The sequence below is a fragment of the bacterium genome, assembly GCA_021108215.1.
GTDB lineage: Bacteria > Oederibacteriota > JAAXVQ01 > JAAXVQ01 > JAUVAV01 > JAIORK01.
On record JAIORK010000055.1, the window covers coordinates 1 to 115343 of the forward strand.

A 115343-nucleotide genomic window follows, 5' to 3' on the forward strand; every position below is an offset into this window, starting at 1 on the left:
ATTGTCCGTCTTTTCAAATCAATCATCTTTTTTCCTCACGCAAAGGCGCTAAGATGCCAAGATCGCCAAGTCATTCTTTTATAATAAAATCAACTGCCTTGCTTTGCGTTCTTAGCGGCTTGGCGTGATGCCTGCTTTCCCTATTTCTTTTGACTAATTATTCTCGAATTCCATGCGTTTTTTTAAAATTATTTTGCTATAAATATGAAGATTACACCACAGGTATACATATTATTTTCAATAAAATAACATCTTGGAAATAATATACTTCAGGCGGCCGGTTGGATTTTAAAATCATGAAAGCCTTCGTGGTTGTACGTGATTAGCTTAATAAATCATCCCCGCACTGAAGTGCGGAGTATTCAGGTAACCCTCACCCTTTATCCCTCTCCCTAAAAGGGAGAGGGATGCGGTAACCCCGGACTAAAGTCCGGGAACTCCTTTGGTATATTGACTTATATCAGGCAATTCCCAGCATTGCGTCCAATGACCGCACAGCTTGTTCGCGGATTAATTCCGGAACCTCAATGGGATGCCGGCTATATTCCAAAGCGTCCGCCACATCTTCTAGAGAAGTCATCTTCATGGTTCTACAGATCATGCTTTCGGCGAGCGGATAAAATGTTTTGTGCGCATTTTCCTTGCGCAGACGAAACAGCAGACCGTTTTCCGTCCCGACAATATACGCCAATGACGGATCTGATTTGGAATAACGGACCATCTGCGAGGTCGAAAGCACGGCCGATGCCCGGGCGCATACCTCCGGCCGACATTCCGGGTGTACGGTAAGCACTGCTTCCGGATGCATTGCCATGGCTTGTTCCACCTCCGAAAGGGTAATATTGTTATGAGTACAGCAACTGCCGGCCCAGGGAATAATTTGCTTGGTGGAATGACTGGCCACCCAGTGAGCCAAATTTTTATCCGGGGCAAAAATAACCTCCTGCGCTGATAATGAATTAACCACCTGCACGGCATTGGCCGATGTGCAGCAAACATCCGCTTCCGCCTTAACCTCAGCGGTGGAATTAATGTAGACCACCACAGCGGCACGCGGATGCTCTGCCTTGGCATTGCGCAAATCTTCGGCAGTAATGGTATCCGCCAAAGGACATCCCGCCTCCTGTATGGGCAAAAGTACGGTTTTTTCCGGAGAGAGTATTTTTGCGCTTTCCGCCATAAAGGTCACACCCGCAAAAACAATCACCTCGGCATCCGTCTTGGCAGCCAAACGGGCAAGTTCCAGCGAATCACCAGTATAATCCGCCGCTGCCTGAACCGCATCCACTTGATAGTTGTGGGCTAAAATAACCGCTTTTCTGGCAGTCTTCCAGTGATTGATTCTTGCCAGCGTCTTTTCCACTGCCGGTACGGCCAGTGCTGTCATTTCACTCATACTTTTTTTCCCTTCCGCGCCGGCGGCAATTCACGATGGGGTCTTACCGACCCAATCCGTATTTCGGTGACCCGGTTTTTTTCATCCACAAAAGCCACGCGGGGTTTAAATTGTTTTAATTCACAATCCTCAACCTCGGTATAAGCAATCACAATAATCCGGTCGTGTTTCGAAAAGAACCGGGCCGCCGCGCCATTGATCCGCATCTGACCGGAGTCTTTTTTTCCGGCAATAACATAGGTTTCTATCCGGGCGCCGTTATCCAGATTAAGCACATGCACACGCTCATAGGGAAGAATATCCACCGCCTCACAAAGTGTCCGGTCAATAGTAATACTTCCCATATAATCAAGATGGGCGCCGGTGACCGTTGCCCGATGTAACTTGGATTTCATCAAACTTCTTTTCATAATTTAACTCCCTGACGGTACGTCCATTAAAATATTGTCAATCAACCGTGTTTTACCCAACACAACCGCAACGGCCACCAGTATGGGGCCGGCTAAAATATTCAAATCTTCGAGGGTGTCCGCATTTTTCGCTGCAATATAGTCTATCTCCATCAACGGTTCACTCTGCAGCCGTTTTCGGACTGCATCCAAAAGATCTTTGGGATTGCGCTCGCCCACCTGAAGCATCCCTTCCGCGAGTTTGAGCGCTTGATACACCGCCGGTGCCGCGCGGCGCTCCTCTTCCGTTAAATACTGGTTGCGGGAACTTTTGGCCAAGCCATCCGTTTCACGCACCGTCGGGAGCATCACAATCCCGCTTCCCATTGTCAAATCCGCAACCATCCGCTGAATAATCAATGTCTGTTGGAAATCTTTTTGGCCAAAAAAAGTTATATGCGGCCGCACCAGTGTCAGCAACTTGGCCACCACCGTGGTAACACCGGAAAAATGCCGGGGACGCGATTCCCCGCACAGCAACCGGGTCAAATTTTCCCCCACCAGGACCTGCGTGTTGAACGCATCCGGATACATTTCTTCACTCTCAGGTGCAAATAGCAGATCAACTTTTTCAGCGGTCAAAAGACGGCTATCCCGTTTGATGTCACGCGGATATTTTCCCAGATCTTCGGAAGGACCGAATTGGAGCGGGTTGACAAAAATTGAAACCACAACTTTGTCACAGGTTTTCTTGGCTTCCCGGATCAAGGCGATGTGCCCTTCATGCAATGCACCCATGGTGGGAACAAAACCTATCTTCTTATGATTGCAGCGCCAACGCTCCACAATCGGTCGTAACAATTTTTCAGTTGCAACCGTTTTTACCGTCTGGCTGCGCTTGGCCTTGGCAGCATCATTTCCCGAAACATTTTCAGCACCCATCATGGTTCCCTTCTTTTTCCGGAAACTGCCCGGTTTTTACTTCTTGTTGAAATGTTGCCATGGCTTTCACCGCTGCTTGGCCCAATTCCGCGTAGCGCTTAACAAAAGACGGTTTGTAATCACCAAACAGCCCGAGAATATCATGCGTGACCAATACCTGCCCATCACAGTCCGGACCCGCCCCAATGCCAATGGTAGGAATCGAGAGTGCTTCGGTAACTTCTCTGGCTGCCTGGGCCGGGACCTTTTCGAGTACAACGGCAAAAGCTCCTGCCGCCTCAACCGCCCGGGCATCCGCCAGCAACGTCTGCCTTCCGGCTTCATCGACCGCCTGTGTGCGGTACCCGCCCAGTTGATGGACTGCCTGGGGCGTCAATCCAATGTGCCCCATCACGGCAATATCCGCCCGAACCAGCGCACGAATAACCGCCGCCATATCCTCACCGCCTTCGAGCTTAACCGCATGAGCACCTGCTTCTTGAATCAGTCGACCGGCATTGCGCACCGCATCTTCGCTGCACACCTGATAAGACAAAAAAGGCATATCCGCGACCACCAAACACTCTCCGGCGCCCCGGACAACTGCTGCGGTATGATGCACCATTGCATCCATCGTCACCGGCAGCGTACTGGCATGACCCAGCATCACCTGTCCCAAAGAATCCCCCACCAAAATAACCGGAATTTTTGCTTGTGCCACCCATTGTGCCATTGCATAGTCATACGCTGTCAGAACTGCAAAGCGTTCCTGTTGATTTTTCCATTGCGCCAAATGACGTACCGTGATTGCCATGATAATCAGCCTTGGTATCCTGCGGGATTGTAATACTGGGTGCCTTTGCCCATGGTGCGGATCTGCTTGACGAGGTCATTTAAATCCTGGCGGCTTTTCACAAAATCAATATCATTGGTATTCACCACCAGCAAAGGTGTTTCCTGATAATGAAAAAAATAATGATTGTACGCCTGATTGAGACGTTCTAAGTATTCACGGCCCAGTCCCTTCTCAAAAGGCCGTCCGCGTTGGGCGAGCCGTTGCATCAACACATCGGTTGACGCTTGAAGATAAATCACCAAATCAGGTTTTAAAAACTTCTCATGCAGCATCGAACACAGCCGCTCGTATAAATTAATTTCATTTTCATCCAGGGTCAAATAAGCAAAGATACGGTCTTTGGTAAAAAGATAATCACATACAATGTTTCTCTGAAAAAGATCGCCTTGTGCCAAATCATGCTGCTGCCGGTAACGATTCAATAGAAAAAATATCTGGGTCTGAAATGCATATCCCCGCATATCCTGATAATATTTTTCCAAAAAAGGATTCTCCTCGGCAGCTTCCAAAACCAAGCGCGCCTCCAGTTCCTTGCTCACGCTCTCACACAGACTGGTTTTGCCTACACCCAAGACACCCTCAATAACAATATAGCGATTACCTTCCACAGCCTTCACTCCTTATCTGTATGGCACCAAGTGCTTCCACGGCTGATTTGTTTCACGCCGTCTATGGCAATCCCGTCCCTTAATGCCGCAATCGTTTTACCGAAAAGCGGGTGGCGAAAAAGCGGTGCAATCTCAGCCAAAGGAACCAGTACAAATGCTCTTCGGGTCATTGCCGGATGGGGTATTTTCAATCCGGATTCATCAACCACGTCTTCATTATATAATAACCAGTCAATATCCAATCGGCGGGGCGCCTTAAATTTTTCCGGCATGCTCCCGGATTTTTTTTCAAGGTCCAACCCCAGCAACAATAATTCCCGGGGCGTCAATGACGTCTCCAGGCCGACCACGGCATTAAAATAATCCGGCTGCTCATTCGGCACATCCACCGGGACTGACTGATACAGTGAAGAAATTTCCGTCAGCCCAAGGGCGTGATGCCGGGCCAACGCCCGAACCGCCACAGACAACTGGTCTGCCGGCGATCCTAAATTAGCGCCCAATCCGACAAAAACCTTATTCACGTCTACAAACCATACTCAGCCTTTATCACCCGAGCCGGGTGTTTCGTGCAGTTCTTCATCCACATACTCCGACTTCTCAAAAAATGTCGGCCGGGCGACCTTCCAGTCTGGATAATGCTTTTCCATCCATTCCTCGGCAGCTTCCTGAAGTGTCAAGGATGACCCTTTTTCCAGTTTGCCTGCTTTGACCAGATTCTCGGTCTGGAGCCATTTATAATTCAATATTTCCTGATAAATATTCCGGGCTTCAGGTTCGGGAATGGTTTTTCCGGTCAAACCGCTCAATTTCAAGGTATACTGGCCGTCTTTGATCGGCTCAATCACTGCCTGCCAAACATTATTTCTGATTAATTCCACATCAACAATCCCGTATCCCAGCATGGTAACGCCTTTTCGGTCCAGTTTAATTGCAGTCATATTCTTTCTCGCCCTTTCTTGCCGTTTATTCCGCCGCTGAAAGCCAACCAGCCGGCTAAAGAATAAAACTTAGGATACCAAAAAAAACCCAAATTCCGCTATTGTTTTTTACGCTTTTTCTTTAAATCTCCTCTCGCCGGTGCCCAATTACTAAAAACATCGTTATTCGTAGTAAATATTAATTTTATTCATTCGAAAACGCAAATCTGTACAATTCAACTAAATACTGCTTGGCAAATATTTGTGCTTGACCCTTTATATCGTATCTCGCATGAATAAAATTAATACTTACTACGAATACTTACTGCTTGAATTTTTTGCAGACGCTCCAATGCCCCCTCTTTCCAGTAGGGGTTAAACTATAATTTACCAACACCGAATTGTCAAATCACCCGGGGAATCATTTTCAGCGTTGGAAAAAAAGGTTTTGCTTACTAAAAACCATTATCCAAACAGCACCTAATAAATATCTCCGGTGATTTTTCGCTTCCAATGCTGAAAATGATTCCCCGGGTGATTCGCAACACCTTATTGAATCCCTAAAACATCCCGCATATGGTAGAATCCTGCTTTTTTTCCTTCAAGCCAGGCTGCTGCACGGGCTGCGCCACGGGCAAAAACATCCCGCGAATGGGCCAGATGCTTAATCTCTATTCTTTCATTCGGCCCGGCAAATAGGGCGCTATGTTCTCCCACAATATCACCGGCCCGTACTGAATGGACCCCGATCTCGCTTTTTTTTCTGGCACCGATCATGCCTTCTCTGCCATAGCGGACTGACTGACGCGGGTCCAACCCCTTGCCGCGACCAATAGCCTCCAACAGCGTCACCGCCGTACCGGATGGCGCATCTTTTTTTTGATTATGGTGGATTTCAACAATCTCGGCATCATACTGTTCTCCCAAAAGACGCGCTGCCTGCTCTGCCAGGCTCCACAGGACATTGACCCCGGTTGAAAAATTCGTGGCATACACGACCGGAATTTTTTCACCGGCTTTTTCCAGCATGGCCAATTGGTCCTGACTGAATCCAGTGGTTCCGATCACCAAAGCGCATCCACAAACCTCGGCATCACGGGCAATACCAATGGATACTTCCGGCGCAGTAAAATCGATAATAGCATCGCAGGCAGCCATCACTGCCGACGCAGAATCAGTAAGCATCACACTGCAAGCATCACACCCGGCCAACACACCGACATCTTGTCCCAATGCCGGGTGATCATTGCCCTCCCAGGCACCTGCCAAAACAAGACCGGGATGATCACAAACTGCGCGCACCAATGCCCTGCCCATTCTTCCTGCTGCTCCTGCAATCCCAATTTTCATCATTGTCCTCCTACGCGATCAGGCCGAAAACACTCAGGGCTGATTTAATTTTTTCCCGGGTACTCTCTGACACAGCCACCAGCGGCAAACGCACCTCACTTGAACAAAGCCCGAGAATTTCCATGGCAGCCTTCACCGGCGTTGGATTACTCTCTAAAAAAAGCGCCTTAATCATCGGCAACATTTTTTCATGCAATGGCAGCGCTTCACTGAATTTCCCGGCGTGGCACAATTCAACAAACGTCGAGGTTTGTTTAGGCGCAATATTCGCAATCACTGAAATAACCCCTTTCCCTCCCACTGCCATAATCGGCAGCGTAAGGGCATCATCCCCGGATAGAATGGAAACTTTTTCATCCAGCAAGAAATGCAACCGGCTAATTTGTTCCAAATTTCCTGAGGCTTCCTTGACACCGACCAGCAACGGACACGCCTGGGACAATTTCGCAATTGTCTCCGGCAGCACATTAATTCCGGTCCGGCCTTGAATATTATACAGCACCAAAGGAAAATCCGCTGCATCGGCAATACTCATAAAATGGCGATACACGCCATCCTGGGTGGGCTTATTATAATAAGGAACAATCTGGAGCGAAACACTGGCGCCGGCTGCTTTGGCCGCCTTGGTCAATTCAACCGCCTCCGCCGTATTATTGGAGCCGGTTCCGGCCATCACAGGAACGCGGCCGGCCACCAATTGAACCGCCAGTTCGATAACATGATGGTGTTCAGCCACGCTCAGCGTTGCCGACTCACCCGTGGTCCCGCAAGGAACAATCACCTGCGTTCCATTTTCAATCTGAAAATCAATCAGTTTTTTATACGCCGCCTCATCAACCTTTCCGTCGCGAAATGGCGTAACAATGGCTACCATGGATCCTTTTAACATGTTCCCCTCCTTGATTCCTAAACTATTTAAATCATCGCTGCTTCGGGTGTAAGCTCTCCCCAATAAATCAGTCGGGCTTCTCCACGCTGAAAGACCTCGTGAAACTTGTCCCCGGTCTTTTCAAAACGCATTTCCAGTTCAATCCCGCTATGTGTTTTTACTTTCACCGGCGACTCGACCCAGCCCCGGTGGGCTGCTGTCAAAACACATGCTGCTGCGCCGGTTCCGGATGCCAGTGTTTCCGCTTCAACCCCGCGTTCATAAATGCGAAACGCGAGGGCATGCCGGTCAATCACATGACAAAAATTGACATTGGCGCCGTCAGGACGAAAAACATCATGATACCGGACAGTCCTTCCGGTTTGATCCACATCTTCATTTTCCACTGAATCACTAAAAAAAACCGCATGCGGCACACCGGTATCTGCAAAATCACATCTTCTTACCTGGTCCGGTAAAACCACCTCGATATCCTGTTTTACTTCCGTCGGTGGAATCATCTTCAAATCAACCTGAATACCATTTACCGTTGCTTGATAAATACCGGCCTGTGTTTGAAAAACCACTTGCTCACCCTCCGGCTTCATCCCCAGCAACACTGCAAAACGCGCAATACAACGCGCACCGTTTCCGCACATCGCGGCTTCTGAACCATCCGCGTTAAAATAGCGCATTTCAAAATCAACCTTCTCAGATCGAGAAAGTATCAACAAACCATCCGCACCCACAGAAAGACCACGCGCGCAAACACGACGGATAAATTCACTGCCTACATCCTTCACATCACCCTGGCGATTATCCAGTACAATAAAATCATTGCCCGCGCCGGACATTTTCGCAAAATGCATTGCTCCCATTATTTCTTGCTCCTCAGCACTTTCTTTCGCCTTACAACCTGCAATTCAGGCTCGAGAATATCCTCCATCGTCTCTCGCGGCCGAATTAGCTGTGAGCGGCCGCCTGAAACCAATACTTCTGCCGGCCGTGGTCGGCTGTTATAATTAGATGCCATCACCATACCATAGGCCCCTGCACTGCGGACGGCCAAAAGATCTCCTGCCGCAACTACCTGAAGGTGTCTGTCTTTCCCGAGAAAATCGCCGGACTCACAGATCGGACCTACCACATCGGTCAGCACTTGCTTGCCGCCCCGCTTGGTTGTCACCGGAAGTATCTGATGAAACGCACCGTATAAACTGGGCCGAATCAGATCATTCATACCGGCATCAACAATGGCGAATAATTTCCGATGACCCTTTTTCACATACTGTACTTCCGTCACCAGGATACCGGCATTCCCCACAATGAATCTTCCCGGCTCCAAAATCAGTTTACACCGCAGGGGTTTGATCAGTGGAATGACGGCCTGGGCAAACTCATTGGCGGTCTGGGGTCTCTCTTCGTTGTAAATAATACCCAAACCGCCACCTAAATTGAAGTAGCGGATATCAAACCCTTCCTGCCGCAGCCCTTCAATCACCTTGCGCATCCGTCGGATGGCCTGGATATAGGGTGTTGCAGTGGTAATCTGCGACCCGATGTGCATATGGACACCCACCGGCTCAATATGCTTGAGCCTGCGTGTACTGCGAAAAAGATCCATGGCCAAAGGAATGGAAAGCCCGAATTTGTTCTCCTTTTTCCCGGTCGTAATATATTTATGCGTCTTGGCATCCACATCAGGATTAATCCGAAACGCCACGCGGGCGATTGTCTTCATCCGCTGTGCGACCCGGTTAATCAAACGCGCCTCAGGTTCGGATTCAACATTGAACATAAGAATTCCAGCCTGTAATGCCGCCGCAATTTCTTTTTCCGTCTTTCCCACACCCGCATAAACAATTTTCCCGGCCGGAACCTTGACCCTCTGACCCCTGACCAATTCTCCTTGCGAAACAATATCCAGGCCGGTTCCCTGGTCCGCCAGTAACTTCAGGATGGAAAGATTGGAGTTTGCCTTGACTGAATAACAAATCAACGGATCAAGCTCAAAAAATGCACTTTTAATTTTCTGAAAATGCGAGAGTATCGTACGCCGGCTATAAACATACAAGGGTGTTCCGTATGTTTTGGCCAATTTGGCAATTGAAACCTCTTCACAGAATAAAACGCCCTTTTGTCTGATAAAATCGTCCATAAACGCTCTCCTGACCATTCAATTTCACCGCTCATGTCACGCAATTAAAGCCGGCGAATTCACGGCCAACATATTAAAAATTAAAGGAAAATGTAGCATAAGAAAGGGTGGCTTGTCAATGTAAGTGCATCGACTGCGAGGGGGAATTAACTGTCTGAAAATACGCAGATAAAAATCCACGGGTTTACACCTGTGGTATTTTTGTCGAGAGATGTTCGCCCTGCCCCAAATACGGCAGGATGTCGCACCGATCATCTGAAATATCAATTCGGTGCTCCACCTTCAATCGGCGATATTTTCAATTGCTTCCTCGATGGACTTACCCGGCATACGCCGGGCAGACTGTCCATCGTGTTCGCACTAGCACGATAACGATTAGAAATCGCGGGCAATACTGAGGTGTTGTATCTGGGTCATATCTGCGGCAATTTCGTAATTAACTTTACAGCGCCAATTAGAAAACCGGAGTCCCGTTCCCATGGTAAGACCTTCATAGATATCGCTGCTATTGCTAAGACGATACTGGATGGATGAATAAAAACTCTGATTCCAATCAACTTTGGAACCCAGTTGAAACCGCATGACATTGTCAAAGGGGACTTCAACTTTTGCTTGCAGTTGTACATTGGGTCCGATCCTTAAAAAGGAATCCATTTCAACCTCAATGGGCAGCAAATAGCCGCACTCCAGATATTTATTCAAGTCTTCGTCAGCATAAATACGCATCTCGGCAGTAAAAGCTTTCTCAGTGCCGTGGAGAAAATCCTGTAATTCAAATTTGAATCCGGTTTGCATGGTATGCGTTTCAATTGCCAACCATCGGCCGGCCATATTGCGCAACATCTCATCACGCAGATAATAACGAAGATATTCCTGCCCTCGACTCAGCAGGTGGTGCCTCTGTGCTTCAGAAACTTCAACCTGATCACCATACAGGACGGCTTTTTGAATGGCCAATGCCTGATAAGATTCTGCCTGGCAAAACTGACAACCTGCAAGAATCACTCCGGCACTCAATAAACTGATAAAAAAAGCTTTTTTCAAAAGTTTAAACCCCCGCTTTTTTCCTAACCATATAATTATACGTGCCCAAATCAGCCCTGTCAAATATTTCAGCAGAAATTATTCCCTCTCTCCACTTGCGGGGAGATACCCAAAATTCCGGCGCAAAAGATTGGGATGGAAGGATATATTGATATACTAATCAACGTCCCGGATCCCGAATCCCTATCTATTTCTCCGTTTCACATTGCCTGCACGGCTTGACGTGCTTTGTGCAAAATATACAATGAACCGGTGATCAAAATTGTGTCCTGCCGGCTGATCTCCTGCCAGGCCAACCCCAGGGCCTGGCGAAGGGAACCCGCTGCCACTGCCGGTACATCGTATTCCTGAAAAACCGTTGCCAGTGCCCGGGCCGACATCCCGCGCTCATCCGGCGGGGTCACTGTCCAGACCTTGCGGGCTACCTTGGCGTAGCTTCGAACCATATTCCGTACCGCTTTATCCTGCATAATACCGACAACTAAATAAATTTTCCTTTTTGCCGCCATCCACCCGTGGATTGCCGCAGCGGCAGCTGCCGGGTTGTGGCTGCCATCCAGAAAAACTGCGGGTGCTGTGTGAATTTTCTCCATACGCCCGGGCCACACCACCCGGGACATCCCTTTTGCCAAATCCTGATCAGAAACCAGATAACCGGTGCACGTTAAAATTTTAATTGCCAAACACGCCACTGCGGCATTCTCCACTTGAAAAATACCGCTTAAGGGAATTTTTATTTTAAATATTTTTTTTTGATAACCAATCGTCAGCAAAAATCCCGACACCCCGGTGCGACACCGCATAATGCGAAGTGTATTCTGCGATGAATGCCCCGAATAAAACAAAGGGATTTTCTTTCTGTGTGCCGTCCGGCAGATAATTTTCCGCAAATCCGAATCTTGCACCCCTGAAACCAGGGGAATTTGTGTGCGCGTAATGCCGAGTTTTTCTTTACAAATCGCTGCGTGGGTTTTACCCAAATACTCCGTGTGCTCCAAGTGAACATTGGTTAAAATGGTCAATATTTTATACTGCCAAACCGTTGTGGCATCCAACCGGCCTCCCAGACCCACTTCAAGGATGACCAGATCAACCTGCTTCATTTGAAAAACAATTGCCGCCAAAACAGTCCAGGCTTCAAATATCGTGGCTGGATTGCCTTCTTTTTCCAGACGTTTAAGTGCAGGCAGCAAGCAAGCGACTGCCCGTGTAAAAACGAGGGCGGATACTTTCCGACCGTCAAGCATAATGCGTTCCCGCTCATCATGTAAATGGGGTGAGGTAAAGCTGCCTATGCGGTATCCTGCCTGACAAAAAACCGATGATAACATCGCTGCCACCGATCCTTTTCCGTTGGATCCGGTGATATGAACGGCAGGAAAAATCTTATCCGGAGAGCCTACCCATGCGAGTAATTTTTTCGTGCGAAAAATACCCGGCCTGACAGCCCGGACAGTATGGCGTCTGAGCCTGTCTCGGGCCTGCGTAAAAGTCATTTGGGAGAAAGTGTGAGCAATCGGGAAAGGGTATTTTTCATGTCCTGGCGCTTAATGATCATATCAATCATGCCGTGTTCTTGAAGGAATTCCGCCCTTTGAAACCGTTTGGGCAGCCGTTGGCGGATGGTCTGCTCAATAACCCTGGGACCGGCAAACATAATCAAGGCATTGGGTTCGGCAATAATAATATCACCCAGCATTGCAAAACTGGCAGTAACCCCGCCGCCGGTCGGATCGGCTAATACGGAAATAAACAACTGTCCAACACTCGAAAGTTTGGCCAATGCAGCGGATGTTTTGGCCATTTGCATCAGCGAAACAATCCCTTCCTGCATCCGGGCACCACCACCGGAAGCAGATACAATCACCACCGGTAATTTTTCTTTGATACAGCGCTCGATCAACTGCGCAATTTCTTCGCCCAGGACCGAACCCATGGACCCTCCCATGAATCCAAAATCCGTAATTGCCAGTCCGGTCTTGACGCCATTCATTTTACAAATACCTGCTATGACAGCGTCATCCATATTGGTTTTTTTTCTGCTTTTTTCGAGTTTTTCCTGATACCCCGGGAAGGCCAATGGATCATTTGCCCTGATTTTACCCGATGTTTTTTCAAGAAATTTTCCGTTATCTGCTAAAAGGGTAAAACGATCATGGGCTGACATTTTAAAATGATTATTGCATTTGGGACATGTGTGCTGATTTTCCGCAATCTCTTTATTGAAAATAATTTCGTTACAAGAAGGACAGCGCGTCACTAAATTATCCGGAATCCCGGCTTTTTTGTCCTTTTGTGGAACACGAACTGTCATATATTTGGGTTTTTTAAACCAATCCATCTTAATGCCCGCCTAAACTAAAGTTTTTTGCGTTTTTTAATCATTTTTACTTCATTTTTGATGAAAAAAACAACCCCTATCCACACAGGGTGTAATAGGGGTTCATTATCTTAGCAAACTCCTGATTTTTTCTCTACCCCTTTTTTACGGAGGTGACCATTTCCCTGCAAAGCCCGGTCAACCGGGTCAAAGAAATCTTATCCGAGACAGCACCCGCCATGGCACTGACCATGGCACTGCCGACAATAACGCCATCTGCCATGCCGGCTGCTTTTTTCGCCTGAGCCGGTGTAGAAATTCCAAAGCCCACCAAAACCGGAAGCGCGGTATACTGCTTTACCTGCTCAATGCTTTGTTTGAGATCTTTGGGTAAGTGGTGACGCATCCCGGTTGTGCCGGTCACGGAAACATAATAAACATATCCTGTGCTGGTATTGGCCACTGCCTGCAACCGTTCCGGGGTGCTGGTCGGTGCTGCAAGAAAAATCGTATCCAGGTCCTTCTTCCGACAAGCCGCAACCCAATCTTCCGCCTCATCCGGCGGCAGATCTGGGATCACAAATCCATCCACGCCGGCACCGAATGCATGCGTTGCCGTTTTTTCTGCGCCATTGCGAATAAAAGGATTCAAATATCCCATTAGAATAATCGGCACCGTTGTTTTCCTGCGAACCGCTTTAACCATCTGCAATATTTTTTCCAGGGTTGTCCCTTTTTCCAAAGCACGCTGGGAAGCTTGCTGAATCACCGGCCCCTCGGCAATGGGATCGGAAAACGGCACCCCCAGCTCAATGGCATCCGCACCCGCATCCGCCATGGCAATCACTGCTTTTCCAGTAAATTCAAGGCTGCGGTCACCCGCTGTAATGAATGGTACAAATAATTTATTTCCAACCGCACGCTCCTTGAGCAAACGATTCAGTAAACGCACACTCATGCCAGGTCCTCCGGTTTCAAATCTTTGTCTCCCCGGCCGGACACATTAATGATAAGCAACTGGTTTTTTTTCATTTTCTTCGCCAATTGCTTGGCATAGGCAATCGCATGCGCACTTTCCGTCGCGGGAATGATCCCCTCTAACTTTGCCATCTCCCTTTGCGCTGCCAACGCCTGTTGATCCGTCACAGCAACAAAGGATGCACGCCCACTCTCTTTGAGATCCGCCAATTCCGGCCCTACACCGGGATAATCAAGTCCGGCTGCCACCGAGTGTGTCTCCCGAATCTGTCCATGCGCATCCTGAAGAACATAACTCCGGCTGCCGTGCAATACCCCGACATGTCCCCGGTTAAGCGGTGCTGCATGCTGCCCGGTTTGCAACCCTCTTCCGCCGGCTTCTACGCCCACCAACGCAACTTTGCTGTCCTGGATAAAACCGGAAAAAATTCCTATGGCATTGCTCCCGCCCCCAACACAGGCAACCACTGTATGGGGTAAACGACCGGTCCTTGCCAAAATTTGTTGTCGCGCCTCTTTGCCAATCACTGATTGAAATTCACGCACCATGAAAGGATAGGGATCAAATCCGGCTACGGTTCCCAATAAATAATACGTGGTGCGGACATTGGTAATCCAATCGCGAATAGCTTCATTCATGGCATCTTTTAAGGTTTTGGTGCCGCTGTCAACGCGATAAACCTCTGCGCCCAAAAGCTGCATACGGTAAACATTTAATGCCTGACGCCGCATATCTTCAGTCCCCATATACACGCGGCAGGGAATGCCAAACCGGGCACAGACCGTCGCTGTGGCGACACCATGTTGGCCGGCACCGGTTTCTGCAATAATTCGCTTTTTCCCCATGCGGACCGCCAGTAAAATTTGGCCCAAACAATTATTCAATTTATGGGACCCGGTATGATTCAGGTCCTCGCGTTTCAAGTATATTTTCGGACCGCCCCATGCCTTTGTCAGACGCTGAGCATAATCAATCGGCGTAGGTCTCCCGGCATAATAACGCCTAAGCTCATCCAACTCTTTTCGAAACTTCGGGTCCCGGTGAAAACGCTGATAAGCTGCTTTTAATTCCCTGATTGCCGGCACCAATACCTCCGGCGCATAGCAACCTCCAAATACACCAAACCATCCCTTGTGCACTGTTGTCATAAATCAATACCTTTCTTTCCTGTTTCAAAAAATTCCCGCGGATACAACCCTGCCGTAAAACTATATTTTTCATAGTACTCATATTTATATAAGCGATTCGGTGTAGGCATTACAAATCAATACTTTTCCAGGATCCAATTATTATATGGAATATCAACGGCATTGCAATAAATTTATTCCTCACGGCGAACACATAAAAACATTGCTGTACAAATTAATCGAGCATCCTGTTTTCTATTCGCCCTAAACACTTGTTTTTAAAAAAAATTGATACTGTACCCATCCGCCAGAGCCGGACTTGACGATAGAGTCCACTGATGTTCCACCGAACGTATGGTGCGTCCTGCACCCGGCATTCGCCCCCGCATACGCGGGGCAAGCTGGGCAAGTCCGCCGGGCAGGCTGCCTATTGTGTTCGCGCCGGCACGATAAAAATAACACTAAAAAATGTGGTCATCCGGCGGGGTTGGTGTTTTTTCAGAAAAATTAATTTCCAGCAGGTGGTTCACTGTCGGATGTGCTATGTTTGTGCTTTTTGAGAATCGCCTCTATTTTATTCCGAAGATAAACAATATCACAGGGCTTGGCAATGCATTCAATGACACCCAACGCCTTGGCCTGGTGTTTAACTTCCTGACTCAAGTACGCTGAGACCAGAATAATTAAAGACTTGTTGTCCGGCAATCTTCGGATCTGTTTGACCATCTCCAGTCCGTTCATCTCCGGCATCGCATAATCAGCAATAATCAGGTCAGGATTGTGATCCCCGGCTTTTTCCAGTCCTTCCTGACCATCGCGGGCAGTCACGATCTGATAATCGTCCTCTAATGCGAGTACCATAATTTCCAACAAACCAGGATGATCATCAACCAACAAAATGGAAACCATTCAAATTCTCCGGTGACTGATGAATAGATTTTTTCTTCAATAAATCGGCCGCACAACTTCCCTCATCATACCCAACGAATGCGGACTTTGTCCAGTACCGCTTTTAAAAATCCAATACAGCCTTCCCCGTCCTTGCATCTATCCACAGTTGTCCCGTCCTGAACAAGCAAAGGAGGCACCTCCAGCATGCCTCCCTTGCTCCCCTCAGCCTTACTATTACTTCAACGCCGGTATGCATGGCGGTAAACCAATACTTCCCGGAACAATGTCGACCATCGGGATCAATTTCCCTACTCTAAAAAAACCGGCGACCCATGCTCTGATAAAAACCCAAGGTTGCGGGTGTTAAGTAATTAATTGAAGCTATTTTCTTTGGTATAAATATATATTGGTGTGATAAATTCCTGCCGACTGTCTTGAGGTACTTGTTCCCTTACTACCGTCCTTGCGTTTCGTTCCATAGAAACATTGTTTTTTTGCAGAAGCATGATTAAATAAGCAGGTGCTCTGCGTTTTTTTTTGAATAGATTTCGAAGAAACATGACATCCTCCCTAACAGCATTCTTCTTTAAATAAATGCATTTTTTATGCCAAGTTCAAATGACCCTATTACTATATAAAATAGACCCCAAACAAACCACAGTGCCGAATTATGGTACACTTTTTTGATACTATCTGTTTTTTCAAGAAAAATTAGTGTACAGATTTTTATAGGTATGATGAATTTTTATACATGATTTTTCCCAACACTGACTCCGTTGGACTATCCGGAGTCTCCTGATTTACTCTCCCGCACACACTGTCTTCTATTCGCCCTAAGCGATGTGTTTTCTTGGTACGTCTCTCCAGATATGCTGATGGGAATTATTTCGATTTTTCAAGAATAGCTGAAATAAAACAAAAAAAATGCAATATAACTCCGAATACACCGCACCCACCAGCAAAAACCATATAACTGCCGAGAGCACCCTGCCTTTATATAGTCGATGCTGAAAAAGCCAACCGCATGTACCTTGAAGCAGTATTTTTTGTGCATTTATCCTGAATTGTGGCATAATATTGCACAAAATAGCAGCGTCGTTTGTATCATCGAGATAATTTTATTATCCAGAGGCATCGCATTGAAAAAAAATGTCCTTTTATGGAAAATTTGTATTTTTATTTTAGCAATTTTTATCTGCAGCCTACCTTCCCAGGCATTTCAGGTGCAGGATTCCGATGTCTGGTATGATGACTTAACCGGAACTGCCATGACCAAGCACCCCCGTTGGACTGATGAAAATGTCAATACCCTCTTTAGTCGGACGCCTTCCTATATGTTTGTCTCTATGACCGCCCAAACCAATGCCACCGGAAGTATAAAATCTTTTAATATTTCAGCTGATTTTGATTTCAATGACACACTCGAAATGAAAATTGTTGAAAATGAACCAAGAGTTAATTTCCAATGGAAGGTACAACTGCGGGGAATGAACGGTTCAAACCCACTTAACCTCCATGCGCTACACGACCTATCGGGTGCGAATGGCGTCTTTTCTTTCCCCATCCAGAAACTAACCAATTGGCGCGGAGAAAAAGAATTTCGGATTGAAATCAATTTCGAAAATTCAAATACGGTTGCAGCACATCATTACACGCTTTTTGATTATTTCAGAGTTTACCAAAACACCACGGAGCAAATTTACTTTTGGCAGGATGATTTCGACCACAAAATGGAAATAGGGCTTGAGGTAAACAATTGGTGGGACAACGAAGCTTTTGCCTACAACGAAAATCAACATGCTGTCATCCGGTATGCAGCTGAAGGTGCGCGGGTCCATCTCACCGACAACACCTCCGGTTTAGTGCGCAGTCCCGGCGTTTATTGGGATACACAAAAATATTATATTTTTGAAATGAATATTGTTGATATCCAACCGGGTGTAAGCGGAAAAATTATTTTACTCCAGATTGACGACTACGAAGTCAACCAAAAAATCGGTACTTTTACCCGCCCAGGCCGTATAAACATTGATCTGCGTACCTTTCCTGATCTACCCTGGCAATCAGCCCATATGCTGACGGTTGAACTCCATATCACAGGCAGCCCGGGACAATACTATACGCTTGATTACATCGGTTTTTTGGCAGACAAACATCCCAAACCCCTGCCCACCGCCACCCCGCCGGTCTTTCCCAAGGGATGCTATGCTGTTCCCAATCCATTTATTCCCAGTCAAGCACCCGTCCAGTTCTTCACTCGGTTTACGAATATCCAAGAAACTTATCAAATAAAAATCATAAACCTTACAGGACGTGTGGTACGCACTTTGACTACTTTATCCTGGGATGGAAAAGATGAGCAGGGCAATCTTTGCGAGGGCGGAATTTATATCTATCAGATCACATCAGGCGAAAAACGGGTCAGCGGCAAAGTGGTTTTGATACATTAAGCCGACGGTTCTTCAAACATAACGGATATGCCACTTTATACCGTCCAGAATCATTTCCGGCACAACCTCAACTTTTTTTAAACCCGACATCATTCCCATGCCGGTAATATAACCGCCGGTTGATTCATAAATACTCACCGGCATATGCGCAAACTTTTCCACAACAAACGCAAGCTCCTTTTCACCAATCCTCTCCACATGCGCCTCGCCGGAATCATGATAGGTCTGCCATAATTTTGCAGCCTGCTTCATAAAATATTCCAGACTGATAATTTTAACAATAATTTTATAGATGCCATTAATATTGTCCCGGGCCAGTTCAATACCGAATTCCCTTAACGCCTGCTTTTCAGACATGCCGGGATATAACACCCGCGTAGCTTTGGTAATAAAAGCACTTACAATCTCAATGGCAACCCAGGACACACTTATGGTTCTTTGATAGCGTACCTTTTCTTCCTCTGATAAACTGGATAGAAATGCCTGCTCCACACCTTTTTTTTGCAACAAACTTCGCATAAATACTATACCGGTTCCCTTATAGCTCGCCATTTTCCCTCCTTGTAAGAACACCCTAACTGACAATAGTCGCTTTTAACTGCATGCATAAATCTGATATCAATCCTCGGATTTTTCCCAAATCATGACCAACATCATCTTAAAGGGCACCTCGACCTTCAGCCGGCATAATAATCATCTCTCCGGTTTTGACTGTCCGGGTATCCTGTTCTATGGTAATGGCCGCCTCTCGCCATCAAAAATATGTACAAAAGCATCATACGGCGAGGTGTGCTCACTAAGACCCTGGCCTTGCGCAAAAGCAAAAACAGTAATATTGCCAATCGTCTTATCCAAAACCGTCTTACTCACCACCGCACCGTCTTGATACTCAACCAAGTTGGTTAAATTAATTGCTTCCCGATAAAAATCCACAGGCTTACCCGGCACTCGGCATTCGCCGGGCAGGCTGCCCATTGTGTTCGCGCTGGCACGATAAACCGTTGACACCTTTGCCGCCTCCTGTGATTTCACCTTTATTCAGCCTGCGGCCGCTGTCAATCAAGCTTTTACCATCTGAATCAATTGCTTCATTTTTGCATGGTTCTTTATTCCCGGCCGAATTTCCACGCCCGAAGAAACATCCACCATATAGGGTTTCATTTTTATCAACGCTTGCGAAATATTTCCGGCATGCAGACCCCCGGATAAAATTACCGGTTTGCCAAATTTTTTCAAAGTACGGGCAAACCGCCAATTTGATAATTGGCCGGTCCCGCCTGCCTGACCCGGAACAAGGGCATCCACCAGATAAGCACTTGCCGCCGAGGCGGGATCTTTTACCGGCAAGGATGCGTCGGGTTGCGGACGCAATGCTTTAATCACACGAGACCAGGCAAATTTTTTCAAAGTTTGGTTGGATTCTTGTCCGTGAAACTGAATGCGGTCCAATCCAACTGCGTCTACCACCGCAGCAATCCATGCCGGATCCTGATCAACAAAAACACCGAACCGCAAAACATGCACTGGCAATACCCGGACGAGCGCGGCCGCCTGACGAATTGTCACCTGCCGCAGCGAAGGTGCAAAAACAAACCCAATCGCATCCGCACCATAGCGAACCGCAGCCCGGGCATCACTCACACGGGTGATGCCGCAAATTTTAATACGGGTCATAATTTTTCTGCAGCAATAATAATATCCTGAATAAGGGATGCCGGTGCCTTATGACTCACCAAAGCCCGTCCGATTAATGCTGCACGCACCCGGTCCGACGTTATCTTGGCAACATCTTCCGGCGTTTTATAACCACTGGCAGCGATCACGAGATTGTCCCGCGGCACTGTTTTGGCAATCCGGTCTACGGTCAACATATTCACTTTCAGTGAATTCAAATCACGATTATTGATTAAAATAACATCCGCACCGGCACGCAAGGCGCGTTTCAAATCCGGCACACAGTGTACTTCCACGACCGGTGTCATGCCCAGGCCGCCGGTCATCTCAATCATACGCGGTAATTTTTTATCCGGAATGGCCTCGGCAATTAATAAAACCGCATCCGCCCGGGCAGCGCGTGATTCATACAACTGGTATGGGTCGACAATAAAATCCTTGCGCAAAACCGGCAAGTTGGTATATTCCTTGACTTCTTCAATCATGGAAAGCTTGCCGCCGAAATATTTGATATCAGTTACCACAGACAAAGCCATCGCGCCACCCGCCTCATAGGCTTTGACTAATTTTTCCATCTGAATCCGCGGTTTCCAGGACGGTGACCCGGGAACTTTTTTCTTAATCTCTGCAATCACACCTATTCTCTGTGAATTAAAAATAGCTTCCCGGTAATTACGCACAGGAGGTAATGTCAGCATCTCATTGAGAAGCTTTTCAAGAGGTGCTTTTTTTTGTGCTTTTTCCACCTCCGCCTGCTTTTCTTTGACCACTTTTTTTAAAAATGCTTTTGCCATGAAAAAAATCCTCCCGATGTTTTTTTATTCATCAGCCATACCGTTTCCCGCACCCACACGCAGAATTGTCAGTCCAAACACCGGACGTCTTCCGGTGTCCCCAAACGCTGGTGGGCGCGTCCGCGATAGCGGGCCCCCAGTTGGTGACATACTGTTTTTAGTTTCTCGACGTCCATCGCAGGCATTTCAACGGCGGTTACCGTTACCGGAAATCCCGCCTGAACCGCACGGCCGATAAATGCCTGGACTGCCGAATAAACACCCTGGCCGGCCGCAGGCCGCACCCATGCGTCGTACTGCTTCTCATCCGAACTATTCAAAGAAACCGACCATTCATCAATCAAGCCCTTGCATTGCGGAAGAATATCTTTTTGGTAAATTACATCCGCATGTCCATTGGTATCCACACGCGTACGGCCGCCTTTGGCTTTCACCACCCGGGCTACTTCCAAAAGCGTCGTGAGCCGCAACAGCGGTTCGCCGAACCCGCAAAACACCACTTCTGAAAAAACGGTCGGATCGCCCATGGCCGCTATGAGTTCTGCCGCACTTGGCTCCCGCTCCAATGTCAGGTCATAGGTTTGAACCTGGCGTTGCGTGTGGCGGGGACAAAACGTACAATCGGCACTGCAACGATTGGTCAAATTAATATAAAGATGTCCCTTAATTTCATACACCAGCCGCCCGGTCCCTGAATCCAGTTTAAATAATTTCCTTGCATTGGCGCTGGTTTGTTCCATCAATGCTTCTACGGTAATGCCGCGAACTTCTGCAACCGCTTGGGCAACTTCCGCCAAATAGGCTGGTTCGTTTCGTTTACCCCGGTTGCTCTGCGGCGGCAGATAAGGACAATCCGTTTCCAGGAGCAACCGTTTTATCGGCACCTGGCGGACAACCTCACGGATTTCCTGGGATTTCGGATAGGTCAGCGGTCCGCCGACACCTATATGAAATCCCAGCTCCATGATTTGTGATAAATACGTCATCCCGCCTGAATAACAATGCATCACGCCGCCGTTGTGAAAAGGACCGGCTTTTTCTAAAAGTCGCAATGCATCCTCATCGGCTTCCCGCACGTGAACAATAACGGGCAATTCAAAGATCCGGGCAATTTCCAGCTGTTGTGAAAACGCCTGTTGCTGAGCCGCCCGGTCCGGCGCTGGATAGTCTGGAAAAACATGATAATCCAGGCCAATTTCCCCCAGCGCGACAACTTTATCCCGGCTCAATTGATCACGCAGTTCAATAAAGGATTCCGGCGATGTTCCGGGGAATTCATGCGGATGCAGCCCGACACCAAAAAAAATATTTTTTCGATCTTTAAAATATTTAAATGCCTCTCGATTGGCTGCAACCGTTGATCCGGCATTCACCATCGCGACGATACCGCTGTGTTCGGCCCGTTCCAATACCGCTTCGCGGTCCGAGGCAAACGCCTCGTCCTCTAAATGTACGTGGGTATCAATCAAACCTGTTCCTGTTTTGACGGATGTCACGTTATTTTTTTTCCTTTTCCAAACGGGGAAACAGCGGCCCGCTTTTGGCAATCATTTGACCTGCCGACAGTTTTCCCCAGCCGGCTTCTTCCGGAAATACCGGAATCCGGTTGGGAGAACCGTCTCCCAGCTGCTCTAAAATCCGCGGTGTGGTCCCGGGCATCACCGGTTGAATATAGCAGGCAACCAGCCGCAGGACCTCCAGTAGATTATACATAACCAGATCAACTTTTTCTTGCTCCTGATTTTTAAACAATGTCCAGGGGGATGATTCCTCAATATACTTGTTGGCCCGCTTAACCAGATCCCAAACCAGCGTCAGCGCACCTGAAAAATCCAGCCGCTCCATGTGTGCCGCACAGTTTTCATATAAGCTGTCCGCCATTTCCCGGAGAACATTTTTATTCGTTGCCTGGTCAATTTGCGGCACCCGGCCCCCGCAATATTTTTCCACCATGGTCAGGCTGCGATTTAATAAATTACCCATATCATTCGCCAAATCGCTGTTATAACGCCCGACCATCTCTTCTTCAGAAAAATCACCGTCCCCGGAAAAATTATTGGCGGCGATTAAAACATAGCGAAACGGATCAACACCATACTCTTTCACCATATCCATCGGATCTAAGACATTGCCGCGGGTTTTGGATATTTTCTCGCCTTTGAGATAAATAAAACCGTGCCCGAAAACCCGCTTGGGCAATGGCAGTTTTGCCGACATCAGCATGGCCGGCCAGATCACACAATGAAACCGGGTGATATCTTTGCCAATAACATGAATATCCGCAGGCCAATATTTTTCAAAATCCGCCATGTCTTGAGGAAATCCCAGCGCTGAGATATAATTAATTAAAGCGTCAAACCACACATAAATGATATGTGAGTCATCATTTGGAAACGGAATCCCCCACTTGGCGGTCGCGCGAGAAATGGAAATATCCTGCAGCCCGCCCTTGACAACATTGATAATCTCGTTGCGTCGAGATGCCGGTTGGATAAATTCCGGATTGGATTCAATATGTTCCAACAATAAATCGGCATACTTGGAAAGTTTAAAAAAATAATTTTCCTCAGCGAGCCATCTGGGTTTGGTGCCGTGGTCCGGGCAATTCCCATCCGTCAATTCGAGTTCTTGATAATATTTGTTACAGGAATCACAGTACCAACCCTCGTAGTGACCTTTATAAATATCCCCGTTTTCCGAAGCCCGTTTCACCATTTCCCGGGAGGCCGTATGATGCCCGGGCTCTGAAGTACGGATAAAGCGGTCATACGATATCTCCAGCGCCTGCCACGTTTCCTGGAATATCTTTGCCATATTGTCGCAATATTCGGCCGGTGTCTTTTTTAGTTCTGCGGCGCGTGTCTCAACATTGGCCGAATGCTCATCCGACCCGGTTACAAAACACACATCATAACCTGTCATGCGCTTCCAACGGGCCATGACATCTGTTGCTATTTCTTCATACGCATGACCAATATGCGGTTTTGAATTGGCATAGGTAATTGCGGTTGTAATATAAAATCGTTTACTCAAAGACACCCCCTTACCCCCTTCTTCAGCCTTCTTTTTATCACCTGTTTTTTATTCTTGTTTAAGTGCTGCTTTTAGTATTTCTTTTATGATTGCGATTTCCCTTGCGCCTAAAATTACTCCGGCGTTTTCCGGGTTTTGGCCCCTCACGGTGCTGATTCTGCGGGGTCTGTACGTTTGGCTGCCGTGCCGTATCCCCTTGTGGTTGCGGGACCGGTGAAGATTCAGCCGGTTGCTTAATCGTCTCTGCCGCAGGCATCAAATCCTTTTCCCGACAGGTTGTTTCACAATTTTTGCAGGGGGCCTTCATCTGCTTGGTGGTTGTTTCGGCGGATGTATTCTCCTGGCTTTTTTTTCTTTTTCCCTTTCCGCTGGCCCCTTCATATTCATATGCAAGGCAACACATCAAACGCCCGCACAATCCGGAAACCTTGGTCGGATTAAGCGATAAGTTTTGCTCTTTGGCCATGCGGATGGATACCGAGGCAAAATCCTTCAGAAACGTGGCGCAGCATAACGCCCGGCCGCAACAACCCACTCCGCCCAGCCGCCGCGCCTCATCACGAACCCCGATTTGACGCATCTCAATTTTTATTTTAAGTGCTTGGGCCAATTCCTTGACCAACTCCCGAAAATCAACCCGGTTTTCTGCAGTAAAAAAAAATACCGCTTTTCGGCTATCCAGGGTATAACTCACATCCACCAATTTCATCTGCATTTTTTTCCGGGTCACTTTTTCGCGACAGAGCTTATGGGCTTCTTGCTCCTTTTTCGTATTCTTTTTTAACTGCTCATGGTCTCTGCCGGTTGCGGCGCGTACAATCCGCTTCATCGTTGCGTGTACCCGATTTTCCGGAATTTCACGTGCCGCCCTCACCACCCGTGCGATTTGCAATCCCTGTTCACCCTCTACCACACAAAAGGCATCCAGGGACAATTTTTCGTTTATCGCGAGAAAATAATGAACACCGCCGCCTTTTAATAATTGAACACCTATTACTTCCGGCACTGTAACACCTCTACATTTTTATTATCGTGCTAACACGAACACCCGCTTGGCTAGATGCCTTGCAAAGGTCGTTCGAGCCGTATAAATAAATTCTCCAGCAGCAACTGACTATTAACATTTCTTTTCAATTGTTCCAGCGCATGCAGTAATACGCTGCATTTTTCCACCAGGGCTTCCGCTGTTTCTTGCCGGACTGCCTGTTCCAGCGCCTCCATCTGATCACGATTGATGATTACGCCCTGCCCCCCTTTTTTAAGCAGTACCAATAAATCCCGGTACCAGGTTAGCAAAAAGGAAAAAATTTCAGGCAGTTCGGTGCGGTAGTCTCCCAACTGGTTTGCCAACACCGGCCACTGACCCGGTTGAATTTCGCGCACCATGCCCAGTACTTTATGACGCAATTCCTGTAACTCCGGATCAGCCAACCGCAAGGCCTCTGCCGGCCGTCCCCCGGAAAGCATTGCCAGGGTTGCGGCTTCTTCTGAAGAAATTTCCAGACGCGTAACCAACCATGAGGTCAGCACCTTTTTTTCCAGTGCACGGAACCTTATTTCCCGGCAGCGGGACCGGATCGTCTCCAAAAGAGAAAACGGGCGGCTGGATATTAATACAATGACAACATTTTCCGGCGGCTCCTCCAACAGCTTTAAGATACTATTGGCGGATTCAAGTGTCATGGCATCCGCCGGATCAAGCGTATAAAGCTTGGTCTTGCCTTCCAAAGGTTTTAAAATCACCTCGCGCTGCAGATGCTCTCGAATTTGCTCTATTTTTATCGACTGGCCATCCGGCCCAATATGCTGGACATCCGGATGTGTATTGACCGCTATTTTTCGACAGGCCAAGCAGTCGCCGCAAGCATCATTGTTTTCCGGTGTTTGACAGTTCAACGCTTGGGCCAAGGCAATCGCTGTTGTCTTTTTACCGACGCCTTCGGGGCCCGAGAAGAGATAGGCATGCGCGATACGCCGGTTGACTAATGAACGTTTGAGATAATCAACCGCATGGGACTGCCCTCTGATTTGACTAAACGGCATGACAGCGCTTCCGGATCCATTTCATTTTTTTCATGACTTTTTCCCAGCTTTGCTCTATCACCTTCTCCAGCGGCTGATCCGCCTGAATAAGGCAAACACGGTTTGAATGCTTTTTCGCGATATCCCGGTAACCTTTGCGCACAGCTTTTAAAAAAGCCGAGGGTTGTGCTTCCATACGGTCATGCCCGGATTTGGCTTGAAATGCCCGCTTGAGTCCCTTTTCCAAAGGCAGATCATATAAAAGTGTAAGGTCCGGTTGAATGCCTCCGGTGACAAAACGATTGGCCTGTTCAACAAAAGCAGCCGGTAATTTCCTTCCTCCGACCTGATAGGCCACTGTTGAATCATGAAAACGTTCACATAAAACAATCCGATTATTCAGTAATGCCGGTGCGATGACATCCGAAACATGCTGTGCCCTAGCTGCCAAAAAAAGCATCAATTCCGCTTTGGGAGTCGGCGGCACGCCTGATGTTTCTAATAATAATTTTCGTATTTTTTCTGCCAAGGGGTGCCCCCCTGGTTCACGGGTTTCCGTCACCTTAAAGCCGGCATCCCGCAGTCGCTTTGCCAATTGCTTAAATTGGGTACTCTTTCCAGACCCATCGGGTCCTTCCAGCGTTATAAAAAATCCACGCTTCTGCTTGACCATATATATATGAAACCTTTCAAAATGATACTATTCACCGATTATGCTTTTCATAAAACACTATTTAAGATGCAAAATCAAGTACTTAATCAAAAAACAACCAGGCAGTTTTCCACAAGGCCTGTGGAAAACTGCCTGGTTGCTATAAAAACAAATAAAATCATTTAAAAACAATAATAAAACATACTCACCTTTTCATAAACCTGTGGGAAAATCTAGAAAAAAGCACTTAATTTGAAATATTCTTTCTAAAAATCGCCCCAATTCACGCACACCCAAGGTCTCGGTTGCATAATGTCCGCCTGTGATAACCGTGATCTTATTTTCTTTGGCAATATGATAAACCTGATGAGCAATCTCGCCTGTAATATACGCATCATATCCAAAACATGCAGCCTCGGTTACCATATCGCCACCGCCACCGGAAATAATCGCCACTTTATTAATTTCTTTTTTACCAAACCCAAAAACACGATGGTTCCCGCCTGTAATCTTACTTAAATGCTCTCCCAGTCGATCCTGACTGACCGGCCTGTCCAGCTTCCCGCCGATACCAATGGTAATGCCATGATAATTACCAAAAGGCTTTGTTTGCTTAAGGTTAAGCGTCTTTGCCAACAAAATATTATTCCCCAGTTTTGGGTGAAGATCCAATGGTAGATGGCTGGCATAGAGTCCGATATTATTTTCCAGCAAGTGCCGGACTTTATGGTAAAGCGGTCCACGCAAACAACTCGCCTGCCCCCAAAAAAGTCCATGATGAACAATAAGCAAATTAGCTTTTTTTTCAGCAGCAGCTTGAATAGTGTCCCGGGTTGCATCAACTGCAAGCGCTACACGTCCAACGCGTCCTACCGCTTCAACCTGAAGGCCGTTGAGGGATTGATCTACAATAGTGTCCGTTTTCAATTCTTTATCCAGACGGGCTACAACCTGCTGAAGGGTTGGCATCATGATCCATTCAACACCTTTGAGTTTATTCAAATTCCCTCAGAGTGGGGAATTCTCGGCGAACATATTAAAAACTTTTTTAGCTGTTTACTTTGCGGATTCACTCCAATATCCGGTAATGTTTTCCATAATAAAAACCTTGTCCGGCTGCATAACCTCATCCTCACTTAAAATTTTCCATTGAATCGGTTCCGGAAGTAACAGTGATTTAACCTCTGCATTTTTAATTTCAGTTTCAAACCGGCGGTCTACAATGACCAGTGAATCATCGGAATACCAAGCCGTGATGTCCCGCTCACTCCCACTCCACAACTCGATATTTTTTCTTTTGCCAAACAAATCATTCATCTGCGCGCTCACACCCTCGCGTGGTTCCGCGTGGACAACCGCCACTGTATTTTTTTTGCGCACAAGCTGAAAAAAATGAATATACGGAGAAAAATTAACATTGGCTTTATTTGCCGGAAAAGCATTGTACTCCCCGTATTTTCGGCTCCAAAGAACCGGCCATCCGGTATCCGCATACATTTTCAATACATAGCTGGCACGCTGCCCCGCCTGCATCACTTCAAACCGGTATGTCATTTCAACAAATTTTTTCATTTTTTTGGCCGGATTTAAACGCGATCGGATAATCGTCCACTCAATAACATCAACCCGAAACCATGTTTTTCCACCACCTGGATAGGGTTTTATTTTTGTTGGGAGTATTGACTGGACACGCTTATAGGGGATTAAATAAAATAAAGAAACGCCCCGGCCCCGCATATCCAACGGCGCTTGGGGAATTCTCCATGGTTTCGGGGGTAATTTAAGTGACTCTGGTCTGAAATCAGCCTGAAGCTGATCAGCGGGTTTTGTTGGACGGTCTTTTTTAATCATGGGTGCAACATCTGCTGCCGGTACGGCAGCCTGTAAAGAGGAGAACCCCATCAAAACACATAGTGCGAATAGATATATTGTAAGAAATAAACGCATCACTATTCTCCCTGAAAAATAAGCTTTATTTTCATTTCCTATCTCTTTATACTATTAGCTTATCACATTTTTTCCCGAGATTCTAAAATAATCCAACCACCTTACCCTCGGAGGTAATATCAATCTGATTGCCTGCCGGCACAGAAGGCAAACCGGGCATGGTCCGCATATCACCCAACAGGGGATAGAGAAAACCCGCCCCCACGCTGGCTTGAATATCCCGCACCGGAATTCTAAAACCGCTTGGCCGCCCTTTGAGCTTCGGATCATGTGAGAGGGAAAGATGCGTTTTGGCCATACACAGCGGCAGTTTGTCATAACCCAGGGTATTATAGAGCTCGATTTTTTTCTCAGCCGCAGGAAGATAATCCACACCCGATGCACCGTAAATTTGAACCGCAATGGTTTCAATTTTCTCTTTTATCGATGCGTCCAGCGGATACAAAAATTTAAAATCACTTTTTTGATCAGCTGCCGCCACCACTGCTTCCGCCAATTCTCTGCCGCCCTCACCACCACGAGCATGAACATCGGACGGAACAGCCGCAGTGGCGCCGAATTGGAGGGCCTGTTTTTTCACCAGCTCAATTTCATGATCCGTATCCGTCTGAAAACGGTTGAGCGCAACCACCACCGGTACCCCATGCAGTTTAACCGCATGGATATGCTGCTGCAAATTTTCACACCCTTTTATCAACGCCTCATCATTGGGCTTGGCCACAACTTCCGGATCAAGCGGCTTTCCCGGCCGAACAGAAAACGCATTGCCATGCATCTTCAATGCCCGGATCGTACAAGTCAAAATCACAGCATCCGGTTTCAAACCTGAATAGCGGCACTTAATATTCATAAATTTTTCACAGCCACAATCTGCACCAAAACCACTTTCCGTCACCACATACTCACCCATACGCAACCCCAAGTGATCGGCAATAATCGAAGAATTACCCGGCGCAATATTTGCAAACGGTCCGGCATGCACCAGCACCGGAGTATGTTCCAGTGTTTGCATCAAGGTGGGCATGATGGCATCCTTCATAAGGACCGCCATGGCACCGGCACATTTCAAATCTTCAGCCGTGACTGCTTTGCCATCCCAATTAGTCCCAATCACGATCTCACCCAGCCTTTTTCGCATATCCTGAAGATCACTGGCCAGTGCCAGAATCGCCATAACTTCCGAGGCGACGGCAATATCAAATCCGGTTTCCCGCGGATAGCCGTTTTCTTTCCCTCCCAAACCAACAGTAATTTGACGCAAGGCCCGATCGGAAATATCAACAACCCGTTTCCAGGTAATGGAAAAAGGATTGATGTTGAGTTTATTGCCATGCAGGATGTGGGAATCAATATAAGCGGCCAAAAGATTATTGGCCATGGAAACAGCATGCAAATCACCGGTCAAATGAAGATTGAAATCTTCCATGGGGATGACCTGCGAGTACCCGCCGCCGGCAGCACCGCCTTTGATACCGAACACCGGACCCAGCGACGGTTGTCGGATACAGGTCACAACACTTTTGCCGATTTTTGCCAATGCCTGGGAGACGCCAATCGTCGTGACCGTCTTGCCCTCGCCCAAGGGTGTGGGTGTGATCGCCGTCACATCAATATACTTACCCAAGGGACGATCAGATAGCCGTGCAATGGCAGACAGACTCACTTTGGCTTTGTATTTACCATACTGTTCCAATTCATCCTCTAAAAGACCTGCCGCCCGGGCAATCTCAGTAATGGGTTTTAAAGGTGCGGACTGGGCAATATCCAAATCACTCATCATTTTTTTTGACATGCGTTTCTCCCTTTTTCGCGCGATACCTATCATCAACCTATACTCAATTAACAAATCCTTCACTAAAAAACCAATGTACGATATTCCACATGCATTACTGTGTTGGCGGTAATTAAAAAAACCGCGCCGATGATCACCAGCGCGGTTTTAAATCATAGGCACTCAATTTTTCCGTATATTATTTTTTTTCTTGGATTTCTTTTTAGCCGGCTTCGATTTAATTTGTTTTTTTTCTGCCGCCTTTTTTGCATCTTTCATCGCTTTTTCCGCTTTTTCCCGCTCAGCCTGCAATGCCTTCAGTGCTTTGCCGGGATCTTCGCCCTGCTGAATTTTGCGCAACAAATCTTCCGGCGGTACCGGCATGTCATTACGCATCATTTTAATCCCGGTTTTCCGCTGTGTCTCCATACGTTTTAAAATGTTTTCAATATGCCGTTTAATCCACTGGCTTTTTTCCTCATCCATGGCTTTTTTTAATACTGCCTCAGCTTTTTCATTGCCGATGGCATCCAATCCAGCCACAGCCGCCCACCGAACTCTCTCCGCAGGATCATAGATCAATTTTCCCAATTTGGCCACCGAGGTCGAAGTTTTCAAACGCCCCAGGGCATTGGCCGCTTCTTCGCGGATGGATTCATCTTCATCGCCCGCCATCTGGTCCACAATTTTCATATCCTTCGCAGTGACCATTTCCGCCAATGCATGAGCACCTGCCAAACGAACAACCTTGTCCTTCACTTTCAATAACGGTACCAGCGCCTTACGCGCATTCTCGGTCCCCAACCGCCCTAACGCCAAGGCTGCCTCGCGCTGCGTCGTGGATTCTTTATCCCCCATAGCTTTTATCAATACCGTTTCAGCCCGCAGATCATTAATACTTCCCAAGGCCATCACGGTGGTACGCCTTACAAAAACATCCTTACTTTTTTCAAGCACCGCAATAAGATCGGGCACCGCTTTTTTCACTTTCATCCGGCCCAATGCCATGGCGGCATCGCCTTGAACCATCGGGACATCCTTTTTCAGGGCTACAATAATGGCATCAATCACTTCGGGAGAATCATATTTTGTCAGCACCCAGATTGCACGCCGACGCACCAAAACATCTTCGTCTTTTGTCCCTTTAAATAAATCGGTTAAAACCGCTTCCTGTTTAAAATTACCCAGCGCCAACATGGTCTGCTCTCTGACCAAAACCGAGGGGTCCCCCACAAAAGTCTTTATCTTTGGAAGATGATCCTTCGTGCCCAATTTCCCAAAGGTATACACCGCCGAGGCCCGAACCCGCTCGTCTTTATCCGCCAATAACGGTTCTACTTTTTCAAGCTGTGCGGCATCACCCCACGCGCGCATGGAAATCAACGCGTTTTCCCGAACCCGGGCATCTTCATCACTTAAAGCCTTTAGTAATTGCGGGATAACGGATTTATCTCCCACACCGCCCAAAGAGAGAACAGCCTCCCGGCGCTGCACGGGATCTTTGGCCACCAGCATGCGGGAATACTTACTGATCATCATCTTTCGTTTATTTTCCCAGGAACGGGGTGAGCGAAACTGAATCGAGGCGATAATGGCTGCGGCAGCGAGCGCCAGCACGGCCATTGTGATCCATATTATCTTGGTCTTCTGACTCGCCATAAATGACCCTCCTTAAATAGCTGTCGATAACTGTATTTTTCTTTATATATATAGGTCAAAAAAAACAAGATTGTAGATTATAGCATGGCTGGAAAAATCACGCACGAAAAAAATACGGCTTTCTATTTCCAGTCCGGATAAATTGCTTTAAAATCAAAGTGATCATGTACCAATTTGATGGCATGCTCGATTTTTGATGTTTCCTCAGGTGATATTTTTACCATCAGGTCATGAATCTGAGACGCAACTGTGTAGGTGTCTTTCGAACAGGTAATCACCGGAATTCGGGAGCGATAAATCAATTCCAAAATGGCCGGATGCGGAATGGTATGCCCGGTCAGAACAATTCCGGAAACCATGGCGATATCGGAATTTTCCTCAGCCAGCGCCATACCGATGACAGCCAAAATAATATCTTCCCGGTCTCCCGGTGTAATAATAAGTGATCCGTTCTTAAAATAATCCAGCGCCTGATGCGCACTCATGGCCCCGACCAGATTGTGCTTAACCGGTGCGTCCAATGCCCGCTCATCAAGATCATGATTCACCAAATCGCCCTCAATCTCTTCCATGACTTCTCTCACTGTTGGCGCTGATAAAACGTCGTCAAAGGGTATGACACCCAGTACCTTGATCCCCTTTTTTTCAAATCCTTTTATAACCAATTCCTGGACGCGTTCATATTTGTTAGTTTTAACTTTGTTGACCACAACACCCGCCAGCGGGACTCCGGCTTCTTTCAGCAAAACATAGTTTAGCGCAACTTCATCAATCGGCCGGCCCACCCCGCCGGGTGCCACCATCACCACCGGTGTATCCAGCAGCTTGGCCACCCGGGCATTGGAAAGATCCAATACGGACCCGACACCCGCGTGTCCGGTGCCCTCCACAACGACAAAATCACGGTTCTGGCTGATACGCTGGTAGGCCGCTAAAATATTTTTCTCCAGCGCATCATTGCGACCATGCCGGATAAAATCAGCGGTAAAACCCTTTCCCACTCTCACCGGATTCATGTCCTGCAAAATTGCCCGGGTATGGAATACCCGCTCCATGAGCAGGGCATCTTCATCCACCTCAGCGCCATCCGCTAAAATCGTACGCTGACCGACGGGTTTAATATATCCGACATTAAGATTTTTTCGATGGAGATTACCCATCAAACCTAAAGAAAGCAAGGTTTTCCCTACATTTTGTCTGGTTGCAGCAATAAATATTTTGCCGGTCATGGTCCCTTCCTTTTAAAAAACTACTTAGTCGCTACTGAAAAAGTCAAATTAAAACTCATTTCATGATGAAGCCTGGTCAAACGATTGAGCAAGTACGCTGCCGGGATTCGGATGATACGATGATACCTCACCTTCGTGTCCGCTATTTTACTGTCTATCCTCATCCCCGTTCCGTGCTTTGTCCTTTGGCAGCTCACGCGATCAATCGTTTGACCAGGCGATAGCGTAATTTTTGTATTTTCATACGCACAGGTCTTTTTTACTGTTTCTTCAGTATTCCCAACACTTTTCGTGTTTTTCAGGATCGACTACTTATGCTTTTGCAACAGTGCATCCATGAGTTTAATACTTCTGCCCGCATCCGCGCCATACCCGTCGGCGCCGATTTCATCGGCATATTTTTGCGTCACCACCGCGCCGCCTAAAACGACCTTAAACGGCAGTTTACGCCGGCGTACCAAGTCCACCACCTTGGGCATCTCCGTCATGGTGGTTGTCATCAAAGCGGACAACCCGATAAAATCCGCCTTGTGTTCAATCGCCTTTTCAACAATTGTTTCCGCATCCACAGACTTTCCCAGATCAATAACCGTATAACCATTGTTCCGCAATAAAAGTGCGACAATTTTTTTTCCAATATCATGTACATCGCCTTTGACCGTCGCGATGACGCCGCACCCCTTTTTTTTATGATCTTCCTGCTTCAAATAGGGTGTCAAGTACGCAACACCTTTTTCCATCGTCTCCGCAGATCCAATCAACTGCGGGAGAAAGTACTCGCGTTGATTGAATTTGTCCCCAACCAATTGAATGGCAGGCACCATGATCTTCTGGACAATTTCAATGGCTTTCGTCCCCTGATCCAAACATGTCTGCAGCAACGGTTCCACCACATCCTTGTCCCCTTTGACAATACATTCTTGAACCCTCTCGGTCGGCGTTTGATCCGGTTGCTTCGTTGAGGCGGCCGGTCCCGAAACAGCGCTGTCTTTAAAACGTGCAATAAACCGCCTGCTTTGCAAGTCACGGCCGGTCAATACTTCCGCGCTGTGCTTAACATCCATCACCAACTCAACTGCGGGATTCGCAATCACTGCAGACAAACCCTGCCCGGCGGCCATGGCCAAAAATGTACTGTTGACCAATCCCCTGGCAGGCAGCCCAAACGATATATTGGAAAGACCCAGAACAGTATTGAGCTTCAATTCCCGGGTAACATAGGCCAGGGTTTCCAATGTCGTTCGGCTGTGCTCCGGATTGGACGAAACCGTCATCACCAGCCCATCAACGACCATCGCCTGACAATCGATCCCGGCTTTTTCACAGGCGGCAATAATCGTTTTCAGTACTTTTTTTCTTTCCGTCACCGTCTCCGGTATGCCGGCATCATCCAACGGCAGCGTGATAAATGCAGCACCGTACTTTTTCAAAACCGGTACCAAGTGCGCTAATTTTTCCGCCTCACCTGAGAGTGAATTCACCAGCACCCGGCCCGGATAAATCTGCAGAGCCGCTGCAATGACTTCCGGCTTGCTTGAATCAATGCAGAGCGGCAAATCCGAAATCACTGCCAGTTCTTTGACTGCCTGGACCATCACGGCTTTTTCGTCAATCCCGGGCATGCCCACATTCACATCCAGAATATCCGCACCCTGCTCTTTTTGCTCCCGGGCAAATTCCTTGACCAATCCCATTTGACCGGCCTTGAGTGTCTCCTGTAATTTCAATTTTCCGGTTGGATTGATCCGCTCACCAATAACCCGGATCGGTTCAGCTTGTCCGGCATCCAAACGCACACTCTTGCGCGCACTGGATATCAGCAGCGGCAAGGACGCTTTTGCCGTAGTGTCCCGCTTACACCCCTTGAGTGCTTGCGCACTCAAGTGAATATGCTCCGGGGTCGTCCCGCAGCACCCCCCCAACCCTGAAACCCCTGCATCTAAAAACGGTTTGGCAAATGCAGCAAAAGCATCGGCTGCCATGGGAAAAACCGTCTCACCTTTTTGTATCACCGGCAAACCCGCATTGGGCTTCACAAAAATGGGGATCGTGGCCCAGGGGGCAATGGTTTTCACAATTTCCAGCATTTTATCCGGACCGGTTGAACAGTTGATGCCAAAACCTGCCGCACCCAATGACTGAAATACATTAAGACAGGTCAAGGGATCACTCCCGGTGAGGGTTCGCTGGGATTCATCAAACGTCATGAATACCACAACCGGCAAATCCGTCATTTCTTTGGCAGCCAGCAATGCAATCCGCGCTTCCTGGATATCAATCATGGTCATGATGGCAATAAAATCAACACCCGCTTCTCCCAAAGCCTTGGCTTGTTCCCCGAATATTTCCAGCCCTTCCTCAAATGCTGTTTCTCCAAAGGGCTGATAAAAAATACCTGTGGGTCCCATTTCACCGGCAACCCATTTTTTTTCTTCCCGGGCAACCTGAAGTGAAATTTCAGCCAACCGGCGGTTCATTTCAGTGACCTTGGTTTCCAAACCGTAATTTTTCAGTTTGATACGGTTGGCGCCAAACGTTGGGGCCAGGACAACATCCGCACCTGCCTGAAAATAGTCTCGTTGGACTCTTTGGATAATTTCGGGATGTTCAATACAAAATGCTTCAGGCGAGACTCCGACCGGCATGCCGTATTTCTGGAGCAGGGTTCCGGTCGCACCATCGAACAGGAGCGTTTTTTTATCCAGCATCTGCTTGAAGGGTTCAGTCATTTACCGTGTCTCCTCTAAAAACCGGCAACAGTGCCGTCACTGTTTTCTCCGGAAATAAAATATTGCGATCATTTATAGTAATGCCATAGGCGGCGAAGTTCAATGCTTTAAAAAAATACTGCTGATGGGAAAGAAAAAAATCACCATAGCCGCAGGATAAACGCCGGCCGAGGGAGCACCCCGTCCGGCGTGTCTCCACGCCAATCTCCTGCTCAATAAAATCCAGTCCAAAATCAACTTTTTCAGATAAAACTGCGTCTAAAATACTCGCCATCTCCATATTGCCCTGTTCCTGGTAGTGCTGTAGCTCTGTATAATTTTCCAACATCACCGAGGCGCCTAAACAAAATACCTTCTCCGCTTTCGAAAAGCGCTCCCTAATCAAATTGCTCTGGAAACGATAATCCGGCAGTACGATCACATCCTGTTCAATGGAAAATGCCTTCTCCATATAAAACACGCGGACTTTGCTCTCCATGACAAATCGCTCAATGATCGGTTCATATTTAGGCAGAATTTCATCTTTGGCTGCCGTCTTTTCACGGTATCCCAGCCGGGTCCAGATGGGCATACGCGGTACCGTGTTGAGCGGTAAAATTTTAACTTGTAAATCAGGCATGATAAATTCCTTTATAGCGTTTTAGTGAAAAAATGTGCCGACATTGGATCCTTTATTTAAATCAATTTCCAGTATCCATTCCGGGCAGAACCGACCCTGTGAATCAAACCCTCTTCCTTTAATTTCTTAATATTCCATTCAATGCCCCTGCGGGTTAAACCTGTCTGATCCATTAGCTCTTTTTGAGTGATTTTAGGGTTATCTTTAATCAAGGCCAAAATTTTCACCACAGTTTTTTCCACAGTCTTCACCACAGTTTTTTCCACAGTTTCGTCAGGTGATATTAACTCTATACAAACATTTAGAAAAATTGTTTGCCTAACTTATTACCATTGATATCATACGACTCTTGTTTAACTTTATTACCTTTCTTCCATTTTATTCTATATTTCACAAATCCTGTTTCCTCCCAATATTCTCGTTCAATTCCGTGTTTGCGATCATTTTTGTATGTAATATCACGTAAAAGCTTATCATTTCCTGAGTAATGTTTAAATATCCCATGTTGTTTACCATTTTTATAAGTTCCGGACTCATATCCTCCAGTAATGAAAAAAAGCTTCCACGTACCTTCGCGTTTACCATCTTGATTAGTTCCGTATTCTTTTAAATCACCATTTTCACGGTGCCATTTAAATGGACCCTCAAGTTTACCATTTCTATAAGTTGCAAGATCTCGTAGTTTCCCATTCTCAAAATAGCCCTTAATTTCTCCATCCATCTTGCCATTTATATAATTCCCTCCCCATTTAATTTACCGCTTTTAAAATAACCTTTAAATAATCCTTCGCGCTTGCCGTTTATATAATTATCTAAATCCATTAATTGTCCGGTCTCATAATATGTTTTTCTCAATCCTTCTCGCTTACCGTTTTTATAATTTACTTCTCCTCGTAATTTTCCGCTTTTATAATATATTTTCTCCAAACCTTCCCGCTCACCGTTTTTGTTAGTTCCTTCATATATAAATTCACCTATATCTGATCGATATGGCCCATTATCTGATTCGAAATAATTATCAGACACCTGGGTATTTTGTTTTTTATCCAGTGATGTTTCGGAATTAGCATAACTTGGTACTAATAAAATGTTTAGAAATATAAGTATATTAATGATTTTTAAATTCATTAATGCTCCCCTCCCCCGCAAATATGTGATCGTCTTTCTGGAACAGCTTAGTTGGCTCGCCTATTAAATTTCGCATGTTTATTTAATACTCCGATTTTTTAAACCCTTTTCCAATATGACCAAGTAAGTTTTATCAGCACAACTAGCTCAACCCCGTGACTGCCGCAGCGGTTCTGATTAAAAAACATCCCGCTCGCCTGTGTAAACCAGCACTTGATTATCCAAACGGATAAATCACACGGTCGCACAATTCTCCCGGATTTTTTTTAAAATATAAATTGATAGTAGCCATGCACTTCTATATGTCTGGTATGAAAATAAAAACTGTGCTGTTGGCAAACGTCTAAATTCTTTTTGAGGATACCATTCACTTTCGCCCAATCCATCACTTGGGGTGCAGTTTTTTCATTTTCAAAACAGACACTATAGGAGCGCACCACACACAGTAACTTTACTTTCATTAATCTACGTCTTCGAAAGTGTAATCCCCTTGGAGCCTTGATATTTCCCGCCTTTATCCGCATAAGAAACCTGCGGTATTTCTTCACTTTGCAGGAAAAGTACCTGGGCAATACCCTCATTTGCATAAATTTTAACCGGCATGGGGGTTGTATTCACAATCTGCATGGTCACATGCCCTTCCCATTCCGGCTCCAGGGGTGTCACGTTGACCAAAACACCGCAGCGGGCATAAGTGGACTTGCCCGTACAGACGGTGATGATATTTCTGGGAATCCTGAAATATTCCAAAGAGCGGCCCAGACAGAATGTCTGCGGCGGTAGTTCTAAAACCTCACCGATAAAATCCCGGAAATCCTCCGGTCGGGCTTTTTTGGGATCAACAACCTGTCCGGATGACTGTGGTTGATAGATTTTAAACTCATTGGTTAGCCGCATATCATATCCGTAAGAAGAAATACCGTAAGATACCACCCCGCCGGAAACCGGTTCACTGCACGGCTCTATCATGCCCTGCTCAGCGGATAATTTTCGAATAAGGTGATCAGGCAAGACCATATTAAGCTCCTTTTATTCCATTTTTATTTATTACATTTTCACTCGACTTTTTCAACTTTCCCTAGCGCGATATCAAACTCCGCCGGGGATGCGCTTTTGCAGCTCGCGAAAAGCCCGCCGCTTACAAAACTCGGTTTCGGAATAATTTACGGTGTTTTCCGTAAATTTGAAGAAATCGAGCAAAAATAGAAAAGGCCTCCGCAGAGCGAAAAAAGCACATTCACGACGGAGTTCAACTCAAATATGTAAAAGTTGTGATTTTCATTTTTGCAGCCAATCCAGGATTAGCCTTACGCCAACCCCTGTAGCCCCTTTTCCAAACACAGGACCCCCGACACCCCAGGCAGTTCCTGCAATATCCAGATGGGCCCACGGTGTGGTCCCGACAAATGCCTCCAAAAATGCGGCACCGACAATTGTTCCTGCTCCCGATTTGTTACCCATATTGGCAATATCGGCATTTTCGCTTTTAATTAAATCTTTATACTCATCCCACAGGGGTAATTGCCAGAGCTTCTCCCCGGATTTTACAGATGCCTTTTCCAGTGCTTTTGCCAGCCGCTCATTGTTGGTTACCAACCCGGAAGCAACATGACCCAGCGCAACAATGACCGCACCGGTCAATGTTGCGAAATCAATGATCGTCTCCGGATTATATCTTTTGGCATAAGTGAGTGCGTCTGCCAAAATCACCCGCCCCTCTGCATCTGTGTTTAAAATCTCAATTGTCTTACCGGATAAACTTTTCACAATATCCCCGGGACGGACGGCTGTGCCTGACGGCATATTTTCCGCAGCCGGGATGACTCCCAGCAAATTCACCGGGAGCTTGAGTTCGGCTGCTGCCTGAAAAATACCCAACACGGTTGCTGCACCGCTCATGTCGTAACGCATCTCATCCATTTTTGCCGAAGGTTTCAGTGAGATACCACCTGAGTCAAAGGTCACCCCTTTGCCCACAAGTGCAATCGGCTGCCGACCCGGCTTCCCTCCCCGGTAATTCAATTCAATGAGGACCGGAGGATGCGGACTACCTGCACCCACTGCCAACAACGCACCAAAACCTTTTTTTTCCAACGCCTTTTTCTGAAGAACGTTACACGTCATTTTGGCATACTTCCCGGCAATCTTTTTGGCCTCACTCGCAAGACCTTGCGGAAAGAGCTTATTCGCGGGCCGGTCTGCCAAACATCTGGTAACGTTGATGGCCGCTGCAACCTTCTCCCCTTTTTTTGCTGCTGCCAGACATACCGCCGGCTTCCGGCATGCCAACACAATCTCCAATCGTGTCTTGCCAGTCTGCTTATGCTCTGGTTTAAATTCAGTGTTTTTGTAGAGTGCCAGATGGCTGATTAAACTGAGTGTCATGGCTGTCTCTGATGCATCTGCCTCGGGGGGAATAAAGGATTCGAGATCAAAGGTAAGGGTTTTTATCTTCAGTTGAACCGCCTTTTTGACAATGCGTGCACAGGCTTTTCTAATTTTATCCAGGGTTACCTGATTTCTTTTACCTATATAATATAGAAGCAGCCTATCCATTTCTTTACAGGCTGGATAGAGGACATGCAACCCCTCTTTTTTCCCTTTGAGGTCCCCGGTTTTGTTTATCTGTGTGACTTCTTTTTGGACTGCTACCGGAAGTCCTTTCACGTTCAGCACATCATAAACACCCAGTACACAATTGGTGCTTTTCTTCACGGCATTATAATCAACAACTTTTACTGACATTGAAACCCTCCTTAAAAAACTCGCTATACTTTTCCAAATACTATTTTGGATCGCTGCGCTTGTGGGACAAATTCTGTAAAGAGAATTTAGTTTACGATGAGTAAAAAATCCAGGCAAGATAAAAAATGAAAATCCAGCGTACACCAACACGCTGCCTCGGATCATTACCCGGACCCACTGCTCTCCAGTTATAAAAATCCACGGGCTTACCCGGCATTCGCCGGGCAGGCTGTCCATCGTGTTCGCGCCAGCACGATAAAACACACTATCTTCTATTCACCCTACGTGATGATTTTCATCCAAGAGGCATGACTTCCTGCTTTGATTTCCCTCAGGCCGGGCTTCCTCTCCGCCGGACCAACCGAATACCCAAACCCCGAATTATATCAATGTGTATAATTTTGTTTTTATAAAATCCCCCTATTTCGATACTTATTTAGCACTTAAAAATAATAGATAGTCTTATTTTTAAAGGATTTCACAGCACAGGACATTTTTAGCCATTTTTTTACTATTTTGGTGTTTTTCAAATAATGCGGCTTATTTAAATTATTGAATCCACTTCTATTTTGCCTAACCCAAACTCGTTCTTTGAACAAACTATCTTCTACACGCTTGCTCAAATTTGATTTCCTTAATTTTCATGACTGCTCAGGAAATAAAACGAAGCTTTTTTTGGAACGGCATACGCAGGACTCGCAAATTAATTTTTAAAAAATAATTTGTGCGAAATTTTTTCCCAGGCATTTTTTTTACAAAGATAATTTTTCTTCCTCTCCCACAATCAATTATTTTCTTTATTTACAGCGATTTTATTCCCCGCATACGTTTTTTAAAGAATACTTTATTCTACCCCGCAACCCGTGTCCACCCATGTTTCTAAAAAAAATACACACATCAAGAATAAAAATTTTTTTGTGGTCTTACTTTTTTTTATCGCTTGGCAACTTTAAAAATTAAGTCTTATTTTATACAAAATTCATTCCATTGCATTCAGCCGACAGAATTTTCGTATACGGTTACAAGGCACGAAAGGTCGTCACCCATTCCTTGCAAGCACCAGTGTTTATGAAATTGGCACGATTATTATTATCTGATAATTATACTTTTTGGAATAATGCTGGTTTTTTGACTTTTTCTGTTTTTTCGACCAATACTTACTGTGCTCGAATTCCCAGCCGGTGATGACTGTAAAATTCTGCCATCTGACACAAAAATTTATTTAATAGTTGATGGCGTTTCATCCCAAATTCCATCTATCCGGATGGATACTTGAAGGACGAGACTTCAGTTGGTCACCCACGCGCTTGCCCGGCGGACTTTTACCCGGCACCCGGCATTTGCCGGGTGCCGGGTGCCGGATCAGAGCAGAAAAATTGAACCTCTTTTTTTATTCGGACGGTGTTCGAGAATGATCGAGAGCTTGGTAGAGTGATGCCAATTCAAAAATGGACAGCGTTTCAGGACGACGCTGTGAATCTATCCGGGCGCATTGTAATCCTTCTTCCCATTTTGTCAGCTCCGGAACATTCTTCAACCCCTGAAGACAGTTGCGCAGAGTTTTTCTGCGATGCGTGAACATGGCATGTACGAGATAAAAAAACGCATCCGGATCGGAAAGCGCTACCAAAGGTTGGGACCGCTTGACAATTTTCACAAGTGCGGAGCTTACCCGCGGAGGCGGATTAAACGCGCTGGGCGGAACCTTGATTATATATTTAGGTTCACCGTAATACTGAACAGCAATGCTATAGGATGAATATTCTTTGGTCCCTGGCTGGGCGCACATCCGGCGTGCCACCTCATCTTGTACCATCACCACCATCTCATCACAACCTTTGTCTGCTGCCATGGCATAAATCACCATCTGCGATGCTAAATAATAGGGTAGGTTGGCAATAAGCTTGATTCTGGGATATCCCTTTTGGCGTATCTCCTCGGAAAGTGCTGTCCAATCAATCTGGCGTGCATCTTGTAGATGGATGCTGAGGTTATCAAAATGCCCGAACTTTTCATGCAGCCGATTTGCCAACCGCTCATCCAATTCTATCGCAGTTACAAAAGAAGATTTCTTCAATAATGCCTTGGTTAATATCCCTTTTCCCGGTCCAACTTCAATAATACCGTCATCCGGCATAATTTCTGCCGCTTGAAGTGCCTTAGCAATATATCGTGTTTCTTTTAAAAAATGCTGTCCAAGTTTTGGTCTTTTCACGATTTTACCTTTCCTGATGCAACCACCATCTGACTTGCTGTCAAAATTGCTGCGATCATAGACCCCGGATCGGCTTTCCCTTTTCCCGCCAAATCAAATGCAGTACCATGATCCGGCGAGGTCCGGATAATCGGTATGCCCGCAGTAACATTCACACCGGTATGTAATGCCAATAATTTAAAGGGAATCAAACCCTGATCATGATACATACACATAATTAAATCATACTGACCTTGCAGCGCAGACACAAAAAGCGTATCAGAAGGAAACGGACCCAAATAGCGTCCCTTTCTTCGTTGGTTTAATTCCTGCATTGCAGGTTTAATTTCTTTTTCCTCTTCCTGCCCAAGCATCCCTTTCTCACCGGCGTGAGGATTTATTCCGGCAATTGCAATCCGCGGATTTCTAATTCCAAAATATTTTTTAAGTGTCTCTTCGGCCGTTATTCCTGTCCGGATAACAAGTTCCTTTTTTATCATTTTTACTGCTTTTTGGAGGGGATGATGAATAGTCGCTAAAACAATCCGAAACGGCCCATTCACAAACATCATAGAATAGTCCTTGGTTTTAGTTGTTTTTGCCAGTACCTCAGTGTGTCCCGTATAGGGAACCCCTATTTCACCCCATGCTTGCTTGCAAATGGGTGCTGTTACAATTGCATCTACTTTTTTATCCAAAGCCAACTGTATTGCACTTTTAACAGCATCATAGGATGCCTGACCGGTTATTTTTGACCATTTCCCCAGCTTGATTATTCCTTTTAGGGTATCTATTTCCAGCATGTTTAAATGATTCGGCTTGTAGGCGCTTGTAATTATATTATTTATAATATTTAAGGGTATTTCTATCTTTTGTCTTTTCAGAGCACTTTCAAAAACCCTTCTGCTCCCCAAAACAATTATCTGAACCTTTTTTTTAATCTCTTTATTCTGAATTGCTTTCAGGATCACTTCCGGACCGATCCCTGCCGGATCACCCATCGTCACGCCGAGCAATGGTTTCCTCATCATTTCACCCTCTATTCTTTTTTTAGCCCAGGATTTGCATAACAGTACATACAACCATCCGGACAAGCTAAATCATAAGATCCAATATCAATGGATTTGCTACAGCAGCAATTTTTTCTCTGTCCTGTATCTTTTGCATGCGATGCCCTCAATTTTGTTGGATGCAATTGAGTTAAATAATGACCATCAACACATTTACCATTTGTTACTCTATTTGGAATATCTATATCTAAACAACAGCCCTCAATTATTAGGCCTATTTCTCTGGCTATTTTATATAGATATTCTATAACCACTCGTTGTCGGCTTCTTCTTAATGAATAGTGATGAACTCTATACTTTTTCGCCCGATAAACAGCCTTCTGATACCAATGACATATAGAAATGGTTACTTTCTTTATTCCTGCCTGTTTGGCGGCCATTGCAATCTCTTTAAAATAATGAACATTAGATTCAATTTTTGATTTCTCTCGCCAAAATAAAATTGGATCAAATCGCCAATTCACCCTTGCCGGATTCTTTGAAATCTCCGCCAGTTGCTCAAACTGAGAAAGAGCCGCTTGATAGGGAAAAATTCCAGGCTCAATACGTGTTCCACCTAATCCTGTAACTGTAAAATGAAAGTAAATCTGATGAAATCGCTTAACCTGATCAAGCAGGCCAGCGCGATTATTGATTAAATTGGAGAAATCCTTTGACCAAAGAACCAATGTATGGACTTCTTCCGGATGTATCTTGACCTGTCGGGTTTTTCCATTATAGGGATTCTTGACAGGTGCATATCCCTGCCGGATCCATTGTGCCAGGTGATCCGGAAAAACACGCGTCAAATCAGTCCGGCGTGATGCTGAAATAATCGGGAGCATACACTTATTGTGCCATCTGGTGTGCCAGTATGTACACTGTACGGTCGATCCGCTTAATTTTTTTTGCCACTTCGGTAAGTGCTGTTCTTTTCAGCTGCCCGTTTCGAATCCCGGCCAGATGGGCATGATATCCCGCCATAATATTTTTTATGGCAAAATTTCCCAGCTTGGCAGCCAAGAGCCGGCTATGGGCTGTGGGGGTGCCACCGCGCTGGATATAACCAAGTACCGAGAGTCGTACACGCAGTTTAGTGTACTTGCGAATGCTCTGGGAGATTTTACCCGCATCACCCGCGCCTTCCGCCATAACAATAATTGAGGAAAATTTCCCCCGCTGATGTCCCCGGGTAAGTGACCTGCATATTTTTTCAAGATCATATTTTATCTCCGGAACCAAAACCGCTTCTGCGCCGCAGGCCAAACCCACCTCCTGGGCAATAAAGCCATTGTGCCGCCCCATGACTTCAATAATAAAAATCCGTTCATGCGATGTTGCTGTATCGCGGATTTTATCAATTCCCTCCACCGCAGTATTGACTGCGGTATCAAAACCGACGGTATCATCGGTTCCATAGACATCATTATCAATCGAAGCCGGAACCACCGCCACCGGAAGTTTGATTTCTTTTTGAATGACATTGGCAGCTGCCGAACTCCCGTTGCCGCCAATGACCACCAAACCATCCAATGAAATATCACGAATATTTTTATAGGCCCTTTCCCGGTATGTCTTCTGCCTAAATTCAGGACAGCGAACTGTTCTGAGGATGGTCCCGCCCCGGTTGATAATGCCGCCCACACTGCGTGAATGCAGGGGTGCAAATTCACCCTCAATCAATCCCCAGTAACCGCGAAAAATACCGGTAACATGGAGCTTGCGGTCGGTTGCGCTGCGTACCACCGAACGAATGGCGGCGTTCATTCCCGGAGCATCACCTCCTGAAGTCAATACACCAATATGCTTAATTTTTTTCATGCGCCCCCCTCAATACTGCGTATGTCCGGTTCCCGCGTTTCAGCGGATGTATTTAACTACAAAAGCTCTCGCGTGTGGCCAAGCCCGGAGGAATCATTTCCAGTATTGGAATCAAATATATAATTTTTCCATTCCCTATAAACCAAGCTGTAATCACTTATTGTTTAAAAGTTTTTTTGTTTCCAATACTGGAAATGATTCCTCCGGGCTTGCTAACCTGCTGTCTTAAATAATTTTCACGGTCAAAGACGCCGGACTTCCGTGCTATGATAAATCATATTCTATGAAATCACCAGGATATTTCCGGCAGGATTACTCGATATCTAGAACAACAAATTCCACCCGGCGATTTTTCTGACGCCCGGCACGCGTTGCATTGTCTGCGACCGGCCGGGCCTCGCCATACCCAACCGCAAGCAAATTTTCCTCAAAAAGACCTTGTTGCTCAACCAGATACACTTTGACAGCATCTGTACGTTTTTGGGAAAGGGTTAAATTAGAGTTCTTGGCACCCTGAGAATCAGTATGCCCTTCAATGCGAATTCGCACCTCCGGAAATTTTGCCATCTCGGCAGCAATTTCATTCAGGGTATCGAGTGATGCCGCTGTCAGGGTGGATGATCCACTGGTGAATTGAATTTGCTGAAACTGACCCAATTCAATTTTACGAATGATTGTCTTGATTTTGGCTGCCAGTGCTTTTTTTCTAACCTGTGGTTTTGGTGTCGGTATTGGCGTAGGTGCTGCGGTCGGGGTTGGCATAGGTGTCGGTGTTATCACCGGGGCAAATACATAGGAAAGGGATATCCGGTGGGTTGATCCAAGAAAACCATAAGGAACAAAGGCATAATCCACCTTTAAATTATTATATAAAATGCCGATACCGGCGGATAAGCCTGCTGCCGCATTGGTCCCAAAATCAATATAAAGCGCATCATTATCAATTTTTTCCTGATAACCATAGCCTACCCGAATCGCGATAATTTTCTCAAAAGTATATTCTGCACCCAGGGATATTTCTCCTGCTTGTTCCAATAGCTGATTATAATCCATGGAAAGCAGCAAGGCATCCATCGGCCGATACGCGACACCCGCTTTAATATTAATCGGAAGCCTAAAATATTCTTCCGCAACACTACTGGCAGGCCCTAAATTCTGGACCACCATGCCGAGCGTAATTCCCTGCCAGGGAAAATGGTATAAAAAGCCTATATCCAGCGCCCACCCGAAACTGGCCGCCGCATCAATGGTCTCAGAAAACAGCTTTAAACCTGCGCCCAAATACATGCTCTCATTAAACGGGATACCATAGCCTGCTGTAAAACCGACATCTGCCGTAGAAAAGGTGCCCCGATCAGGATCGTCCGGTGTATCTCCTTCATCCGACCGCAGCAGCGTTCCGCCATTTAAATAAATGAGTGAAATACCGGCAACACCAAAATCCAGCGGAATCTCTCCTGCAATATGATCGTAAAAAATATCTTCAAACCAGAAAACGTGCATGGCGGTAACTTCGGGGTACTTTAATTGACCCAATCCGGCAGGGTTCCAGTAAATGGAGGTAACATCATCCGAGACAGCTGCATACGACTCTCCCATCGCCACCGCACGCGGACTCACTCCGATTTTATAAAACGTTGCAGCAGTGGTACCCTCGCCCGAGATGGCTTGAGAGGCTTGTGGGAGTAGTAGTAAAACAGCAACCATAACTAAGGTAAAATATTTATTTTCCACAAAAATTTGCTCCATAAAAACTATCTTAACATCGCACCTACACTGCGTCAATCACTGTCCGTTTGAACAGCCTTCCCGGCACCCAAACATCCTCCTGACTAAAAAAATACTTTGCTCACATCAATCGCTCAATGCCATCCATTGTCCAACCTGAATCACCCGATACCTTGCTTTAAGAACAACTTGACATATTCCATATATTGTTATTAAATCGTATCCAATTACAATATATTGTGTTTTTAGGATAAAATTATGTTCAAATCACTTAGCAACACACAATTGATGGTTATGTTTTTGGGATCAAAAAAATTATTAAAAACCCATTCCAAAAGCAATCTTCCCCGCTTGATGGCGACGCTTTCAGCTGAATTGCTTGATAGAAATTTTATAGCGTTCAAAGGATGGTATGATTTCAGTCGGTGGGAAAACTATCATCAATTCACCATGAAGCCGTATCAAAATCATGCTCTTACCACTTCATTTTCCCAAAATTAATTCTGTTTTACCGGTGTTCCAAACTTCTTGTCCAAGTATGATCCCATGGTCGCCACTTCATAAACCGGACAGGGGTGTGCTATGCCTTTGAGCATTACCGGATCTTGGTTAAGACGTAAAACAATCTTTTTCTTTAATTTATCATCAAAATATGCGAAGAATCCCTGTTTTTGATGCTCACATGTCTCGTCATCAAACGATTCCATATTTGCTTCTTGCTCTAACTGTGAAAACAAATCCTGAGTAATGACAATCCCGCGATTATAGAGCTTTTTATCCCATGTATACGCATTAAAAGGAAAGGGCTGAGAAAAATGTGTATCAATATACTTGCGTACCAGGTCTGAAGATCCGGAAAGCCGGGCAGCCTGAGTTAATTGCGGTGAAATAACAATCGGGATCTTTTCAATTGTCGTATCTTTTTCGTCGCCCACCAATGCCAGAAACAACTCTCCATTGGTTAATGCGACTCCCACATCCACCCGCGGCATGGAATACGCTGCTGCAACCTTGGCCAGCATTTTTTTCATATCCGCTTCACTGATTTTCTCCTGCTCAAGGGCTGCCAGCTCATTTAAAAACTCCCGGACCTTGGCAGGAACTTTTGCTGATGCCATCTCAGCAAGCCCCTGTTTGATTTTCGATGACTTCCGAAAATCAAACCCCAGTCCGGCTGTCTGTTGATAGATATCCTTGGCTTCGCGGAGATGTTCCGCGCTGGATACTTTCCGCAATTTATAAAACTGTGCTGTGATGGTGTAGGCTGCCCGAATCGCTTCAACGCCTTTATTATAATAGGCCGCATAACCATCCCCGGCAAAATAAATTCTTTGCCCGTTGCACTTGAGCGCTGAAGAATTGACCGCATTAAGATACGGGGTTAAAAACGAGGCTGTATCCTTGGTTAATTTCATCGTCGTTTCGGTTGAATTACGCAAATCAGCAAAAAGAAATACGACCCGGTTCCTGCGCTGCTGCGCATGTGGATAGATATCCCCTTGCGCCTGGCAAAAGAAAAGATTGCCTTCTGCATAGTTATTTTCAATTTCAGCCCGCCTTTTTTCCCAAACCGGCTCAAGTGCCAACCGTTCCCAATTAGGACTGGTCTGGCTGCGATAAACCATTTCCCAACTGCGCCAAATACGTATCCCCTGCCAACTGACCGCACGGTTACTGTCCCTGCCGTATTGCCTGCGCACAAGCTGAAAATCCTCTGTATGGCAAAGTACTTCTGAACAGCGCATAGCACTATCTTGAAATTCCTGCAGAAGGTCCTTTTTTACGAGCCTGCCAAACAATTGTTTTTTGCTTTTTTTAATAAATCTTAAATTTTCCTTGATCTGATCGCGAATGCCATCGGTCTGACGTGAGCGTTTGACTTTCAATATTTTAAAAAAACGCCTTTGAACGGCAGGTTTGTTGTATATTTCCTCTAATTGCCTTTCATTGGAAATATATGAAAAAATATCTGCCGGATCCGGGCATGTCCGGATATATTCCCGCAACGTTGTTCGCAGCAGCCGGTGTGCATTTTCAAAAACCAGTTTGTGACGAAGTTCCCGCTGACGACGCAGTGAGGACACCAGGCGGTTACGGTCTCTGCTTTGGGCTAAAATCATTTTTAGTGACCGGAATTCGGCAAAATTTCGGCGCAAGTGCGTGATGCTGTACTGTTTGCTCTTTCCCATCCCCTCTTTAAAAAGCGTGATCAACTGGGTCCGCAAGGCATGAGAAATCTGATACGGATTAGGACCGGCGAGTATTTCCTCGACCATCCCGGCATCGGCAATATCAATAAAACTCAGGACAAAGGGATTCAAAACCCGCAGACAACCTTCATCCGGCAGCGCCTCACCCAACTCCTGTTTACGAATACGTCCCAGCCCCTCACTTTCTTCAACATTGCGAAAGGCCAGCGACAGACACCTCCCAATTGTAAAACGGGCCAGCGTGGCTAATTTCCCAAGTTGATCCACCTGTTTATCAAAGTATTCAGAGATCATTTCCGCGATCAAGGTGGTCATCGCCAAAGAGGTATAATAATTTAATCGAAAAATACCCGTAATTCGCTCCTGCTTGAGGGCATTCACACGAATATTCCAATATGCTTTGGTCAAAGCGACCACGTCTTCATGGACCCACTTCTGAAAATTATCCAAACTGAGAAAGGGCGTCTCACACCATTGGTCAAAATAAATGTCCACCAGCTCAGCATGCCAATTCTTAAAAACCAGCACCTCACCGCCGGCTTTATCGGAAAACGTATCCTCCCGGTTGGTCTGCCAATCGGAAAAATTCATTTTTTGGGGAGCCGAACGGTTCTGAATAATTTCAATTAATTTGTTGATCGTATAAAAGATAAGCGTCTCAAAATCATTGTCTGATGCTTTGCCGGGTGGAAAGGCAATTTGTTGAAAACGCATTTTGCCCCCATAATTAATCTCTGAAGGTTTATGCTCAAAATAAAAATAATTGGCCCGTTCCGGCAGGTCCTTGCGAATGCGCATCGGCTGTTAATCCATTTCCTTTTTAATTTTCTCAATATTGGCCCGGGCCTTTTGGTGGTCGGGATCCAATTCCAGCGTTTCCTCCCACAAAATAAAAGCTTTGTTCAATTCCCCTCGCTGATACGCTGCCAACCCATCCTGGTAGGTTATTTGCGCCTGCTGTTTGTTTTGCTCAACCGCACCGGCCTTTTCCTTTTTCGCGCGTATAAACCACTCCTGATATTCTTTGTCATTCGGATCTTGGGCAACCGCTTGTTCCCATAGCGTGATCGCCTGGTCCAAACGCCCCTGCCGGTAATGAACCACACCTTGGTTGAATTTTTTTTCAGCCTGTGTTTTTTGCGTTGCCGCCTGCGTCCCCTGTTGACGCGCCGCCAGGGCCTGCTTTTTCCCTTGGCGTGCGCGCAGATGCTTCGAAAAAACACCCAGCACACGCTGATAGGCTGCAAGCGCACTGGTATATTTCCCGGATTTATACGCCTTTTTAGCTTTCCTGATTTCTTGTTCCGACCATTTTTCCAGTTGCATCTGCGAACGCTTCACCCCGGCGAGTGCCGCCGTATGGCTGCTGTCAAGCGCGACGACTTTTCCCCAAAGACGATTTGCCGCCAACCAGGATTTTTTTTCCTCCGCTGCTTTTGCATCCCTGACCAGTTGTCCCACCGTCTGAACGTTTAACACGCGCTGTACTTCCTGATGGGTTCGCTCGAGATACTTTTTCACTTGCGGTTGATCGGCATTGAGATTTCCTGCCTCGCTCAATTTGGTAAAAGCACTTTCCCAGTCTTCTTTCCGAAAATGATGCATCCCCTGTTCGTATAAGTCCTCGGTCATCAAATCAAAAGAGCGCTCCAGATCCTTGCGATAGGTCTCATCCTCCAACCGTGCCATCCCCTGGCGCGCACCTTGGTTGACCGGATCCAAGCTCAACACATGCCGCCAGGTTACTTCGGCATCTTTGAGCCGGCTGTTTCTATAGTAACTCTCGGCTTTTTTTAACTCACTATTAATTTTTTCCTGCTTGCCCTTGGAATTATTTTCCACCGAATCAACCTGACTGTCCCAATGCTTCCCGCTCTCGACTGCCTGAATGCGTTTCTGTAATGATTTCCGATCAGGGGCCAGGTCCAGCGCAGCCTGCCATTCGCGGATGGCATCTTTGGATCGTCCCCGGTCATAATACTGATTTCCCAGTTGTTCGTGTTTCACAGCAATCTTTTGTCTCGGCGTTATAAACTGCTTGGGAGCGTGAGAACAAGCGGTCACGAGCAGAACCAACAGAATACCGCTTAGTCCACGGTAGAAAAAATTTGGTTGTCTGTGCAAATTTGTCACCATCCATTTCCATGTATTTGAAGCAGCTGATCTCCCGGGGCACACAAACCTCCCGGCTTGTTCGATAAGGGTAATTCCAAAACACCCCGGCAGTGCCATAACCACGGCCCTGTTTTCCCCGGATGTAAAATTTGTACCTTCAATACAATTCCTGCCCGGCTGATATACAGTGCACGAATCGGAAACCGCATGCCCCACGTATGGATACCCCGGCATGATTTAATATAGAGACCCTGCTCCGGCAAAACCAGGGCCTGAAACATCCAGCCGCTCAGTCGTCGCCAAAAAGAAGCGGCGACTTGTACCTGCGTCGCCAAAATGCATTGCCGGCTCTGATTAACAATCTGCATGCCTGATTCTATCAGATTTCCTCTCCCCCTGCAATCGGTTGCAGTTTATCATGTTCCCAGCGCCCGGCACGCCAAGCGTGTGATCCATCTTGCATAAAAATCACTTCAACCGCCCCTTGTGCGCGTGTATCCAGCACCTGCTGCGAACAAAGTCGCAGGGTCTGCATGAGGTGGTCATCCGGAAATCCGAATGGATTTTTATTCCCCGGCATAACCACTGAAAAAATCGGCTGCAAACGAGTTAAAAGTCCCACATCATTGGCCTGCGCATCCCCGTGATGCGAGACTTTATAAACCTGCACCGGTTCCCCAATGACCAACTGCCGCTGCACCCATGCCGGCGCATCCCCTGTAAAGAGCATGCCGATCCCCTCACACTTGAGTAAGATGGCCAGACTCTGTGCATTATTTTGTGCTGTCATCCCTCGGGGCGGCCAGAGTCCTTTGAGGATTATTCGGGGATGAAGCCGTATCGTATCGCCGCGCTGCATTTGAATAACCCGGGATTTTTTCCAATCAATCATAGCTTCAATAGCTTCAATAGCTTGATTGTCATTGTTCTTGGTAAACCTGCCACCGCCATAGATGAGTGTATGAACCTTAAAAAAAGTTAAACAAGCTTTCAATCCCCCGGCATGGTCACTATCGGCATGGGACAGAATGACAGCATCAAGGTGATTGATTCCCTTATGCGCCAGCACTGGTTTGATACGCCAGAAAAAATCCGGCTCTGTTCCCAAGTCAATTAAAATTTTCTTTCCTGAGCGGGTTTCAATCAATGTTGATTCGCCAATCGCAAGTGATAAAAATGTCACTTTAAAGGATTCCTCCATTGGGGGAGGTAAACCGTGGATAAGTGCTCCCCATGCAATTGCAGCGATACACAGCATCATTTTTATATATTTATAAAACCGATCCTCTTTTTCCTCATTCAATTTTCTATTTTCAATATAAAAATAACTAAAAAATAGAAAATAGTAACCAAAAATCCATGAAAGCGGCATTCTTGGACAAAAAACACGACTCCACGGTAGATAGTTCACTCCCTTTGCAATTGCTTCGAGACCAACAACGCCCAGCGATGCAATAAATCCGATTGACTTTCCAATTAGTGGAAGGCTGCTAAATACACCTGAAAGAAATCCAAAGATAACAGTTACTCCAATTAGCGGAACTGCAAGCAAATTTGAAAAAATTGCCCAGGGGGTTAATTGATAAAAATGAAAAAGCACAATTGGAAGCGTTCCCAGCAGTGTTACACCTGACACACGGAGCGACCCTAGAATATACTTTGAAACAAAACTTTTTCTTGGTGGTTTTTCACATGATTTTAATAAAGAACAGCAAATGCTTATCGTCGCAATCACCGACAGCTGAAATCCTGCATCATAAGCAGCACATGGATAGGAAATCAAGAGCACTAGAACAGCAAATGCAATACCCGATGCCATACTACCTTTTTTAAAAAAAAATGAAGCTGTAGTTACTCCCGCGAGCATAACGAAAGAACGCAAAATCGGAACTTTTATTCCTGTTATCAAAACCAACATTGCGACAACTGATAGCCCTATCAGCAGTCCAGCACTTCGCTTTCCCCCTGCAAACGAGACAATAAACAAAACCGTGACATAAACAATTCCTACATGCAATCCTGAAATAGCAATCAGGTGGGCCAAACCGGATACTGTAAGCATTTCCCTTTTCCAAGTATCATAGCCGCTCCGGTTGCCAGTGGTCACTGCCAGAATAAACGGCACCGCTTTTTGAGGCACTGATTCCCGGATACCATCTTCAAGTGCATAGCGAAGTGTCCCGACAAATCTCCAAAGCATCCGTATTGGAGAAAACCTGCTGCTTTCCCGGGATTCCAAGTGCCCCGTGATCCGCATGGTGATTCCCTGTCTGTGCAGAAATGATTTATAATCAAATTCTCCCGGATTCATCGGTGGATCAACCCGCGTCAAACTTCCCTTGAGCATGACCGGCTGTTCCGGGTAGAACCTCTGTCTATTTGCTGAAGCCGCAAACTGGATTTTTCCGGCAACTGGATAATTTTGATTTTTATAAGTTGCCTGACTGCACCGGATCACACCTTTCCATCTGCCCTGGCGGGCATCATAAACCGGAAAACCTTTGAGCACACCTGAAATACAAATATCTCTGCGCGGCCCGAAAGCATCAATGGTGCTTTCCCAATGCAGGGTGATACCGGCCCGCGCCCAAAAAACCAGAAAAACACCCAGCAGCAAAATCCAAATACCCATCCGCTTTTTTCTAAAAAAAAATCCCCCCGGCAAAACCAACAGTGCCAGGGTAAGCACTGCTCTGGGAAATTCCGGGGATATCCGGCATCCGGCATAACTTCCCAGACAAGCGGCAGCGGCTAATAAAATTAGAGGATGTTGGATAAATGATGACATACACTATTGGACTTAATTTTGCGGAATTTATTCTTTTTTTCTTACGATAAATAGCGATAAATGTTATTCGGAGGCTAAAAAAAATGCATGGAATTTCCTTCATTTCAGTCTAACTAAATAGACCACGATGAAAGGATTAATTTCATGCCTTATTACTTAATCTCGCATAGCAATAAAATATTATTTGAAAACATCGGGGAGCTCTTTCTCCGGCTTGATTCAGGGGGAGTGCTCCTCCTAAAGTAGCTTTTCTACAAAAAAATTGTCAGGGAAAAAAGAAGACAATGTACGGCTGATTTAGCAACGGATGCTTCGCGTGATAGGCACAGGCAATCAAATGATGTTTATTCTTTGGCGGGTATCCCGTCTTGCAAGGTGACGAATGCAATCCGGTTTTTCTTGGGTGCGGCAACCACCAGGAACCCGTCTTGGGAATCCTCAATCATCGCCGGATTCAATTCCCATTCCCTCCTGCATATACTCAACAACTATTTCAATCATTTTTTGAACTTTGATGTTACAGGATTTGAACTCCATACGGTCAAGAACATTAACGCCATATTTTCTTAAAATATCACTGAGGAGTGCGTGAATAAACGACTGAGTTGCCGCATCCACTCCCTTAAAATCAAACACGATTTTTTCATTTCGCTTCAATGCCGGGATAACTTCATTCATTCTGATATCTCTGGCAATATCCTTGTTTTCGGAAAAAGCGCCCGCCCGATCAATCACAGAAATTTTTTTCATGTAAATTTCGGACTCCTGTATCTCGCTTTTCTTCTCTCTTTAATGGCATCTGTGTATACCTTGCGTATCGCATCCAATAAATTGGAAAATTCTTCCGTTTGATCAAGGTTAATATCTATTCCAACAATGACTCCCGGCCAAAATGGAAGCTGCTCGTCTGTGGAGTGTCTGTCTTTTAATGAATCAGCGTTTAAACGCAACCGCGATGTTGGCGACCTTCTCAGTAATTTGTAAATGGCATTCCCGCTATAAATAATAAAAAAATTGCGGTTTACCCATGCAATGGACTTGATAAAAAATAATCCGGCACCTGCATTTTGCTCGCTTCCGCCTTCCCTGCGGGTTACGCCGGTAATCCCCGGCCAAAGAGCCAATTGGATCGCTTCCAAATCCGTATTTGCGGAATAAGACTGGTTAATTGCGGTTTTAATACCAACACCGGTATCGGCAATGCCAATCCGAATGGTATTGCTTTTCTTGTAGTACTGCGCGCATAAAAAAGCGCCATCCTTTGAGGCTGCGTGTTCTATCACATTACGCACCAGCTCGCTAATAATATAACCAATGGTTTGAGATTGCTCAGGCTCAAGGTGTAATAACGGAATCATTTCTGTAATCAATCTTGTAAGGTCCGTAGATGTATGAATCTGTGTTAATGGGATAAATCTTCCAGCCGGCTCGTGCTCTACAATGCTGATATCGGATGGTATATTTAGCATTTTGAAAAGCCCCATACGAACAAGATAATGCTTTGATTTTGCTTCAAGCTTCTCACATTTTATTTTTGGTTTCCTCGAAACACCTAATGCTGCGATCATTGATAAAACAACAGGATGTACAGAGATCCACTTTTCATTCGCTGTAATCTCAAGCCGATTGGGACCTAAGGGATCAAATCCCCGAAAAAATGGATCTATATTTCCTAGAAATGCGCTGTTGGGAATATGTATTTTCATATCAATAAAATACCAGGATTCCAGGGTTTTGTCAACATTACCGGGATTCCCGGCAATAACTATTTTTTATAAAATCCCGGTATCGTCGAAGTTCGACTCAAAACTATTGAGGCTGGCGCGTCAAAATAACTACATTTTAAAATAAAAAAACATCCGATAACCGATGGACATGTCGCACAATAGGCGTAAACAACCAAACAACGTTTAATCTTTGGCAGGTATCCCGTCTTGCAAGGTAACAAATGCAATCCGGTTTTTCTTGGGTGCGGCAACCACCAGGGACCCATCCTTGAGTGCTTTGACCGCTCCGGGATAGAAGCCGACTTTTACCGTCCCGATAATCTTTGCCTGATTAATATCAATCGCCATCAACCGGTAAGAACGTTCACAGGAAACCCAGAGCGTATTTTTGTGAATGGAGAGTGAATTGGGATTTTTGCGCACCTTGATACGGGCAACTTCTTTATTTTTCTCGATATCAATCATCGAGATATCTTGGGAACCAAAATTGGAGACACACGCGGTGTTCCCCGAAATAATAATATCTTTGGGATAAATCCCCACTGGGATATCCATTATTTTTTCCCGTTTTTTCGTATCCACAACCGCAACCGCATTTTCCCCTTTGAGGGTTATATACGCCCGCCGACCGTCACGGGAAAAAGCAATATGCTGGGGATAGCGTCCCAACTGGATCTTCTTCTTTAATTTAATGTATGGTGTCTGCAAAACCGAAACCGCAGAGAGGCCATCACAAATCCAGAGCTCATTCCAACCGGGCCGCATGGCGCCGCCGGACAGAGACATGGCACCGGTACCTAATTTACGCTTCACACGCAAGGGATTCCCGCCCAGAATAACAATCGCATTTTCATGCGCATGCAGGCAATAAATAAATTGGTTGCGCGCATCGCGAATCATACCCGCCGGCCCTTTGCGAACTGTATATTTTTTATCAACTGTTTTGTTTTTCAAGAATACGGCAACAATACTTTCGCTGCCAAAGCAACTCACCAGTATTTTTTCTTTTAGGATATCCTGGATCATGCTGTGAGGTTTCCGGTCGACTGCTACCGTTTCAATGAATACCGGCAAAGAAGGGGTTTTTTCAGCAGCACACCCTGCGACAAACAACAGTGCCACCAATCCGGCCCGGAGGGCTGTTTTTTTCATATTCAATTCCGTCAGCTTTGTTGAAATGCAGCGACCGCTTCTTCTTCAGTCAAGTAAGCGGAAATAAGATTGGAAAATGCGAGCATATTAAAAACATTCCGGACTTCCTGGCTCATGGCCACCAATTTAATATCTCCCTTTTGTTCACGGGTCTTCTGTAAAAGGCTGATGAACAGACCCCAACCGGCAGATGAAACATAGGTGACTTCAATCAGATTGATGATCAATTTATATTGATCATCACGCAAGAGGGCCGATAGATGCTCGTCCAAAATAAGCGTTGTCCCGGTATCCACAACCCCTGCAACATCTACAATCGTGACACCCTGCTCTTCTTTTTTTCTAACGTCTATGGTAATGGAACCGTCTCTGCGCATGAATGAAACTCCCCTTCTTTGGTGGTATTACTCAACTTTCATGGTGACAACGGCAATATCATCGCTCTGATCGACATCGCCGCAAAATTGGTTTAACTCCCGATCTAAGACAGCAATCATTTCATCAGCCCGACTCTCCCCTGCATTCGCTTGCAAAGATTCGGTCAATCTTTCAATGCCAAATTCTTCACCGCTCCCATTCATTGCCTCTGTCACGCCATCTGTATAAAAAATGACCACGTCCCCCTTTTGCAGGGCACATTTTTTTTCCTGTACTAATTTATCAAATACTCCGGTTCCGTCAACACCTAAAGGGAGGCACGACGGATTCATATTCAATTCCAGGCATTCCGCCTTTTTCTTCCGGTAGACCAAAACCGGGTTGTGGCCTGCCGAAGTATAAACCATGGTCCGTTTACTTACATCGATGATCGCATAAAACATCGTAATAAACAAGCCACGGCTGAAGTCATTGATAAGAACCCGATTCAATGCCTTGAGCACCTGTCCCGGCGAGAGCTGTGCGGGGGCGATACTTTTTAAAATACTGCGCGCCACGCTCATCAACAATCCGGCCGGCACACCCTTCCCGCACACATCCGCCACAACAACCCCAAGATGCTCAGGATCGATTTGAAAAAAATCATAATAATCACCGCCCACTTCTTTGGCGCTGCGATAAAGCGATCCAAAAGAATAACCTTCAATTTCAGGCAAATGCTTGGGCAGCAGCATTTGCTGAATCTGTTGGGCCACCTGGAGTTCTTTTTTAATCCGCTCCTGCTCCAATGCCTGCTCGGTGGCAACTCTCAATTCCTCGGTCATCAAATTAAATGTTTCCGCCAACTGGCCCAACTCATTGCGGCGTACCGGCGGAATACGGTAATCCAGGTTACCACGACCAATCGCTTCAGCACCGCGCATCAATTCAGAAACCGGCCGAAGCATAATGGTCACAATAATAATGGAGCCCACCAAACCGGCCAACATAAAAAATACGACCAACCCGACCGCGCTTTGCCAGGCCGCTGAGACAACCTTGCTGATCGTCGAGCAGGATATCCCCAGATGAATCTCGCCAATCTTCGCTTTGCCCTCGAGGATAAGCGGCATGCCGATATCAATGACCCATCCCTCTTCCGGATGAAGCCAGTTCGCAATCTTGGGTTCGGGACGGTCAAGCGGATAAAACCCTTTCGGTCTTTGATAGGCTTTTCCGATTTCATCTGATTTTCCCGATGCAATCACCCGGCCATCCCGGTCAATAATCGCTGCATAAATAATATCTGCATCTTTCATCACATCAGCAACCAAGGTTGCCAGGGTTAATTTGTCATCGGTTAAAAAAGGATCTACACTGTGGGTGGCAACATACTGCGTCAAGGCAATACCCCGGCGCGTGACTTCCCTGGTCAAGGCTTTGCTTTCCGCCTGTAATAAAAACCATGCAATCGTTCCTGAGGTAATCAAAAGCAGCAAAATAACCCAGATGGAAAATTCCAGCTTAATACTGGTCTTTTTTTTGAGTAGACCTTTCCGGTTCTCCGTCAATCCGACGTCCTCCGTTATGAAAGGATATTATGCGGGGGCATTGACCGGTGCTCCGGTTTTTCCCGCAATCAGTGCAGTAAGCCAGTTCGGGTGCACAAGGTACAAATACCTGGGTTTGTTCTGTACGCTGCCGTGAAAACGAGTGTTGCTTCTTCATACTTTTTCGCCTCCCCGGCCTATTCATCCGGGATTGGCTAAAATCAATCCATAAATGAATTGAACATGATTATACAATATTTTCCAATAATTGCAATTGAGGAAAGATCCGCCCCGGCTTGTTTTATCCTGCCGGCGCGAACACAATGGGCGTCGGCCCGTTGATCTTTATAAAACAAATGCCGCAGCGATACGTGCCATCTCAACAAACGGTCCCGGATAGATGCCCAGAAGCAAAATACCGATGACTGTCACTGCCAGCACAATTGCCAAAGGCGCGGGGACTTCCCATGGACCGGCGGCATTTGCAGCCGGCGGCGTTATATAAACCGCACGCACGACGCGCAAATAATAATAGAGTGACAGTGCTGAATTGAGCACTGCCAACACCACCAGCCAAACAAAGCCTTGACCATACACTGCTGCAAAAAGATAAAATTTAGCTGTAAAACCTGCCAGGGGAGGTATCCCCGCCAGGGATAGAAGCGCCAGCATCATAATCAGCCCCAGCTGCGGCGACACTTGCGCCAACCCATTGAAGGCGGAAATATCACAAGATCCAGTGTGACGCTCAACTGCGATCACCACTGCAAACACCGCTAAATTGGTAAACAAATAGGCTGCCAGATAATACAGCATTGAAGAAATTCCCATCACCTCAAAGGCGACCAATCCCATGATCAAATAGCCTGCTTGCGCAATTGCCGAATAGGCCAACATGCGCTTAATATTTTTTTGCGGAATCGCAGCAAAATTTCCCAACAACATGGTTGCCGCTGATAAAACCGCCAAAAAACTTCCCCATGTCTCCTGAACAGCTGAAAAAGCACCTGCCAAAATCCGGACCGCCAAAATCAGCCCGGCAGTCTTACCGGCAACCGACATAAACATGGTCACCGGTGTGGGTGCGCCCTCATAGGCATCCGGCACCCACATATGAAACGGCACCAGTCCGATTTTAAATCCCAGTCCAGCCAGCATAAGCAGCAGGCCTGTCAAAACAACCGGAGAATCAAAACACGCTGCGACGGTCTCTCGCAACACATCCAATGTGGTTGCGCCGGTGATGGCATAGACCAATGAAAACCCAAAAATAAAAACTGCCGAACCCAGCGCCGCCAGAATTAAATATTTCAGCCCACCTTCCGCTGACCGGGCATCCTGAGGGCAATAGGCTGTCAGCAAGACCAGAGGAAATGTCGCCAATTCAAGCCCAACATACAATAAGACCAGCTCCGTGCCTGATGCCAAAAAGAGCATGCCCAAGGTGGAAGCCAGCAATAATACAAAAAATTCACCCAGCGGTCTTTTCCAAACCAGGTCAAAATCCCAGGCACATAAAATCACCAGGGCGGCGGTTCCCAAAATAATCGCTTTTATGTACCGGCCGATGCCGTCCAAAACAAAAGCCTGCTGAAAACCACCCAAAGGCGCCCACCATAAACTTGCCAGCGCCAACACTGTCCCGAGCAATGCCGTCACGGACAGCCACTTACGCTGACCTGATTTCACCATCAGATCTAAAACCAAGAGAACCGCCATGGTGATTGCAATAATTATTTCAGGTTGAAGATGGTACCAGTTCATCATTGAACAGCTCCCAACAGCGCATGAATCGGCTCAATACTCAAATTAATAAATTGAATCAATACTTTCGGGTAAATCCCCACCGCGAGCAACACCAACATTAAAATACTCAGACAAAGTTTTTCAATAAAATTAGCATCCGAAATGATTGCAAAGGCGGTTTTTTCAGGTCCAAAAAATATTTTCTGGACAACCCGCAACACATAAATGGCCGTAAATAAAATACCGGTTACTGCAATAACAGTTAAGATGGGTCTTACTTGAAACGCGCCCAGAAAAACCAGCAACTCAGCGACAAATCCGGAAAATCCGGGCAACCCGAGGGAAACCAACCCGCCGACAGTAAATGCCATGGCTAAAAAAGGCATTTTTTTTGCCAATCCGCCCATCTCGGGAATAATTCGCGTATGGGTCCTGCCATAAACCATCCCCACCAGGGCGAAGAAAAGACCGGTCATAATGCCGTGGGAAAACATCTGCAAAACCGCACCATTTAAAGCAATGGGATGAAGTGTGCAAATACCCAGCAAAACAATCCCCATGTGCGAGACCGACGAATAGGCAATCACATATTTAAGATCGGTTTGGGCCATAGCCACCATGGCACCGTAAACAATATTAACCAAGGTAAACAGCGCCAAATAGGGTGCCCAAAAACTCGCCCCAATGGGCAGCAATTCAATCCCAATACGGATAATACCAAAAGCCCCCAGCTTCATCAGAACGCCGGCATGCAGCATGGAAACCGCTGTTGGTGCCGAAGCATGTCCGTCCGGCGACCAAGTATGAAAAGGCCAAAATCCTGCCAGTATTCCGAAACCCAAAAACAGGACCGGGAAAACTATTTTTTGAAACCCGGGTGTAAACATTTTTTGAGCAATTATCTCAAGATGAAAATTCTGAACAGCGCCGCTAAAATACAGCGCAAGGATTCCCACCAGCATCAGTGCGCTCCCCAGCATCAAATAAAGCGTCAGCTTCATGGCGGAGTACTCTTTTTTTCCGGTCCCCCAAATGCCGATCAACAGATACATCGGCAATACTGCGATCTCGTAAAAAAGGAAGAAAAGAAACAAATCACGGGAAATAAACACGCCGAACACGCCGGTGACCAATACCAACAGAAATGCAAAAAATTCCTGAGGCCGGTTGTCGACTTCCCAGGATGCCAAAACACCGGTAAAAATAATAATCGCAGTTAAAATGACCATGACAAGTCCCATGCCGTCTACTGCCAGGGCATATTGAATCCCGATGGAAGGAATCAATGGCATGGTCACCGCAAGCTGATAACCGCCGGCAGCACCATCAAAACGCATCACCAATAGGGTTGTCAGTATCACCGCCAGCACGGTTCCGGCCAGCGCTGCCCAACGGGGCCAGGTCGTGCGTTCACGCGGCAAAAACATGATCACCAGCGCCGTCACCAGCGGTGTGGCCAAAATACTTGATAACAACATGAAAAACACTCCTTATCGTGCTAGTGCGAACACGATGGACGTAAGTCCATCGATGAAGCAAGTAAAAATATCGCCGAAGGTGGAGCACCGAATATGGTTTTTAACTACTCGGTGCGACATCCTGCCATGCTCTAGGCAGGGCGAACATCTCTCGACAAAAATACCACGGACAGCCTGCCCGGCGTATGCCGGGTAAATCCGTGAATTTTTATAGAATGGTACCTTTACAGCAAAAACGCCATGACATCGTCATTGGCAATCAGCAAGGTAACGATCATCACAATCAATCCGACAAAAAACGCCAGCAAATAGGCATGCAGTCGTCCTACTTGCAACCGGCGCATACCTTCGCCGCCAACCCGGCAGAGCCAGGCTAAACCATCCACCGCGCCGTCAATAATGTGCCGGTCAAACCAAGCCAGCCCTTCCGAAAGGGCAAACAGCACATAGCGGACAAAAAAAGCATATAGTTCATCAATATAATATTTGTTGCCAATCAACCGGTGCCAAAAAGAAAATCGCCGCTCCAAAAGTGCAGCTGACACCGCTTTTTGCGCATAAACAATATAGGCCCAACCAAAACCAAGGACCGCAGCTAAAAAAGCAAACATGGGAATCAAACGGTTATGATGGCTCGCTGTTTCTTGAACAGCCCCAAAGGCATGCGCGATAAAACGACTAAAGCTGTTGTGGAAAAATCCCAAACCAATAGAAAGCAATGCCAAAAAAATAAGCGGTACTGTCATATTGGGGGGGGATTCATGTCCGCGATGCCCATGCGACGGTTGACCGGCAAAAACAATAAAAAACATCCGGAAAATATAGAAACTGGTCAACAACGCAGTCACCAGACCAATCACCAACAAATCCATGCGCCCGGCATCAAACGCGGCAAACAAAATAGCGTCCTTGCTAAAAAAACCGGAAAAAGGAAAAACACCTGCCAATGCCAATGAAGCAACCAACATGGTTGTCCCGGTAATTCCCATCCGCCGCAGCAAACCACCCATCTCCCAGATATTATTGGTATGCACTGCATGAATGATCGATCCGGCGCCTAAAAAAAGCAGTGCTTTGAATGCCGCATGGGTCATCAAATGAAACAAGCCGGCACTGTAACCGCCGCACCCCAGGGCCATCATCATATACCCCAGTTGTGAAATCGTGGAAAATGCCAAAATACGTTTGATGTCATTTTGTACACAGCCGATGCTGGCGGAAAAAATCGCGGTAAAGCCTCCCACATAAGCGATCACCAGCATCGCTGTTTCAGACGCCTGAAAAACCGGATAGACCCGCGCCACAAAAAAAACACCGGCCGCCACCATCGTTGCTGCATGAATCAACGCAGAAACCGGTGTCGGACCTTCCATGGCATCCGGCAGCCAAACATGCAGAGGAAATTGTGCACTCTTGCCGGCCGCGCCTGCAAAAATAAGCAATGCCAGCAGGGTTGCCATGCCACCGCTTAACTTCCCCGCTGTTGCCGCCTGACCGATTTCAATAACATTAAAGGTATTCAGCAGAAATCCCAGCAGCAATATTGCGATTAAAAATCCCAAATCACCAAACCGGGTCACAATAAACGCTTTTTTTCCGGCATTGGCAGCTTCGGGTTTCTGATACCAAAACCCGATCAATAAATAAGAGGAAAGACCCACCAATTCCCAGAACATATAAATCATAACCAGATTGTTGGCCATAACCAGCCCGATCATGGAAAAGGTGAACAGCGATATATAGGAAAAATAGCGGGGTTTGTCCGGGTCCTCCGCCATATATCCCAGGGAATATATCTGCACCATCAAGGAAATAAATGTAACCAGCACCAGCATCAAAACTGAAAGCGGATCAATCAACATGCCGGCTTCCAAAGCCAGCTTGCCGGCTGATTCAACCCAGGGAACAGTGACCTGATTAACACCGGGATTGACAATCAGCCTGGTCAATAGTTTAAGCGAAATAATCAGTGCAAAAAACACGGCACCCGCAGTGATGCTCCCGGCAATTTTACTTGCCCGCCTGCCTAACAATGCTACCAGCGCAGCAGCCGCCAATGGCAGCACGGGAATAATCCAGGCATGGTCAATCATGCAAAACTCCTCATTTTCAGCTCATCCCTTTAAAAGCGTTAATTGGTCAAGATCCACATTTTTTTGCCTGCGATAGATTGCAATGACCAGGGCCAATCCCACTGCGGCTTCAGCCGCCGAAACGGTAATAATAAAAATAGCAAAAATCTGGCCGCCGGCATGTCCCAAAAAATAGGTTGCAGCAGTAAAATTCAAAGCCACTGCCAACATAATCAATTCGATTGCGAGTAAAAGCGCGATGGCATTCCTCCGGGTAAAAACACCATAAAGGCTGATGCCGAACAAAACAATTGAAACAATCAGATAGTGAATCATACTCAATCCTTCCATCATTGCGCCTCCTTGCCCCGGGCAATCACAATGGCGCCCACCAGTGCCGCCAACAACAGCACGGAGACCAATTCAAACGGCAATACATACTCGGTAAGTAATAAGCGGCCGATCTGTTGTACGGATACCGTATGGGCGGCCGAAACCGGCGCAATCGGTTGTACTAATACCACCCCGATTAATATGCCTGTCAGGGCGGCTGCAACCCCGGCACCAAGAATTTTGAGTTCATTGCTGGGCGGCAGTGTGGGCTTTTTAAACTGCCCGGTCAGCATCACAGCAAAAACACCGATCACCACTACAGCACCCACGTAAACCAAAATCACGACAAACGCTAAAAATTCGGCGGATAACGTCAGCATCAAACCGGCAACTGCCAGCGAGGCAACTGCCAAAGCCAATACCGCATACAACAAATTACGGCTGGTCACGGTCACCACCGCAGCAATGATGGCGATCATACTAAGAATATAAAAACCGATCGTAGCTAGTGTCATGCCGGACAAACTCCTTTTCTCTTCAACACGGTTGCGGTCAATCCTGCTTGCCGGGTAATCCGCCCCGCCATTTTTCATTAAACTCAATTGATTCATTCTGCAAATGCAGTGTCAACGCGGTTTTATCCGTCACCGCCAGTTCATGCTCATGTGACATACGCAGTGCATCAAACGGACAGACCTCCACGCATATCCCGCAAAATGTACACCGGTCCAGATGAAGTAAATAATCCTCCGCCTCTTTCTTGCCTGCGGCATTGGTCCGGCCGGTAATTTCAATGGACCCGTTGGGACAACTACGCTGACAAATCATGCAGGCGGTACAACGATTTTTTCCAGTTTCCGGATCACGCGGCAAAACAAGCCGGCCCCGGGTACGATCGGGCCATATCAAACGTTCCTCCGGATACTGAATTGTACAGGGCTTGGAAAAAAGTTGGCGCAGCGTTATCGCCAATCCTTTGACCAAGCTTATAACAACATCCCAGGGTTCTTTGAAAAATCGTTTCATTTCATCCTTTTCACTGCAGGGGCGGGGTTATCCCGCCCTACTATAAAATAATCATAATAAAATCAATATCAATCCGGTTATCAAAATATTAATAAATGCCAGCGGCGTCAACACTTTCCAGCATAAAGCCATAAGCTGATCGGTCCGCAGCCGTGGATACGTCCAGCGAAACCAAAAAAACAAAAATAAAATTGCGCCGGTTTTCAAAAGAAACCAGCACCATCCCGGCAGCAGGGGTCCGCGCCAACCGCCGAAAAACAGGGTTGCACCGAGCGCGCTCAGTACAAACATATTGACGTACTCTGCTAAAAAAAAATACGCAAACCGGATACCACCGTACTCGGTATGAAACCCTGCTGTCAGCTCCGATTCCGCCTCAGGGATATCAAATGGATTCCGGTTGGTCTCGGCCACTGCGGCAATCAGAAAAATAATAAATCCCAGCGGCTGGAAAACGATATACCATATCGACTGCGCCTCAACCAGCTTATACAAATCCAGCGTCTGCCCCAACATGACCACACCCAAGACGGAGAGGACCAACGGAATTTCATAACTAATCATCTGTGCTGCCGAGCGCATACCGCCTAAAAGCGAATATTTATTTCCCGAGCTCCAGCCGGCCATCAAAATGCCGATCACACCGGGCGTCCCGATGGCAAGAATATAAAGCAAGCCGACATTCAGGCTCACCGGCACTAAATTTTTATTCAGCGGTATTGCAATCAACGCAAGAAATCCCGCCACAAAAACGACATAGGGTGCGGCGCGATACAACGGCCGGTCCGCTTGGGTCGGAATCTCGCTCTCTTTGAGCATCAGTTTTATGGTATCTGCGATTACCTGTAAAATACCATGCCAGCCGACACGCATGGGACCAATCCGGGCCTGCATATGCGCGGCAATTTTCCGTTCACCGTATACCAACACCATTACAGCCAGTGCGCAAAACCCGAACAACCCGAACATCACCAACACGGTACCTGTCATATCCGCCGCCCAAACCGGCAAACCGGCCCACGCCGCCAAGGTGCGCAATCCCGCCCCTCCCAGGGCAACCAGTTGGTCGGGTTGAAAAAGATAATTCATCGGTCAATCTCCGGCACAATAAAATCAATACTCCCCATAATCGCCACAACATCCGCAACCTGGACACCCTGCAATATTTTTGGCAGCACGGAAAGATTGGCAAAACTGGGAACCCGAATTCTACAACGCTGCGGTTTGGAAGACCCGTCGGAAACCAGATAAAATCCCTGAATTCCCCGCGAAGATTCCACCCGGGCGTACGCCTCGCCTGCCGGCGGTCTAAAAACCCGGGAAACCTTGGCGCTGATCTCACCTTCCGGCAACCCCGCCAGCGCCTGACGGATAATGGCTGTACTTTGGCGCATCTCTTCCACCCGAACACGGTAACGGGCCAACGCATCCCCCTCTGATTGAACATAAACATTAAAATCAAACTCTGCATAGGCTGAATAAGGATCTGTTTTGCGAAGATCCAGCGCCACACCGGCACCGCGGAGATTGGGACCGGTCATGGCATGTGAATGAGCCAGCGCAGCATCAATGATCCCGATATTCTTGGTGCGGGCTAAAAAAATGGCATTGTCCGAGAGCAGCTGATCATACATATCAGGGATTTTTTCAAAGTAATCAAGAAAAGATTCCAGTTGCTTTGCAAAACCCGATGGGATATCGCGGCTCACACCACCGATACGCACGTAATTAAACGTCATCCGTTGCCCGCATAGTAAATCAAACAATTCAAGAATCATTTCACGTTCACGAAACGTATAGGTCAGCGGTGTAAACGCCCCCAAATCCATGCCCATACTGCCCAACCAAACCAAATGGCTCGAAAGACGACACATTTCGCCTGTGATCACCCGGAGATAATCCGCCCGGCGAGGAACCTCAATTCCGGCCAGCGTCTCGCATGCCATGCAATAACTCCACTCATTAAAAATCGCAGATAAATAATCCATACGGTCGGTGAGATAAAGAAACTGAAGATAGGTCATGTTCTCCGCCATTTTTTCAAAACCGCGGTGTACATACCCAAAATCAGGGGTTGCCGAAACAATTTTCTCGCCATCCAGTTTTAAAATCAGGCGCAAGGCCCCATGCGTGCTGGGGTGCTGCGGGCCCATATTCAGCACAATGGCATCCGTATCCAATGTTTCGTCAATCTCTTGATTATTGAAAAACAGTTTATCCGTCATGATAGATTCCCCGGCCGCTTTAAAAGTTTTTCATCCTGGTAATCCTTGCGCAGCGGGTGGCCTTGCCAATCCTCCGGCAGCAAAATACGCCGCAGATCAGGGTGTCCGGAAAATACGATACCGAACATATCAAAAATTTCCCGCTCATACCATTGTGCACATCCGAACAAACCGGATAGCGTGGGAACCTGCTCCTCGCGACCGAGTACAACCTTCACGGTCAGATGCGTTTGGTTGTCCAGCGACCGCACCATATGCAGAACCAGTTCAAACCCTTCCAAACAATCCCGGGCGGTGTAATCTTCCATAACATCCAGACCAAACCCCGAATGCAGCGTCGCACAAACACCGGTCAACTCCTTGACCGTTCGCAAAGTCAATACCAGTCCAAACCCGCCGGACGCGCTGCAGGCGCATTCCGGAAAAACCGCTTTTAATTGCTCACAGCGTACTGATTTCATTTCGTCCTCTCCTGGATTTTCCGGCCGGGCAACCGCTCTTTGGAAATTTTCTTTTCCAATTCTAAAATCGCATGGAGTAACGCCTCGGGTTTGGGAGGACAACCCGGCAGATACACATCCACCGGAATCAACTTGTCCACACCGCGAACGGTCCCATAGGATTCATAATAAAAAGGCCCCCCGGAAACCGCGCAAGCACCCATCGCAATCACATAGCGCGGCTCCGCCAATTGTTCATACAGCCGCTTAATACGCGGCGCCATTTTCCAACAAACCGTTCCCGCCACTACCATCATATCCGCCTGACGGGGCGATGCCCGCAATACCTCATTGCCGAAACGCGCCCAGTCAAAACGCGAGGCTCCGGTGGAAAACATCTCAATGGCACAGCATGAAAGGCCGAACGTAAGCGGCCACAAAGAATTTTTGCGTCCCCAGTTAATAAAAAATTCCGCAGAAGAAAGCAGAACCCCGCCGCCGGGAAATTTCTCCACTGTTCCTGTAATTTTTTCAATTACTGCCATCGCAGAGCTCCTTTTCGCCAGGCATATGCCAATGCTAAAAGCAGCACCGCAATAAAGACGATCATCTCAACAAACGCGAACAATCCCAATTTTCGAAACGCAACCGCCCAGGGGAATAAAAAAACCACCTCAACATCAAAAATGACAAAGACAATGGCGAACAGGTAAAAAAACGAGCGGAAACGAATGCGCGCCGGTCCCACCGTGGGTTCACCACATTCATAAGGTTCCAGCTTAAGTGCTGTGGGATTTTGCGGACGCAGCAGCCAGGAAATAAATACGCCGGCGGCCAAACAAAAAATCCCGACCCCTGCGGCTATCGCAATTGTTGTATAAGCTCCTATTTCCATGTGTGCCTGTCCTCCTTCCCTTTTTTTATCGACCCAGTGTACTGTCTAAATTCTCCAGAAAGCGTTTTCAGTGTTGCACAAGAATTTTTCACTCAACCAGCCAACTGTATTCCAGGCAGCACCCAATATTCATTCCCTGGCTTTGTCGTTGTGCAATACTGAAAACGCTTCCTGGAGGATTAAACATACATTCTCCGGCATACTGCAAGCCATTCCCGGTACGTGCTCTTTTTGTTCAGGCAAAAACGAAAACCCGGTAAATTGGCAATAACTACTGCTTGATATTCACTTGTGCTTATATCTTTATATCGTATCTTGCCTGAACAAAAAAAGCACGTACCGGGAATAGTTTTACTAGTGTTCCCGATTTGCAACCCCGGCGGCCATATCCAGCATCATCTGCCGCGGCTTGGAATCCGGGAACAACCGTAACCGCTGTTCAGCGCTTTTGATAAACATCTGCGCAATGGCTTGCGCCTCCTGAATCAAACCATTTTCAACCAATATCTTTTTAATACTGCCGATTCTAAATGTTCCGCTTTTCACCGCATGGTGCAATACCCGGCGTTGTGTTCCACGTAAGCGCTTAAGTCCGAGAATCACAGGCAGTGTGATGCGCCCTTCCCGCAGATCCTGACCGGCGGCTTTTCCGGTTTTGGCCGGGTTGCCGATAAAATCAAGAATATCATCTTGAATCTGAAATGCCATGCCGTAGGCCCGGCCAAAATCAGTCAACTGTTCAATTTGCTTTTTCTTTCCCCCGGTCACCGCACCCCCGCATTGACAGCATGCCGTGAAAAGGCTGGCGGTTTTATTTTCGATCACCTGCCGGTATTGCGCAACAGTCATGGAGACCGCTCCCCGGTATTGCCGTTCTTGAATTTCCCCGAAACAAACCATACCGGCCGCTTGTATAACCTTCCCCTGAATTTTTTTTGGGACTTCCTCAAATAAAATCTGCATCACCTGCGTAAAAAGAAAATCCCCGGCCAAAACCGCAATCTCGTTGCCATGGCGCGCATTCATCGTCATCCCATGGCGGCGACGGCCGGACTTGTCAATCACGTCATCATGCACCAGGGTCGCATAGTGAAATAATTCCAATGCCACAGCCAAGGCTTCCGCTTCCTGATTAATCCGGCCGCAAAGTTGTGCCGAAAGCAATGTCAATCGAACTCTTAATTGCTTACCCTTGGTTTGCGCTGCATACCGCAGCAGCGCGTTTAAAAAATCATCTTGGGAATGCAGGCGCGTACGAATCCGGGCATTAATTTTTTTCAACATCTGTTGAAGCGTGCTATTAAATGATTTTTGCATAGGTTTTAAATACTTCTCGACCTCTCGGGATTACGGATAGTATAACGTCTGAAAACACTCGTCACAAATCGTACCAAATTCTTTGCAGAATTGTCAATTCGCAAGCTGTAAAAAAACTCCCCTCTCCAATTACCCGGGAAAATAACCCTCCAAAACCATTGCTGTCCTAATCCACAAAACATCCGGTTACCAACCGGTCGGAATGCTTTTTTTAGAAAAAACACATCAGTCATAAAAATCCACCGGCTTACCCGGCACCCGGCATTCGCCGGACAAGTACGCCGGGCAGGCTGCCCATTGTGTACGCGCCGGCATGATAAAAATCGTACGTGTAAATCAGTGGTCAATCAAAATCACCCGGGTGGTCTGATGACAGTGGACAATTTTTATTTGAACAGCACTCCGCCGAAATTTCAGGCTTTTCCCTTATTCTTTTTTCGAATAGAGCGCGTATGTTGACTAATGGTTTTCACAATTTCATCCGGATCATCCATAACCCGGAAAATAGACATCTCCTTGGTATGAATCATACCTTCTGCAATCATCGTCTTATGAAACCAGGCCACCATATCCTTCCAAAATTCAGAACCCACCAAAATAACCGGAACCGGTTGGATCTTCTCGGTCTGGATCAGGGTGAGCACCTCAAAACATTCATCCAAAGTTCCCATCCCGCCGGGCATGATAATGACGGCGGAGGCATATTTGACAAACATGAGCTTGCGAACAAAAAAATACCTGAATCCAATCGGCAGATTCACATATGAATTGACCGATTGTTCTTCCGGCAGTGCGATATTAAGCCCTACCGAGCGTCCCTTGGCCTGGCTGGCGCCTTTATTGGCAGCTTCCATCAAACCGGGACCGCCGCCGGTAATGATCGCATGCCCGACACGGGCCAGCTTGTTGGCAATGGTCTGTGCCAACTTATAGTATTTTGTCCCGGGAGGTGTCCGGGCGGAACCAAACATTGTGACTGCCGGTCCGATCGTAGACAGCATTTCAAATCCATCCACCAACTCGGACATAATCCGAAATACACGCCAGGCATCTTCTTTGAATATACTGGGAGATAAGGATGCATCCCGGCATGGTTTTTTTGGGGATTTGCGTTGACGTGCCCGCTTCCCGGCTGAAACACTCATTGCTTGCGCTCCTCTCTGAGTCGGGCCGCCTTGACCGTATTGGCCATCAACATGGCAATCGTCATGACGCCCACACCACCGGGAACCGGCGTAATATACGCAGCCGCTTCACTGGCTTTTTTGTAATCCACATCACCGCACAAACCGCTCTCATCCCGGTTAATGCCCACATCAATCACCACGGCCCCAGGCTTGATCCAGTCGCCGAGAATACAAAATTTTTTCCCTACTGCTGCAATCAGAATATCTGCAGACCGGCATTCTGCTGCCAGATTTTGAGTCCGGGAATGACAAATTTCAACGGTAGCATGTGCTTGCATCAGCAGCATGGCAATGGGTTTGCCCACAATATTCGACCGTCCCACGACCACGGCTTTTTTACCCTGCAATGAAATCCCGGCTGCTTGCAGCATTTCCATGATCCCCAGCGGGGTGCAGGAAACCAAACGCGGGAACCCGGCAAACAGTTTCCCCATATTATAGGGATGGAACCCATCCACGTCTTTATCCGGATCAATCGCCTCAATAATTTTATTGGCATCAATCTCCTTGGGAAGCGGCAATTGGACCAAAATTCCGTCAATGTGATCATTGCCGTTCAAAGAATCGATCAAGTCCAAAAGCGTCTGTTCAGTCACCGTTGCTGGAAAATCATGCGCAAATGAACGAATTCCCAGCACCTCACATTTTTTCCTTTTATGACGCACATAAACTTCCGAAGCAGGGTCTTCTCCCACCTTCACCACTGCCAATCCCGGGAATCTCCCATATTTTTCCTGAAATAGTGTCAGTTGTGATGTCAAACGTGCATAAACCTGGTTGGCAATCGGTTTACCTTCTAATACAGTAGCTGCCATGCTGTTTATCGCTCCACTTTTCTTATGAAATTGTCCTAAAATGATTTTCGAGTATACCACATTTTCCTGAAATCCTGCTGAATCTAAAGAAATATCCTTTCTTTATTTTTAACAAATTCCAAACAATTACTCCATTTTTTTTTAATAAAAACCCTTTTGTTTCAAAATGAATAATGCTAAAATAATTTTTAAAATACAGAAAATAATCGATTTCACTATCTCAACCTGTCCTGAAAGGAGGCTGATAACAAAAAAAATCCCTGAGTGATGATGAATCATCGTTATGTATTGCCGGATCTAAAGTTTCAACATCTTATAAAAACGGAGGGACAATTTTGAAAAAGTTTGCGATTCTTTCTTTGGTCGTGTGTTTTGGAATTGCTTTGGCAAGTTCCGCGCTAGCACTGCGCTGGCCTGACAATGCCAGCTATCGTGTCAGCACCATGGGTAACGCCGCACTCGGTATAGAAGACGAGACCACGGCACTCACTATTTTCAACCATCAAAACATCGCTGGTGTTGCATTCAACAAAAAAGAAAACCGTTCTGATTTTGGTCTGGGTTATGCTTCAACCAATTACACTGTTGATTATGACTCCGGCGCAAAATACGAAAACTTAGGCACAGGTTTCGACCTCGTTCGTCCCGGTGCTGAATACCGCGGGATCACCTATTGGTTAAACGACAATGTCATTATTCGCGCAGGCATTGAAGGTCTAATGCTAAACATGAAAGAAATTTCCACTGCATCAGACGGCACTTCCACTGAAGAAGTATTAGCTTTTTCCGGACTTGGCGGCGGTGCTTCCGCAACCTATAAACTGGATGGCGGTCTGGCGTTCGGCGCTGGTGTGACTTACATCGGTGCAGGCGGAAAACCGGATTCTTTAGACGGTGCCTACAATGTTTTTGGAACCACTTCCAAGTTTGAAATAGCGGCCTCGGTTTTAAGCTGGGGAGTCAACGCCGGTTATGAACTCATGCTGGAAAACGATAATAAATTAACCTTTGGGCTCGGCGTCCATTCCGATGATGATTTACCGGATTTCGTCAGTAGTGAAGGCGATTATAATGTAACCCAAACGATGGAAGGCGAAATCCCGACCAGCCCGACAACCACTATAGCGATGTCCATCGAAGAAGCAACCACCCAATCACCGCTTTTCATCTCCGGTGAGGCTATCTTTAATATGGGCAGCATGCTGGAAGCCGGTCTGCTGTTTGATTATGGTATGAAGTCCATCAATGAGAAAATAACAACGACCACTGACGGTACCGCCGTTGAAACAGACTATAAAACCAACGACATCACCGAACTGGTCATTGCACCGGTCGTGCAAGCCAATATTCCGGTAGGTGACGGAATGGCGATTCTACCCGGCGTCCAGTTCTCCACTGCCGGCAGCAGCAATACTGATGATTTTAGTCTTGATTACACCACTACAGACGACGATAACGACACCTATAAATCCAGTGAGACCGTTGTTGCCAACAACCTGATTGGTATTGGCTGCGGTTTCCAGGCCATGGAAAAACAGCTTCAAGTCGCGGTTCAATATGAAACGGGCAGCTGGACATCTGACTACACCCCTTATGCGGCTGACGGAACTGCCGGAACTGTTATCGACTCCGAAGGATCTGTCAGCAACATTAAAGCGGGTGCTGAATTCTGGGTCATCCCGATGCTGGCGCTGCGCGCCGGTTATCAACTCCTGGCCAGCACCACCAAAGACGGCACGGTTGACTCCGATGGAAATATTGTTGATGATATCTCCAACACCAACCGTATCACTTTGGGTGCCGGCTTGTCTTTGCCGCAAGGTATGCTCTTTGATTTGTTGGTGGAGCTTGATACCAACACCAGCGATCCTGTCAGCGATCCGGAACCATCTAATACAGCCATGAATATTTTATTGGGCGTCAAACTTCCTATCTAATTGGGAATACAAACTAAAAAGGCAGGGAGCCGACGGCTCCCTGCCTTTTTTTTATTCTGCAAATAAATCAAATTGTAGGGAATGGTCGCGACCATTCCCTACATCTGAAAACCCAAAGTCATCAAATATTCCATAATCACTTCGCGCTGATCACTGGACAGGTCCATAAACTCAATCCCGGCATGGGACCAGGCCTTCTTGAAATCAACCCAGCAGACCTTGCCTTCCAAATTAACTGACTTGCGGGTGTTGGGCAGGGTAAAACTCAATTGCAGCAAATCATGCTTTTTTAATTTCACATTAGTTTCAAGCAACAACCCGTCCGGTGTGATGTTTTTTACAATTCCTTGACATTCACTGCCGGTTTCGGTGGCGGGCAGGCAGATATTTTCCAAAAGAAAAAAAACCGGCACACGGGGTATGCGTCTGCGATCATCCATCACGACTCCTTTTTCTGACGGCCCGAGCCGTCTTCGGGACGCTGCCAGGCATTAAAAATGTGTTTAAGTAAATCTTCCGGTGCAAAGGGCTTGAGCAGATAATCATGCGCCCCGGCTGCCAAGCCTTTTTCAATATCCTGCTGCCGCCCTTTATCCGCGACAACAATCAGGGTCGCGTACTTCCCGGAAAAACATTCATAACAACGACGGATGAAATGACAGCCATCAAACCGGACGGCAGTTGCCTCAGCAAAAATCATATCCACATGCTCAGCGGTGTTTTCAAGATATGCCAATGCCGCTTGGGCATCTTCAAATTGCCGGACATCCAAGCCATCGGTGATTTGCTTTTGCTCTTGCGCCAAACTTTTAGCTTTGGCATAAAAACAAACCCACAAAGATTTTTTCAGTAATCCGGCCAATTCAAAATCATCATTCAAAATGATGATATGCATATTCTGAATCTCCTGTCACACGATACTGGCAGCATGCCTGCGTTTTGAGCACACTGCGTTACGAAGACTGTTCCGTATCATCTGCCACCGGTTTTTCTTCTTTGGGCTTCCTGGGTCTGACAACCATCCACATCACCAGCACACTCACCGGACCAAAAACAAGCCCGATAATTCCCCAAACCAGCATACTCCGCTTGCGTATATCCGCCAATGCAACATTGATGACCGCTGACAGCACCCAAATTCCAAAAATAATGGACCAAAAACGTGCCGCCGCATCTACCGTACCAAAAAAAGGAATGGGTTCCACTCTATTCACCTCATCAGATTGAATCAATATTTATTTCACAAACAAACATGAATGTTTATTCTTCTTCTACCTCTACGTCAGCTTCCGGAAGCGCTTCTTCCCCGGAATCGTCTATACCGTCATCCTCTTCAATGGGCACAAGGGTGCGAATAAACATCACTGGTGGATTACACTCTTTGCAGGGAGCGTACCCCTGCTCGCTGGCATCCTTGGCGGTTTGAAACCGAATACGGTTCTTTTTCGGCAAGGCCTTCGCCAAGTCGCACCATTGATGATGATATCGCTTATTTTTTCTATCACCAATATAGATTGTTTCCCTTGCAACCGGCAGCGATAATTTTTTAATTGCCTTAATCTTCAGGGATGGCTGACGTGCCGGTGGAATACATTTTTGGCAGGGAAAATATCCTTTGGCCTCCGCTTCCGCTTCTGAATCAATTTTCCGTATATTCCGTTCTTTAATCTTTTTCACCAAAGAACAATCCGGCCGATGAAAAATTTTTTCCAAATTATCGGCAATGACCTTTGCCTGACCAACACCGGGTATAAGGAAAACCATCAAGACCACAGACAAAAAAAACAATTGAATCAATTGCTTCAATTTCTTCATGGGACTCCATTTCTTTCCTTGGCAGCGTCCTACTGACCTGCCTGTTTAGTGGGCGACCAACGGAAATCCTATACTCCCACCATCTTTCCAGTCGGGACGGCATCCCTCCCCAAACAATACCGGGGTGGTATACCACCGCACGATACAATCACATTTTAACTTAATAGCTCATGGCATTTTCAACAAACGCATGCAATCGTTCCCTGTCTTCGACATCAATGCGATTAAAAATAATTCCATGCGCAAAAACATTTTCTCCATTTTCATTCACCGGGCGGGACCAAAGAATATCCGCTCTCACATGCGTTGGTTCCGTAAACTTGGGAAGCGCAATATCAAATTCCATGGTGGTGGCAACCGGAATTTCCGCCTCACTAATCAGCGAAGCACCTTCTTCGCTAAGATTGTTGATATACGTACCGGGCAATGCCTGGATGCCGGGAAATAGAATCGCTACCGGAATTTCCACCTCGACGCGAGCATACTTTCTATAATTCATAACACCCATTGCCTGCCCCCTTCTCCCTACCGTCTAAAACAGCGTCCCAGTATTCACCTGATGTTACTATCTATTTTATCACCCTAAAATGAACAATTCAAACCGAATCAAATCCAAGACACAGATTTTTTCCGGTCTTGGCTGCTTGAGTTTAACCTATTAAACCCGCATCAGGCAGGAACCCCATGTAAATCCGCCGCCAAAAGACACCAAAAGGCAGAGATTTCCCGGTTTTAGCCGACCTTCACTGAAAGCCTCACTCAATGCAACCGCAGTGGTGGCAGCGGAGGTATTTCCGTATTTTTCAATATTTAAAAAAACTTTTTCCATGGGCAGCTGAGAAAGGCGTGCCGCTGCCTGAATAATCCGCATATTGGCCTGATGTGGAATCAATAAATCCACAGCATCAATCCCTATTCCGGCTTTTTCCAGAGCTTGTTTGTTGGCATTGGCCATGGCACGGCCGGCAAATTTAAACACCTCATTACCCTTCATTTTAATATAATGTAAGCGTTGATCAATGGTCTCGTGGGAGGCGGGAAACCTTGACCCCCCACCCGGCATCTCCAGCAGCTGCGCTTTGCTGCCATCCGCGCCTAGATAGGAAGCCAAAATCCCCCGGTCACCTTCAACCGGCTGCAAAATTGCAGCACCGGCGGCATCCCCGAATAAAATTGCCGTATTTCTGTCTTCCCAGTCTGTAATCCGGGTCAATGTTTCCGCTGCCACCACCAGCACCGTACGGTACATCCCGGACGCTATATAGGATCGTGCCAGCTCCAACCCATAAATAAACCCGGTACATGCGGCCTCAATATCAAAACAAGCCGCCCGGGTGGCACCGACATGCCGCTGTATAAAACAAGCTGTTGCAGGCCAAGGAAGATCCGGCGTAATGGTTGCGGTAATAATAAGGTCCAAATCCGTTGCTTTCAACCCGGCGTTCTCCAACGCACGTTGTGCTGCCAATGCTCCCATCGTAGATGTGGTTTCCTCTTTGGCCGCGATCCGGCGTTCTTTAATCCCGACGCGGGTTGTAATCCACTCATCCGATGTTTCCACTATTTTTTCCAAATCGACATTGGTCAATATTTTTTCAGGAACGTATCTACCGGTTCCCACAACTCCTGCTGAAATAATATCTGCCACGTTTCTACTCCTTCTATAGATAAAAATCCACGGGCTTACCCGGCGATCTCCTCCAAATAGGTTCTGTATGCCTGATCGAAAAAATCAGCTGCCTGGGCATAATCAGGATAAGACCAGTCCCAGGTTTGAAAACACCCCTTTCTAATCCGGAGGGTCACTTCAGCATAAATCCCATTCCGCAAGTACACACGATGCTCAAAATCCTTGGTGCTGGCCAAAACCAACTTCCCCGGGGCTAAATATCCCGGATCAATATTCACCCTTCGCCCCTGGGCCGTATTCAATCCCAGACGCTGCTCTAACCCGTTCGCCTGATGTTTCCATTCCACCAAATTTTCTGCAGATTGCAAATCAGCAAAAACCAGAAACTGCCTATATAACTGGGACCCCATTTCCTTCTGATAATACCGGGTATGTTCAAACAAATAACTTTCGGAAGCAAACTGAATATTCCCAAAAGACGCCTCTAAAAGCGCAGATGCCTGCCCAAGGAGCTCCTGATTTTCCGCCAACAACCCGGCCAATGGTTTAACTTTTGGAATCCGCTGTGTTTCACCCATAATACTTTCACTATTTTTTTTTGAAAAAACAGAAAAGATAGTATAACAAAGCACAAAAAAGCGTCAATGGTAAATTCCATCGATAGGCTTGAAACACATGGTATTAAATCATTCATCTCATCTCCACACGTAACACCCAGTGTATTCACGTTGACACGCTAAATTACGAGAACCGTTTCGGTGCCTCTTGAATGACGGTTTCCAGTGGCATGACGCTGACTTGTTTATGAATCTTATATCTTTGTTTTCCTGGATAAATAACCGTAATATGCTTCAACTCAAGCTCCTGTAGCGCATTTCTCATTGACGGGGTTAGGGTGGGTGCATCCATGTGTTTGCATTCTATGCCATAGCGGTTATTACCTTTAATAAACACCAAATCAATTTCCGCACCATTATGTGTCGCCCAAAAATAGGCCTCTCCCGGCTCCAGTATACCGATGACTTCCTCCAGCACATATCCTTCCCAGGATGCTCCGCAACGGGGATGATTAAAAATTTCCGATTCATTTTTTAAGCCAAGCAACGTATGCAGCAATCCGGAGTCACGGATATATATTTTAGGCGATTTAACCTGGCGTTTTTTGATATTCACCTGCCAGGGCTGTAATTGCCGGACCATCAGTACTCCGGTTAAAATATCCAGATAGCGACGGATCGTCGGTTCGCTGACCCCCAAAGAACCAGCCGGTCCTGCCGCATTCCATATCTGCCCATGTTGATGGGCCAACATTGTCCAAAAACGGCGCAAGGCAACCGCCGGAATATTTATCCCCTGTTGGTAAAGATCACGTTCCAGGAACATCTGAATAAAATTTTTACGCCAATAATAACTATCGATTTTTTTTTTAGGCGTATAGGACAAAGGAAAACCGCCCCGATGCCATAGCCGGGAGACTTGGCTTATTCCCACCTCAGAAATCCCAAATCCCTTTATTGAAATAATTTCCAGGCGGCCTGCCAGCGATTCGGAGGACTGGCGCAACAAATCAGGAGATGCACTTCCCAAAATAAGAAATTTTGCCGGCAGCGGTTTGCGATCCAAAAGAACCCGCAACACCGGGAATAACTCCGGCCGTCGTTGCACCTCATCGATCACCACAATGCCGCGCAATTGACCCAACGCCGTTTTGGGTTCGTTCAAACGCGCCAAGCTCTCCGGATCTTCAAGATCAAAGTAGTTGTGCGAATCACTTTTGACCAATTCGCATGCCAATGTGGTCTTGCCACACTGTCTTGGACCCAGCAGCGCAACCGCCCGGCTCCTTTTCAAAGCCGCTTTGATTGTTTTCAAATAACCGATTCGTGGAATCATACAAATATACTACCATGATATTCGAAATTATAACTATCTTTTTTCATGGTATGGGAGATAGGGGACGTTGATTAGTATATCAGTATAGTCATTTGATCATGCCGGCACCTCACGATCCCAATAGATCACCAAGACAGTCTTCTCCCCCGCTTACCCTCCCTTTGGCGATAAGCTGACTGGCTGCCGATTGGTTGATACCCAGTCGGTTTCCGATTTCAGTCACCTGCATATCCAATACATACCGGCAAAGATACGCTACCATGGCTCTGGCTTCTGCTCCGGCTTTGCCTTTGCATTTGAACTCTATGACTCGAGATTCGGCGCCAGTTCTTCGGATAACATACTCTACTATTTTTTTAAAATCCCAGCTTTCTTTTGCCAAACAGTTCTTTTGCACTTTACTTGTATCCAACTGCTTGAGTACCCCTTGCACAAAAAAACTTTCTCCCAAAATACGCTCATCGCCCGCCCATCGACCACCTGCTTTTTTATTTGCCTTGACGACTTTCCAGCCACCAGCACTCCGGATAAGACCTCCGCCACAGAAGCGGTCTTCAGCATCTGTGTTCTCGAATTCGGATATAAATTGACGATACGCCGACCTGGCCTTCCCGATCTTTTCTCCAAAATAGGATAACGTTTCTTCTTCTGCGTACCAGGGATGGGATGTGTTTCCTACAAGCGCGGAATGTCCACACCAAGGATATGCATCCAATGCACTCAAGTTTTTCACTAAGCCTGCCTGCAGTGGATTTCTATGAATATATCGAATGAGTTGTTGAAAGTAATTTTCTTTCTGACAAATAATTGATTTATACCGATTTTGAAACAAATGCCCCGCACGCTTATGCCGGTGGTTGAAATTCACAGCATAACCGGTTTGGAGACGATGCATAAAATTGTGTAATGGATATTTTGTTGGAGAAACCAATAAATGAAAGTGGTTGGGCATCAGAACCCAGGCGTAACAGATAATGCCGGTTTCATCAACCAAACCTGCCAGTCTTTTAAGAAACATCTTTTTATCGTGGCTGTCTTTGTACAATCGCCGGCGTTCGATGCCCCTGGCAATAATGTGATAGAGGACTCCTGGAATTTCAATCCGTGGTTGTCTTGGCATACTTTATTTGACTCACAAAGGGGACTTTTTCATGCACTTTTTTTTAATTTTCTATACTGATATACTAATCAACGTCCCGGATCCCAATCAACGTCCCGGATCCCTAAAAAGGTGGACATAACCAAAAGAAGTATTAAAATATCTCAGGGGGTAAGCTCAGAGTATTAAAATATTGCCCGCAATAAGAACGCATGCTATTTATAGCAAGTTAAAATATAAATTCAGGAGAGTTATATGAGGAAAATATTTGTTTTTATACCATTGTTTTGTCTTTTAATTATTGCAGGGTGTGCCAATTCAAAAACAAAAGAAACTCCTGTAGGCGGGAGCTATGATGAAAATGCAATGAAAAGCTTAGTAAATCCTCCTAAAAAAATCCCGCCTTTTCTTCGCAGCATGATAAAAATAGCTGATAAAAAGGCCGAAAAGGAAATGATTATGGGGAGAGTATTGGCCTGGTCTCCCAAAATAGCCATTAGCTCAGGCATTCTGGAACTTTACATAGAAGAGGGTGCAGCCGCCTGCCTTGAGGAACGCATGATAAAAATTCTTAGAATTATAATATCCTATACAGTGCCCAGTCAGTTTGCTTTAGATATAAATTCATGGAACTTTCAGGATTTTGGCATAACTGAAGAAGAAATAAAAGGACTTCGGGGCGTGAAAGAAATCGATAGTATTGCCAGTTTTACAGACAAAGAAAAAACGGCATTAAAATATGCATATCAACTTTCAAAAACGCCCATAGTGCTTAGCCAAAAACTTCTGGATGATTTAAGAAGCCTGTTTTCTGCGAGGGAAATAGTTGCAATTGCAGCACTTACCGCCAAGGTAAATTATTGGGCACGACTAATGGAGGCGATGAGAATAAAGCCGGCAGGTTACACAGATGATCCGGTACTTCATCTGGAAGAATACAAAACTTTCGTAAAATAAACGGCCTATACAATTTAGTTATGGTATGAGGGAACTCCAGGTCACAACGTCCCGGGTCCCGGGTCAAAGTAAAAAGCAGCATAATAACTAAAACATAATAAATAATCATCAATCCTCGTCAATTAATTATCGAATAACAATAAATTAAATTTGACTTTCAACAAATAAGATGTATAATTAGTAAAATCACTAATAGGAGACTTCAAATGAACTATTTAGGTGAAAAATCGCTGTCATCCGTACTAAGAGTAATTTCTCATGTATCATGGTATGTTGTGCTGGTACTATCCATTGTTGCAGCAGTAATAGGAGTAATAATTATATTTTTTAATCCGTTCGAAAACCCTGCTATAGCAGAAATGGCAAAATGCTTAGCGCTGGACCTTCAAGATCCTGAGTGGTTAGCGTTTCAAAATATACCACGTGCTCTAAAAAGTATTTTCCTGCCCTATTTTGTAGTGATTGTGGTGTTGCTGCTTAAAATCATAAAAAAATCAGAACATTTATTTAATAATTTTAAGAATAATATCGTATTCAATCAAAACAATGTGCTTATTATCCGAAAGATCAGTAAGTTGCTTATTATATTTTCAATTTTAACCGTTGATATTGATTCTTTGTTGGTTTGTATGTTTCTGCTTTTGTTATGTGAAATTTTTAAAAACGGAACTGTTCTTCAGGAAGAGCAGGACTTAACCGTATAATTAGGAGTATATATGAGCATCATATTCAGACTCGACAGAGTCATGGCAGATAGAAAAATATCACTCAATGAATTAGCCAGGCGAATAGAACTTACTAATTCAAATTTATCGATTTTAAAAACCGGAAAAGCCAGGGCAATACGCATCTCAACCCTGGAGGCTATTTGCAGAGAACTCAATTGTCAACCGGGCGACTTATTGGAATACGATCCAGCTGAAAAAAAACCGCCTGAATAAAAAGGAGGGGGAAATGAATTCAAACAAAACGACAGCAAGAGTTGTCGGGCTTTTATATCTAATTATCGCAGTAATCGCTCCCTTCAGTATGATGTATATTCCCTCCAAGCTTATTGTAGCAGGAGATGCCACAGCAACTGCCAATAACATTATGGCTTCTGAGTCGCTATTCCGTTTAAGTTTTGTTGGCGATTCAATCGTATTTTTAATTGAAATTGTGTTGGTTGTACTTCTTTACGTATTGTTCAAACCGGTAAGCAAAACGCTTTCTCTGGTTGCAGCGTATGCCAGGTTGACAATGACAGTTATTCAGGGAATCAATTTGCTTAATCATTTCTTTGTTTTACTGCTTCTAAGTGGTGCTAATTACTTGAACGTATTTAAAATAGATCAGTTACATGCTTTAGTTTTATTATTTCTTAATGCCCATAACTATGTGGAGTATATTTGGGGGATATTTTTCGGCCTTCATTTACTTGTGCTCGGGTATTTGATTTTCAAATCAGGATTTCTTCCCAAAATTCTGGGGGTCTTGGTGATGCTTGCATGTTTTGGCTATCTAATGGACAGTTTTGGAATTATTCTTTTACCCGGCAACAAAGCGATTTCGATAATAACTTCGGTTTTTCTTGTGATTTCGGTTATTGGGGAATTGTCATTTACCTTTTGGCTTTTGATTAAAGGTGTAAAGAAGCAACAACCAGTAAGACTAGAGGCCGGCTGATGGCCATCAGTTAAAAAAGGAAGGATACCCAAATGAAAGCAATGGCATACACAAAATACGGACCACCCGACGTTCTTCAGCTGGGAGAGGTGGAAAAACCTATCCCTAAGGATAATGAAGTACTGATAAAAATATATGCGACACCGGTAAATTACGGAGATATTATAGCTCGAAATTTTAAAAATATTCCTCTTCACAAATTCAATATGCCGATGCCATTCTGGTTGGGCGCGCGAATATATTTTGGTCTCAGAAAACCACGAAAAAAAATACTGGGGAGTGAGTTTGCCGGGAAAATTGAAGCCACAGGCAAAGATGTAAAAGTATTTAGGAAAGGTGACCAGGTCTTTGCATATCGCGGTATGAACATGGGTGCTAATGCCGAATATCTATGTATGCCTGAGGATGGGATGGTGGCAATCAAACCGGCCAATATGACTTATGAGGAAGCCGCTTGCGTTCCTTATGGGGCATTAATGGCGTTAAGTTTGCTTAGAAAAGTAAATATTCAGAGCAGACAAAAAGTCCTTATCAATGGAGCTTCCGGCGGGATAGGTTCACTCGCAGTACAGCTTGCCAGGTATTTTGGCGCAGAAGTTACCGGGGTCTGCAGTACCCCAAGATTAGAATTAGTTAAATCTCTGGGAGCTGATAAGGTAATTGATTACACTAAAGAGAATTTTACCAAAAACGGTGAAAGATATGATCTTATTTTTGACATATTAGGCAGGAGTTCATTCTCACGTTGTAAAGGCTCGCTAACGCAGAACGGACGTTATCTTTTAGCCAGCTTCAAGATGAGACAACTTGTTCAAATGCTATGGACTTCAATAATAGGCAGCAAGAAAGTAATATGTGCGTTGGTAAGTGAAAAGTCTGAAGATTTAATTTTTATGAAAGAGCTTGTTGAGGCAGGAAAGATAAAATCGGTTATAGATAAACGCTATCCGTTGGAACAGACTGCCGAGGCTCATAGATATGTTGAAAAAGGGAACAAAAAAGGCAATGTAGTAATAACTGTTGAAACATAGTATCAAAACTGGAAAAAATGGATGAAAATGAACAACTCAAAAAAAACTAAAAGAGATACCAAAAAAATATTTCTAAAAAAAGGCCCTTGCTCCAGCGCATTTTTTTATATATTAAACCGCGAATTCGGCTATCCAATGGAAACGGAGGTGCGTGCCGCGGAATCATTATGTGGTGGAATAATGCAACAAGGATATCAATGCGGAATGCTTTGGGGGTCTGCATTGGCTGTGGGAGCGGAATCCTTTCGCAGGCACGATGATCGCGATCAGGCTATCGGTATAGCCGTAACGGCAACGGAACATCTTTTGGAATCATTTTTAAAAAGGGCAAAAAGTGCCGATTGCAGGGATATAACGAGTTGCAATTTTTCAAAAAAATTAATATTTAATATAATAAAATACTTTCTCTTTGGAAAAGCCGTAACCTGTATAAAACTTGCAGACAATTGGGCTCCGGAAGCGATCCAATCAGCCACTGAAGGATTATCCTGCGAGCAAATTGATTTACCTCGATTGCCAATAAGCTGTGCTTCCGAAGTTGCTAAAAAAATGGGAGCGAGTGATGAAAAAGTGGTTACGGTTGCCGGATTTGCCGGAGGTATTGGTTTGAGCGGCAATGCTTGCGGCGCGCTGAGCGCTGCTATATGGATGAACACACTCAATTGGTGTAGAAAACAAACAGAAAAATCTTTTTATACTAATCCAAATGCGAAAAATATATTAAAAGCATTCTATGAAGTAACTGATTCTGAAATTCTATGCCATAAAATTTGCGGACAGCATTTTAAGACAATAGAAGATCATACGAAATTTATAAAAAATGGCGGTTGCGATAAACTGATTAATGTACTCGCACGAGCATAATTATTATCAATCAAAAAGAAAGGATACCAAAATAAAAAAAGGAAGAATACCTAAATGAAAGCGATTGTATACACAAAATATGGTTCGCCCGATGTTCTTGCATTAAAAGAGGTAGAAAAACCTACTCTCAAGAACAATGAAGTATTGATAAAAGTTCAGGCGGTGTCTGCAAATCCAGCTGACAGAGGTCTCCTGACCGGTAAACCGTTTTTGCTCCGCCTGATGGGCTATGGGCTTTTAAAACCAAAAAACAAGATACTCGGAGCTGACATAGCGGGGCGGGTTGAAGCGGTTGGCAGAAACGCAAAGCAGTTTCAGCCAGGTGATGAGGTGTTCGGTGACATTTCCGATTGTGGTTGGGGCGGTTTTGCCGAGTATGTATGTGCCGGTGAAAATGCATTGGTGTTAAAACCGGCCAATATATCGTTCGGGGAAGCAGCGGCCGTACCCATGGCGGCAGTCACCGCCCTGCAGGGGCTTCGCGATAAAGGAAAGATTCAGTCAGGGCAAAAGGTTTTGATTAATGGTGCGTCCGGTGGTGTGGGTACATTTGCAGTACAGATTGCCAAATCGTTCAAAACTGAAGTGACCGCTGTGTGCAGCACGAGTAAATTGGACATGGTGCGCTCGATTGGTGCAGATCATGTCATTGATTACACTCAGGAAGATTTTACCGAAAATGGGCAGCATTATGACCTGATTATTGCTGCTAACGGATATCATTCGATCTCAGATTATAAGCGTGCATTGAGCCCCAAGGGAATTTATGTCGCGACCGGAGGTTCCCTGGCTCAAATATTTCAAGCTATGCTCCTGGGACCATGGGTTTCAATGACAGGGAGTAAGAAAATGGGTAGCTTGGCAACGAAATCAAATAAAAAGGATTTAATTTTTATAAAAGAGCTTCTTGAAGCCGGCAAAGTAAAACCTGTTATAGATAAACAATATCCGTTGAGTGAGGTTGCGCAAGCTCTCCGGTATCTTGAAGAGGGACACGCCCAGGGAAAAGTAGTAATAACCTTGTAATGGTAATGGGGTCAAGTCTGCTCTTTGCTTTTGATGATTATCTCAGCTACCCGATCCATATTTCTCTTGAAGTTCCGATCCTTCAACACCTGCTTTTCATTCTCTTGATAAGCTATACTTCCCCATCCGAAATTGTCGACCTATCTTCTTGCCGGCTATCACGTCTTAGCTTTCATCACATCCCGGGGTCTCCTCTTCTTGATCTATACAATTTAGGTTGTGTTAAATTTTTGGCCGGCGTGAATAACTTCGCTGCCGAAACCTTTCCCATTATCTAGGCAATTTTATCGGTATTACCGTGGTGTGTTGAGATGTAAATCATTAGAGTTCTCATTTCACTGATCATTTCCGTAGCAGCCGGATTGCAGCCAGCAATGCCATCAGGCTGCCAAACCCATAATATCCGCTTATCCAATCTGCGACCATCCCGGTAGCGCTGATGAATGTCACACGAAGTGCCAACTTTCGCTCCCGGATATTTTCCGCGCTTCGCAGTTGCCATCCCCAGATGATGTTTAATCCTGCCGATGCCAGCACAATCAGCCCGCAAATTAGTCCTGTAAGGGGCATAGTTGAGTGCCATGCAAGTACCGGTGCTTCTACTGCGAAAAAAAGCAGTACGTCCTGCATTCCGCCATAAAGCATCAACAATCCTCCCAGCGCTAGCACCACCAGCCAGGCCCAGCGATGAAATCCATGTTTTTCCATATTTTCATCTCCTTAAAAATAAACAGAATAGCCGAAACTAAACTTCTAAATAGTTGCCGTTTATTTACAAATTATAACTTAAATTTGCCAAAGTCGAGTTATAGGTTTCTCCAATCTTTAATACTTTTATAGATGTTTTGGTTTTATTATCTTTCACATGCTTTATGAATTCAGAGGGAGTTCCTTTCATGCTGAACATTATTGGAATTCCCCCAAATGTCCCGAAATGAATAGGTATTACAATCTTTGGTTTTAATTCTTCTGTTGCAAGTGCGGCATCTTTGGGATCCATCACCATTTTAGAACCAAAAAACTTGTTTCCGCTAATAGGTAAAAAGGCTACATCCAGTTTATGTTTTTTGCCAATTTCAGTCAGGGAGGGAATGAAAAAAGTATCGCCGGCAAAATAAAGGGATTCCTTTCCTGCTACAATAAATCTTTCAATACTAAACTTTTGCATATTTCACAATTCTTTGTGATTTTTTAAGGTTTATTGTTTTATTCGTCACACCGGCATGCTTTTAGCCGAAATCCATGGGGTTTTCAAGACTTAAAAACAACGCTTTTCTGAATTCCCGATACGAGCATTCGGGAATGACAACCTGGAAACCGCCTAAATGCCCAGGCTCCTAAAAACTATATTCCACCTTAAAATATATTTTATCCTTCAGCTCACTTATTAAAGTCCCGGTCGCCTCTCCCAGGACAAAAATTCCGGAAAGTACTATATTTGCCGCATCTGCCAGGGAATAAGTCACTTCCGGGTAAAGGATAAAAATTTCATTCTCAGTCTCATATGCCATGCCCAGTTGCAGGGTGTGAATGTCCAGAAACGGATAGCGCAATACTGTCATAATGTAATGCTCCTGAATATCCTCGTGGTTCCTGTGATAATATTGTGCCAGGCAATACAAATCATCCCTAAAAGTGTATTCTCCGCCAGCAGCTAACTGGTAATACTCCTCCCCGCTCTCCGGCAGATTATATGCTCCTTCAGCCCAGAGCGCGATTTCGCCAATAGCGCCTATAACGTCTCCACCATATATTTCCACATTACGATATTGGCCGTTTGTCCAGGGATAATCCTCTTTACCTTTAAAATAACTTGCCGATAAATCGCACCCAATTATGGATTGTGCCGACAGTTTGAATGCGTATTCGGAGTTCTCTAACTTCCTCTCCGGCAAGGCGACGCCCGGTACCTCAAGCGCCGGCACAAAATAGGGAAGGTAAACTCCTGTCAGGATTATATTGGTCAGGGGGTAGTATTTCAGGCGTAGTGCGGTTGCGCCCAGTTTTTCTTCCAGAATAAAGGCTTCCTCTTCGCTTAAATCAAAGGGATTTAGGTTATCCGTAGGGTTGATGCTATAGGCCGTGCCCCAGGAAATGATCTGCACCCCTGCCCGCAGGTCCAAACTGCCTAAATAATAATCAATATATGCCTCTTGCAAATTCCAATCGGAATGCAATTCCCCGGTAGTGTACATTTTAAGGCTGACATGAGCATGCGCATTGTCGCTCACCTGGCTGTCCAGCTTGGGTTTGAAAGTTGTTCTGGACCAAATTGCTTCTGATTCATCCAAATTAAAGCGCAGCCGGGTATCGATTTCTCCGTTGATATCAAGAGATGGCTGAGCCATAGCAAGGTTGGGAATTACCAACAGGCACCACAATATGAATAAAAAAAACAAGTTTTTCATAATATTCACCTATCGCTTTTCCAACTGACGCGTAGTGAACATTTTATCCGGAATTGCCGGATTCACCTTAACCTCTTTTTCCACAATAATGGTCTTGCTGCCTTTCTGCACATTCTGCATCTCCATTTTCTTGGTCAGCCAAAATCCCTCTATCTCTTCCACCTCGGATAAATACATAATCTTGAGCAGGTCTCCATGCTCATCATAATATTCGGTCTTCATTTGGTTAAAACGCGCCTTATCCACCCATCTCTTTTGTTTGCTGTAAATAGCGCCCTTCGCATCCTTTGGCAGCAGTTCCAGAATATAGCAATCCTGTTCTTCATATTTCTCAATCCCCAGTAACCTGGCGTTATATTTTTCCACCAAAGAATCCGTGCCCACGTCCTCATAACTAAAGTCACTGCCCATAAAACTTTTACCTTTATCCTTGCCGGCAATCCGGCGGACCTTTCGCAAGGCCGGCAGATAGAGCCAGTCATCATCTTTTACCGAGAGAAAACCCGTGCCTTTGATATTGGCAGGTGATATAAACCTGACCAAAGTATAGTCATCACCTTTTGTCCAGATTTTTATCGTCCGAATCCGTTTGGCGCCTGATTTGTGGACAATGGTCATCTCACTTATCATTATTTCCGAGGCCGGCCGGTTGGCTTCCTCTTTTTCTAAAATCTCATTGCCGGTTAATTCTTTCGCGTTAGCGGAAGAAGTGAATATAAGCAAACTCATTACCAGACCAACCCCCATAATTCCCATGTTCTTAATTTTACTTAGCATACTGATTACCTCCTTCGATTTTTATTTTGTGTCTGTCCCGCAGGAATAACAATGCCGGCAATACGGTCATTGACGCCAGGGATGAAAAAAGCATGGTCAAGGCAATCATCCAGCCCATGCGTGCTATGGGCGGCATGGACGCGAACACCAGTACCAAAAAACCCAATCCCACGGCCGCGGCATTGTAAAAGATTGCCTGGCCGGTATTTGAAATAGTAATCTTCAAGGCCTGCTCCACTTTTTTGCCCAGGGCCAGTTCTTCCTTATAGCGATTAAAAAAGTGAATAGCGTAGTCTACCCCTATACCAATAACAATGCTGGCAATAACCGCCGAAGCCACGTCCAGCGGTATCCCAAACCAACCCATTATCCCAAAGTTCAAAATCACCGTGAGTATAATCGGGATAGCGCAAAGCGCGCCATAGCTTAATGATTTTGAGATGATAATCATCAGCAACAGAACAATCATAATTGCCAGAACCAGACTTTGTAATTGTCCTTTTACAATAAGCTTATTCATTCTGTATGACAGGATGGGCGTTCCGGTTAATACTACCTCAGTCGTGTTGTCAAAATATTTATCAATTGCTCCTTCTATTTCAGCAATCATTTTCTCCCGTTCTGAAATTTTATAGGTTGCTACCCGGGATTGGATCAAAGCATGTTGATAGTCAAAAGAAAGCATATTATCCAGTTGCTCCGAACCTCCCAGGGACAGGAGCAGAAGATATTGGGCTACCTCTTCTTCTGTTTCCGGCAGAATTTTGAATTTCGGCTTCCCCTCGTGCAAGGCTTTATTGGTATTGCGCAAAAGATTAACGATAGACGCAGGCCGGCTTAAAATTTCAATCTCCGTGATATCATTTTGCAGATGCTCCATGGCCCGCAAAACTTCAGGCTCCTGAATATTGCCCTTGATAGCAATTTGAATAATATCCGCGCCGCCAAAATTATCCTTGACCACATTGTAAGCTGATCTAACCGGCCCGCCCGGTGGAAAGAAACTAATAAAATCCGATTCAGTGCTAATCAACGGAATCCCCAGACCGGCTGCCAGGATAAGCACCCCGGCGATTATCAGCACTGTTTTGGCTCTGCCTACAACAAAATCCGCCCATTTTTTCAGAGTTCCCTGCAAAAATGTTTTTCTGTTGCCAACAGATTCTCTTTTATGAGGACGCAGCAAGAAAAGAAATGCCAGGAATAAAGTGATTGTAATTATAAAAGCAATACCCACTCCCACGGCAGTAAACAAACCAAAGCTTCTAATCAGGCTTAAGGAAGAAACACCCAGCGAACCAAAACCTCCCATGGTAGTAATGGATGTTAAAAAACATGCCATACCTACGAACACTATTGTTCTGGTTAAAGCTTTCCTTTTATCCCAGCCCAGCGAAATTTCCTCACGGTACCGGGCAAGAATATGAATCCCGTCCGCAATGCCTATACTGATAAGAATAATCGGCATGATATTACTAATAGGAGTAAGGGGTACTCCAAGATATCCCATAAGTCCCATAGTCCAGATAATTGTAACCACAACAATAAGTAATGGCAAAACCACTCCTCTTAGATTGCGAAAGCTGAAGTAAAGTATCCCTACCATTAGCAGCATAGCCAAAGGAAGCAATTTGGCCATGTCTTTGCTCAGTATTGTATCCATTTCCATGTCCAGCACAGCTTGACCGGTCAAGTGAGTCTTGTGCTCCAGTCCGAGTTTATTCACCTCCTCTTTGAGATTGCAGATAACCTCCACTACATCTGCATTAGGTAAAATCTGAACCATAATTAGGGCAATTCTTCCATTTTCGGAAACTATCTGCCCCACATAGTCATCATTGGATAACACTCCTTTCTGCAATTCCCGGAGTTCGGCTTCACTCTCCGGAATATCCTCAATCAGTTCCACCACCTCGATCCCGCCCTCAACTCCCCGAATCTCTTCAACATTGGTTATACTCAGAACGGAATTAACCCCTTTCACTTTTTCCAATGCCAGAGTTAATTGATCTATTTCGCGCAATGAACCGGCGCTGAAGACCTCGCCCAGGTCCATAACCACCATGGCAAACTTTGCTCCGCCAAAAGTTTCGTCAACCTGGTCGTAGGCCGTCTTTACCGGGTCATTTGCAGGAATCATGGATTCCACATCACCGCTTACATCCAGCTTATTAAGACCGAAGTAAAAGAAGACTGTCGCCGAAATAATGAGAGCGATTATGATTTTCGGATATTTACCCACCCATAGGGTTAGTTTTTCCAGCATCGTTTTTATCTCCTTCCTTTTGCTCTTCTACACTGTCGGATTCTAAAATCTCCTCAAGCTTATCCCTAACCAACTGAAATTTATCCTCGGAGTACGGCCCCGCCACATGGCTGACCAGAACTCCGTCTGCCGCAATAACCAAAACATCGGTTTCATCTTTATCAGCGCCTAAAAGTTTATTAACTTTTTGTTCCCAGTCCATCAGGATAGTGACCGGACTCTTTTGATGAATTTCCTTTATTTTCCCTATTACAAAATTTCGGGTTATAAAAAAGGGGATGCCTTGCATGTCAAAAACCGAAAATATTTCCAGACTATCGTTCGGGGGAAAGGTTTGCAGCAGCATTTTTACCCAGTTCTCGCTATTTTCCTCTTTTGCTTTAGGACCCATAACCAATATGATTACTTTCCCCTTCATTTGTCCCAGTTCGTATGATTTGTCATCTGCGCCCTCTATTACAAAATCAGGGACTTTATCTCCTACCTCCACCAATACCGTTGACTCCGCCACGCCTTGCGCTACTTGAAATAGTGATAAAAAGCCGATGCAACAAAATAGTATTCCCCGGATATATTTCACTTCGCTAAAACCTCCCTAACTTGCTTTTTATTCAATTTCCCCGATTCATCCCAACTTGCCTGTCCTGATGCCTTTATCCGGGAACGACGGGATGAAGCGGCTAACATATTAATTCTGTATATCTTTATACTAAATACACGTAACAGAATTATTTCAGAATTGTAATAAATTGTAACAACCGCGCTTAGACTGGCCGGGCCAGAGTGAGTGACCGGGGGCGTTACGCTCTTTCCCTGATACAGATTCGAAAATAAGGGCGTCCTTTCGGCCCCTGTAATAATCGAACTAAACTAAATCGCAGATATTTGCTATATTAAGAGTCTCAAAGTCACATAAAAAGAACCGGCTGTTTAAACAACATCCCGAATTGCACATCATCTTTTTAATTGGTCTGCCATAGTAAGGCAAGGAAAGGTATGTGATCGATGCATAAATATTTGTTTTGCTTATTTTTATTTATATTTTTAGCGGGGCTGACAGCACCACGAATTTCACTAAGCGCCAATCGGTTGAGTTATTATAATTTCGAGGGAACGCAGACAACGGATGAAGTTTTTGGTAGTAATTATGAAGTCTATGATTATGAGCGACGTATGAGCGTTGCCCGGACCACTAATCATCCCCATGCCGGTAACTATTGCGCGCGTGTAAACTTGGGCACAATTGGCTATGACGGGATAAACAGTACGCTCTGCAGGCCGAACCCGCATATTGCAATAGGGTCTTTTAATTATGGCCATGAGGATAACTATGGACAACATACGGACGAGCAGGCTTTTTACCGATTTTGGTTCAGGTATGATGAAAATGTCAACTGGCATACGCAAATAAAATTATTCCACGGCGGCGGACATAATTTTAATGACCAGTATTCCGGAAATTACAATGCTTATAATACGCCGGCCCTTTCGCCGGTTTCAGCCCCCAAGCCGCATTCCATCTGGGACAGTCTGTGGCATAAAGTTGAAATTTATCATAAATACGCAGGCAGCAATATAACCGATATCCAAGTCTGGGTGGATAATGATTTAATCATGGATTTGGATGCGGATGATTTTAATCAGGATGCAGAAGGCAATCAGCTTTATCCGCAGCGCACAGAAAATTTCGGGCTGATTCATGAGCATACCTGGCATTTTTACAGCTATGTTTACCGGTATAATGATTATTATTCAGTTTCGCATCTCTCACAATTGGACGAGCTTCTCTGGACCACAACACCTTATTCCACCATTACCCGCGATGACAATCCGGAAGAAGTCACTCTTTTTGAAAATAACACGGATTATTACTATATCCGGTGCTACAGTTCGGATTATATGTACAATGAAATTGTGTTAAAAAAGGAAGAGTGGACCGGAATCGGCGAACGCCGGGACGGTCATTATGCCCAGGGAGCAGGTCGGTTGTTTGTGGAATTTTGGAATGGGAGCGATTGGCAGGAAGTCGAAAACATAAATGACAGCACGGCAGTATCCGGGAATACCCTGGAGCAGGATGGTTCCATTACCTGGACTGCGCCCACCACCGAAACTTGGCGGTTGTACTGGAATTTCATCTCTAACGGCGGCTACCGATGGATCAGGTTGCATGTTCAAAATAATCCCCTACAGGGATTAAAAGCCGATATGTTTATACCGCAATATTCATTAGGCATGCAATTGGATGATATTGAAATTTGGGACGGATTGCCGGATGATCGAATACCCATCGCCGGGGATTCAAAAATGGTTTTAGCTTACCCCAATCCAGCCCATGAAAAGGTTACTTTCATATTCACTAATCCCACAGCGCAAAACATTGTTATTCAAATTTTTAATTTTGCCGGGGAAAGGGTCGCCTCTATAAAATCCACCATTGATGAAAATAATCCTCTGGTGGAATGGCATTTAGTTAATATCGCCAGTGGCGTTTATATTTATCAAGTGGAAAGCAATGGAAAAAAAATCCAAACGGATAAAATTGCAATTAAAAAATAGGCCTCCCGTAATCGTGATCGCAAGCAAATGATTTTCCCCCAATACTAATCAAGGTTCCAATAAAAACCCACAGGCTTATTCATAGTGTTCCCGCTAACCGGCTGCGATAATAACAAAAAGCCGGCCCGCTTTTTCTGCGAGTCCGGCTTTTTGTTACTATACGACTATCTATGTTTTCCCCGGCCTGGTTTACCTTTCGTGCCTTTATGTCCACCCATCCCCTCAAAATGAAGCTGTTGGACCTCCATTATTTGCTTTTGCTCATCTGTCAAAATACTGCGCAAATAAATAATTGATTTAACCCGCTCGGCCGTCATTTGCCCGTGAATATCCCCGATTTTTTTCGCCATCTTTTCTATCTTGCCCATATTCGGATTATCCCGGCCGACTTCTTCCGCCAAGTCAATTTGCAACAGCTCAAGCGTCGAATGCTGTTGAATCATGGTTTTGCGTTTTTTTAGCTTTTCCTTTTTCAATAAATCAATTTGTTCTTTGGTGAGGTTAAGTTGGGAAATCATGCCGGAAGGACCGCCTGCCATCATTTCAGATCTGGCGCCAGGACCACCGGCCCCCCCCCCCATGGGACGCGCCATGGCTGCCGGAGCTGCCATCACCAGTGCGATAACTGCGATCATAATACTTTTCTGTATCTGTTTCATTTTCATTTTTCTCTCCTTTAGTTCAGATATTGGGACACCGTACCGGGCACCCCATAGGTTTCATAATCAAACTCACTACGATAACTTTTTGCCTCATTGTGAATACCCAATTGATTCAAGTCTTCGGCATACGCATTAAGCACTTCCTGCCGGGTCATATCCTTGCTCTGGGTGGAAAAAAACAAAGGCATTATCCCGATCATTAAGACTGCTACTGCCCCCATGACAGCCGGCACCCACCATTTCATAGGGTTGAACCCCTGCGGCTTTTCCGGGCGGGCATGCGCGATAACCCGGTCTGCCAACTGAAAGGTCATCTGCTCGGAAGCATTGGTCTGCAACGCCCGGGTGGCTGATAAATAACTGCCGGCCTGGACCTGGCAATGATGACACCGGGCCAGATGATCGCTTAGTGATTTTTCCTGTTTGGCAGACAAAAACCCCAAGGCCTGATCTGCCAGTAATGTTTCAGCCTTCCTGCAATTCACTGTGATCGCCTCCTTGTGCTTGGTAACTATTTTTAAACGCCATAAGACCCCGGCGCAATCTGGTTTTCACTGTGCCGAGTGAAAGCCCCAGTGTCTGCGCAATTTCATGCAGACGAAGATCGGATTCAAAGCGCAAAATCAAACACTCGCGGTAGTTGGGCTTGAGTTCCTGCAAAGCCTGCCAAACACGAGCTCTTCGCTCCTGGTCAAGCAATAATTTTTCGCCTATCGCCTCCACCCGCAGTTCCGGCATCACATCACTGCTCGGAATCTCGCGACGACGACGCAGTCGCTCCCGTCCTACATTCACCGCTACTTTGTAAAACCAAGGCTCAAATGGCCTGGCAGGATCAAAGTAACTCCTTTTTTCATAAGCCCGTAAAAAGGCATCCTGACTGAAATCCGCCGCATCCTCTCTTTTTCCCAGGAGTTTCAGGCCGATTCTAAACACTTTGTTTTGGTAATAGTCCACGATTTCACGGAGCGCCTCGAGATCACCCGTATGAAACCGAAGTGCAACATCTGGATTTATCACGGCCATTGAACCTCCTTTCTATAGATACTATGCAATTGCCCTGGATAAAGTTTCAAAATTCAAAAAGTAAAATCCGCTGATACAAAACTTATTTTACAGGGGCAGCATTTTTTTGTCGTGCCGACGCGAACACGATAAGCTGCCGTCTTTGGGGCAGGGTGAAGGATGAAACAGCTTTATTTTACAGATTTTTTCCTGGATCTTATAATTCTAATTTTAACGCTGGCAGGTGAAAACGTTTTCACCTCAATACCGGACGGAACAATAATATCCTGCTTGGAAAGCGTATAGATACTTTTGCCTACCCGCAATGCACTAAGATTAATCGAGACCCATATCTGGCGTTCCTTGAGGGAAAGAATTCGATCGCGCCTACCTGAGATGGTTACCTGTATTTTTTGCTCCTTGGGTTCTGCGACTGCCCGGCCCACGGAAAGATTATTAAAATAAACCGGCACCGTATAGACCGACTGCATCGACTGTTGACCTGCAACATACGACCAAATAATAAACGCCGCTGCCAGGGCAGCCAGTTTATACCGCCAATTATTGAATATTTTTTCTTTAAAAAACAGCCGCCAACGGCGTGGTAAAAATCCCATACCTGACTACCCCCTCTTGGGTCCGTATAAGGTGAGCATTTCTTCCAAAGTCTGGCTGTCAATTGCAGGTGTGATCTTTCCTCCCACGGCCAATGAAATGCTCCGGTTCTCTTCAGAAACCACAATGGCGACCGCATCTGTCTCTTCGGTAACACCGATTGCAGCGCGATGACGGGTTCCATAATTTCTTGAAACATTGGGGTCCTGGGTGAGCGGAAGAATACAACCCGCAGCCACCACACGCCATTCCCGGACAATCACAGAACCGTCGTGCAGCGGCGTCTTGGGAACAAAAATTGTTACCAGCAATTCCGCCGAAAGTTCTGCATCCATACTTGTCCCGGTATCGATAAAACCCTTTAAATTCACATCCCTTTCCAATACGATCAAGGCGCCGATTTTGCGGCGCGCCAGCACCCGGCAAGCTTCGGTAATTTCTTTGTATAACCGCGCCTCTTCTTTTAACAGTCCTAAAAACATCCGGCGGCGCCCCAATTGAATCAACATACGACGCAGCTCCGGTTGAAAAATAATTGCAAAAGCAATCAACCAGACCGCCCAGAGACTGGTCATCAGCCAGTTGATGGTATACAGCTGTATCTGAGATCCCACAAAGGCAAACAGGAGCAGAAACAAAAATCCCTTGAGCATCTGCATGGTCCGTGTCTCACGAATCATAAGCAGGACACGATAAATCAAAAAGGATACCAACAGAATATCCAGCGCATCCTGCCAGCGAAAATCTATAAGCAATTGATAAAACCGCGTCAATTCAAGCGGCATGGGCGACTTGCCTCCTTGTTGCCTTTTCCTGCTTTTGACGCTTCCCGGCGTCTCGAATGGCATGCGCGACCTGGATGGTCATCTTCATCTCAGAAACATCATGCACACGTAAAATATGCGCACCTCGCGCGACAGCCAGCGCCACAGCGGCCGAAGTGCCCCATACCCGCTCCTGAGGCGGGAGGGTGCCGAGAATGCCGCTGATAAATGATTTACGGGAGACTCCGATTAAAACCGGATACCCGGTTTTAATCAAATCCTGGATATTGTTCAACAACAAAAGATTATGCTGAAGATTTTTTCCAAAGCCTATCCCGGGATCTAAAATAATTTTGGAATCAGCAATCCCGGCGACACGTGCCTGGCGAACCCTGCGCAGCAATGCTTTACGGACATCCTGCACAACATCATCATACCGGGGTGCTTTTTGCATGGTTTGCGGCGTTCCTTGTATATGCATTATCACAATCGGAACCTTGGCGCGCGCAACCACCTGACGCATTTCAGGATCTTGCAGACCAGTGACATCATTAATCATTTGAGCACCTGCAGCAATCACTTTGCGGGCGACTTCCGGCTTATAAGTATCCACCGATACCGGAACACCCAAATTGACAATCCGTTTCAGCACCGGCAGGATACGCCGCAATTCTTCCGGAGCGGATATGGGGATTGCCCCCGGACGGGTTGACTCTGCACCCACATCAATAATATCGGCTCCCGCGTCAATCATCGCCTTGGCACGTTGATACGCTGACAGCGGGGTCCGATAACGTCCCCCATCGGAAAAAGAATCGGTTGTCAAATTGATAATACCCATGAGTAACGGGCGGATTGCAAGATTAAAACGTTTACTGCGGCAATTTAAAAAAAATCCTCTGGCAGGACTGCCCATGGGAATTCCTTTCCCGAAAGCCGTCAGAGGTCTTGAGGCTGTTCAACTTCCCCGCTTCAACCCCGGCTTCCCTGTCTGTCTGCCCGGCCTGTCCGGCCGCCTGTCCGGCGCATGCAGGACAAATGCAGGACGAATGGGGATTTCACGGATAACCTATTAAGCCTTGGCCTCCTTGGCGGCAGGTGTTTTGATATTAAGAATCAGATTAACTTCTTCACCTTCAATAATTTCTTTTTCCAAAAGAGTCCCGGCCAACTTATGCAGCTTGGTCTCATTTTTTTTCAGGATCATCGCCGCCCTATCGTAGGCGGTTGATACAATTCGCTTCACTTCCTTATCAATCCCTTGCGCCGTCATCTCGCTATAATTTTTTTCCTTCATCAGGTCTTTGCCAATAAAAACCTCGCGGTCTTTTTTCCCAAAGGTCATGGCACCCATTTCCTTGGACATGCCGTATTCACAGACCATGCGATGCGCGATGTCTGTGGCACGTTCCAAATCATTGGATGCGCCGGTTGATATTTCTTTAAAAATAAGTTCTTCCGCCGCCCGCCCGGCCAAAAGCCCGGTAATATCTGAATGCAACTCCTCTTTCATCATCAAAAACCGGTCTTCGGTGGGGAGCTGCAACGTATAACCCAATGCTGCCTGTCCGCGGGGAATAATTGAAATTTTGTGGACGGGGTTGGTTCCGGGAATAAAACGCGCCACCAAGGCATGGCCTGCTTCATGATATGCAATAACTTTTTTCTCCCGTTCAGACACCACACGGCTTTTCCGCTCCGGTCCGGCCAAAACGCGCTCAATAGCTTCTTCCAGTTCCGACATGGTGACCGCCCGTTTATTCCGCCGTGCCGCCAGCAAGGCACCCTCATTCGCCAAATTCGCCAGGTCGGCACCGGAAAACCCGGGCGTACGCCGCGCCAGAATCTGAAGATCAACATCCGGCCCAAGAACAATCTCCTTGGTGTGCACTTTTAAAATACCCACTCGGCCCAGTAAATCCGGCCGGTCCACCACCACCTGACGGTCAAAACGCCCCGGACGCACGAGTGCGGGATCAAGCACATCCGGCCGGTTGGTGGCTGCAATCAGAATAACACCGGAATTGACCTCAAAACCGTCCATCTCCACCAAAAGCTGATTGAGGGTTTGTTCCCGCTCATCGTGTCCGCCGCCCAAACCGGCACCACGGTGTCTGCCGACAGCATCAATCTCATCAATAAAAATGATGCAGGGCGAGTTCTTCTTGCCCTGCTCGAAAAGATCACGGACGCGTGACGCGCCGACGCCAACAAACATTTCCACAAAATCCGATCCGGAAATACTAAAAAACGGCACACCTGCCTCACCGGCAATCGCACGGGCCAGCAGTGTCTTGCCGGTTCCGGGATGTCCCAGCAGTAAAACGCCTTTGGGAATTTTCCCGCCCAAACGTTGAAATTTTGACGGATCCTTTAAATATTCAATAATTTCTTCCAGGTCCTGTTTTGCTTCATCCACACCGGCAACATCGGCAAAGGTTACTTTGGGACGGTTGGAGGGGGTCTGGAGTTTCGCCTTGCTCTTGCCAAAGGACATGGCGCCGCCGGCGCCGCCCTGCATTTTATTAAGATAGTACAACCAAAAAAGAATGAATGCAATGACCGGTCCCCAGGAAAAGAAAAACGTCGCCAGCCACTGAAGCGGCGAGGTTTCAGGGATTTTCCCGACAATCTCAATGTTCTTTTCATGCAGCTTGTTGAATAGCTGCGGATCATCCATAGGCGCGACCAGATTAAACGGTGTGCTGTCTTTACGTTTTCCGGTGATCTCCTTGCCTGCCTGCTCTTTTTGTACAATCACGACCTTGGCAATTTCTCCGCGATCCACATCACTTAAAAATTCAGAATAGGTATATTGTTTTTGCCCGATATGTTTCGGCAAATTAATGTAATTGACGAGCATGATAACAACGACAAAAATAAAAAGCCAAAATGAAAGTGTTTTTAATGAATTATTCACAAAATGCCTCCTACCAGCCTAACCAAATTACCCCAGATACCTCTGCAGCTATCCTTTTATTTTTCAATACAAATTTAGGATGGCCTATCGTAGCATACAGTTTTCAGGCTGGCAACTTTAAATTCTCCGCTTGTTTTTAATCAAATTTTCAAAATTTTTCATGCGATTACATCTGTTTTCATTGCTAGTGACGGCGATTCCGGTTATTTTACGAAGCTTTAAATCACCCTGCTTCACCAGGAGCTTAAACATTTAGTCGGATTATTTGTATTTTGCCGTCATACCGGCGGAAGCCGGTATCCAGGAATCTGAATTTTAAAGCTTTTTCTGGACCCCGGTTTTCACCGGGGTGACGAACAATACCTAAAACAGGCTAATTGCCCAGGCTCCTACTGTCCAAGTTATAAAACACACTGTCTTCTATTCGCCCTAAGTGCTAATTTTTAAAGGAAAACTGATACTGTATCCATACGCTAAAGCCGGATTTGACGATAAAGTCCCCTGATGTTCCATAAAACGCGTGGTGCGTTTTTTCCTTTAAAAATCAGTACTTAGGGCGATCCTGTAGCTGCCGTATTTTAAAATCCGGACAAAAATCACCCTGCTACAAATAAAACAAATTTCCAGGATGCAGACCGGTCAACGGCGGGCTCTCTGGGGAAACACACTTATTTTGACAGCTGCTACGGTGGCAAGAGTTATTTTTGCACTTTCTGCGATGGGACCCATATACACCCATATCACTTCATGATTCCGTACCACAAGCGGCCACGTTTCAATTTCTTCCCTGGACAATCCCATTTCCAGCAAAATCTTTCGGACGGATTTCTTTTTTCCCGCCATCCCCAAAGGACTCAGCACATCACCGGTTTTGAGCGTTCGCATCACCAGCGTCCCTTTGACACTCTTGGCATCCAGGAAAACATGCCGCGCATCCGGCGGCCTGCGAAGGCGGGTTGGCCTTGCTGCTGATTCCATTTTGACGCCAAAGGGGACCCCGGGGTTCTGGTTGAGTCCTTTTTTTAATTTCATACAGTACGCTGCCGCTTGCACCTTCGGAGCAGTCTTTTCCACCACCAATATTCCCCGGTGCAAGCCGGCCTGCCAAAGACCGGGCAGACTTATTCCCTGCCGGCCTTGTAAAACAGCATCCCAAACACGTCTGAGATGCTGGTTGGATTTCTCCGGAATTCCCAACATCTCCCAGACACCGGCTAAAACACGCCATTGGATGGCCTCCGGCAATTTCAACAACGCCTGCCGGTGAATCCGGCATTTTGTTTCTTCTCCGGTGATACCGAGTTTTCGCATTGCTTTTTGTGTCAACGACGCCAGCAGGGCTTCATCACGCCGCAAGCTTTCTCCATTTTGTACAATGCGCTGCTTTAACAATGGATTATACTTTTTTTCCAAAAGCGGAATCAATTCCAGCCGGAGACGGTTGCGCGCAAACACATTTTGTTGATTACTCTTGTCCACACGCCACTTAATTTTTTTTTGCCGCAGAAACATTTCCAGCGCTTGCTTGGGGATGGTTAATAAAGGACGCAGCAAACGCAATCCTTTGGGTGCGGTTGGATGAGGGAAAATTCTATCGGCTTGCATGCCGGATAACCCGCGGCTTCCGGTTCCCCGTAAAAAATTAAACAGAATCGTCTCCACCTGATCGTCCTGGTGATGCGCCAGCACAACGGCTTTGGCCTTGATCCGGACGGCTGTATCCATAAAACAGTCCTGCCGCACCAACCGGCCTGCGGTCTCTTGGGAAATCCCGCGCTTCACCGCTATTTTCGTGACATGACTATGGTAAACAGAACAAGGAATATTCAGGTCTTGGCAATGCCGCATGACGAGCCGCATATCCCGGTCCGCCTCCTTGGCACGCATGCCATGATGAACATGCACAACATGCAGCCGCTGGGAAGCATCGGGTAAACAAGCGTACAGAAGATAAAGCAGCGCCACGGAATCCGCCCCGCCGGATACACCGGCAATCAACGCTCCGCGTGCAGGCAGCAATTGCTGTACCTCACGGATAATTTCTTTTAACAATGGTTTCATGACTAGTTTAACAACACTTCCGGTCCCAGGCTGTCAATCACCAACTGCCGCCAACGGCGGTAAACAACCCGGTTCATGAATTCCACCGGATTGTAATCATCTGTACAGATAACCGCATCTTCCCAACCTGAAATACTTACCGCGTTGGCCTGCAACGCATTCCATACTTCAGGATCCGGACCCTCCTGTGGTTCGGGACCCTCCCCGGCAATACAAACAATATTCCCGAACTTATGCTTGGCTTCGCTGAAAAAAGACTTGCACCAGTCATGCGGCGCTCGCAAGGTCGCAAAAACCGAAGCCCCGGCCTCGCGATGCGGCCCCTGAACGTATCCAACAAAATTTAAAGCCGTCACGCCGCCGGGATTCAAAATATTCTTCACCTCCGTAAAAAAATTTTTAGTCAGTAAATGACTCGGGAAATTTTCACCATTGAATGTATTCAACACAACCACATCATATTTTTTTTGTGTGGTACGCACAAACCGCCGTCCGTCATCCAGGGTAATCCTGACTTTTTGCGGATCAATCCCAAAATAGGTTTCCGCCACTGCCTTGATTTTTTTATCAATTTCAACAACATCCACCCGGAATTCCTTGCGCAATAAAGCATGCACAATATTCCCGCCGCCCAGGCCGACCACCAAAACATCTTTGGCCTCCGGGTGATAGCTGGTGATTGCATCAACCATATCACTGACATAGCGCGGCACCGCCCGATGCGAACGGTAATCTTCTCCCGACTGGGTGACCCCATCCACCAATAAAATTCTCTGGTTACCAATTTGCGCCACCTTAATCTCTCCGTAAAAGCTATTGGTCTTGTAAATTATCTTTAAATTTCCTGTAGAACTTGGATTAGGGGATATGCGGGGAAAAAAAATCAAGCTCCCCAATCCCAGGATGATCAGCGCCAGAAAAATCCACCACCGACGTGAACGGATAACGAAATAATAAAACAGGGGCATGATCAACAACACCATTCCCAACCCGAGTAAAATCGTACTCAAACGAAAATTGGGAATCAAATAGAACCCCATGACAACCGTCCCAATAAAACTTCCCACAGTGGAGATCGCATAGAGCATACCCACGCGTGATCCCAGTTTTTCAAATTGATCGGTGAACAGTTTGGTGGCATAAGGACTGACAATCCCGAGAAAAAAAAGCGGCAGGCTGAACAGAATGACACTCCCGATCAAAACCCCGCCCCGAACGCCGAAATGGCCGGCAAAGGTCAGCACCGGATTGCGCAAAACCGGAATAAGAAACGTGAGCAGCGCGGATAGGGTAATCGCCAAATATAAAAATTCCGGACGCCGCTTGGCATCCGCCAATTTACCGCCCAGCCAATAACCGACGGAAAGCGCCAGCAGCGTCACCGTAATCAGAGCCGACCAAACATAAATACCTACTCCAAAAAACGGACCCACCACACGTGTGCCCACCACCTCCAGCATCATGATCACATTGCCGGTGATAAAGATGGTTAACAGCAGCACCCAGGGTGGAACCGCCCCTGAAGGATGTTCCCCGGTTTTATTCATTTGCATATTTTTCCTCCTCCGTTTGCACACCGCCCAGCTTTAAAACCTGCACCGCCAGGTCAGCTTTACCAAAAGGCGCCGACACTTGAACCCCTTGAATATGCTTTTTGATTTTAACCAATGCCTCCCCGGCAATTTTCACGCCCTCTTGCTGTGCATCACGCCCGCTGCCTTTTGCGCGCATTCTTTCCATAATTACAGGCGGTACTGTGGCCCCGGGAACTTCATTATTCATGAACTCCGCATTTTTAAAAGACATCAAAGGCCAGATCCCGGCAACAATGGGAAGGGTGACATCCTTGATTCTATCTCGAAACCGAAAAAAAATGTCCGGATCAAAAACCGGCTGGGTAATCATAAATTCCGCACCAGCGGCAATTTTTTGATGAAGCCGTTCAATTTCCTCATCCAAATTAATCGCACCGGGATTCACCCCCACGCCTTTTAAAAAAGCCAGCGGTTTGGGTATCGGATTGCCGCCAACATCACGCGCCTGATTGAGACCTGTCACGATTTTGGTAAGTCCAATGGAATCCACATCAAAGACTGCCGTGGCATCCGGGTAATCCCCCACTTTTGGCGGATCTCCTGTGATAATAAGCAAATTACGAATTCCGGCAGCATGCAACCCCAATAAATCCGACTGCATCCCAATGATATTCCGGTCCCGGCATGTGTAGTGCAAGATAGCTTCAATCCCAACTTGCTGCTCGATCAGCATGGCCAGCACCATGGGAGAAAGCCGGGCGGAAGCACGCGGCCCGTCAGGAATATTCACTGCATCAATCCCGTTCGCCTCTAACAAACGGCACTTGGCAATCGTGTCCGTCGGATCAGCACTACGCGGCGGGGTGATTTCAATGGTTGTGATAAATTTCCCGGTGTGAAGCGCCTGGCCCAGCCGGGACTTGTCCGCTTGGGGTACTTCCTCAACAGCTGCCTGTTCCGTTTCCGTCAGGACGACTTCCACATTGCGTTTACCGGGAAACAGCGCCCGAATGGCCGAGTGCATGGCTTTAATATGCTTGGGTGCCGTACCGCAGCATCCGCCGACAACCCGGGCGCCGGTCTGGATAAAGCGTTTCGCGTACTCCGCCATATATTCAATTGATGCCAGATAAAAATAACGGCCGTCAACCACTTTGGGCATCCCGGCATTGGGCATGCATGAGATTGGTTTTTTTGTAATCGTTTGAGCTTTTTCCAAGAGCGAAATCATATCCGCCGGGCCGGTGGAACAATTAAACCCAATCACATCCACATCGAGCTTATCCGCCGCTTTCAAAAAAATATCCAGGGTCGTGCCGATCGCAGTCTCACCTTTTTCATTAAATGATCCTTGCGCAATAATCGGTAAATCGGAAATGGAACGGGTGATCTCAACTGCCAACTTAAGTTCCTGACTATCTGAAAAACTCTCAAAAACAATCAGATCAACACCCGCCTCAATGAGACTGCCGATCTGCGCTTGATAAAGTGCTTTGGCCTGTTCCCCGCCAAGGGGACCCAACGGTTTTAAGTGAGCACCCAAAGGCCCTACTGAACCAGCCACCAAGGCTGCATCCTGTGCCGCCTCCTTGGCCATCTCCACCGCCCGCATATTAATCTCGCGAACCTTGGCTTCTAAACCAAAACCCTTCAATTTATTGCCATTGGCGCCGTAAGTATTGGTTTTAATCACATCTGCGCCGGCTTGTACATACGCCGCATAAATATCAGAAACCATTTTAGGCGCTGTAAGATTAAGCCCTTCGTAACATTGGTTGATGTACGCGCCTTTTTTATACAGCATGGTTCCCATCGCACCGTCAAACAGAACCACACCTTCCTTTAATTTTTCACTAAACGATTTCACTAAAAAAACCACCCCTGACTTTAATAGTAGAGAACAGGCACCCGGCATTCGCCCCCGCATACGCGGGGCAAGCTGGGCAAGTCCGCCGGACAAGTTGCCTGTTCCCTACATTTTTACCGTACCTGAAGTAAAAGCACAAGAACTTAAAAGGTATTTAGTCGCTCCTGAAAAAGTCAAACTGGAATTCATTTCCCGATGAAGCCTGGTCAAACGATTGAGCAAGTACGCTGCCGGGCATTGCCCGGCGCATGCCGGGATTTGGATGATACGATGATACCTCGCCTTCGTGGCCGCTACTTTAGTGTCTATCCTCATCCCCGTTCCGTACTTTGTCCTTTGGCAGCTCACGCGCTCAATCGGTTGAGACCTGTACGCGTTATTAATTTTTCAAACAGTAGCCTTTTTTACCGTTTTCTTAAAAATAGTTTGAATATCCCGGTTAACCAGGTACAGGGCGGGAACCAATATCAAGGTCACGGTTGTCGCAAAAACCAAACCGTAGGCCATGGCCATCACCACCGGCACCAAAGACTTGGCATTACCGCCAATACCATACACCGTGGGTAAAAGTGCCGCCACGGTGGTAAGCGTGGTCAAAACAACCGGACGTAACCGCTGCCGTGCACCCTGCGAGACAATCTTGATGATTGATGTCAAATCACCCGGACTTTTCCGGGTCTGGAATATTTCATTAATAAAATTTACCATAATAACGCTGTCATTGACCACCACCCCGGACAAACCAATCATACCGACAATACCCATAAAAGACAACGGAATGCCGTGGGCCGTAAAAGCCAGCAGTGCCCCAATCAAGCCAAACGGCACCGCAACCACCACCAACAACGGTTGGGAAAGTGACCCGAACAGGAGCAGTAATATAAAATAGATCATCACCACCGCGATCACAAAAGCCACCATCAGTCCTCCCAATGATTCCTTGGTCTCTTTTGCTTCGCCGCCGATTCCCAGTCGCGTGCCGGGAAAATCCTTGGCGATTTTCGCAAAGCGTTTTTTTATTTTCCGGGCTACCTGACGGGAGGTGGTTATTTTTTCATCAATATCAGCAGTCACGGTGGCCACGCGATTGCCCTTGTGATGATTAATCACCGAAGTTCCTTCCTGCGGGACAATCGTGGCAATCTGGCTTAAGGTGATCAGCTTACCGGCGGCGTTGGGTATTTGCAGCGCTGCTAAAAACTTAGGGTCCCTTTGATAACTATCATCCACTTGCACCCGAAACTCTATCTTCTCTTCCGCGCTTTGCAAGTACGTCGCAACCGTGCCTGCGTAGGCGGTACGAATCGTCTGGGCGACCGCGGCCACGGTCAAACCATATTGGGCCAGACGCGCATAATCCAGTCTGACTTTCATTTCTTCTTTGCCCGGCTTTTGGTCATTATCAATATCTTTCACACCCGGGATCTTCCGTAAAAGTTCCTCCACCTTTATCCTGGCTGCCCTGATGGACTTTCGGTTTTTTCCTTTGATTTTGACATTCACGGCTTCGCCTGTTGGGGGACCCATAATTTTTTCTTCGATAACAATTTTTTTAAATTTTGTCAGTCTGCGGGTATTGACGACCTGGCGCAGGTCGGCGATGATTTCACCGGTCGTTCTATCTCTTTCACTGCGGGGAACCAGGGTGATGTGGACCTGTGACCAATTTTCATGGTTCCCCTTGGAATTCATCATCCGAACAGTATGATGTCCAATCTGGGTCTGCAGGGAAACCATCTCTTTTTCGAGCAAATGCTCCCGAACGATCGCCTCGACTTCCATGGTGAATACCTCGGTTTTGTCGAGTCCACAGCTTTCCGGCACTTCCAGATTGACATAAATGGATTCCGAAGAATCATCCCACATATTCACATAATTATTAATCGTACCGCGTGAGACCAGCAGAGTTAATGCCGCGACAACCACGAAGACCAGCATAATGAGATACCGAAAACGCAATATTTTTCCCAGCCATTTTTCATACGCCCCGGCAATGGGACCGAACCAGTCCGGGCGTTGCTTTTCATTTCCATCCTTCCCCGCCAAATGGTTGGGAAGAACAATCACGGCTGTAAAAAAAGAAGCCAGCAGCGTGGCTGTCACAATAATCGGAAATACTTGGACAAATTTACCCATCATACCTTTGATATACAACAGCGGTATAAACGCCGCGATGGTGGTTAAAATAGTCACCGTGACCGGCGCAATCACTTTTTTAACGCCCAGCACAGAGGCCTGCACCGGAGCCTGCCCGGTCTTTTTTTGCTCAAAGATATTCTCTGCAATGACGATACCATGGTCCACCAGCATTCCCAATACCACGATAATGGCGCCCAATGACATAAGGTTGAGGGAAATATTGGTGAGATTCATATAAATAATCACCATCAGCAAACTGATGGGTATTCCCACCGCCGTCCAAAACGAGGTTTTCAAATCAAGAAACAAAAAGAGCACCACAAAAACCAGGATAAATCCGATCAACGCGTTATTGACGACAACGTCAAGCAGGGCGGTGACGGAAAGCGAGCGATCTTCCAAAGTCGTGATTTCAAAACGGTCGGCAACCCGGGGTTTCAGTTTCTGCAAATACGCTTTCACATTTTGAGAGGTTTTCACAACATCGGCGTTCTCTTTTTTAACCACCTGGAACACAATCGCCTTTTTGCCATTCACGTTGACCCGGATCGCCTCCTTTTTGAAACCGTCACGCACCGTGGCGATATCTTTGATGCGTACTCTTTTTTGTTCAAAGCTTGAACGAACAATCACGTCTTTCACTTCCATCGGTTTTTCAAACTGGCCGATGGTCACGATGGTCTGTTCCTTTTGCAAAGACTGCAACGTTCCGCCGGTGGCCCGGACATTCCGGGCCTGAATACTTTTGACCACATCATTGAGTGAAATATAGTAGTCCCGCAGCTTCGCAGGATGGACTGCGACGACAATTTCCCGGTCCCGGTATCCCTTTTTCCGGATTTCGCCTACCCCTTTAACCTTTAAGAGGTCTTCTTCCAGCTGCCGGGCAAACCTGTTCAACGCCTTTTCCTGCAACGCCCCGTCCCCTGCCTGGGTAATGCTCAGGGTATACACCGCCATCCGTTTGGGATTCACCTCTACAATCGTAATTTCCTCAACTTCATCGGGAATATCTAAAATATTGCCCAGCGTAATCTTCCGGTGTATTTCATCCTTCACTGCCTGCTTGTTCTCCAGGTCATAATCAAGATGAGCATAAAGGGTCGCGCCATTTTCAATGGCAAAAGAAGCGTGTTCCTTAATTCCGGCGATTTTTCCCAGTTCGGTTTCAATGGGAATCACAACATTGAGTTCCACATCCGCAGCACTGGCACCGGGATAAATAGCCCTAATAATCATGGTGTCCATATCGGTCGCCGGAAACACCTCTCGCCGAATTTCCAACAAGCTCGTCATGCCAAATATAAAAATCGTGATAACGATCAAATTAATCAGCAATTTATTACGAACCAGGTATTCCAATATTTTTTCCATCTGTTACTCCTTGTCCCCGGAATCGGGTTTCCCGAATTGCATCCCGTTGCTCAAAACATCGCACTTGCAGCTTTAGAATGACATGTCCACCAATATAGTCTCAAACGCTGCCGGAGGCAAGTATTGAATCCCGAACAGGCTGCCCAATTTTTAGTAAATAACGAAGAATAAAAAAGGCCCTGCACCGTATGGTGCAGGGCCTTTTTTATTAAGTTTGGTAGCGGAGCAGGGTTCATTGGCTACTTTGGTCGCAGAGCTCCCTGCGTAGCCTCACCTCGTTTGCTGACGGCCAGAGGCCTTTTCCTCGCTATTCGCTCGGCGCAAACTCGCTTCAAGTCCCTATCGTGCTCCCGGGTACTTATATTAAATAAGGTGAGGGGACATCCCCTCACCTTATTTAATTATCTGGTAGCGGAGCAGGGACTTGAACCCCGGACCCCACGGGTATGAACCGTGTGCTCTAAACCAGCTGAGCTACTCCGCCATATTATTTGAGAAAAGTGAAAATACCATAGGCAAATAAGAAAGGCAAGTGATTTTTCCCCGGATTATTACTGCTTGGTAATCCAAAGATCCGGCCCGGAAATCGAAACCCGGCATTGTTTTATCTGCGTTCCCGCCAATAAAAGACACAGGTCCGAGGCAGTCATCGCGGTTCTTCTGGACTGGTAAACCGCCCGAATACCCTGGCTTTTTCCCGGCATCCAGGGAATCTGCCACCAGGTGGCATCCTGTCTGACATCCCCTATAAAAAACTCTCCTTCTATTTTCAAAACCCGGGCAATTTCATTGAATACTATCATCGGCTGCTCCCAGGCATGCAGGGCGCCGAAAGAAACAACCGCATCAATACTTTTATCCGGCAGCGGAATCTTGGTGAGTTCCCCTGGAATGTATGTCGTCTTGGTCCTTACACCCCACTGTTTGGCCTGTATGAGCGCCTGTGCTCTTTGCTCGCCGGAAAAACCAATACCCGTCAATTCCAGATGCGTGTTTTTCTTAAGCAAGCGCTGTCCCGGCCAGGTCGTCCCGGGTCCAATTTCAAGAACTGTTCCGCAAAAAATACGGGACGCAACTTTGATATCAATGACTTTATACAAACGCTGACTCATATCCCTCTCCGCCTTAAACGTTTTTTTCTTTGCAATCCGAATCACGAACCATAACTTTATGGGTTATCTGATGGCCAATCGCCAGACGTCCTGCCTGGATTTGAATGATAAATGGACCGGAAAACAGGTTGGAGACAACCCGGATTTGCGTTCCCGGCACCAATCCCATTTCGCTTAACCGGTGTTGTAAAGATGTGCCGCCGTTAATTCGCACAATTGTAACACACTTCCCGCTGGGGACCGTCGAGAGCGGGACATGATCCGTTTTATGCTCCGCGCCGGTTTTCTCCCCCGGGACATTCAACACGTGGCCGGCATTTTTCTTTTGGCACGCTCCGCACTCACCTAAAATATGCATGGAATGTTTAATCATTCTAAAAGCGTGCTTTTGACAGACCGCCTTTTGCCTCTGCTCAATTTTTTCATCTTGAAATTCTATGATGCTTCCGCAGTGAACGCACACCAAATGATCATGATGGACATGACCGTAAACATGCTCATAAAAAATGCTTTTCTCTCCAAAAAACATTTTTCTTATCAAACCGGATGTTACCAGCCGCGCCAGCACCTGATTGCGCGTTTTGGCGGAAATTTTTGAAAGACTTGCATGCTCCGCCAAATCTTTTTCCGTAAAATGAGCATGCAAATTAAAAACTTCTCGAATAATAATCTTATGTTTTACTGAAGTCCGCCACCCGTGTCCATTTGCAAATGTTTCATAACGGCGCATAAAATCCTGCATTACTTTCTCCCGGACCTTTTCACCCGAATACGTACGCATCTCATTTTCTTTACCCAGCGGCGATGTTTTTTGCGTACGTAGGCCGGTGTGTCAATTGGTTTTTTTAAGGAATTTTTCAGCAAATTCAAACAACTCGGTAGATTCAAAAGGTTTGACGACATAACCATCCGCCCTAACTTCAAAGCCTTTTTCAATATCGGATTCATCGCCTTTGACGGTGATAAGGATAATTGGAATATGCTTGGTTTCCTCGTTGGTTTTCAAGGTATGACAAATTTCATAACCATCCAACATGGGCATCATGACATCCAGAAGCACCAAATCCGGTTTTTCCTGATAAACCTTGGCCAAGGCCTCTTGCCCATTGCTTACACCGATGACTTCATATCCGTGAAGTCGAAAATTTTCGGATATAAGTTCAACCATTTCCTTGTGGTCATCCACCACCAATATTTTTTTGCCTGCCATTTGTCGCCCACTTTCTTACACATTTCTTCAATCCGGACAATTATAGACTGGACGCCTTGTACGGGCAACTTAAAAAATCATTTAATAATAAAATCCATACGCTCTGCCTTCATCGCGGTACGCAGATGTACGACCGCCTGGCCGTGAATCTGGCAAATCCGCGACTCAGTCACTTCCAGAATTGCCGCAATCTCTTTGAGGGTTAATTCTTCATAATAATACAGGGTAAGTACCAAACGTTCCTTTTCCGGCAGCCGCTCAATCATTGTCCCGAGTAAATCACGAGCTTCCTTGGCTGCCAATTCCGTAAAGGCACCGCCAAAATGACGTTCAATCGGATTGGTTTCAACCGCAAAAATATCACGCCGCTTCTTTTCGCGGTCTTCCATAATCTCATCCAGGGAAATCACGGGAGGAATATTAATGTCCGTGAGCATGCTCTGGAAGCGTTTCATGGACATTTTAAAGTGCTTGGCCAAATCCTGATCTGTGACTGGACGGTGCAGCTTGTTATTCAAATGCTCATAAGCTTGTTCCAGTTCCCGCGTTTTTTGACGAACAGAGCGCGGCACCCAATCCATAGAGCGCATCTCATCCAGTACGGCACCGCGAATTCTGAAGAATGCATAAGTGGAAAATTTCCCCCCTCTGTCCGGGTTGAATTTTCCCACCGCATCAATCAATCCGATGATACCGGCTGTCATCAAATCATCGAGATCCAACCAGGAACGGTTTTGCGGAACTGTCATCCGCTCAATGGTAAACCGGACCAAAGGAATATTTTTTTTCAACAATTCCTCTCGCGCCTCCATATCATTTTGCTCACGAAACCGAACCCACAAATCCTGATCTTTACATGCCATCATACTCCCACCCCCTAGATTCCGAGTTCCCTCATTTTATTAAATAAGGTTTTATAATTTATCTTTAACATTCGCGCTGTCTTGACTTTGTTCCAACGGGTTTCCTGCAAAACGCGGCTGATGGTCTCCTTTTCCACGCGCCGGGAAACTTCCTGGCACACCTCTTTGAGCGGCCTAATCGGCAGACCCCTCCCACAGATCGCTTCCGGTTCTGTCGGTTTTTCCACCACCTTGTTCTCAAAATGTTCTTTTGGGAAATACTCTAATGTAATTGTGTCGCCCGCCATCACCACCGCACGCTTGATGGCATTCATCAATTCGCGAATATTCCCCGGCCAGGTGTACTGCTGTAAAAAAGTAAGGGTTTCCGGTGTCATGACGGGAACCGGCTTATCAAACTGACGGCTGAAACGGTCTATAAAATGCCGGACCAACAATTCAATATCTTCCTTGCGCTCAATGAGCGGCGGAATGATTATGGAAAATTCGTTTATCCGATGATACAAATCCTCCCGGAAGGTTCCTTGCAGCATGGATTTTTTTAGATCGACATTGGTGGCGGTGATGACGCGGACATCAATCTCAATTTCACTTTTCCCGCCCAGGCGCTGTAATTTCCGTTCCTGTAAAACCCGCAATAGTTTAATCTGGGTGGACACGGGGAGATTGCCGATCTCATCCAGCAACAGTGTTCCGCCGTTTGCCAATTCAAACCGCCCCGGCTTGGCCTCGTTGGCACCCGTAAAAGCGCCCTTTTCATACCCAAACAATTCCGATTCCACCAGATTTTCCGGTAATGCACTGCAATCAATTGAAATCATTGGCTTGTCTTTACGGGGACTGTTCTTATGAATGTATTCCGCAATAAGTTCTTTGCCTGTCCCGCTGGCGCCCAACACCAGAACTGTGACATCATACTGCGAGATCTTGTTGACCATGGTCATAACTTTTTGCATGGCGGGACAATTCCAGATAAAGTAATGGCGGTTTTTGTTACTGATTTGATTTTTAAGTTGTTTCACTTCATTCATTAATTGTTTTGTTTTCAATGCATTTTTTAACGTAATCAGCATTTCATCCACATTCAACGGCTTGCTGATATAATCATAAGCGCCTAGTTTCATAGCACGGACAGCCGCATTAATATTTTCAAAAGCAGAAAGAATAACCACCGGAAGTGAAGCAATTTTTTTCTTCAACCGTTCTAAAACTTCAAGACCATCCATTCCGGGAAGTCTCAGGTCTAAAAATACGAGATCCGGGTTCAGTGCTTCCGCCATTTCAAGACCCTGCTCACCATTGAATGCCGTCTGCACCTCATACCCCTTTTCTACGAGTATTTTTTTCATAATCCAACAAATCTCCGGCTCATCATCAACGACCAATATTTTATGTAAGGTTACACTCATGAAACGCCTCGCTAATGGAATCAAGCTTTACTTAACGCAAAAGTCATACCAATTTTTTTTAAAATTAAAAAGGAGTCCCTAAACCGGCCTGTTAGAATAGCGTTGAAAAGCTGGGGAAAAATTGGGGAAAAAAAACAGCAGGATGGCCTGCTGCTTTTTTGTAGAAAAAATTTGCAAACTATGCAATAAAATCCATATTTTCAGTATTACAATTCTGATTCCTCAGAAAACCATTTATCCACGACCGCTTTACCGGAAATATGGTATTGGTTACTCTGAATCCTTTGTTTAATGTCGTCAATTTTACTTTTTCTAAAAATTTTCTGGTTTTTACACTCTTTGACCAGCTCGCGAACAAGCTGCTCTTCTGAATTATTTTTCTTTTCTTTTTTGAAAAAAATCATTTCCGGCGTCATCTCCTGAGTAATATCTTCGTACTGCTTTTCAAGAATAAGTGTACCCGCATGTCTTGATAAACGCTGAAAAGATTCGTCACTTACCAGCTCAAAATCGGAAAATCCTTTTTTTGCAACCCTATTTCGCCAGTGTTGATAAAAAATCATCTTCGTCTGCGCCATGTTAACCACTCCCTTCCCCGATAGTGCTATTATCGGGGATGACAGGATCGGACTTTAGCATTTTTTCGTTATTTTCTATTGGAAAAGCAACATAAAAAACCGTCCCTTGCCCGGGCTGTGAAGAAACCCGAATATCTCCTTTGAGCTCATCCACAATCATTTTAACCACAAATAATCCCAAACCCGAACCACCTGGATGACGAGTAAAAAACGGTTCAAATAAATGTTCAATATCTTCGGGAGGGATACCTTTTCCTGTATCCTCAATCCTGATACAAATTCTATTGTCGCCTTCTTTTTCTGAAAAAACCCGCAAAAAACCACCTTGCCCCATGCTATTGAGGGCATTGATGAAAATATTGAGAAAAACACGCTGAAGATACTCCTCGTCCCCTAAAATTTCAGGTAAATCAGCATTCAGCACCAGTTCAAGCTCGATTTTTTGAACCAAACATTTTTCCTTGATAAAACCAACAACTTCACGGACACACTGGTTGATATCCATTGGTTTTTTTTTCAATTTCAATGGCCTGGCAGCTGCCAGCAATTCACGAATCGTTCCATCGATCTCCGAAATTTTCCGCAAAATCGTATCCATCACCTGTGTGCCCTCATCGTCATTCTCCATCTTACTTTTTAAAAATTGGACGGAAGCACCAATAATGGAAAGCGGATTCCTCACTTCATGGGCCGTGGCAGCCGCCAACTGGCCCACCGCAGCCAATTTCTCCGCTTTGACCAGATCTTGCCGGGTCTGCAGTAAATCAAGATGAAGGCGTTTAATTCGTAACATCACCA

110 protein-coding genes, 1 tRNA gene and 1 pseudogene (1 of these 112 running past the window's edge) are annotated in these 115343 nt (G+C 46.2%); 11 read left to right on the top strand and 101 right to left on the bottom strand.

Features of this window, described 5'->3' with window-relative positions; genetic code table 11:
* Positions 1-460 precede the first annotated feature (460 nt).
* The 18 genes from nadA to K8S19_12860 all read right to left on the bottom strand — a co-directional run bounded on the left by nadA (position 461) and on the right by K8S19_12860 (position 16387).
* Positions 461-1387: a quinolinate synthase NadA gene (gene nadA / locus K8S19_12775; GenBank protein ID MCD4814550.1), complete on the bottom strand. Its 927-nt coding sequence runs from the start codon at positions 1385-1387 to the stop codon at positions 461-463.
* A 5-nt stretch (positions 1388-1392) separates the two neighbouring features.
* A complete protein-coding gene (locus K8S19_12780; GenBank protein ID MCD4814551.1) occupies positions 1393-1806 on the bottom strand; it encodes an aspartate 1-decarboxylase in 414 nt (137 codons plus the stop codon).
* 3 nt (positions 1807-1809) lie between these two features.
* The gene (gene panC, locus K8S19_12785) at positions 1810-2727 is read right to left on the bottom strand and encodes a pantoate--beta-alanine ligase (protein ID MCD4814552.1); all 918 of its coding nucleotides are present in this window, start codon (positions 2725-2727) and stop codon (positions 1810-1812) included.
* Positions 2717-3520, bottom strand: a complete 804-nt coding sequence (gene panB, locus K8S19_12790; protein MCD4814553.1) for a 3-methyl-2-oxobutanoate hydroxymethyltransferase — start codon at positions 3518-3520, stop codon at positions 2717-2719. Before panB ends, panC begins: the two co-directional genes overlap by 11 nt.
* Before the next feature lie 5 nt (positions 3521-3525).
* Positions 3526-4170: a deoxynucleoside kinase gene (locus tag K8S19_12795; GenBank protein ID MCD4814554.1), complete on the bottom strand. Its 645-nt coding sequence runs from the start codon at positions 4168-4170 to the stop codon at positions 3526-3528.
* A gap of 5 nt (positions 4171-4175) precedes the next feature.
* Positions 4176-4694 carry a 2-amino-4-hydroxy-6-hydroxymethyldihydropteridine diphosphokinase gene (folK, locus tag K8S19_12800; GenBank protein ID MCD4814555.1) on the bottom strand — a complete coding sequence of 173 codons (519 nt, stop codon included), beginning with the start codon at positions 4692-4694 and terminating at the stop codon, positions 4176-4178.
* A 15-nt stretch (positions 4695-4709) separates the two neighbouring features.
* On the bottom strand, positions 4710-5111 hold the full coding sequence (locus tag K8S19_12805; GenBank protein MCD4814556.1) for a hypothetical protein: 402 nt from the start codon (positions 5109-5111) through the stop codon (positions 4710-4712).
* Positions 5112-5639: 528 nt separating this feature from the next.
* A complete protein-coding gene (dapB, locus tag K8S19_12810; protein ID MCD4814557.1) occupies positions 5640-6443 on the bottom strand; it encodes a 4-hydroxy-tetrahydrodipicolinate reductase in 804 nt (267 codons plus the stop codon).
* A 7-nt stretch (positions 6444-6450) separates the two neighbouring features.
* On the bottom strand, positions 6451-7329 hold the full coding sequence (gene dapA / locus K8S19_12815; GenBank protein MCD4814558.1) for a 4-hydroxy-tetrahydrodipicolinate synthase: 879 nt from the start codon (positions 7327-7329) through the stop codon (positions 6451-6453).
* A 26-nt stretch (positions 7330-7355) separates the two neighbouring features.
* A complete protein-coding gene (gene dapF, locus K8S19_12820) occupies positions 7356-8186 on the bottom strand; it encodes a diaminopimelate epimerase (protein MCD4814559.1) in 831 nt (276 codons plus the stop codon).
* On the bottom strand, positions 8186-9466 hold the full coding sequence (gene lysA / locus K8S19_12825) for a diaminopimelate decarboxylase (protein MCD4814560.1): 1281 nt from the start codon (positions 9464-9466) through the stop codon (positions 8186-8188). The genes dapF and lysA overlap by 1 nt, the downstream gene beginning before the upstream one ends.
* Positions 9467-9841: 375 nt before the next feature.
* Positions 9842-10510 (bottom strand): hypothetical protein, encoded by a 669-nt coding sequence (locus K8S19_12830; GenBank protein ID MCD4814561.1) that lies wholly within the window; start codon positions 10508-10510, stop codon positions 9842-9844.
* A gap of 200 nt (positions 10511-10710) precedes the next feature.
* Positions 10711-12006, bottom strand: coding sequence for a hypothetical protein (locus tag K8S19_12835; protein ID MCD4814562.1), 1296 nt, complete (start codon positions 12004-12006; stop codon positions 10711-10713).
* Complete coding sequence (gene accD, locus K8S19_12840; protein ID MCD4814563.1) at positions 12003-12857, bottom strand: acetyl-CoA carboxylase, carboxyltransferase subunit beta; 855 nt, start codon at positions 12855-12857, stop codon at positions 12003-12005. Before accD ends, K8S19_12835 begins: the two co-directional genes overlap by 4 nt.
* A gap of 127 nt (positions 12858-12984) precedes the next feature.
* A complete protein-coding gene (gene trpA, locus K8S19_12845; GenBank protein MCD4814564.1) occupies positions 12985-13788 on the bottom strand; it encodes a tryptophan synthase subunit alpha in 804 nt (267 codons plus the stop codon).
* On the bottom strand, positions 13785-14957 hold the full coding sequence (gene trpB, locus K8S19_12850) for a tryptophan synthase subunit beta (GenBank protein MCD4814565.1): 1173 nt from the start codon (positions 14955-14957) through the stop codon (positions 13785-13787). The genes trpA and trpB overlap by 4 nt, the downstream gene beginning before the upstream one ends.
* Positions 14958-15443: 486 nt before the next feature.
* Positions 15444-15845, bottom strand: coding sequence for a response regulator (locus K8S19_12855; protein MCD4814566.1), 402 nt, complete (start codon positions 15843-15845; stop codon positions 15444-15446).
* 353 nt (positions 15846-16198) lie between these two features.
* On the bottom strand, positions 16199-16387 hold the full coding sequence (locus K8S19_12860; GenBank protein MCD4814567.1) for a hypothetical protein: 189 nt from the start codon (positions 16385-16387) through the stop codon (positions 16199-16201).
* Positions 16388-16966: 579 nt separating this feature from the next.
* Between K8S19_12860 and K8S19_12865 the strand changes: the two genes are divergently transcribed.
* The gene (locus K8S19_12865; protein ID MCD4814568.1) at positions 16967-18277 is read left to right on the top strand and encodes a T9SS type A sorting domain-containing protein; all 1311 of its coding nucleotides are present in this window, start codon (positions 16967-16969) and stop codon (positions 18275-18277) included.
* A 12-nt stretch (positions 18278-18289) separates the two neighbouring features.
* Here the strand turns inward: K8S19_12865 and K8S19_12870 are convergent, their stop codons facing one another.
* The 26 genes and pseudogenes from K8S19_12870 to K8S19_12995 form a co-directional block, all read right to left on the bottom strand.
* The gene (locus K8S19_12870; GenBank protein MCD4814569.1) at positions 18290-18829 is read right to left on the bottom strand and encodes a hypothetical protein; all 540 of its coding nucleotides are present in this window, start codon (positions 18827-18829) and stop codon (positions 18290-18292) included.
* Positions 18830-18895: 66 nt separating this feature from the next.
* Positions 18896-19252: pseudogene (locus K8S19_12875) on the bottom strand (cupin domain-containing protein).
* Positions 19253-19336: 84 nt separating this feature from the next.
* Positions 19337-19951, bottom strand: a complete 615-nt coding sequence (locus tag K8S19_12880; GenBank protein MCD4814570.1) for a phosphoribosylanthranilate isomerase — start codon at positions 19949-19951, stop codon at positions 19337-19339.
* Complete coding sequence (locus K8S19_12885; GenBank protein ID MCD4814571.1) at positions 19948-20745, bottom strand: indole-3-glycerol phosphate synthase TrpC; 798 nt, start codon at positions 20743-20745, stop codon at positions 19948-19950. The genes K8S19_12880 and K8S19_12885 overlap by 4 nt, the downstream gene beginning before the upstream one ends.
* Before the next feature lie 68 nt (positions 20746-20813).
* The gene (locus K8S19_12890; protein ID MCD4814572.1) at positions 20814-22241 is read right to left on the bottom strand and encodes a YchF/TatD family DNA exonuclease; all 1428 of its coding nucleotides are present in this window, start codon (positions 22239-22241) and stop codon (positions 20814-20816) included.
* A 1-nt stretch (position 22242) separates the two neighbouring features.
* Entirely contained in the window at positions 22243-23778 is a 1536-nt protein-coding gene (metG, locus tag K8S19_12895; protein ID MCD4814573.1) for a methionine--tRNA ligase, read from the bottom strand.
* 58 nt (positions 23779-23836) lie between these two features.
* Positions 23837-24784, bottom strand: a complete 948-nt coding sequence (locus K8S19_12900) for a hypothetical protein (protein MCD4814574.1) — start codon at positions 24782-24784, stop codon at positions 23837-23839.
* A 50-nt stretch (positions 24785-24834) separates the two neighbouring features.
* Positions 24835-25821, bottom strand: coding sequence for a DNA polymerase III subunit delta' (gene holB, locus K8S19_12905; protein MCD4814575.1), 987 nt, complete (start codon positions 25819-25821; stop codon positions 24835-24837).
* Positions 25811-26473 carry a dTMP kinase gene (gene tmk, locus K8S19_12910; GenBank protein MCD4814576.1) on the bottom strand — a complete coding sequence of 221 codons (663 nt, stop codon included), beginning with the start codon at positions 26471-26473 and terminating at the stop codon, positions 25811-25813. Before tmk ends, holB begins: the two co-directional genes overlap by 11 nt.
* Positions 26474-26665: 192 nt before the next feature.
* Entirely contained in the window at positions 26666-27454 is a 789-nt protein-coding gene (locus K8S19_12915; GenBank protein MCD4814577.1) for a Nif3-like dinuclear metal center hexameric protein, read from the bottom strand.
* 54 nt (positions 27455-27508) lie between these two features.
* On the bottom strand, positions 27509-28399 hold the full coding sequence (locus K8S19_12920) for a hypothetical protein (protein MCD4814578.1): 891 nt from the start codon (positions 28397-28399) through the stop codon (positions 27509-27511).
* Positions 28400-28481: 82 nt separating this feature from the next.
* Positions 28482-30179: a formate--tetrahydrofolate ligase gene (locus K8S19_12925; GenBank protein ID MCD4814579.1), complete on the bottom strand. Its 1698-nt coding sequence runs from the start codon at positions 30177-30179 to the stop codon at positions 28482-28484.
* 174 nt (positions 30180-30353) lie between these two features.
* Positions 30354-31829 (bottom strand): HEAT repeat domain-containing protein, encoded by a 1476-nt coding sequence (locus K8S19_12930; GenBank protein MCD4814580.1) that lies wholly within the window; start codon positions 31827-31829, stop codon positions 30354-30356.
* A 122-nt stretch (positions 31830-31951) separates the two neighbouring features.
* Complete coding sequence (locus K8S19_12935) at positions 31952-33058, bottom strand: AAA family ATPase (GenBank protein ID MCD4814581.1); 1107 nt, start codon at positions 33056-33058, stop codon at positions 31952-31954.
* Positions 33059-33366: 308 nt separating this feature from the next.
* Positions 33367-35787 carry a homocysteine S-methyltransferase family protein gene (locus K8S19_12940; protein ID MCD4814582.1) on the bottom strand — a complete coding sequence of 807 codons (2421 nt, stop codon included), beginning with the start codon at positions 35785-35787 and terminating at the stop codon, positions 33367-33369.
* A complete protein-coding gene (locus K8S19_12945; GenBank protein MCD4814583.1) occupies positions 35780-36406 on the bottom strand; it encodes a hypothetical protein in 627 nt (208 codons plus the stop codon). The genes K8S19_12940 and K8S19_12945 overlap by 8 nt, the downstream gene beginning before the upstream one ends.
* 56 nt (positions 36407-36462) lie before the next feature.
* The gene (locus K8S19_12950) at positions 36463-36717 is read right to left on the bottom strand and encodes a winged helix-turn-helix transcriptional regulator (protein ID MCD4814584.1); all 255 of its coding nucleotides are present in this window, start codon (positions 36715-36717) and stop codon (positions 36463-36465) included.
* A complete protein-coding gene (locus K8S19_12955) occupies positions 36708-37127 on the bottom strand; it encodes a hypothetical protein (GenBank protein MCD4814585.1) in 420 nt (139 codons plus the stop codon). The genes K8S19_12950 and K8S19_12955 overlap by 10 nt, the downstream gene beginning before the upstream one ends.
* An 8-nt stretch (positions 37128-37135) precedes the next feature.
* Positions 37136-37534, bottom strand: a complete 399-nt coding sequence (locus tag K8S19_12960) for a hypothetical protein (GenBank protein ID MCD4814586.1) — start codon at positions 37532-37534, stop codon at positions 37136-37138.
* Between the two features lie 465 nt (positions 37535-37999).
* Positions 38000-38551, bottom strand: a complete 552-nt coding sequence (gene dcd / locus K8S19_12965; protein ID MCD4814587.1) for a dCTP deaminase — start codon at positions 38549-38551, stop codon at positions 38000-38002.
* A 261-nt stretch (positions 38552-38812) separates the two neighbouring features.
* Positions 38813-40279, bottom strand: a complete 1467-nt coding sequence (locus K8S19_12970) for a leucyl aminopeptidase (GenBank protein ID MCD4814588.1) — start codon at positions 40277-40279, stop codon at positions 38813-38815.
* A 1390-nt stretch (positions 40280-41669) separates the two neighbouring features.
* The gene (gene rsmA, locus K8S19_12975) at positions 41670-42494 is read right to left on the bottom strand and encodes a 16S rRNA (adenine(1518)-N(6)/adenine(1519)-N(6))-dimethyltransferase RsmA (GenBank protein MCD4814589.1); all 825 of its coding nucleotides are present in this window, start codon (positions 42492-42494) and stop codon (positions 41670-41672) included.
* Complete coding sequence (gene pdxA, locus K8S19_12980) at positions 42491-43504, bottom strand: 4-hydroxythreonine-4-phosphate dehydrogenase PdxA (protein MCD4814590.1); 1014 nt, start codon at positions 43502-43504, stop codon at positions 42491-42493. The genes rsmA and pdxA overlap by 4 nt, the downstream gene beginning before the upstream one ends.
* Positions 43505-43512: 8 nt before the next feature.
* Positions 43513-44367, bottom strand: a complete 855-nt coding sequence (locus tag K8S19_12985) for a DUF1848 domain-containing protein (protein ID MCD4814591.1) — start codon at positions 44365-44367, stop codon at positions 43513-43515.
* Between the two features lie 4 nt (positions 44368-44371).
* Entirely contained in the window at positions 44372-45334 is a 963-nt protein-coding gene (locus K8S19_12990; protein MCD4814592.1) for a 6-phosphofructokinase, read from the bottom strand.
* Positions 45335-45655: 321 nt separating this feature from the next.
* Complete coding sequence (locus K8S19_12995) at positions 45656-47092, bottom strand: PorV/PorQ family protein (protein MCD4814593.1); 1437 nt, start codon at positions 47090-47092, stop codon at positions 45656-45658.
* A 237-nt stretch (positions 47093-47329) separates the two neighbouring features.
* Here K8S19_12995 and K8S19_13000 point away from each other — a divergent pair, with 237 nt between their 5' ends.
* Positions 47330-47572 carry a hypothetical protein gene (locus K8S19_13000; protein ID MCD4814594.1) on the top strand — a complete coding sequence of 81 codons (243 nt, stop codon included), beginning with the start codon at positions 47330-47332 and terminating at the stop codon, positions 47570-47572.
* On the opposite strand, the gene K8S19_13005 is transcribed toward K8S19_13000, so the two are convergent.
* The 23 genes from K8S19_13005 to folD all read right to left on the bottom strand — a co-directional run bounded on the left by K8S19_13005 (position 47569) and on the right by folD (position 72504).
* Positions 47569-50079, bottom strand: coding sequence for a hypothetical protein (locus K8S19_13005; protein ID MCD4814595.1), 2511 nt, complete (start codon positions 50077-50079; stop codon positions 47569-47571). The genes K8S19_13000 and K8S19_13005 overlap by 4 nt on opposite strands.
* Positions 50080-50085: 6 nt before the next feature.
* A complete protein-coding gene (locus K8S19_13010; protein MCD4814596.1) occupies positions 50086-51405 on the bottom strand; it encodes a tetratricopeptide repeat protein in 1320 nt (439 codons plus the stop codon).
* A gap of 5 nt (positions 51406-51410) precedes the next feature.
* Complete coding sequence (locus K8S19_13015; GenBank protein ID MCD4814597.1) at positions 51411-51764, bottom strand: DUF192 domain-containing protein; 354 nt, start codon at positions 51762-51764, stop codon at positions 51411-51413.
* Between the two features lie 11 nt (positions 51765-51775).
* On the bottom strand, positions 51776-54184 hold the full coding sequence (locus tag K8S19_13020) for a DNA internalization-related competence protein ComEC/Rec2 (GenBank protein MCD4814598.1): 2409 nt from the start codon (positions 54182-54184) through the stop codon (positions 51776-51778).
* A gap of 438 nt (positions 54185-54622) precedes the next feature.
* A complete protein-coding gene (locus tag K8S19_13025) occupies positions 54623-54934 on the bottom strand; it encodes an STAS-like domain-containing protein (protein MCD4814599.1) in 312 nt (103 codons plus the stop codon).
* Positions 54931-55890: an ATP-binding protein gene (locus tag K8S19_13030; GenBank protein ID MCD4814600.1), complete on the bottom strand. Its 960-nt coding sequence runs from the start codon at positions 55888-55890 to the stop codon at positions 54931-54933. Before K8S19_13030 ends, K8S19_13025 begins: the two co-directional genes overlap by 4 nt.
* Before the next feature lie 204 nt (positions 55891-56094).
* The gene (locus K8S19_13035) at positions 56095-57063 is read right to left on the bottom strand and encodes a hypothetical protein (protein MCD4814601.1); all 969 of its coding nucleotides are present in this window, start codon (positions 57061-57063) and stop codon (positions 56095-56097) included.
* An 11-nt stretch (positions 57064-57074) separates the two neighbouring features.
* The gene (locus tag K8S19_13040) at positions 57075-57440 is read right to left on the bottom strand and encodes an STAS domain-containing protein (GenBank protein ID MCD4814602.1); all 366 of its coding nucleotides are present in this window, start codon (positions 57438-57440) and stop codon (positions 57075-57077) included.
* A 27-nt stretch (positions 57441-57467) separates the two neighbouring features.
* Positions 57468-58991: a SpoIIE family protein phosphatase gene (locus K8S19_13045; GenBank protein ID MCD4814603.1), complete on the bottom strand. Its 1524-nt coding sequence runs from the start codon at positions 58989-58991 to the stop codon at positions 57468-57470.
* A 324-nt stretch (positions 58992-59315) separates the two neighbouring features.
* Positions 59316-60737 (bottom strand): NADH-quinone oxidoreductase subunit N, encoded by a 1422-nt coding sequence (locus tag K8S19_13050; protein ID MCD4814604.1) that lies wholly within the window; start codon positions 60735-60737, stop codon positions 59316-59318.
* Positions 60734-62203 carry an NADH-quinone oxidoreductase subunit M gene (locus K8S19_13055; GenBank protein ID MCD4814605.1) on the bottom strand — a complete coding sequence of 490 codons (1470 nt, stop codon included), beginning with the start codon at positions 62201-62203 and terminating at the stop codon, positions 60734-60736. Before K8S19_13055 ends, K8S19_13050 begins: the two co-directional genes overlap by 4 nt.
* Before the next feature lie 215 nt (positions 62204-62418).
* Positions 62419-64287: an NADH-quinone oxidoreductase subunit L gene (nuoL, locus tag K8S19_13060; GenBank protein MCD4814606.1), complete on the bottom strand. Its 1869-nt coding sequence runs from the start codon at positions 64285-64287 to the stop codon at positions 62419-62421.
* 21 nt (positions 64288-64308) lie between these two features.
* The gene (gene nuoK, locus K8S19_13065) at positions 64309-64617 is read right to left on the bottom strand and encodes an NADH-quinone oxidoreductase subunit NuoK (GenBank protein MCD4814607.1); all 309 of its coding nucleotides are present in this window, start codon (positions 64615-64617) and stop codon (positions 64309-64311) included.
* The gene (locus K8S19_13070) at positions 64617-65078 is read right to left on the bottom strand and encodes an NADH-quinone oxidoreductase subunit J (GenBank protein MCD4814608.1); all 462 of its coding nucleotides are present in this window, start codon (positions 65076-65078) and stop codon (positions 64617-64619) included. The genes nuoK and K8S19_13070 overlap by 1 nt, the downstream gene beginning before the upstream one ends.
* Positions 65079-65151: 73 nt before the next feature.
* The gene (locus tag K8S19_13075; protein ID MCD4814609.1) at positions 65152-65625 is read right to left on the bottom strand and encodes an NADH-quinone oxidoreductase subunit I; all 474 of its coding nucleotides are present in this window, start codon (positions 65623-65625) and stop codon (positions 65152-65154) included.
* 51 nt (positions 65626-65676) lie between these two features.
* On the bottom strand, positions 65677-66615 hold the full coding sequence (nuoH, locus tag K8S19_13080) for an NADH-quinone oxidoreductase subunit NuoH (GenBank protein ID MCD4814610.1): 939 nt from the start codon (positions 66613-66615) through the stop codon (positions 65677-65679).
* A gap of 95 nt (positions 66616-66710) precedes the next feature.
* Positions 66711-67850, bottom strand: a complete 1140-nt coding sequence (locus tag K8S19_13085; protein ID MCD4814611.1) for an NADH-quinone oxidoreductase subunit D — start codon at positions 67848-67850, stop codon at positions 66711-66713.
* Positions 67847-68311, bottom strand: coding sequence for an NADH-quinone oxidoreductase subunit C (locus K8S19_13090; GenBank protein MCD4814612.1), 465 nt, complete (start codon positions 68309-68311; stop codon positions 67847-67849). Before K8S19_13090 ends, K8S19_13085 begins: the two co-directional genes overlap by 4 nt.
* The gene (locus K8S19_13095) at positions 68308-68835 is read right to left on the bottom strand and encodes an NADH-quinone oxidoreductase subunit B (GenBank protein MCD4814613.1); all 528 of its coding nucleotides are present in this window, start codon (positions 68833-68835) and stop codon (positions 68308-68310) included. Before K8S19_13095 ends, K8S19_13090 begins: the two co-directional genes overlap by 4 nt.
* The gene (locus tag K8S19_13100; protein MCD4814614.1) at positions 68826-69185 is read right to left on the bottom strand and encodes an NADH-quinone oxidoreductase subunit A; all 360 of its coding nucleotides are present in this window, start codon (positions 69183-69185) and stop codon (positions 68826-68828) included. The genes K8S19_13095 and K8S19_13100 overlap by 10 nt, the downstream gene beginning before the upstream one ends.
* A 354-nt stretch (positions 69186-69539) precedes the next feature.
* Positions 69540-70502 (bottom strand): polyprenyl synthetase family protein, encoded by a 963-nt coding sequence (locus tag K8S19_13105; protein ID MCD4814615.1) that lies wholly within the window; start codon positions 70500-70502, stop codon positions 69540-69542.
* Positions 70503-70915: 413 nt separating this feature from the next.
* Positions 70916-71647, bottom strand: a complete 732-nt coding sequence (locus K8S19_13110) for a TIGR00730 family Rossman fold protein (protein MCD4814616.1) — start codon at positions 71645-71647, stop codon at positions 70916-70918.
* On the bottom strand, positions 71644-72504 hold the full coding sequence (gene folD / locus K8S19_13115) for a bifunctional methylenetetrahydrofolate dehydrogenase/methenyltetrahydrofolate cyclohydrolase FolD (GenBank protein MCD4814617.1): 861 nt from the start codon (positions 72502-72504) through the stop codon (positions 71644-71646). Before folD ends, K8S19_13110 begins: the two co-directional genes overlap by 4 nt.
* A 335-nt stretch (positions 72505-72839) precedes the next feature.
* On the opposite strand from folD, the gene K8S19_13120 reads away from it, so the two are divergent.
* Positions 72840-74441 (top strand): OprO/OprP family phosphate-selective porin, encoded by a 1602-nt coding sequence (locus K8S19_13120; protein MCD4814618.1) that lies wholly within the window; start codon positions 72840-72842, stop codon positions 74439-74441.
* 98 nt (positions 74442-74539) lie between these two features.
* Here the strand turns inward: K8S19_13120 and K8S19_13125 are convergent, their stop codons facing one another.
* The 9 genes from K8S19_13125 to K8S19_13165 all read right to left on the bottom strand — a co-directional run bounded on the left by K8S19_13125 (position 74540) and on the right by K8S19_13165 (position 80899).
* Positions 74540-74881, bottom strand: a complete 342-nt coding sequence (locus K8S19_13125) for a PilZ domain-containing protein (GenBank protein MCD4814619.1) — start codon at positions 74879-74881, stop codon at positions 74540-74542.
* A complete protein-coding gene (locus K8S19_13130; GenBank protein ID MCD4814620.1) occupies positions 74881-75336 on the bottom strand; it encodes a response regulator in 456 nt (151 codons plus the stop codon). Before K8S19_13130 ends, K8S19_13125 begins: the two co-directional genes overlap by 1 nt.
* Positions 75337-75394: 58 nt before the next feature.
* The gene (locus tag K8S19_13135) at positions 75395-75646 is read right to left on the bottom strand and encodes a hypothetical protein (GenBank protein ID MCD4814621.1); all 252 of its coding nucleotides are present in this window, start codon (positions 75644-75646) and stop codon (positions 75395-75397) included.
* A gap of 55 nt (positions 75647-75701) precedes the next feature.
* Positions 75702-76256: a hypothetical protein gene (locus K8S19_13140; GenBank protein ID MCD4814622.1), complete on the bottom strand. Its 555-nt coding sequence runs from the start codon at positions 76254-76256 to the stop codon at positions 75702-75704.
* 160 nt (positions 76257-76416) lie between these two features.
* Positions 76417-76764 carry a PilZ domain-containing protein gene (locus tag K8S19_13145; protein ID MCD4814623.1) on the bottom strand — a complete coding sequence of 116 codons (348 nt, stop codon included), beginning with the start codon at positions 76762-76764 and terminating at the stop codon, positions 76417-76419.
* Between the two features lie 150 nt (positions 76765-76914).
* The gene (locus K8S19_13150) at positions 76915-77892 is read right to left on the bottom strand and encodes a ketoacyl-ACP synthase III (protein MCD4814624.1); all 978 of its coding nucleotides are present in this window, start codon (positions 77890-77892) and stop codon (positions 76915-76917) included.
* Between the two features lie 47 nt (positions 77893-77939).
* Positions 77940-78464: a DUF4416 family protein gene (locus tag K8S19_13155; protein MCD4814625.1), complete on the bottom strand. Its 525-nt coding sequence runs from the start codon at positions 78462-78464 to the stop codon at positions 77940-77942.
* A gap of 163 nt (positions 78465-78627) precedes the next feature.
* Complete coding sequence (locus K8S19_13160; protein MCD4814626.1) at positions 78628-79779, bottom strand: ATP-binding protein; 1152 nt, start codon at positions 79777-79779, stop codon at positions 78628-78630.
* Positions 79780-79888: 109 nt separating this feature from the next.
* Positions 79889-80899, bottom strand: coding sequence for a transposase (locus K8S19_13165; GenBank protein MCD4814627.1), 1011 nt, complete (start codon positions 80897-80899; stop codon positions 79889-79891).
* Positions 80900-81133: 234 nt separating this feature from the next.
* Between K8S19_13165 and K8S19_13170 the strand changes: the two genes are divergently transcribed.
* The 7 genes from K8S19_13170 to K8S19_13200 all read left to right on the top strand — a co-directional run bounded on the left by K8S19_13170 (position 81134) and on the right by K8S19_13200 (position 86421).
* Positions 81134-81835 (top strand): carboxymuconolactone decarboxylase family protein, encoded by a 702-nt coding sequence (locus K8S19_13170; GenBank protein MCD4814628.1) that lies wholly within the window; start codon positions 81134-81136, stop codon positions 81833-81835.
* 206 nt (positions 81836-82041) lie between these two features.
* Entirely contained in the window at positions 82042-82539 is a 498-nt protein-coding gene (locus tag K8S19_13175; protein MCD4814629.1) for a hypothetical protein, read from the top strand.
* 12 nt (positions 82540-82551) lie between these two features.
* A complete protein-coding gene (locus K8S19_13180) occupies positions 82552-82776 on the top strand; it encodes a helix-turn-helix transcriptional regulator (protein MCD4814630.1) in 225 nt (74 codons plus the stop codon).
* Between the two features lie 13 nt (positions 82777-82789).
* A complete protein-coding gene (locus K8S19_13185) occupies positions 82790-83500 on the top strand; it encodes a DUF4386 domain-containing protein (protein ID MCD4814631.1) in 711 nt (236 codons plus the stop codon).
* Between the two features lie 32 nt (positions 83501-83532).
* Positions 83533-84531 (top strand): NAD(P)-dependent alcohol dehydrogenase, encoded by a 999-nt coding sequence (locus K8S19_13190; GenBank protein ID MCD4814632.1) that lies wholly within the window; start codon positions 83533-83535, stop codon positions 84529-84531.
* 21 nt (positions 84532-84552) lie between these two features.
* Positions 84553-85395 (top strand): C-GCAxxG-C-C family protein, encoded by an 843-nt coding sequence (locus K8S19_13195; GenBank protein ID MCD4814633.1) that lies wholly within the window; start codon positions 84553-84555, stop codon positions 85393-85395.
* 54 nt (positions 85396-85449) lie between these two features.
* Complete coding sequence (locus K8S19_13200) at positions 85450-86421, top strand: NAD(P)-dependent alcohol dehydrogenase (protein ID MCD4814634.1); 972 nt, start codon at positions 85450-85452, stop codon at positions 86419-86421.
* A 342-nt stretch (positions 86422-86763) separates the two neighbouring features.
* Here the strand turns inward: K8S19_13200 and K8S19_13205 are convergent, their stop codons facing one another.
* The 6 genes from K8S19_13205 to K8S19_13230 form a co-directional block, all read right to left on the bottom strand.
* Positions 86764-87129: a hypothetical protein gene (locus tag K8S19_13205; protein ID MCD4814635.1), complete on the bottom strand. Its 366-nt coding sequence runs from the start codon at positions 87127-87129 to the stop codon at positions 86764-86766.
* A 64-nt stretch (positions 87130-87193) separates the two neighbouring features.
* A complete protein-coding gene (locus tag K8S19_13210) occupies positions 87194-87589 on the bottom strand; it encodes an MBL fold metallo-hydrolase (protein ID MCD4814636.1) in 396 nt (131 codons plus the stop codon).
* 169 nt (positions 87590-87758) lie between these two features.
* Complete coding sequence (locus tag K8S19_13215) at positions 87759-88829, bottom strand: hypothetical protein (protein ID MCD4814637.1); 1071 nt, start codon at positions 88827-88829, stop codon at positions 87759-87761.
* Positions 88830-88838: 9 nt separating this feature from the next.
* Positions 88839-89606 (bottom strand): outer membrane lipoprotein-sorting protein, encoded by a 768-nt coding sequence (locus tag K8S19_13220; protein ID MCD4814638.1) that lies wholly within the window; start codon positions 89604-89606, stop codon positions 88839-88841.
* Positions 89596-91872: an MMPL family transporter gene (locus tag K8S19_13225; GenBank protein ID MCD4814639.1), complete on the bottom strand. Its 2277-nt coding sequence runs from the start codon at positions 91870-91872 to the stop codon at positions 89596-89598. Before K8S19_13225 ends, K8S19_13220 begins: the two co-directional genes overlap by 11 nt.
* On the bottom strand, positions 91841-92452 hold the full coding sequence (locus K8S19_13230) for a hypothetical protein (GenBank protein MCD4814640.1): 612 nt from the start codon (positions 92450-92452) through the stop codon (positions 91841-91843). The genes K8S19_13225 and K8S19_13230 overlap by 32 nt, the downstream gene beginning before the upstream one ends.
* Positions 92453-92877: 425 nt before the next feature.
* Between K8S19_13230 and K8S19_13235 the strand changes: the two genes are divergently transcribed.
* A complete protein-coding gene (locus K8S19_13235; GenBank protein MCD4814641.1) occupies positions 92878-94431 on the top strand; it encodes a T9SS type A sorting domain-containing protein in 1554 nt (517 codons plus the stop codon).
* Positions 94432-94595: 164 nt separating this feature from the next.
* On the opposite strand, the gene K8S19_13240 is transcribed toward K8S19_13235, so the two are convergent.
* The 19 genes from K8S19_13240 to K8S19_13330 all read right to left on the bottom strand — a co-directional run.
* Positions 94596-95096 (bottom strand): periplasmic heavy metal sensor, encoded by a 501-nt coding sequence (locus K8S19_13240; protein MCD4814642.1) that lies wholly within the window; start codon positions 95094-95096, stop codon positions 94596-94598.
* An 11-nt stretch (positions 95097-95107) separates the two neighbouring features.
* Positions 95108-95578 carry a zf-HC2 domain-containing protein gene (locus K8S19_13245; protein MCD4814643.1) on the bottom strand — a complete coding sequence of 157 codons (471 nt, stop codon included), beginning with the start codon at positions 95576-95578 and terminating at the stop codon, positions 95108-95110.
* Positions 95559-96119: a sigma-70 family RNA polymerase sigma factor gene (locus K8S19_13250; GenBank protein MCD4814644.1), complete on the bottom strand. Its 561-nt coding sequence runs from the start codon at positions 96117-96119 to the stop codon at positions 95559-95561. The genes K8S19_13245 and K8S19_13250 overlap by 20 nt, the downstream gene beginning before the upstream one ends.
* 170 nt (positions 96120-96289) lie before the next feature.
* Positions 96290-96715, bottom strand: coding sequence for a hypothetical protein (locus tag K8S19_13255; protein MCD4814645.1), 426 nt, complete (start codon positions 96713-96715; stop codon positions 96290-96292).
* A 6-nt stretch (positions 96716-96721) separates the two neighbouring features.
* Positions 96722-97498: a diadenylate cyclase CdaA gene (gene cdaA, locus K8S19_13260; protein MCD4814646.1), complete on the bottom strand. Its 777-nt coding sequence runs from the start codon at positions 97496-97498 to the stop codon at positions 96722-96724.
* A complete protein-coding gene (folP, locus tag K8S19_13265; GenBank protein MCD4814647.1) occupies positions 97488-98393 on the bottom strand; it encodes a dihydropteroate synthase in 906 nt (301 codons plus the stop codon). The genes cdaA and folP overlap by 11 nt, the downstream gene beginning before the upstream one ends.
* 156 nt (positions 98394-98549) lie before the next feature.
* Positions 98550-100397, bottom strand: a complete 1848-nt coding sequence (gene ftsH, locus K8S19_13270) for an ATP-dependent zinc metalloprotease FtsH (GenBank protein ID MCD4814648.1) — start codon at positions 100395-100397, stop codon at positions 98550-98552.
* A 639-nt stretch (positions 100398-101036) separates the two neighbouring features.
* Positions 101037-102458 (bottom strand): tRNA lysidine(34) synthetase TilS, encoded by a 1422-nt coding sequence (tilS, locus tag K8S19_13275; GenBank protein ID MCD4814649.1) that lies wholly within the window; start codon positions 102456-102458, stop codon positions 101037-101039.
* A 2-nt stretch (positions 102459-102460) separates the two neighbouring features.
* Positions 102461-104011, bottom strand: a complete 1551-nt coding sequence (locus K8S19_13280; protein MCD4814650.1) for a fused MFS/spermidine synthase — start codon at positions 104009-104011, stop codon at positions 102461-102463.
* The gene (locus K8S19_13285; GenBank protein MCD4814651.1) at positions 103998-105908 is read right to left on the bottom strand and encodes a bifunctional homocysteine S-methyltransferase/methylenetetrahydrofolate reductase; all 1911 of its coding nucleotides are present in this window, start codon (positions 105906-105908) and stop codon (positions 103998-104000) included. Before K8S19_13285 ends, K8S19_13280 begins: the two co-directional genes overlap by 14 nt.
* A gap of 339 nt (positions 105909-106247) precedes the next feature.
* Complete coding sequence (locus tag K8S19_13290; GenBank protein MCD4814652.1) at positions 106248-109373, bottom strand: efflux RND transporter permease subunit; 3126 nt, start codon at positions 109371-109373, stop codon at positions 106248-106250.
* A gap of 406 nt (positions 109374-109779) precedes the next feature.
* Positions 109780-109857, bottom strand: a tRNA-Met gene (locus K8S19_13295).
* 67 nt (positions 109858-109924) lie between these two features.
* Positions 109925-110485, bottom strand: a complete 561-nt coding sequence (locus K8S19_13300; GenBank protein ID MCD4814653.1) for a class I SAM-dependent methyltransferase — start codon at positions 110483-110485, stop codon at positions 109925-109927.
* A 13-nt stretch (positions 110486-110498) separates the two neighbouring features.
* Positions 110499-111227: a FeoA domain-containing protein gene (locus tag K8S19_13305; protein MCD4814654.1), complete on the bottom strand. Its 729-nt coding sequence runs from the start codon at positions 111225-111227 to the stop codon at positions 110499-110501.
* A gap of 90 nt (positions 111228-111317) precedes the next feature.
* Positions 111318-111695 (bottom strand): response regulator, encoded by a 378-nt coding sequence (locus K8S19_13310; GenBank protein ID MCD4814655.1) that lies wholly within the window; start codon positions 111693-111695, stop codon positions 111318-111320.
* 77 nt (positions 111696-111772) lie between these two features.
* Positions 111773-112561: a FliA/WhiG family RNA polymerase sigma factor gene (locus tag K8S19_13315; GenBank protein MCD4814656.1), complete on the bottom strand. Its 789-nt coding sequence runs from the start codon at positions 112559-112561 to the stop codon at positions 111773-111775.
* 11 nt (positions 112562-112572) lie between these two features.
* Positions 112573-113967, bottom strand: coding sequence for a sigma-54 dependent transcriptional regulator (locus tag K8S19_13320; GenBank protein MCD4814657.1), 1395 nt, complete (start codon positions 113965-113967; stop codon positions 112573-112575).
* A gap of 206 nt (positions 113968-114173) precedes the next feature.
* A complete protein-coding gene (locus K8S19_13325) occupies positions 114174-114545 on the bottom strand; it encodes a flagellar biosynthesis anti-sigma factor FlgM (GenBank protein ID MCD4814658.1) in 372 nt (123 codons plus the stop codon).
* A 1-nt stretch (position 114546) separates the two neighbouring features.
* Positions 114547-115343, bottom strand: partial view of a response regulator gene (locus K8S19_13330; protein ID MCD4814659.1) — the 3' portion only. It continues 352 nt past the right edge of the window; only the last 797 of its 1149 coding nucleotides appear in the window; the start codon falls outside the window, past its right edge; the stop codon is at positions 114547-114549.

What these genes read in the sequence shown, in the direction of transcription:
- nadA (MCD4814550.1), bottom strand. Translation starts at nt 1,387, where the DNA reads ATGACAGCACTGGCCGTACCGGCAGTGGAAAAGACGCTGGCAAGAATC.
- K8S19_12780 (MCD4814551.1), bottom strand. Translation starts at nt 1,806, where the DNA reads ATGAAAAGAAGTTTGATGAAATCCAAGTTACATCGGGCAACGGTCACC.
- panC (MCD4814552.1), bottom strand. Translation starts at nt 2,727, where the DNA reads ATGGGTGCTGAAAATGTTTCGGGAAATGATGCTGCCAAGGCCAAGCGC.
- panB (MCD4814553.1), bottom strand. Translation starts at nt 3,520, where the DNA reads ATGGCAATCACGGTACGTCATTTGGCGCAATGGAAAAATCAACAGGAA.
- K8S19_12805 (MCD4814556.1), bottom strand. Translation starts at nt 5,111, where the DNA reads ATGACTGCAATTAAACTGGACCGAAAAGGCGTTACCATGCTGGGATAC.
- dapB (MCD4814557.1), bottom strand. Translation starts at nt 6,443, where the DNA reads ATGATGAAAATTGGGATTGCAGGAGCAGCAGGAAGAATGGGCAGGGCA.
- dapA (MCD4814558.1), bottom strand. Translation starts at nt 7,329, where the DNA reads ATGTTAAAAGGATCCATGGTAGCCATTGTTACGCCATTTCGCGACGGA.
- dapF (MCD4814559.1), bottom strand. Translation starts at nt 8,186, where the DNA reads ATGGGAGCAATGCATTTTGCGAAAATGTCCGGCGCGGGCAATGATTTT.
- lysA (MCD4814560.1), bottom strand. Translation starts at nt 9,466, where the DNA reads ATGGACGATTTTATCAGACAAAAGGGCGTTTTATTCTGTGAAGAGGTT.
- K8S19_12835 (MCD4814562.1), bottom strand. Translation starts at nt 12,006, where the DNA reads ATGACTTTTACGCAGGCCCGAGACAGGCTCAGACGCCATACTGTCCGG.
- trpA (MCD4814564.1), bottom strand. Translation starts at nt 13,788, where the DNA reads ATGAGTGTGCGTTTACTGAATCGTTTGCTCAAGGAGCGTGCGGTTGGA.
- trpB (MCD4814565.1), bottom strand. Translation starts at nt 14,957, where the DNA reads ATGACAACAGTGCACAAGGGATGGTTTGGTGTATTTGGAGGTTGCTAT.
- K8S19_12855 (MCD4814566.1), bottom strand. Translation starts at nt 15,845, where the DNA reads ATGGTTTCCATTTTGTTGGTTGATGATCATCCTGGTTTGTTGGAAATT.
- K8S19_12860 (MCD4814567.1), bottom strand. Translation starts at nt 16,387, where the DNA reads ATGTTTCTTCGAAATCTATTCAAAAAAAAACGCAGAGCACCTGCTTAT.
- K8S19_12870 (MCD4814569.1), bottom strand. Translation starts at nt 18,829, where the DNA reads ATGGCGAGCTATAAGGGAACCGGTATAGTATTTATGCGAAGTTTGTTG.
- K8S19_12880 (MCD4814570.1), bottom strand. Translation starts at nt 19,951, where the DNA reads ATGACCCGTATTAAAATTTGCGGCATCACCCGTGTGAGTGATGCCCGG.
- K8S19_12885 (MCD4814571.1), bottom strand. Translation starts at nt 20,745, where the DNA reads ATGGCAAAAGCATTTTTAAAAAAAGTGGTCAAAGAAAAGCAGGCGGAG.
- holB (MCD4814575.1), bottom strand. Translation starts at nt 25,821, where the DNA reads ATGCCGTTTAGTCAAATCAGAGGGCAGTCCCATGCGGTTGATTATCTC.
- tmk (MCD4814576.1), bottom strand. Translation starts at nt 26,473, where the DNA reads ATGGTCAAGCAGAAGCGTGGATTTTTTATAACGCTGGAAGGACCCGAT.
- K8S19_12920 (MCD4814578.1), bottom strand. Translation starts at nt 28,399, where the DNA reads ATGCGTTTATTTCTTACAATATATCTATTCGCACTATGTGTTTTGATG.
- K8S19_12925 (MCD4814579.1), bottom strand. Translation starts at nt 30,179, where the DNA reads ATGATGAGTGATTTGGATATTGCCCAGTCCGCACCTTTAAAACCCATT.
- K8S19_12930 (MCD4814580.1), bottom strand. Translation starts at nt 31,829, where the DNA reads ATGGCGAGTCAGAAGACCAAGATAATATGGATCACAATGGCCGTGCTG.
- K8S19_12935 (MCD4814581.1), bottom strand. Translation starts at nt 33,058, where the DNA reads ATGACCGGCAAAATATTTATTGCTGCAACCAGACAAAATGTAGGGAAA.
- K8S19_12940 (MCD4814582.1), bottom strand. Translation starts at nt 35,787, where the DNA reads ATGACTGAACCCTTCAAGCAGATGCTGGATAAAAAAACGCTCCTGTTC.
- K8S19_12945 (MCD4814583.1), bottom strand. Translation starts at nt 36,406, where the DNA reads ATGCCTGATTTACAAGTTAAAATTTTACCGCTCAACACGGTACCGCGT.
- K8S19_12955 (MCD4814585.1), bottom strand. Translation starts at nt 37,127, where the DNA reads ATGGATGGAGAAATTAAGGGCTATTTTGAGAATGGGAAACTACGAGAT.
- K8S19_12960 (MCD4814586.1), bottom strand. Translation starts at nt 37,534, where the DNA reads ATGAATTTAAAAATCATTAATATACTTATATTTCTAAACATTTTATTA.
- dcd (MCD4814587.1), bottom strand. Translation starts at nt 38,551, where the DNA reads ATGGTCTTGCCTGATCACCTTATTCGAAAATTATCCGCTGAGCAGGGC.
- K8S19_12970 (MCD4814588.1), bottom strand. Translation starts at nt 40,279, where the DNA reads ATGTCAGTAAAAGTTGTTGATTATAATGCCGTGAAGAAAAGCACCAAT.
- pdxA (MCD4814590.1), bottom strand. Translation starts at nt 43,504, where the DNA reads ATGATGAGGAAACCATTGCTCGGCGTGACGATGGGTGATCCGGCAGGG.
- K8S19_12985 (MCD4814591.1), bottom strand. Translation starts at nt 44,367, where the DNA reads ATGCTCCCGATTATTTCAGCATCACGCCGGACTGATTTGACGCGTGTT.
- K8S19_12995 (MCD4814593.1), bottom strand. Translation starts at nt 47,092, where the DNA reads ATGGAGCAAATTTTTGTGGAAAATAAATATTTTACCTTAGTTATGGTT.
- K8S19_13000 (MCD4814594.1), top strand. Translation starts at nt 47,330, where the DNA reads ATGTTCAAATCACTTAGCAACACACAATTGATGGTTATGTTTTTGGGA.
- K8S19_13005 (MCD4814595.1), bottom strand. Translation starts at nt 50,079, where the DNA reads ATGCGCATTCGCAAGGACCTGCCGGAACGGGCCAATTATTTTTATTTT.
- K8S19_13015 (MCD4814597.1), bottom strand. Translation starts at nt 51,764, where the DNA reads ATGCAGATTGTTAATCAGAGCCGGCAATGCATTTTGGCGACGCAGGTA.
- K8S19_13020 (MCD4814598.1), bottom strand. Translation starts at nt 54,184, where the DNA reads ATGTCATCATTTATCCAACATCCTCTAATTTTATTAGCCGCTGCCGCT.
- K8S19_13025 (MCD4814599.1), bottom strand. Translation starts at nt 54,934, where the DNA reads ATGAAAAAAATTTCTGTGATTGATCGGGCGGGCGCTTTTTCCGAAAAC.
- K8S19_13030 (MCD4814600.1), bottom strand. Translation starts at nt 55,890, where the DNA reads ATGAAAATACATATTCCCAACAGCGCATTTCTAGGAAATATAGATCCA.
- K8S19_13035 (MCD4814601.1), bottom strand. Translation starts at nt 57,063, where the DNA reads ATGAAAAAAACAGCCCTCCGGGCCGGATTGGTGGCACTGTTGTTTGTC.
- K8S19_13040 (MCD4814602.1), bottom strand. Translation starts at nt 57,440, where the DNA reads ATGCGCAGAGACGGTTCCATTACCATAGACGTTAGAAAAAAAGAAGAG.
- K8S19_13050 (MCD4814604.1), bottom strand. Translation starts at nt 60,737, where the DNA reads ATGATGAACTGGTACCATCTTCAACCTGAAATAATTATTGCAATCACC.
- nuoL (MCD4814606.1), bottom strand. Translation starts at nt 64,287, where the DNA reads ATGATTGACCATGCCTGGATTATTCCCGTGCTGCCATTGGCGGCTGCT.
- nuoK (MCD4814607.1), bottom strand. Translation starts at nt 64,617, where the DNA reads ATGGAAGGATTGAGTATGATTCACTATCTGATTGTTTCAATTGTTTTG.
- K8S19_13070 (MCD4814608.1), bottom strand. Translation starts at nt 65,078, where the DNA reads ATGATCGCCATCATTGCTGCGGTGGTGACCGTGACCAGCCGTAATTTG.
- K8S19_13075 (MCD4814609.1), bottom strand. Translation starts at nt 65,625, where the DNA reads ATGAAACGATTTTTCAAAGAACCCTGGGATGTTGTTATAAGCTTGGTC.
- nuoH (MCD4814610.1), bottom strand. Translation starts at nt 66,615, where the DNA reads ATGACAGGTACCGTGTTGGTGATGTTCGGGTTGTTCGGGTTTTGCGCA.
- K8S19_13085 (MCD4814611.1), bottom strand. Translation starts at nt 67,850, where the DNA reads ATGACGGATAAACTGTTTTTCAATAATCAAGAGATTGACGAAACATTG.
- K8S19_13090 (MCD4814612.1), bottom strand. Translation starts at nt 68,311, where the DNA reads ATGAAATCAGTACGCTGTGAGCAATTAAAAGCGGTTTTTCCGGAATGC.
- K8S19_13095 (MCD4814613.1), bottom strand. Translation starts at nt 68,835, where the DNA reads ATGGCAGTAATTGAAAAAATTACAGGAACAGTGGAGAAATTTCCCGGC.
- K8S19_13100 (MCD4814614.1), bottom strand. Translation starts at nt 69,185, where the DNA reads ATGGAAATAGGAGCTTATACAACAATTGCGATAGCCGCAGGGGTCGGG.
- K8S19_13105 (MCD4814615.1), bottom strand. Translation starts at nt 70,502, where the DNA reads ATGCAAAAATCATTTAATAGCACGCTTCAACAGATGTTGAAAAAAATT.
- K8S19_13110 (MCD4814616.1), bottom strand. Translation starts at nt 71,647, where the DNA reads ATGAGTGTTTCAGCCGGGAAGCGGGCACGTCAACGCAAATCCCCAAAA.
- folD (MCD4814617.1), bottom strand. Translation starts at nt 72,504, where the DNA reads ATGGCAGCTACTGTATTAGAAGGTAAACCGATTGCCAACCAGGTTTAT.
- K8S19_13125 (MCD4814619.1), bottom strand. Translation starts at nt 74,881, where the DNA reads ATGGATGATCGCAGACGCATACCCCGTGTGCCGGTTTTTTTTCTTTTG.
- K8S19_13130 (MCD4814620.1), bottom strand. Translation starts at nt 75,336, where the DNA reads ATGCATATCATCATTTTGAATGATGATTTTGAATTGGCCGGATTACTG.
- K8S19_13140 (MCD4814622.1), bottom strand. Translation starts at nt 76,256, where the DNA reads ATGAAGAAATTGAAGCAATTGATTCAATTGTTTTTTTTGTCTGTGGTC.
- K8S19_13145 (MCD4814623.1), bottom strand. Translation starts at nt 76,764, where the DNA reads ATGGGTGTTATGAATTATAGAAAGTATGCTCGCGTCGAGGTGGAAATT.
- K8S19_13155 (MCD4814625.1), bottom strand. Translation starts at nt 78,464, where the DNA reads ATGGGTGAAACACAGCGGATTCCAAAAGTTAAACCATTGGCCGGGTTG.
- K8S19_13160 (MCD4814626.1), bottom strand. Translation starts at nt 79,779, where the DNA reads ATGATTCCACGAATCGGTTATTTGAAAACAATCAAAGCGGCTTTGAAA.
- K8S19_13165 (MCD4814627.1), bottom strand. Translation starts at nt 80,899, where the DNA reads ATGCCAAGACAACCACGGATTGAAATTCCAGGAGTCCTCTATCACATT.
- K8S19_13170 (MCD4814628.1), top strand. Translation starts at nt 81,134, where the DNA reads ATGAGGAAAATATTTGTTTTTATACCATTGTTTTGTCTTTTAATTATT.
- K8S19_13175 (MCD4814629.1), top strand. Translation starts at nt 82,042, where the DNA reads ATGAACTATTTAGGTGAAAAATCGCTGTCATCCGTACTAAGAGTAATT.
- K8S19_13180 (MCD4814630.1), top strand. Translation starts at nt 82,552, where the DNA reads ATGAGCATCATATTCAGACTCGACAGAGTCATGGCAGATAGAAAAATA.
- K8S19_13185 (MCD4814631.1), top strand. Translation starts at nt 82,790, where the DNA reads ATGAATTCAAACAAAACGACAGCAAGAGTTGTCGGGCTTTTATATCTA.
- K8S19_13190 (MCD4814632.1), top strand. Translation starts at nt 83,533, where the DNA reads ATGAAAGCAATGGCATACACAAAATACGGACCACCCGACGTTCTTCAG.
- K8S19_13195 (MCD4814633.1), top strand. Translation starts at nt 84,553, where the DNA reads ATGAAAATGAACAACTCAAAAAAAACTAAAAGAGATACCAAAAAAATA.
- K8S19_13200 (MCD4814634.1), top strand. Translation starts at nt 85,450, where the DNA reads ATGAAAGCGATTGTATACACAAAATATGGTTCGCCCGATGTTCTTGCA.
- K8S19_13205 (MCD4814635.1), bottom strand. Translation starts at nt 87,129, where the DNA reads ATGGAAAAACATGGATTTCATCGCTGGGCCTGGCTGGTGGTGCTAGCG.
- K8S19_13210 (MCD4814636.1), bottom strand. Translation starts at nt 87,589, where the DNA reads ATGCAAAAGTTTAGTATTGAAAGATTTATTGTAGCAGGAAAGGAATCC.
- K8S19_13215 (MCD4814637.1), bottom strand. Translation starts at nt 88,829, where the DNA reads ATGAAAAACTTGTTTTTTTTATTCATATTGTGGTGCCTGTTGGTAATT.
- K8S19_13220 (MCD4814638.1), bottom strand. Translation starts at nt 89,606, where the DNA reads ATGCTAAGTAAAATTAAGAACATGGGAATTATGGGGGTTGGTCTGGTA.
- K8S19_13225 (MCD4814639.1), bottom strand. Translation starts at nt 91,872, where the DNA reads ATGCTGGAAAAACTAACCCTATGGGTGGGTAAATATCCGAAAATCATA.
- K8S19_13235 (MCD4814641.1), top strand. Translation starts at nt 92,878, where the DNA reads ATGCATAAATATTTGTTTTGCTTATTTTTATTTATATTTTTAGCGGGG.
- K8S19_13240 (MCD4814642.1), bottom strand. Translation starts at nt 95,096, where the DNA reads ATGAAAATGAAACAGATACAGAAAAGTATTATGATCGCAGTTATCGCA.
- K8S19_13250 (MCD4814644.1), bottom strand. Translation starts at nt 96,119, where the DNA reads ATGGCCGTGATAAATCCAGATGTTGCACTTCGGTTTCATACGGGTGAT.
- K8S19_13255 (MCD4814645.1), bottom strand. Translation starts at nt 96,715, where the DNA reads ATGGGATTTTTACCACGCCGTTGGCGGCTGTTTTTTAAAGAAAAAATA.
- cdaA (MCD4814646.1), bottom strand. Translation starts at nt 97,498, where the DNA reads ATGCCGCTTGAATTGACGCGGTTTTATCAATTGCTTATAGATTTTCGC.
- folP (MCD4814647.1), bottom strand. Translation starts at nt 98,393, where the DNA reads ATGGGCAGTCCTGCCAGAGGATTTTTTTTAAATTGCCGCAGTAAACGT.
- tilS (MCD4814649.1), bottom strand. Translation starts at nt 102,458, where the DNA reads ATGAAACCATTGTTAAAAGAAATTATCCGTGAGGTACAGCAATTGCTG.
- K8S19_13280 (MCD4814650.1), bottom strand. Translation starts at nt 104,011, where the DNA reads ATGCAAATGAATAAAACCGGGGAACATCCTTCAGGGGCGGTTCCACCC.
- K8S19_13285 (MCD4814651.1), bottom strand. Translation starts at nt 105,908, where the DNA reads ATGCCGGGTGCCTGTTCTCTACTATTAAAGTCAGGGGTGGTTTTTTTA.
- K8S19_13290 (MCD4814652.1), bottom strand. Translation starts at nt 109,373, where the DNA reads ATGGAAAAAATATTGGAATACCTGGTTCGTAATAAATTGCTGATTAAT.
- K8S19_13300 (MCD4814653.1), bottom strand. Translation starts at nt 110,485, where the DNA reads ATGAGTCAGCGTTTGTATAAAGTCATTGATATCAAAGTTGCGTCCCGT.
- K8S19_13305 (MCD4814654.1), bottom strand. Translation starts at nt 111,227, where the DNA reads ATGCAGGATTTTATGCGCCGTTATGAAACATTTGCAAATGGACACGGG.
- K8S19_13310 (MCD4814655.1), bottom strand. Translation starts at nt 111,695, where the DNA reads ATGGCAGGCAAAAAAATATTGGTGGTGGATGACCACAAGGAAATGGTT.
- K8S19_13315 (MCD4814656.1), bottom strand. Translation starts at nt 112,561, where the DNA reads ATGATGGCATGTAAAGATCAGGATTTGTGGGTTCGGTTTCGTGAGCAA.
- K8S19_13320 (MCD4814657.1), bottom strand. Translation starts at nt 113,967, where the DNA reads ATGAGTGTAACCTTACATAAAATATTGGTCGTTGATGATGAGCCGGAG.
- K8S19_13325 (MCD4814658.1), bottom strand. Translation starts at nt 114,545, where the DNA reads ATGGCGCAGACGAAGATGATTTTTTATCAACACTGGCGAAATAGGGTT.